This is a genomic window from Salmonella sp. 32100201201700099SM, assembly GCF_017572645.1.
Classification (GTDB): domain Bacteria; phylum Pseudomonadota; class Gammaproteobacteria; order Enterobacterales; family Enterobacteriaceae; genus Salmonella; species Salmonella enterica.
On record NZ_JAGERQ010000004.1, the window covers coordinates 172,419 to 287,761 of the forward strand.

General features: G+C 51.5%; 108 protein-coding genes, 4 tRNA genes and 6 pseudogenes (2 of these 118 cut by a window edge). 59 read left to right on the top strand and 59 right to left on the bottom strand.

Features of this window, described 5'->3' with window-relative positions; translation table 11 throughout:
• The 5 genes in view from sipA to sptP are tightly spaced (at most 43 nt apart) and all read left to right on the top strand, a layout consistent with a single transcriptional unit that may run on beyond the window.
• Nucleotides 1–409 carry the 3' portion of an SPI-1 type III secretion system effector SipA gene (gene sipA / locus J4685_RS08180; RefSeq protein WP_000258813.1) on the top strand. 1,649 nt of this gene lie to the left of the window's left edge, so only the last 409 of its 2,058 coding nucleotides appear in the window; its start codon lies off the left edge, out of view; the stop codon is at nucleotides 407–409.
• Between the two features lie 18 nt (nucleotides 410–427).
• Complete coding sequence (locus tag J4685_RS08185) at nucleotides 428–676, top strand: acyl carrier protein (RefSeq protein WP_001055579.1); 249 nt, start codon at nucleotides 428–430, stop codon at nucleotides 674–676.
• 43 nt (nucleotides 677–719) lie between these two features.
• Complete coding sequence (locus J4685_RS08190; RefSeq protein WP_000692250.1) at nucleotides 720–980, top strand: hypothetical protein; 261 nt, start codon at nucleotides 720–722, stop codon at nucleotides 978–980.
• A 26-nt stretch (nucleotides 981–1,006) separates the two neighbouring features.
• Complete coding sequence (gene sicP, locus J4685_RS08195; RefSeq protein WP_001147850.1) at nucleotides 1,007–1,399, top strand: chaperone SicP; 393 nt, start codon at nucleotides 1,007–1,009, stop codon at nucleotides 1,397–1,399.
• Nucleotides 1,386–3,017, top strand: coding sequence for an SPI-1 type III secretion system effector GTPase-activating protein SptP (gene sptP / locus J4685_RS08200; protein WP_000946995.1), 1,632 nt, complete (start codon nucleotides 1,386–1,388; stop codon nucleotides 3,015–3,017). The genes sicP and sptP overlap by 14 nt, the downstream gene beginning before the upstream one ends.
• A 53-nt stretch (nucleotides 3,018–3,070) precedes the next feature.
• Here sptP and iagB read toward each other — a convergent pair whose 3' ends face one another.
• The 3 genes from iagB to hilD all read right to left on the bottom strand — a co-directional run bounded on the left by iagB (nucleotide 3,071) and on the right by hilD (nucleotide 7,252).
• The gene (iagB, locus tag J4685_RS08205; RefSeq protein WP_000558931.1) at nucleotides 3,071–3,553 is read right to left on the bottom strand and encodes an SPI-1 type III secretion system invasion protein IagB; all 483 of its coding nucleotides are present in this window, start codon (nucleotides 3,551–3,553) and stop codon (nucleotides 3,071–3,073) included.
• Between the two features lie 17 nt (nucleotides 3,554–3,570).
• The gene (hilA, locus tag J4685_RS08210) at nucleotides 3,571–5,232 is read right to left on the bottom strand and encodes a transcriptional regulator HilA (protein ID WP_001120088.1); all 1,662 of its coding nucleotides are present in this window, start codon (nucleotides 5,230–5,232) and stop codon (nucleotides 3,571–3,573) included.
• A gap of 1,090 nt (nucleotides 5,233–6,322) precedes the next feature.
• Nucleotides 6,323–7,252 carry a transcriptional regulator HilD gene (gene hilD, locus J4685_RS08215; RefSeq protein WP_000432699.1) on the bottom strand — a complete coding sequence of 310 codons (930 nt, stop codon included), beginning with the start codon at nucleotides 7,250–7,252 and terminating at the stop codon, nucleotides 6,323–6,325.
• Between the two features lie 315 nt (nucleotides 7,253–7,567).
• Here hilD and prgH point away from each other — a divergent pair, with 315 nt between their 5' ends.
• The 9 genes from prgH (at nucleotide 7,568) to sprB (ending at nucleotide 14,132) form a co-directional block, all read left to right on the top strand.
• Nucleotides 7,568–8,746, top strand: a complete 1,179-nt coding sequence (gene prgH, locus J4685_RS08220) for a type III secretion system inner membrane ring protein PrgH (protein WP_000450196.1) — start codon at nucleotides 7,568–7,570, stop codon at nucleotides 8,744–8,746.
• A 24-nt stretch (nucleotides 8,747–8,770) separates the two neighbouring features.
• Nucleotides 8,771–9,013 (top strand): type III secretion system needle filament protein PrgI, encoded by a 243-nt coding sequence (gene prgI, locus J4685_RS08225; RefSeq protein ID WP_001143112.1) that lies wholly within the window; start codon nucleotides 8,771–8,773, stop codon nucleotides 9,011–9,013.
• Nucleotides 9,014–9,031: 18 nt separating this feature from the next.
• A complete protein-coding gene (prgJ, locus tag J4685_RS08230; protein ID WP_000020431.1) occupies nucleotides 9,032–9,337 on the top strand; it encodes a type III secretion system inner rod protein PrgJ in 306 nt (101 codons plus the stop codon).
• Nucleotides 9,334–10,092 carry a type III secretion system inner membrane ring lipoprotein PrgK gene (gene prgK, locus J4685_RS08235; protein WP_000621238.1) on the top strand — a complete coding sequence of 253 codons (759 nt, stop codon included), beginning with the start codon at nucleotides 9,334–9,336 and terminating at the stop codon, nucleotides 10,090–10,092. The genes prgJ and prgK overlap by 4 nt, the downstream gene beginning before the upstream one ends.
• Nucleotides 10,064–10,663: an oxygen-regulated invasion protein OrgA gene (gene orgA / locus J4685_RS08240; protein WP_001574876.1), complete on the top strand. Its 600-nt coding sequence runs from the start codon at nucleotides 10,064–10,066 to the stop codon at nucleotides 10,661–10,663. The genes prgK and orgA overlap by 29 nt, the downstream gene beginning before the upstream one ends.
• A complete protein-coding gene (orgB, locus tag J4685_RS08245) occupies nucleotides 10,620–11,291 on the top strand; it encodes a type III secretion system linker protein OrgB (protein WP_000916655.1) in 672 nt (223 codons plus the stop codon). Before orgA ends, orgB begins: the two co-directional genes overlap by 44 nt.
• A gap of 15 nt (nucleotides 11,292–11,306) precedes the next feature.
• The gene (locus tag J4685_RS08250) at nucleotides 11,307–11,759 is read left to right on the top strand and encodes a type III secretion system effector protein OrgC (protein ID WP_000612177.1); all 453 of its coding nucleotides are present in this window, start codon (nucleotides 11,307–11,309) and stop codon (nucleotides 11,757–11,759) included.
• Between the two features lie 345 nt (nucleotides 11,760–12,104).
• The gene (hilC, locus tag J4685_RS08255) at nucleotides 12,105–12,992 is read left to right on the top strand and encodes an invasion transcriptional regulator HilC (RefSeq protein WP_000243998.1); all 888 of its coding nucleotides are present in this window, start codon (nucleotides 12,105–12,107) and stop codon (nucleotides 12,990–12,992) included.
• A gap of 384 nt (nucleotides 12,993–13,376) precedes the next feature.
• Nucleotides 13,377–14,132 carry a transcriptional regulator SprB gene (sprB, locus tag J4685_RS08260; RefSeq protein ID WP_001246660.1) on the top strand — a complete coding sequence of 252 codons (756 nt, stop codon included), beginning with the start codon at nucleotides 13,377–13,379 and terminating at the stop codon, nucleotides 14,130–14,132.
• Between the two features lie 276 nt (nucleotides 14,133–14,408).
• Here the strand turns inward: sprB and sitD are convergent, their stop codons facing one another.
• Genes sitD through sitA form a run of 4 tightly spaced genes read right to left on the bottom strand, consistent with a single transcriptional unit; the run spans nucleotide 14,409 to nucleotide 17,840 of the window.
• Nucleotides 14,409–15,257 (bottom strand): iron/manganese ABC transporter permease subunit SitD, encoded by an 849-nt coding sequence (gene sitD / locus J4685_RS08265; protein ID WP_000480212.1) that lies wholly within the window; start codon nucleotides 15,255–15,257, stop codon nucleotides 14,409–14,411.
• Nucleotides 15,248–16,108, bottom strand: coding sequence for an iron/manganese ABC transporter permease subunit SitC (sitC, locus tag J4685_RS08270; protein WP_001104331.1), 861 nt, complete (start codon nucleotides 16,106–16,108; stop codon nucleotides 15,248–15,250). The genes sitD and sitC overlap by 10 nt, the downstream gene beginning before the upstream one ends.
• Nucleotides 16,105–16,926 carry an iron/manganese ABC transporter ATP-binding protein SitB gene (gene sitB / locus J4685_RS08275; protein ID WP_000083166.1) on the bottom strand — a complete coding sequence of 274 codons (822 nt, stop codon included), beginning with the start codon at nucleotides 16,924–16,926 and terminating at the stop codon, nucleotides 16,105–16,107. Before sitB ends, sitC begins: the two co-directional genes overlap by 4 nt.
• Nucleotides 16,923–17,840, bottom strand: coding sequence for an iron/manganese ABC transporter substrate-binding protein SitA (gene sitA / locus J4685_RS08280; RefSeq protein ID WP_000182930.1), 918 nt, complete (start codon nucleotides 17,838–17,840; stop codon nucleotides 16,923–16,925). The genes sitB and sitA overlap by 4 nt, the downstream gene beginning before the upstream one ends.
• A gap of 181 nt (nucleotides 17,841–18,021) precedes the next feature.
• Between sitA and J4685_RS08285 the strand changes: the two genes are divergently transcribed.
• Entirely contained in the window at nucleotides 18,022–18,366 is a 345-nt protein-coding gene (locus J4685_RS08285) for a nitrous oxide-stimulated promoter family protein (RefSeq protein WP_001117938.1), read from the top strand.
• Nucleotides 18,367–18,427: 61 nt separating this feature from the next.
• Here J4685_RS08285 and flhA read toward each other — a convergent pair whose 3' ends face one another.
• From flhA to hypA, 6 genes are all read right to left on the bottom strand, one after another.
• Nucleotides 18,428–20,506: a formate hydrogenlyase transcriptional activator FlhA gene (gene flhA, locus J4685_RS08290; protein WP_000122688.1), complete on the bottom strand. Its 2,079-nt coding sequence runs from the start codon at nucleotides 20,504–20,506 to the stop codon at nucleotides 18,428–18,430.
• 218 nt (nucleotides 20,507–20,724) lie between these two features.
• Nucleotides 20,725–21,735, bottom strand: coding sequence for a hydrogenase expression/formation protein HypE (gene hypE / locus J4685_RS08295; protein ID WP_001059959.1), 1,011 nt, complete (start codon nucleotides 21,733–21,735; stop codon nucleotides 20,725–20,727).
• On the bottom strand, nucleotides 21,732–22,853 hold the full coding sequence (gene hypD, locus J4685_RS08300; RefSeq protein WP_001212958.1) for a hydrogenase formation protein HypD: 1,122 nt from the start codon (nucleotides 22,851–22,853) through the stop codon (nucleotides 21,732–21,734). Before hypD ends, hypE begins: the two co-directional genes overlap by 4 nt.
• Nucleotides 22,853–23,125, bottom strand: coding sequence for a hydrogenase 3 maturation protein HypC (gene hypC, locus J4685_RS08305; protein WP_000334871.1), 273 nt, complete (start codon nucleotides 23,123–23,125; stop codon nucleotides 22,853–22,855). Before hypC ends, hypD begins: the two co-directional genes overlap by 1 nt.
• Entirely contained in the window at nucleotides 23,116–23,988 is an 873-nt protein-coding gene (gene hypB / locus J4685_RS08310; RefSeq protein WP_000337646.1) for a hydrogenase nickel incorporation protein HypB, read from the bottom strand. Before hypB ends, hypC begins: the two co-directional genes overlap by 10 nt.
• A 69-nt stretch (nucleotides 23,989–24,057) precedes the next feature.
• A complete protein-coding gene (hypA, locus tag J4685_RS08315; RefSeq protein WP_000544461.1) occupies nucleotides 24,058–24,414 on the bottom strand; it encodes a hydrogenase maturation nickel metallochaperone HypA in 357 nt (118 codons plus the stop codon).
• Between the two features lie 209 nt (nucleotides 24,415–24,623).
• Between hypA and hycA the strand changes: the two genes are divergently transcribed.
• The 12 genes from hycA to hypF all read left to right on the top strand — a co-directional run bounded on the left by hycA (nucleotide 24,624) and on the right by hypF (nucleotide 36,475).
• A complete protein-coding gene (gene hycA / locus J4685_RS08320; RefSeq protein WP_000158074.1) occupies nucleotides 24,624–25,085 on the top strand; it encodes a formate hydrogenlyase regulator HycA in 462 nt (153 codons plus the stop codon).
• Between the two features lie 145 nt (nucleotides 25,086–25,230).
• A complete protein-coding gene (hycB, locus tag J4685_RS08325) occupies nucleotides 25,231–25,839 on the top strand; it encodes a formate hydrogenlyase subunit HycB (RefSeq protein WP_001079161.1) in 609 nt (202 codons plus the stop codon).
• The gene (hycC, locus tag J4685_RS08330; protein WP_000097048.1) at nucleotides 25,839–27,665 is read left to right on the top strand and encodes a formate hydrogenlyase subunit 3; all 1,827 of its coding nucleotides are present in this window, start codon (nucleotides 25,839–25,841) and stop codon (nucleotides 27,663–27,665) included. Before hycB ends, hycC begins: the two co-directional genes overlap by 1 nt.
• Before the next feature lie 2 nt (nucleotides 27,666–27,667).
• Nucleotides 27,668–28,591: a respiratory chain complex I subunit 1 family protein gene (locus tag J4685_RS08335; RefSeq protein ID WP_000110563.1), complete on the top strand. Its 924-nt coding sequence runs from the start codon at nucleotides 27,668–27,670 to the stop codon at nucleotides 28,589–28,591.
• Between the two features lie 17 nt (nucleotides 28,592–28,608).
• Nucleotides 28,609–30,318 carry a formate hydrogenlyase subunit HycE gene (hycE, locus tag J4685_RS08340; RefSeq protein WP_001288151.1) on the top strand — a complete coding sequence of 570 codons (1,710 nt, stop codon included), beginning with the start codon at nucleotides 28,609–28,611 and terminating at the stop codon, nucleotides 30,316–30,318.
• A 9-nt stretch (nucleotides 30,319–30,327) separates the two neighbouring features.
• Entirely contained in the window at nucleotides 30,328–30,870 is a 543-nt protein-coding gene (hycF, locus tag J4685_RS08345; protein WP_000493774.1) for a formate hydrogenlyase subunit HycF, read from the top strand.
• Nucleotides 30,870–31,637: a formate hydrogenlyase subunit HycG gene (gene hycG / locus J4685_RS08350; RefSeq protein ID WP_000067420.1), complete on the top strand. Its 768-nt coding sequence runs from the start codon at nucleotides 30,870–30,872 to the stop codon at nucleotides 31,635–31,637. The genes hycF and hycG overlap by 1 nt, the downstream gene beginning before the upstream one ends.
• Nucleotides 31,634–32,044 carry a formate hydrogenlyase maturation HycH family protein gene (locus J4685_RS08355; protein ID WP_000003725.1) on the top strand — a complete coding sequence of 137 codons (411 nt, stop codon included), beginning with the start codon at nucleotides 31,634–31,636 and terminating at the stop codon, nucleotides 32,042–32,044. Before hycG ends, J4685_RS08355 begins: the two co-directional genes overlap by 4 nt.
• A complete protein-coding gene (gene hycI, locus J4685_RS08360) occupies nucleotides 32,037–32,507 on the top strand; it encodes a hydrogenase maturation peptidase HycI (protein WP_000132984.1) in 471 nt (156 codons plus the stop codon). Before J4685_RS08355 ends, hycI begins: the two co-directional genes overlap by 8 nt.
• A gap of 26 nt (nucleotides 32,508–32,533) precedes the next feature.
• Entirely contained in the window at nucleotides 32,534–33,343 is an 810-nt protein-coding gene (locus J4685_RS08365) for a hypothetical protein (protein ID WP_000902284.1), read from the top strand.
• Between the two features lie 200 nt (nucleotides 33,344–33,543).
• On the top strand, nucleotides 33,544–34,089 hold the full coding sequence (gene hydN, locus J4685_RS08370; RefSeq protein WP_001078791.1) for an electron transport protein HydN: 546 nt from the start codon (nucleotides 33,544–33,546) through the stop codon (nucleotides 34,087–34,089).
• Between the two features lie 145 nt (nucleotides 34,090–34,234).
• Nucleotides 34,235–36,475: a carbamoyltransferase HypF gene (hypF, locus tag J4685_RS08375; RefSeq protein WP_000963432.1), complete on the top strand. Its 2,241-nt coding sequence runs from the start codon at nucleotides 34,235–34,237 to the stop codon at nucleotides 36,473–36,475.
• A gap of 96 nt (nucleotides 36,476–36,571) precedes the next feature.
• On the opposite strand, the gene norW is transcribed toward hypF, so the two are convergent.
• Together norW and norV are read right to left on the bottom strand one after the other, a co-directional pair.
• Nucleotides 36,572–37,705 carry an NADH:flavorubredoxin reductase NorW gene (gene norW, locus J4685_RS08380; protein ID WP_000086345.1) on the bottom strand — a complete coding sequence of 378 codons (1,134 nt, stop codon included), beginning with the start codon at nucleotides 37,703–37,705 and terminating at the stop codon, nucleotides 36,572–36,574.
• Complete coding sequence (norV, locus tag J4685_RS08385; protein WP_000026017.1) at nucleotides 37,702–39,141, bottom strand: anaerobic nitric oxide reductase flavorubredoxin; 1,440 nt, start codon at nucleotides 39,139–39,141, stop codon at nucleotides 37,702–37,704. Before norV ends, norW begins: the two co-directional genes overlap by 4 nt.
• A 196-nt stretch (nucleotides 39,142–39,337) precedes the next feature.
• On the opposite strand from norV, the gene norR reads away from it, so the two are divergent.
• On the top strand, nucleotides 39,338–40,846 hold the full coding sequence (gene norR / locus J4685_RS08390) for a nitric oxide reductase transcriptional regulator NorR (RefSeq protein ID WP_000453379.1): 1,509 nt from the start codon (nucleotides 39,338–39,340) through the stop codon (nucleotides 40,844–40,846).
• Here norR and gutQ read toward each other — a convergent pair.
• From gutQ to srlA, 7 genes are all read right to left on the bottom strand, one after another.
• A complete protein-coding gene (gutQ, locus tag J4685_RS08395; protein WP_001278201.1) occupies nucleotides 40,843–41,808 on the bottom strand; it encodes an arabinose-5-phosphate isomerase GutQ in 966 nt (321 codons plus the stop codon). The genes norR and gutQ overlap by 4 nt on opposite strands.
• Nucleotides 41,801–42,574, bottom strand: coding sequence for a glucitol operon DNA-binding transcriptional repressor SrlR (srlR, locus tag J4685_RS08400; protein ID WP_000804536.1), 774 nt, complete (start codon nucleotides 42,572–42,574; stop codon nucleotides 41,801–41,803). Before srlR ends, gutQ begins: the two co-directional genes overlap by 8 nt.
• Before the next feature lie 197 nt (nucleotides 42,575–42,771).
• Nucleotides 42,772–43,131 carry a transcriptional regulator GutM gene (gene gutM / locus J4685_RS08405; RefSeq protein WP_000255198.1) on the bottom strand — a complete coding sequence of 120 codons (360 nt, stop codon included), beginning with the start codon at nucleotides 43,129–43,131 and terminating at the stop codon, nucleotides 42,772–42,774.
• 76 nt (nucleotides 43,132–43,207) lie between these two features.
• Nucleotides 43,208–43,987, bottom strand: coding sequence for a sorbitol-6-phosphate dehydrogenase (gene srlD, locus J4685_RS08410; RefSeq protein WP_001077372.1), 780 nt, complete (start codon nucleotides 43,985–43,987; stop codon nucleotides 43,208–43,210).
• Nucleotides 43,988–43,998: 11 nt separating this feature from the next.
• A complete protein-coding gene (gene srlB / locus J4685_RS08415) occupies nucleotides 43,999–44,361 on the bottom strand; it encodes a PTS glucitol/sorbitol transporter subunit IIA (protein WP_000111553.1) in 363 nt (120 codons plus the stop codon).
• A gap of 11 nt (nucleotides 44,362–44,372) precedes the next feature.
• The gene (locus J4685_RS08420) at nucleotides 44,373–45,344 is read right to left on the bottom strand and encodes a PTS glucitol/sorbitol transporter subunit IIB (protein ID WP_000199047.1); all 972 of its coding nucleotides are present in this window, start codon (nucleotides 45,342–45,344) and stop codon (nucleotides 44,373–44,375) included.
• Nucleotides 45,341–45,904: a PTS glucitol/sorbitol transporter subunit IIC gene (srlA, locus tag J4685_RS08425; RefSeq protein WP_000573333.1), complete on the bottom strand. Its 564-nt coding sequence runs from the start codon at nucleotides 45,902–45,904 to the stop codon at nucleotides 45,341–45,343. Before srlA ends, J4685_RS08420 begins: the two co-directional genes overlap by 4 nt.
• Nucleotides 45,905–46,157: 253 nt before the next feature.
• Here srlA and mltB point away from each other — a divergent pair, with 253 nt between their 5' ends.
• Nucleotides 46,158–47,237 carry a lytic murein transglycosylase B gene (gene mltB, locus J4685_RS08430; protein WP_000476831.1) on the top strand — a complete coding sequence of 360 codons (1,080 nt, stop codon included), beginning with the start codon at nucleotides 46,158–46,160 and terminating at the stop codon, nucleotides 47,235–47,237.
• 37 nt (nucleotides 47,238–47,274) lie between these two features.
• Here mltB and J4685_RS22510 read toward each other — a convergent pair whose 3' ends face one another.
• Nucleotides 47,275–47,520, bottom strand: coding sequence for a hypothetical protein (locus J4685_RS22510; RefSeq protein WP_001519391.1), 246 nt, complete (start codon nucleotides 47,518–47,520; stop codon nucleotides 47,275–47,277).
• A gap of 195 nt (nucleotides 47,521–47,715) precedes the next feature.
• Between J4685_RS22510 and pncC the strand changes: the two genes are divergently transcribed.
• From pncC to J4685_RS08500, 14 genes and pseudogenes are all read left to right on the top strand, one after another.
• Nucleotides 47,716–48,213 (top strand): nicotinamide-nucleotide amidase, encoded by a 498-nt coding sequence (gene pncC, locus J4685_RS08435; protein ID WP_000132239.1) that lies wholly within the window; start codon nucleotides 47,716–47,718, stop codon nucleotides 48,211–48,213.
• 84 nt (nucleotides 48,214–48,297) lie between these two features.
• Entirely contained in the window at nucleotides 48,298–49,359 is a 1,062-nt protein-coding gene (recA, locus tag J4685_RS08440; protein WP_000963154.1) for a recombinase RecA, read from the top strand.
• A gap of 116 nt (nucleotides 49,360–49,475) precedes the next feature.
• The gene (gene recX / locus J4685_RS08445; RefSeq protein ID WP_001294868.1) at nucleotides 49,476–49,976 is read left to right on the top strand and encodes a recombination regulator RecX; all 501 of its coding nucleotides are present in this window, start codon (nucleotides 49,476–49,478) and stop codon (nucleotides 49,974–49,976) included.
• 235 nt (nucleotides 49,977–50,211) lie between these two features.
• Nucleotides 50,212–52,842: an alanine--tRNA ligase gene (alaS, locus tag J4685_RS08450; RefSeq protein ID WP_000047245.1), complete on the top strand. Its 2,631-nt coding sequence runs from the start codon at nucleotides 50,212–50,214 to the stop codon at nucleotides 52,840–52,842.
• A 234-nt stretch (nucleotides 52,843–53,076) separates the two neighbouring features.
• The gene (csrA, locus tag J4685_RS08455; protein WP_000906486.1) at nucleotides 53,077–53,262 is read left to right on the top strand and encodes a carbon storage regulator CsrA; all 186 of its coding nucleotides are present in this window, start codon (nucleotides 53,077–53,079) and stop codon (nucleotides 53,260–53,262) included.
• Between the two features lie 302 nt (nucleotides 53,263–53,564).
• Nucleotides 53,565–53,657: transfer RNA gene (locus J4685_RS08460), tRNA-Ser, on the top strand.
• 3 nt (nucleotides 53,658–53,660) lie between these two features.
• Nucleotides 53,661–53,737 (top strand) — tRNA-Arg (locus tag J4685_RS08465).
• A gap of 61 nt (nucleotides 53,738–53,798) precedes the next feature.
• Nucleotides 53,799–53,875: transfer RNA gene (locus tag J4685_RS08470), tRNA-Arg, on the top strand.
• 62 nt (nucleotides 53,876–53,937) lie between these two features.
• Nucleotides 53,938–54,014, top strand: a tRNA-Arg gene (locus tag J4685_RS08475).
• Between the two features lie 236 nt (nucleotides 54,015–54,250).
• Nucleotides 54,251–54,817, top strand: coding sequence for a fructose-1-phosphate/6-phosphogluconate phosphatase (gene yqaB / locus J4685_RS08480; protein ID WP_000271296.1), 567 nt, complete (start codon nucleotides 54,251–54,253; stop codon nucleotides 54,815–54,817).
• Nucleotides 54,814–55,239, top strand: a complete 426-nt coding sequence (locus J4685_RS08485) for a YqaA family protein (protein ID WP_001279499.1) — start codon at nucleotides 54,814–54,816, stop codon at nucleotides 55,237–55,239. Before yqaB ends, J4685_RS08485 begins: the two co-directional genes overlap by 4 nt.
• Nucleotides 55,240–55,315: 76 nt before the next feature.
• Nucleotides 55,316–56,872, top strand: a complete 1,557-nt coding sequence (gshA, locus tag J4685_RS08490; protein WP_000611821.1) for a glutamate--cysteine ligase — start codon at nucleotides 55,316–55,318, stop codon at nucleotides 56,870–56,872.
• Nucleotides 56,873–57,021: 149 nt separating this feature from the next.
• Nucleotides 57,022–57,537, top strand: coding sequence for an S-ribosylhomocysteine lyase (gene luxS, locus J4685_RS08495; RefSeq protein ID WP_001130194.1), 516 nt, complete (start codon nucleotides 57,022–57,024; stop codon nucleotides 57,535–57,537).
• Nucleotides 57,538–57,882: 345 nt separating this feature from the next.
• A pseudogene (locus J4685_RS08500) lies at nucleotides 57,883–59,253 on the top strand (carbohydrate porin).
• A 48-nt stretch (nucleotides 59,254–59,301) separates the two neighbouring features.
• Here J4685_RS08500 and emrB read toward each other — a convergent pair.
• From emrB to J4685_RS08560, 12 genes and pseudogenes are all read right to left on the bottom strand, one after another.
• Nucleotides 59,302–60,840: a multidrug efflux MFS transporter permease subunit EmrB gene (gene emrB, locus J4685_RS08505; RefSeq protein ID WP_001187294.1), complete on the bottom strand. Its 1,539-nt coding sequence runs from the start codon at nucleotides 60,838–60,840 to the stop codon at nucleotides 59,302–59,304.
• 16 nt (nucleotides 60,841–60,856) lie between these two features.
• A complete protein-coding gene (gene emrA, locus J4685_RS08510) occupies nucleotides 60,857–62,029 on the bottom strand; it encodes a multidrug efflux MFS transporter periplasmic adaptor subunit EmrA (protein ID WP_001275605.1) in 1,173 nt (390 codons plus the stop codon).
• Nucleotides 62,030–62,155: 126 nt separating this feature from the next.
• Entirely contained in the window at nucleotides 62,156–62,686 is a 531-nt protein-coding gene (gene mprA, locus J4685_RS08515; RefSeq protein ID WP_000378431.1) for a transcriptional repressor MprA, read from the bottom strand.
• A 496-nt stretch (nucleotides 62,687–63,182) separates the two neighbouring features.
• Nucleotides 63,183–64,367, bottom strand: a complete 1,185-nt coding sequence (locus J4685_RS08520) for an MFS transporter (protein ID WP_000165766.1) — start codon at nucleotides 64,365–64,367, stop codon at nucleotides 63,183–63,185.
• A gap of 164 nt (nucleotides 64,368–64,531) precedes the next feature.
• The gene (proX, locus tag J4685_RS08525) at nucleotides 64,532–65,527 is read right to left on the bottom strand and encodes a glycine betaine/L-proline ABC transporter substrate-binding protein ProX (protein ID WP_001216619.1); all 996 of its coding nucleotides are present in this window, start codon (nucleotides 65,525–65,527) and stop codon (nucleotides 64,532–64,534) included.
• A 69-nt stretch (nucleotides 65,528–65,596) separates the two neighbouring features.
• Nucleotides 65,597–66,661, bottom strand: coding sequence for a glycine betaine/L-proline ABC transporter permease ProW (proW, locus tag J4685_RS08530; RefSeq protein WP_000775024.1), 1,065 nt, complete (start codon nucleotides 66,659–66,661; stop codon nucleotides 65,597–65,599).
• Nucleotides 66,654–67,856: a glycine betaine/L-proline ABC transporter ATP-binding protein ProV gene (proV, locus tag J4685_RS08535; RefSeq protein ID WP_000985526.1), complete on the bottom strand. Its 1,203-nt coding sequence runs from the start codon at nucleotides 67,854–67,856 to the stop codon at nucleotides 66,654–66,656. The genes proW and proV overlap by 8 nt, the downstream gene beginning before the upstream one ends.
• Before the next feature lie 354 nt (nucleotides 67,857–68,210).
• A pseudogene (gene nrdF, locus J4685_RS08540) lies at nucleotides 68,211–69,170 on the bottom strand (class 1b ribonucleoside-diphosphate reductase subunit beta).
• Between the two features lie 10 nt (nucleotides 69,171–69,180).
• Nucleotides 69,181–71,325 carry a class 1b ribonucleoside-diphosphate reductase subunit alpha gene (gene nrdE / locus J4685_RS08545; RefSeq protein WP_000246622.1) on the bottom strand — a complete coding sequence of 715 codons (2,145 nt, stop codon included), beginning with the start codon at nucleotides 71,323–71,325 and terminating at the stop codon, nucleotides 69,181–69,183.
• Nucleotides 71,298–71,708, bottom strand: a complete 411-nt coding sequence (gene nrdI, locus J4685_RS08550; RefSeq protein ID WP_001275411.1) for a class Ib ribonucleoside-diphosphate reductase assembly flavoprotein NrdI — start codon at nucleotides 71,706–71,708, stop codon at nucleotides 71,298–71,300. Before nrdI ends, nrdE begins: the two co-directional genes overlap by 28 nt.
• Nucleotides 71,705–71,950: a glutaredoxin-like protein NrdH gene (gene nrdH / locus J4685_RS08555; protein ID WP_000028873.1), complete on the bottom strand. Its 246-nt coding sequence runs from the start codon at nucleotides 71,948–71,950 to the stop codon at nucleotides 71,705–71,707. The genes nrdI and nrdH overlap by 4 nt, the downstream gene beginning before the upstream one ends.
• 271 nt (nucleotides 71,951–72,221) lie before the next feature.
• Nucleotides 72,222–72,653 (bottom strand): carboxymuconolactone decarboxylase family protein, encoded by a 432-nt coding sequence (locus J4685_RS08560; protein WP_000209812.1) that lies wholly within the window; start codon nucleotides 72,651–72,653, stop codon nucleotides 72,222–72,224.
• 88 nt (nucleotides 72,654–72,741) lie between these two features.
• Here J4685_RS08560 and J4685_RS08565 point away from each other — a divergent pair, with 88 nt between their 5' ends.
• Nucleotides 72,742–74,076 carry a PLP-dependent aminotransferase family protein gene (locus J4685_RS08565; protein WP_001138466.1) on the top strand — a complete coding sequence of 445 codons (1,335 nt, stop codon included), beginning with the start codon at nucleotides 72,742–72,744 and terminating at the stop codon, nucleotides 74,074–74,076.
• An 83-nt stretch (nucleotides 74,077–74,159) separates the two neighbouring features.
• On the opposite strand, the pseudogene J4685_RS08570 reads toward J4685_RS08565, so the two are convergent.
• Nucleotides 74,160–74,486: pseudogene (locus J4685_RS08570) on the bottom strand (DUF883 domain-containing protein).
• Between the two features lie 161 nt (nucleotides 74,487–74,647).
• Here J4685_RS08570 and J4685_RS08575 point away from each other — a divergent pair.
• Nucleotides 74,648–74,999, top strand: a pseudogene (locus tag J4685_RS08575) (DUF2002 family protein).
• Between the two features lie 34 nt (nucleotides 75,000–75,033).
• Here J4685_RS08575 and alaE read toward each other — a convergent pair.
• Entirely contained in the window at nucleotides 75,034–75,483 is a 450-nt protein-coding gene (gene alaE, locus J4685_RS08580; protein WP_000492646.1) for an L-alanine exporter AlaE, read from the bottom strand.
• Between the two features lie 697 nt (nucleotides 75,484–76,180).
• Here alaE and stpA point away from each other — a divergent pair.
• Nucleotides 76,181–76,582: a DNA-binding protein StpA gene (gene stpA, locus J4685_RS08585; protein ID WP_001051100.1), complete on the top strand. Its 402-nt coding sequence runs from the start codon at nucleotides 76,181–76,183 to the stop codon at nucleotides 76,580–76,582.
• Between the two features lie 89 nt (nucleotides 76,583–76,671).
• Here the strand turns inward: stpA and J4685_RS08590 are convergent, their stop codons facing one another.
• The 3 genes from J4685_RS08590 to J4685_RS08600 form a co-directional block, all read right to left on the bottom strand.
• Nucleotides 76,672–76,851, bottom strand: a complete 180-nt coding sequence (locus tag J4685_RS08590; RefSeq protein WP_000494943.1) for a hypothetical protein — start codon at nucleotides 76,849–76,851, stop codon at nucleotides 76,672–76,674.
• A gap of 78 nt (nucleotides 76,852–76,929) precedes the next feature.
• Nucleotides 76,930–77,457: a rhodanese family protein gene (locus tag J4685_RS08595; protein WP_000022016.1), complete on the bottom strand. Its 528-nt coding sequence runs from the start codon at nucleotides 77,455–77,457 to the stop codon at nucleotides 76,930–76,932.
• Nucleotides 77,458–77,466: 9 nt separating this feature from the next.
• Nucleotides 77,467–77,766 carry an ArsR/SmtB family transcription factor gene (locus tag J4685_RS08600; RefSeq protein ID WP_000137432.1) on the bottom strand — a complete coding sequence of 100 codons (300 nt, stop codon included), beginning with the start codon at nucleotides 77,764–77,766 and terminating at the stop codon, nucleotides 77,467–77,469.
• A gap of 182 nt (nucleotides 77,767–77,948) precedes the next feature.
• Here J4685_RS08600 and J4685_RS08605 point away from each other — a divergent pair, with 182 nt between their 5' ends.
• Together J4685_RS08605 and lysM are read left to right on the top strand one after the other, a co-directional pair.
• The gene (locus tag J4685_RS08605) at nucleotides 77,949–78,107 is read left to right on the top strand and encodes a YqaE/Pmp3 family membrane protein (protein ID WP_000508175.1); all 159 of its coding nucleotides are present in this window, start codon (nucleotides 77,949–77,951) and stop codon (nucleotides 78,105–78,107) included.
• Nucleotides 78,108–78,206: 99 nt separating this feature from the next.
• Nucleotides 78,207–78,656 (top strand): peptidoglycan-binding protein LysM, encoded by a 450-nt coding sequence (lysM, locus tag J4685_RS08610; RefSeq protein WP_000522407.1) that lies wholly within the window; start codon nucleotides 78,207–78,209, stop codon nucleotides 78,654–78,656.
• Between the two features lie 21 nt (nucleotides 78,657–78,677).
• On the opposite strand, the gene csiR is transcribed toward lysM, so the two are convergent.
• From csiR to J4685_RS08655, 9 genes are all read right to left on the bottom strand, one after another.
• The gene (csiR, locus tag J4685_RS08615) at nucleotides 78,678–79,355 is read right to left on the bottom strand and encodes a DNA-binding transcriptional regulator CsiR (RefSeq protein ID WP_000126152.1); all 678 of its coding nucleotides are present in this window, start codon (nucleotides 79,353–79,355) and stop codon (nucleotides 78,678–78,680) included.
• Between the two features lie 41 nt (nucleotides 79,356–79,396).
• On the bottom strand, nucleotides 79,397–80,797 hold the full coding sequence (gene gabP, locus J4685_RS08620) for a GABA permease (RefSeq protein WP_000531279.1): 1,401 nt from the start codon (nucleotides 80,795–80,797) through the stop codon (nucleotides 79,397–79,399).
• 129 nt (nucleotides 80,798–80,926) lie between these two features.
• A complete protein-coding gene (gene gabT, locus J4685_RS08625; protein WP_001095573.1) occupies nucleotides 80,927–82,210 on the bottom strand; it encodes a 4-aminobutyrate--2-oxoglutarate transaminase in 1,284 nt (427 codons plus the stop codon).
• A gap of 14 nt (nucleotides 82,211–82,224) precedes the next feature.
• On the bottom strand, nucleotides 82,225–83,673 hold the full coding sequence (gene gabD, locus J4685_RS08630; protein ID WP_001176535.1) for an NADP-dependent succinate-semialdehyde dehydrogenase: 1,449 nt from the start codon (nucleotides 83,671–83,673) through the stop codon (nucleotides 82,225–82,227).
• Between the two features lie 21 nt (nucleotides 83,674–83,694).
• Entirely contained in the window at nucleotides 83,695–84,963 is a 1,269-nt protein-coding gene (lhgO, locus tag J4685_RS08635; protein ID WP_000271922.1) for an L-2-hydroxyglutarate oxidase, read from the bottom strand.
• 25 nt (nucleotides 84,964–84,988) lie between these two features.
• Nucleotides 84,989–85,966, bottom strand: coding sequence for a glutarate dioxygenase GlaH (gene glaH / locus J4685_RS08640; protein ID WP_000993100.1), 978 nt, complete (start codon nucleotides 85,964–85,966; stop codon nucleotides 84,989–84,991).
• 302 nt (nucleotides 85,967–86,268) lie between these two features.
• Nucleotides 86,269–87,783: a tripartite tricarboxylate transporter permease gene (locus tag J4685_RS08645; RefSeq protein ID WP_000382043.1), complete on the bottom strand. Its 1,515-nt coding sequence runs from the start codon at nucleotides 87,781–87,783 to the stop codon at nucleotides 86,269–86,271.
• A gap of 10 nt (nucleotides 87,784–87,793) precedes the next feature.
• Entirely contained in the window at nucleotides 87,794–88,228 is a 435-nt protein-coding gene (locus tag J4685_RS08650; protein WP_077905012.1) for a tripartite tricarboxylate transporter TctB family protein, read from the bottom strand.
• Nucleotides 88,229–88,239: 11 nt separating this feature from the next.
• Nucleotides 88,240–89,217: a Bug family tripartite tricarboxylate transporter substrate binding protein gene (locus J4685_RS08655; protein WP_000744417.1), complete on the bottom strand. Its 978-nt coding sequence runs from the start codon at nucleotides 89,215–89,217 to the stop codon at nucleotides 88,240–88,242.
• Nucleotides 89,218–89,371: 154 nt separating this feature from the next.
• On the opposite strand from J4685_RS08655, the gene tctD reads away from it, so the two are divergent.
• The 3 genes from tctD to J4685_RS08670 all read left to right on the top strand — a co-directional run bounded on the left by tctD (nucleotide 89,372) and on the right by J4685_RS08670 (nucleotide 92,594).
• Nucleotides 89,372–90,046 (top strand): transcriptional regulator TctD, encoded by a 675-nt coding sequence (tctD, locus tag J4685_RS08660; RefSeq protein ID WP_001237934.1) that lies wholly within the window; start codon nucleotides 89,372–89,374, stop codon nucleotides 90,044–90,046.
• Entirely contained in the window at nucleotides 90,033–91,448 is a 1,416-nt protein-coding gene (locus J4685_RS08665; protein WP_000872332.1) for a sensor histidine kinase, read from the top strand. Before tctD ends, J4685_RS08665 begins: the two co-directional genes overlap by 14 nt.
• A 132-nt stretch (nucleotides 91,449–91,580) precedes the next feature.
• Entirely contained in the window at nucleotides 91,581–92,594 is a 1,014-nt protein-coding gene (locus tag J4685_RS08670; RefSeq protein ID WP_001059347.1) for a HoxN/HupN/NixA family nickel/cobalt transporter, read from the top strand.
• A gap of 722 nt (nucleotides 92,595–93,316) precedes the next feature.
• Here the strand turns inward: J4685_RS08670 and J4685_RS08675 are convergent.
• Both J4685_RS08675 and J4685_RS08680 read right to left on the bottom strand, forming a co-directional pair.
• Nucleotides 93,317–94,213 (bottom strand): antimicrobial resistance protein Mig-14, encoded by an 897-nt coding sequence (locus J4685_RS08675; protein ID WP_000701514.1) that lies wholly within the window; start codon nucleotides 94,211–94,213, stop codon nucleotides 93,317–93,319.
• 293 nt (nucleotides 94,214–94,506) lie between these two features.
• A complete protein-coding gene (locus J4685_RS08680) occupies nucleotides 94,507–95,436 on the bottom strand; it encodes a VirK family antimicrobial peptide resistance protein (protein WP_000178731.1) in 930 nt (309 codons plus the stop codon).
• Nucleotides 95,437–95,955: 519 nt separating this feature from the next.
• Between J4685_RS08680 and pipB2 the strand changes: the two genes are divergently transcribed.
• The 3 genes from pipB2 to J4685_RS08695 all read left to right on the top strand — a co-directional run bounded on the left by pipB2 (nucleotide 95,956) and on the right by J4685_RS08695 (nucleotide 100,220).
• Nucleotides 95,956–97,008 (top strand): SPI-2 type III secretion system effector PipB2, encoded by a 1,053-nt coding sequence (gene pipB2 / locus J4685_RS08685; protein WP_011233153.1) that lies wholly within the window; start codon nucleotides 95,956–95,958, stop codon nucleotides 97,006–97,008.
• 174 nt (nucleotides 97,009–97,182) lie between these two features.
• On the top strand, nucleotides 97,183–97,515 hold the full coding sequence (locus tag J4685_RS08690; protein WP_011233152.1) for a hypothetical protein: 333 nt from the start codon (nucleotides 97,183–97,185) through the stop codon (nucleotides 97,513–97,515).
• A 530-nt stretch (nucleotides 97,516–98,045) separates the two neighbouring features.
• On the top strand, nucleotides 98,046–100,220 hold the full coding sequence (locus J4685_RS08695; protein ID WP_011233151.1) for a TonB-dependent siderophore receptor: 2,175 nt from the start codon (nucleotides 98,046–98,048) through the stop codon (nucleotides 100,218–100,220).
• A gap of 41 nt (nucleotides 100,221–100,261) precedes the next feature.
• Here J4685_RS08695 and J4685_RS08700 read toward each other — a convergent pair whose 3' ends face one another.
• The 5 genes and pseudogenes from J4685_RS08700 to hin form a co-directional block, all read right to left on the bottom strand.
• The gene (locus J4685_RS08700) at nucleotides 100,262–101,197 is read right to left on the bottom strand and encodes an alpha/beta hydrolase (RefSeq protein WP_000274377.1); all 936 of its coding nucleotides are present in this window, start codon (nucleotides 101,195–101,197) and stop codon (nucleotides 100,262–100,264) included.
• 31 nt (nucleotides 101,198–101,228) lie between these two features.
• Entirely contained in the window at nucleotides 101,229–102,473 is a 1,245-nt protein-coding gene (locus tag J4685_RS08705) for an esterase family protein (protein ID WP_001239931.1), read from the bottom strand.
• A gap of 109 nt (nucleotides 102,474–102,582) precedes the next feature.
• Nucleotides 102,583–106,239, bottom strand: a complete 3,657-nt coding sequence (gene iroC / locus J4685_RS08710) for a salmochelin/enterobactin export ABC transporter IroC (RefSeq protein WP_001111794.1) — start codon at nucleotides 106,237–106,239, stop codon at nucleotides 102,583–102,585.
• Between the two features lie 80 nt (nucleotides 106,240–106,319).
• Nucleotides 106,320–107,435 carry a salmochelin biosynthesis C-glycosyltransferase IroB gene (iroB, locus tag J4685_RS08715; RefSeq protein ID WP_001221110.1) on the bottom strand — a complete coding sequence of 372 codons (1,116 nt, stop codon included), beginning with the start codon at nucleotides 107,433–107,435 and terminating at the stop codon, nucleotides 106,320–106,322.
• 962 nt (nucleotides 107,436–108,397) lie between these two features.
• Nucleotides 108,398–108,969 (bottom strand): annotated as a pseudogene (hin, locus tag J4685_RS08720) (flagellar phase variation DNA invertase Hin).
• A gap of 91 nt (nucleotides 108,970–109,060) precedes the next feature.
• On the opposite strand from hin, the gene J4685_RS08725 reads away from it, so the two are divergent.
• The 3 genes and pseudogenes from J4685_RS08725 to J4685_RS08735 all read left to right on the top strand — a co-directional run.
• Nucleotides 109,061–110,581, top strand: a complete 1,521-nt coding sequence (locus tag J4685_RS08725; RefSeq protein ID WP_000079791.1) for a FliC/FljB family flagellin — start codon at nucleotides 109,061–109,063, stop codon at nucleotides 110,579–110,581.
• Between the two features lie 67 nt (nucleotides 110,582–110,648).
• Complete coding sequence (gene fljA, locus J4685_RS08730; protein ID WP_000389001.1) at nucleotides 110,649–111,188, top strand: phase 1 flagellin gene repressor FljA; 540 nt, start codon at nucleotides 110,649–110,651, stop codon at nucleotides 111,186–111,188.
• Nucleotides 111,189–111,236: 48 nt separating this feature from the next.
• Nucleotides 111,237–111,443: pseudogene (locus J4685_RS08735) on the top strand (helix-turn-helix domain-containing protein); the annotation flags it as partial.
• A 396-nt stretch (nucleotides 111,444–111,839) separates the two neighbouring features.
• Here the strand turns inward: J4685_RS08735 and J4685_RS08740 are convergent.
• The 3 genes from J4685_RS08740 to J4685_RS08750 form a co-directional block, all read right to left on the bottom strand.
• Entirely contained in the window at nucleotides 111,840–112,760 is a 921-nt protein-coding gene (locus J4685_RS08740) for a hypothetical protein (RefSeq protein WP_228370095.1), read from the bottom strand.
• A 99-nt stretch (nucleotides 112,761–112,859) separates the two neighbouring features.
• Nucleotides 112,860–113,873: a tyrosine-type recombinase/integrase gene (locus J4685_RS08745; RefSeq protein WP_012532529.1), complete on the bottom strand. Its 1,014-nt coding sequence runs from the start codon at nucleotides 113,871–113,873 to the stop codon at nucleotides 112,860–112,862.
• Nucleotides 113,873–114,445, bottom strand: coding sequence for a phage repressor protein CI (locus J4685_RS08750; protein WP_000687097.1), 573 nt, complete (start codon nucleotides 114,443–114,445; stop codon nucleotides 113,873–113,875). The genes J4685_RS08745 and J4685_RS08750 overlap by 1 nt, the downstream gene beginning before the upstream one ends.
• A 382-nt stretch (nucleotides 114,446–114,827) precedes the next feature.
• On the opposite strand from J4685_RS08750, the gene J4685_RS08755 reads away from it, so the two are divergent.
• Complete coding sequence (locus J4685_RS08755) at nucleotides 114,828–115,331, top strand: phage regulatory CII family protein (RefSeq protein ID WP_023211710.1); 504 nt, start codon at nucleotides 114,828–114,830, stop codon at nucleotides 115,329–115,331.
• Nucleotides 115,332–115,340: 9 nt separating this feature from the next.
• A protein-coding gene (locus J4685_RS08760; RefSeq protein ID WP_000643374.1) for a phage filamentation protein Fil family protein crosses the window boundary here: on the top strand, nucleotides 115,341–115,343 show its 5' portion. It continues 225 nt past the right edge of the window; the window shows 3 of its 228 coding nt (coding positions 1–3); the start codon lies at nucleotides 115,341–115,343; the stop codon falls past the right edge of the window.

A 115,343-nucleotide genomic window follows, 5' to 3' on the forward strand; every position in this document is an offset into this window, starting at 1 on the left:
ACGTAAAGCCCTGGAGCCGGATGCCTCTACACCGTTTCCTGTACGCAGAGCGTTTGACGGCTTGCGTGGGGAAATATTACCCAATGACACGATAAAGAGTGCAGCGTTGAAAGCGCAATGTAGCGATATTGACAAACACCCAGAATTGAAAGCGAAAATGGAGACGCTCAAAGAGGTCATTACTCATCATCCACAAAAAGAAAAACTGGCTGAGATTGCATTGCAGTTTGCCAGAGAGGCGGGGTTGACCAGGCAAAAAGGGGAAACTGACTATGTGTTAAGTAATGTGCTGGACGGCCTTATCGGAGATGGTAGCTGGCGAGCTGGCCCGGCTTACGAGTCATACCTGAATAAACCTGGTGTGGATCGGGTTATTACTACCGTTGATGGCTTGCACATGCAGCGTTAATTAACTGGGAAAGATGCGATGAATATGGATATTGAAGCAAGAGTCAAAAAAGTGATCACCTCCTGTATTGCCGTTGATGTTGATAGTATCAATGGTCAGACCCATCTGGTTGAGGATCTTTACGCTGACTCATTGGATTTAATTGATATTGTATTTGGTCTTAGTGAGGAGTTTGACATTAGTTGTAATGAAAACGATCTTCCTGATATGACGACCTTTGCGGATATATGCCGTGTTGTTAAAAAAAGTCTTGAGTCCAGGGTGTAGTATTTTTCTCTCGCTCGACAACAATTGAACAAGATTAATTGTTATGAAAATCATCACACATGTAGTACCCGGTTCAGGTATGGCTGCAATATATGATGATATTGCTGACAGTCCGCGTTTTGTTATTAAAGGCAAGTTACGTCATGTTGAAAATGATCCGAAGGAACTGCTGATTTGTGTTCCGATGCGTAGTGAATGGCTATTCTACTGGATTAAAGGAGAGAAATATTGCGCCCGGCGATGGGCGCGAAAAAATATCAAGACATTGTGTAACCAGATTAAATTTGAAGAAGCAATCTTATAAAAGATATAATTAAAGAGGAAAGTAAATTGCAAGCACACCAGGATATTATCGCTAATATTGGTGAGAAATTGGGTTTACCGCTCACTTTTGACGACAACAATCAGTGCTTATTACTACTCGATAGCGATATTTTTACGTCTATTGAAGCTAAAGATGATATCTGGTTATTGAACGGTATGATTATACCGCTATCGCCTGTTTGTGGCGATTCTATCTGGCGGCAGATTATGGTGATTAATGGTGAACTGGCTGCGAATAATGAAGGTACGTTAGCGTATATTGATGCCGCAGAGACGTTGTTGTTTATACATGCAATTACCGATCTGACAAATATTTATCATATCATATCGCAGCTTGAGTCATTTGTGAATAAGCAGGAAGCGCTCAAAAACATACTACAGGAATATGCTAAGGTATGAGGAGAGGAAGTTGAATAATTTAACATTGTCTTCATTTTCAAAATCTGGCGTGTCGAGTGATACCCGGCTATATATTGCTAAGGAAAATACTGATAAGGCATATGTTGCGCCTGAAAAATTTTCGTCAAAAGTATTAACCTGGCTTGGAAAAATGCCCTTATTTAAAAACACTGAAGTGGTGCAAAAACACACGGAAAATATCAGAGTACAGAACCAAAAGATTTTACAGACATTTCTCCAGGCACTAACGGAAAAATATGGGGAAAAAGCGGTCAATAATGCTTTGTACATGTCCAGTATAAATATGAACAAACCCCTTACCCAACGTTTAGTAGTGCAGATCACGGAGTGTGTAAAAGGTGCTGACGGAGGGTTTATAAATCTTATTAAGAACAAGGATAATGTTGGTGTCATGAATGCCGCTTTAGTCATAAAAGGCGGCGATACAAAAGTGACAGAACAAAATAACGATGTTGGTGCAGAAAGTAAGCAACCTTTACTCGATATCGCGCTAAAGGGACTTAAGAGAACAATACCGCAACTGGAACAAATGGATGGAAATAGCCTGCGAGAAAACTTCCAGGAGATGGCTTCAGGTAACGGCCCGCTGCGTTCATTAATGACGAATTTACAGAGTTTAAATAAAATTCCAGAGGCTAAACAACTTAATGATTATGTTACAACGTTAAAAAATATTCAGATAGGAGCAGACAGGTTCTCACAATGGGGAACCTGTGGGGGAGAGGTTGAGAGGTGGATTGATAAAGCCTCTACTCATGAATTAACCCAGGCTGTAAAAAAAATTCACGTTATTGCTAAAGAACTGAAAAACGTTACAGCTGAATTTGAGAAAATAAAAGCTGGTGCGTCAATGCCACAGACGATGAACGGACCGACACTGGGCCTGGCACGGTTTGCGGTCAGCAGCATCCCCATTAATCAGCAAACCCAGGTGAAACTGAGCGATGGAATGCCTGTGCCAGTGAATACGTTAACTTTTGACGGTAAGCCTGTGGCGTTAGCCGGTTCGTACCCAAAAAATACGCCGGATGCGCTGGAAGCGCATATGAAAATGCTTCTTGAAAAAGAATGCTCATGCCTGGCGGTGTTAACGTCGGAAGATCAGATGCAGGCAAAACAATTACCAGCCTATTTCAGAGGGAGCTACACCTTTGGCGAGGTGCATACCAACAGCCAAAAAGTGAGTTCAGCCAGTCAGGGAGGTGCGATAGACCAATACAATATGCAACTGTCCTGCGGGGAAAAGCGGTATACAATCCCGGTATTGCATGTGAAAAATTGGCCAGATCACCAGCCGTTACCGTCTACTGATCAGTTAGAATACCTGGCGGATAGGGTGAAAAATAGTAACCAAAATGGCGCGCCGGGGCGTAGTTCATCAGATAAGCATTTACCGATGATTCATTGTCTGGGCGGAGTGGGAAGAACCGGAACGATGGCGGCGGCTCTTGTACTTAAGGATAATCCTCATAGTAATCTAGAGCAGGTACGTGCAGATTTCCGGAATTCACGGAACAATAGAATGCTGGAAGACGCCTCACAGTTTGTACAACTAAAAGCAATGCAAGCCCAGTTGCTTATGACGACGGCAAGCTGATAAAAACATAGCTTACTTTTAGAACTATCTGAAAGTAAGCTATTTCTGTATAATTATTTGTTTACCGCGATAGAAAGTCTTTTGTTTTTCTCTTCTGCTGACATCACTTTTAATTTTCTGTAATTCTCCCAAATTTTTTTAGCATAACGTTTCCTTATATCCGATCGTTTCGGAGACGTCCCGGCATTATAAGCGCCAACGGCCTCCCAGCTATAACCGTAGATTTTCATCATATCTGATAAAATGGATGCGCCCACAATGACAGAAATGCAGGGATCCTGTAACAACTGTTTTTCACTAATCCCCATTTTTTTCAGCCTTTTCATATGGAAGCTGTTAATTTGCATCAGGCCAAGATCGGTTGAACCATCTCGGTTATGACCAATGGCGCCTGGTTTCATCGCCGATTCCTGCTGGGCGATAGCGTAAAGTAGTTCGGATTCAATATTGAACATTTTTTCAGCCTGAAGCCAGCAATCAGCCCATGCTGTATTTATGCTAAGCAACCAGATTACGATGATAAAAAAATAATGCATATCTCCTCTCTCAGATTTTACCGTAATTTAATCAAGCGGGGATCCTGTTTCCATCTTTTGAACCAAATATTGTCTTCGTTTTTAAATTTGTTCCACATTTTCTCGGCAATAGCTTCGCCGTGGGCAACCAGCACTAACGGTAATAATCCCGGATTATTATCAATACGCTGTTCGCTTTCCAGAAACTCTCTTATCGTTGGTAAGGCACGCTCGCTATTCTGACAGTATTCAGCATAAAGAAGATTAACAGCAATAAGTCCTGTTATTTCCTGCGTGGATATTTCTTTAGTTAATTTTCGTGCCAGTTCATGTTTACCTTTAAGCGAAAGAAACATAACCTGCATACTTAATAATATTGGATTATCCTGCAGGTGTTGTGAGCGTAATTCATCGCCTAAACGTATAGCATCATCAATACCGGTATGATAATAGGTAATCCACAGCTTAGTGATCCCTGCGGCTGCGCGCGTTGGGTCCAATTTTAAACACTCGTTAATCGTTTGTAAGGCCTCCTCCAACTGACCAGCCATGAAAAGATTCCAGCCATAATAATATTTAATATCTGCAGAAATGGGCGAAAGTAAGTTAGCTTGTTTGAATAGCAAACTCCCGACGATGTATTCTGAGTGAATCGTATTAATTAGCCCCAGTAATCCTAAAGCTTGTGGATTATTGTGGTCCAGCTCTGTCGCCTTAATCGCATGTTCTTTAGCTTTGATCATAGCGTTTTGTTTATCAAAAATCCCCATTTGCGTCATGCTGAGGTAGCATTCTGCCAGCGCACAGTAAGGCGCAATGCTGTTTGGCGACATATTAACGCATTGAGTCAGCAATTTAAGCGCTTGCTGTAAGCTATAGGGGGTGTATTGATTTAACTCATGCTTACCGCGTAAGTAAACCATAGTACTGTCAATCGAATTTAGCTCGCTAATCTGCTTTGTGTCCCAGCGAAGCCCGGGAATACATCTGAGCAAAAGATTCGCAATTTTGTTTTGCAAGAGAGAAGCGGGTTGGTGTTCTATCAACTTAATGCTTTCCTGGTGCAGCAGGTGATAACCTTTAACCCGAACTATCTCGATCTGTACAATATTATCATTACCATCGGGTATCATCTGCCCGGAGATATAATAATCGGGGCGTAATTGATCCATGAGCTCAAGAATATCCTTAACACTGCGGCAGTTCTTCGTAATGGTCACCGGCAGCACGCTCAGGCCAAAGGGTGCATACTGCGATAATCCTTTCACGATAGAGTAATGCAGACTCTCGGATTGAACCTGATCCTGCATCTGAAAAGGAAGTATCGCCAATGTATGAGTCGTAGGTTGCGGCGCTGGCGGAGACACCACTACGACCGGACGATTAAACCGATAGCCCTGTCCGTACAGTGTTTCAATGTAACGATGCTCTTTATCTTCCGACAGAATACGTCGTAAGGCATAAATACAGCGGGTAAGAGATTCTTCGTTAACTTCCGCGTCGCCCCATACCTGGTCCAGTAAGGTGTTTTTACTCACAATCTCGCCGGCGGCTTCGAGCAGGATGACCAGAACGGCATATTCTTTTGGCGGAATATTGACTTTCTTTTCTGAGCGTAGCAGGGAGCCGTCCATGTTGAGTATGAAATCATCAAAGACGAATTTTTTATTCGATACAGGAACAGGATTAAAATGTGGCATGATAATAGTGTATTCTCTTACAGGGTGAAAAGTTATAATAACTAATACAAGTCGTTAGGATAGAATCTACTGTTTCAGTAATTCTGCTGTTAGTACTAACGGTCAGGTTGAGCTTTTATTATGAGCTTAATGTCATATTCTACGGGCTCGGGTTTATATGTTTTTAACATTTGATTATTTAGCTTATGCCTGTGCTTTAAATAACTGACATGTTGGTAATAATATTGTTATAACTAACTGTGATTATCGAATGGACGCTGCCGTATATCCTGGTGCAGAGAGAGTCAGCGCCGGGCATCTAAATATTTACATATTTAACTTGGCCTCATTGCAATAGAGATTAGTTTTGTAGCTATCTTACTGCATTTTTTGGGGGTGTAAATGCTGCTTATTATATCTTCATGGTTAATGGTCTGATAATTACACCATCAGAACCATTTTTCTCGAAGATTTCCACTAAATGACCATTCGTTGAAAGTTTAAGAGTGTAATTTGTCTTAGGTTCCAAAATATAAATGAAAGACTGTTTTTAATGGTGCGCTTATTTTTATATTTTTTTGCAAAATAATGATATCGTCTTTTCTTTACTCCCTTCAGCTATAGCGTCAAAAAGGCAGGGGGTTTATGAGCAGTATCATCCTCAGGCTGGCCCCAGGCATTATATCGATATCAGGAGGAAGAGAAGAGGTATGCCTGGCAGAAAGCTAACAAGCGTGACTGTTTCGGTATAGACCGTTCAGGCAAATAGTTCTCAGAGGGAACGGATGATGTATAAATATGAATAAAATGCCGGCCTTAATCCACAGAGTTAAAGCCGGAAGGAGATAGTGTCATCTGGACGAATTCTTACGCTGTGAATAAGGCAATATCGTTTTACCAGTCATCATAGCGATGACAAGTTCACAAAAATCGTGTTATATAATCAGCCTTACTTTAAATTACCAGAGATATCAGTATAAGCTGTCTTCCGGACAGAACAATGATATTGAATAGCCTCCCATCCTGATAGAGCGTGTTAATGCGCAGTCTGAATTTTAAATTATTACAATTTTAATAAAAATCTTTACTTAAGTGACAGATACAAAAAATGTTAATGGTTCGCCATTTTTATGAATGTCGATGGCGTAGTTTTAAAATATTTTTTGAAACATTGAATGAAGTAGGACGTGCTGTCATAACCACATTTTAATGCTACAGCATTAACATTATGGTTGCCTATGCGTAAAAGTTTTGCTGCCTGATTCATTCTTGCCGATAAGTAGATGTCGCTAAAGCTGGTACCTTCTTCTGCAAGTTTCCGTTTGAGCGTTGACGTACTCATAAATATATGATCGGCAACATCCGTAAGCTTCCACTGTCTACTGGGTGACGAAGATATAATGTTGTAAACGCGCTCCTTTAACGTTATCTGAGCCGAGCTAAGGATGATCTCATAACTCTCCGGGAGTCGGAGAAAAGCAGTAAGCAGGAACAGCAGAAAATAAGGAATTAACTCTTCATTTTCAATACAACTCTTGTTGTTACAGTTACTGCAACCTTTGCTTGTATCCTTCGTACAGGAGAACGCCGTTTTCAGATGTTCAAATACCTCTCTTCTGGCAGGAAAGTCAGGCGTATAGAAGATTTTCTGCGCTTTCTCTGTGGGTACCGCCATTTTTGTTTGCTGCTCGTTTGGGATAAGTGCATAGAGAGCGCCAAGTCGTTGCGTCGGTATCTCGAGTATATCGAAATCCATGTGGCCATTGACCTCTTCAAGCGTCACGTTAACTACCTGCTCTTTTTTGAGCACCAACATCCCAGGTTCGTCACAGTAAATCGTATCGTGATTATTGCTAATCGTCAGTTTACCGCTCCGAAAGCAAACTAAAGTGAAACTGCTTACATAAAGATTTTTGATGGTAACCTGCTGAGTCTGACTTTTAATTTGCTGCCGGGTATTTGTCAAAAGTGATTTTAATTTCTGTAAGTTATCTGCGGCAGGACGCTGATGACTATTACTTACAAAGGTTACATTTTCCATATTATCCCTTTGTTGATGTTATTTTAATGTTCCTTACTGGTATCCTACTGAAAAAATCTGAGTTGTAAATGCTCTTTATTAGCGTGTGTTGGCAATGGTCTGATTGTTACACCAAAAGAACCCAAATTTGGGTGATTTATCTACAGTAGTTTAAGCCCCAATGGGGATGATGGTTCTTTTAATATGTGTTGAGACGCATTATACAGAATAAATTGATTTTATTTCTCACTTTTCATTCTATTTTCATCAGGAATCCCTGTGTCCTGTGCGGTAATCTGCTGCTATCGAGAACGACAGACATCGCTAACAGTATATATGGAAACATCAAAAGAGAAGACGATAACAAGCCCAGGGCCATACATAGTTCGATTACTTAACAGCTCACTGAACGGCTGTGAGTTTCCATTGCTGACAGGCCGAACACTCTTTGTGGTAGGTCAGAGTGATGCGCTCACTGCTTCAGGCCAACTCCCTGATATACCTGCCGATAGCTTTTTTATCCCGCTGGACCATGGCGGAGTAAATTTTGAAATCCAGGTGGATACGGATGCGACCGAAATTATACTCCATGAGCTGAAAGAAGGAAATTCTGAATCTCGTTCGGTGCAATTAAATACGCCAATACAGGTCGGTGAATTGCTTATCCTGATTCGCCCGGAAAGCGAGCCGTGGGTGCCCGAGCAGCCTGAGAAGTTAGAAACGTCTGCAAAAAAGAACGAGCCGCGTTTTAAAAACGGAATTGTAGCAGCACTGGCCGGGTTTTTTATATTGGGAATTGGGACGGTGGGGACGTTATGGATACTTAACTCGCCGCAGCGGCAGGCCGCAGAGCTCGATTCGTTATTGGGGCAGGAGAAGGAGCGCTTTCAGGTGTTGCCAGGACGGGACAAAATGCTCTATGTCGCTGCGCAAAATGAAAGAGATACGCTGTGGGCTCGTCAGGTTTTAGCGAGGGGCGATTATGATAAAAATGCGCGAGTGATTAACGAAAACGAAGAAAATAAGCGTATCTCTACCTGGCTGGATACCTATTATCCGCAGCTGGCTTATTATCGGCTTCATTTCGATGAGCCGCGTAAACCCGTTTTCTGGCTAAGCCGCCAGCGAAACACGATGAGCAAGAAAGAGCTCGAGGTGTTAAGTCAAAAGCTGAGAGCGCTAATGCCTTACGCGGATTCGGTTAACATCACGTTGATGGACGATGTTACCGCCGCAGGCCAGGCGGAAGCGGGGCTAAAACAGCAGGCGTTACCTTATTCCCGCAGGAATCATAAGGGGGGCGTAACGTTTGTTATTCAGGGGGCGCTCGATGATGTAGAAATACTCAGAGCCCGTCAATTTGTCGATAGCTATTACCGCACATGGGGAGGACGCTATGTGCAGTTTGCGATCGAATTAAAAGATGACTGGCTCAAGGGACGCTCATTTCAGTACGGGGCGGAAGGTTATATCAAAATGAGCCCAGGCCATTGGTATTTCCCAAGCCCACTTTAATTTAACGCAAATAAGGAAGTCATTATGCCAACACCTTGGTCAGGCTATCTGGATGAAGTTTCAGCAAAATTTGATACGGGCGTTGATGATCTACAAACGCAGGTAACAGAGGCGCTGGATAAATTAGCAGCAAAACCCTCCGATCCGGCGCTACTGGCGGCGTATCAGAGTAAGCTCTCGGAATATAACTTGTACCGTAACGCGCAATCGAACACGGTAAAAGTCTTTAAGGATATTGATGCTGCCATTATTCAGAACTTCCGTTAATCAGTTATAAGGTGGATTATGTCGATTGCAACTATTGTCCCTGAGAATGCCGTTATAGGGCAGGCGGTCAATATCAGGTCTATGGAAACGGACATTGTCTCGCTGGATGACCGGCTACTCCAGGCTTTTTCTGGTTCGGCGATTGCCACGGCTGTGGATAAACAGACGATTACCAACAGGATTGAGGACCCTAATCTGGTGACGGATCCTAAAGAGCTGGCTATTTCGCAAGAGATGATTTCAGATTATAACCTGTATGTTTCTATGGTCAGTACCCTTACTCGTAAAGGAGTCGGGGCTGTTGAAACGCTATTACGCTCATGATTCGTCGATATCTATATACTTTTCTGCTGGTAATGACCCTTGCCGGCTGTAAGGATAAGGATCTTTTAAAAGGACTGGACCAGGAACAGGCTAATGAGGTCATTGCCGTTCTGCAAATGCACAATATAGAGGCGAATAAAATTGATAGCGGAAAATTGGGCTATAGCATTACCGTTGCTGAGCCTGATTTTACCGCTGCGGTGTACTGGATTAAAACTTATCAGCTTCCTCCCCGGCCACGGGTGGAAATAGCGCAGATGTTCCCGGCGGATTCGCTGGTATCGTCTCCGCGAGCTGAAAAGGCCAGGTTATATTCGGCTATTGAACAGCGACTGGAACAGTCATTACAGACGATGGAGGGCGTGCTCTCCGCCAGGGTCCATATTAGTTATGATATTGATGCTGGTGAAAATGGCCGCCCGCCAAAACCTGTTCATCTGTCGGCATTAGCCGTATATGAACGAGGTTCGCCGCTTGCGCATCAGATCAGCGATATCAAGCGTTTCTTAAAGAATAGTTTTGCCGATGTGGATTATGACAACATTTCTGTTGTGTTGTCAGAACGTTCTGATGCCCAATTACAGGCTCCCGGCACACCAGTAAAACGTAATTCTTTTGCAACCAGTTGGATTGTGTTGATTATTTTGTTATCCGTGATGTCAGCAGGCTTTGGCGTCTGGTATTACAAAAACCATTATGCCCGCAATAAGAAAGGCATAACGGCTGATGATAAGGCGAAATCGTCAAATGAATAGGCAGCCATTACCCATTATCTGGCAAAGAATCATTTTTGATCCGTTATCGTATATCCATCCTCAGCGGTTGCAGATAGCGCCGGAAATGATTGTCAGACCCGCCGCCAGGGCGGCGGCAAATGAGTTAATACTGGCGGCATGGCGGCTTAAGAACGGAGAAAAGGAGTGTATTCAAAACTCACTGACGCAGCTGTGGCTGCGTCAGTGGCGCCGACTGCCGCAAGTAGCGTATTTACTCGGTTGCCATAAACTGAGAGCCGATCTGGCAAGGCAGGGGGCCTTGCTTGGCCTGCCGGATTGGGCGCAAGCATTTTTGGCAATGCATCAGGGAACAAGTTTATCTGTCTGCAATAAGGCGCCGAATCACCGGTTTTTACTTAGCGTCGGATATGCACAGTTAAATGCCCTAAATGAATTTTTACCTGAATCTTTAGCACAGCGTTTTCCTTTGCTTTTTCCTCCATTTATTGAGGAGGCATTGAAGCAGGATGCTGTAGAAATGTCAATTTTGCTACTGGCCTTACAATATGCTCAAAAATATCCCAATACCGTCCCCGCTTTCGCCTGTTGAGGGGATACTGATAAAGCGTAAAACGCTGGAACGTTATTTCTCTATTGAAAGATTAGAACAGCAGGCGCATCAACGGGCTAAGCGTATTTTGCGAGAGGCGGAAGAAGAGGCAAAGACCTTGCGGATGTACGCCTATCAGGAAGGTTACGAGCAGGGAATGATAGACGCGTTACAGCAGGTCGCCGCTTATCTTACTGATAATCAGACAATGGCCTGGAAGTGGATGGAAAAAATACAGATTTATGCCCGCGAGTTATTTTCAGCTGCGGTCGACCATCCCGAAACGCTTTTAACCGTCCTGGATGAGTGGCTAAGGGATTTCGATAAGCCTGAGGGGCAACTTTTTTTAACACTGCCAGTTAATGCGAAAAAAGATCACCAAAAACTGATGGTGTTGCTTATGGAGAACTGGCCAGGCACTTTTAATCTTAAATATCATCAGGAACAGCGCTTTATCATGAGTTGCGGCGATCAGATCGCAGAATTTTCACCTGAACAATTTGTTGAAACAGCAGTAGGCGTCATTAAGCATCATCTTGATGAACTTCCACAAGACTGCCGGACGATTTCTGATAACGCCATTAACGCACTTATTGATGAATGGAAGACAAAAACGCAAGCATTGTAAAATGGAGGTTATAAGGTGATACCGGGTACGATTCCGACTTCTTATTTGGTCCCGACAGCAGATACTGAAGCGACGGGTGTGGTTTCGTTGAGTGCCAGGGCCGCTATGCTGAATAATGTGGATAGCGCGCCTTTAAGCAATGGCGGCGACGTTGATCTTTATGATGCATTCTACCAACGACTTTTGGCGCTTCCTGAGTCAGCCTCTTCTGAAACGCTTAAAGATAGCATTTATCAAGAGATGAATGCCTTCAAAGATCCTAAAAGTGGTGATTCGGCTTTTGTTTCTTTTGAGCAGCAAACGGCTATGCTACAAAACATGTTAGCAAAAGTTGAACCGGGCACCCATTTATATGAGGCTTTAAACGGGGTATTAGTTGGTACAATGAATGCACAGTCACAAATGACCTCCTGGATGCAGGAGATTATTTTATCGGGCGGGGAAAACAAAGAGGCAATTGACTGGTGAGCCCCCCATTGCTGGCGATTTGTGATAAGGTATGGTGTATATATCAGCAAATAATGCAGAAAATGCACCATGCCAGTGTATCTATCTTATTGATGTATATGGATTATTAAGGTATCTGCCAGGCGTTTTATTCTGAAAGGATTATATTAATATTGTAAGCTTTTATTACAAAATTGTGCATAAAGTTTGTAAGGGTATCTTTTTGTGACGAAATGAACGCGCTTTGGAATGTAATTATTGGCTATAATAATAAAAAAATCGGATTTAAATCATCTCTGTGAGTTTTAATTATTTGTTTATAAGAATATAACGATTTTGAGTTCCTTATAGCACACAGGATAAAATATGGTATTGCCTTCAATGAATAAATCAGTTGAGGCCATTAGCAATAATCACCTTCAACAACCGAACAAATTTCCATTAATAAATGGATTAGCTGACGTAAGAGACTATTATGTCGCAAACTGCTTATTGTTTAAACTTAATAAAGGCAGTTTGCGAATTGAAAACGAATTTGGGGAGTTCATCGAACAATCTGCGCCGTGTTTATTTTTATTGGAAAAAGATCAAACAATCACGCTTAGTATGAGCGAAATAGAAGGACATATTGATTTTTCTTCACTGGAAGTTTCCTATGACTTAATGCAAAAATTCTACAAAGTTTTTTACAGTACAAGAAACTATAATGATCGAGAGCTATCATTAAAAACGAAACCAAAGTATTTTTTTCATGCGGACTTGTTGCCAGGGATGAGTGATACTTTTGACTCTATTTTGCATGGTGTCGCATGTCCACGGGTTTGTAGTAATGTGAGTATTGATGATCATGATTATTCATATTTCTCATTGATGTATCTTATATCGGCATTTGTACGTAAGCCCGGTGGGTTTGATTTCCTTGAGCGAGCAATAAAAATTACAACAAAAGAGAAAGTTTATAACATTATTATCAGCGATCTCACCCGCAAATGGTCACAGGCTGAGGTGGCAGGAAAGCTGTTTATGAGCGTATCAAGTCTGAAGCGAAAACTGGCCGCTGAAGAGGTGAGTTTTAGCAAAATATACCTGGATGCTCGTATGAATCAGGCTATAAAATTATTACGTATGGGTGCTGGAAATATTTCACAAGTCGCGACGATGTGTGGCTATGATACGCCTTCTTATTTTATCGCTATTTTTAAACGGCATTTTAAGATTACACCGCTTAGCTTTATGCGTACAATGAACCATTGATTTGTGAAATTATTTTAAACGTTACTATCTGTTTGCGTTACAGATACCAAATATTTTTTTAATCGTAGTGTATATTTCAGTATCGCTACACCAGTGATATGTAGCTAATGAAAGGGAACCGAAAGCGTTCATTGTCAGACATACATGGCCACAAGGCGTCAGGCAATCGTTGTACTCTAAGAGATTACAGTAAAGTAAAACAGCAAATTTAATCATTATCAGATTTGTAAAAGGAATTCATTTCGGTAACGACATTGCGCATGTAATAACGTATCTGGTCTTATTACCTTTGTAGTAAGAAGGCGTTATCTACTTGCGCAGTAGTCGCCCAGGAAGAAAAATCATTACCGAAGCTGTGGTCAGTTTTCAAAAAAGGATAAATAAATGAGAAATGTAATTATATACGGTATTAACTGGACTAATTGTTATGCCCTTCAGTCTATTTTTAAGCAAAAATATCCGGAAAAGTGCGTTAAAACATGTAACTCATTAACCGCACTTTTGCATTCTCTATCTGATATGCCGGACGCCGGGCTGATTTTAGCTTTGAACCCGCATGAGCATGTTTATCTTTTTCATGCGTTGCAGGCGCGGTTGCAGAACCGTAAAGCTTTGGTAGTGGCAGATCGCTTGTATTATATCGATCGCTGTGTGCTGCAATATTTTGGCGTTATGGATTATGTTTTAAAAGACGAACTATCCTGCGCTATCCGCTCGGATCGAGAGAAGCTCCGTCTTCCGGAAGCCTGGCTGCGTTTCTGCCACAGGCCACAAAAGAAAACCGTGGCTGCTACGTATGCTTTTAATGCCGGCGAGACGCCGGAAGAGGTATTGTTTAATATCAATCAATACGCCTGGTGGAATCTACCTCCCGGTGTCACGCAGGCGAAATATGCGCTGCTGATATTATTATCCTCTGGACATCCGGCAATTGAACTGGCGAAAAAATTTGGTCTGGGAACAAAAACCGTCAGTATTTATCGTAAGAAGGTTATGTATCGTTTGGGGATGGACTCTTCACCGCTATCTCTGTTCCGGGGACTGAAACTAGACGCGCATTTACAGCGCACTGCTTTTGCACATAACCCTGCTGTACCTGACGATAATTGCGCGTTACCGATTGCAGTAGGAATGAATTAAACTATTTTTTATGTGACAATCATTCTCTTGTATTACGTGTAGTTATAAATTTATTTTTTGCTGGGATATTACAGATCTTGTGAGTAATAATCACATTATGCTGGGTTAGCCAAACTCTGAAAAAATTTCGAAACAGGAAAAACATGGGGAGTAAAGCAGCTTATCTTTACGCTTGTTGTAAAGAAATTTAAAGATAGCTGCTTACCATACTGACCAACAACAGATATAGGGTGGCTTTCTACTACAACTGTCGTATTTATTTTCTGAACGCTGCTGTTAAACTTGCGCCTCTGGTACGATTTCATTACGCCTGTCGCGCCATGTTGCGTAAATAAATACCGCAATAAACACGATGGCAAATAATACCACGATGGTCGGCGCTGGCGCACTATCAAGATAAAAAGACAGATAGACGCCCGTAAAAGCGGTAATAACTGACAGACTCACCGCTAATCCCAGCGCGCGCGCAAAGCGTCGCGTCAGCAAAATGGCAATTGCGCCGGGGGCGATAAGCAATGAAATCGACAGAATAATGCCCACCGATTTCAGCGTGGCGACGATAGTCAGCGCAATCATACATAGCAGGCCATAATGCAGTAGCGTGGTATTCAGCCCGCTGGCTTTCGCCTGGTGCGGGTCAAAAGCGTGTAGCAGGAGATCTTTCCATTTCAGCCCAATGACTAACGCAATACCCAGTGCAATAACTGACGTTTGTACGATATCCCCCAGCGATACGCCCAGCATATCCCCAAACAGGATGTGATCCAGATGCACTTCCGATTGAATAGAAACATAGAGCACCAGACCTGCGCCAAACATCCCGGAAAAGACGATGCCCATCACCGTATCACGTTTGATGCGGCTGTTATCGTCCAGATAGCCGGTGGCGATAGCGCAAAATAATCCGGCAATGAAAGCGCCAATCGCCAGGGGGATCCCCACAATATATGCCAGCACGACCCCGGGGAATACCGCATGACTCATTGCGTCGCCCATTAACGCCCAGCCTTTTAACACTAAAAACACGGACAGTAAGGCGCAGGGAATCGCCACAATGACCGAAACCATAAGGGCGTTCACCATAAAATCAAACTGAAAGGGTTCCAGTAACGTTGTTAAGAACATGTCGGCTCCTTCTGCAGGCGGGCGCGTCGACGGTTGGCTAACAGACCGTGTTTCGGGGCGAAAATAAAGGCAGTGATGAACAGTAAGGTTTGCATGACGACAATAATTCCGCCAGTGGCGCCATCCAGCCAGTAGCTAAGCCATGCGCCCAGAAAACTGGTCAGGCTGCCAATCACGACGGCAATTATGAGCAGACGTGGAAAACGGTCGGTGAGTAACCAGGCCGTCGCGCCCGGCGTGACGACGAGACAGATCACCAGGAACGCCCCAACGGTTTGCAGGGCCGCTACGGTAGAGACGGACAATAGAGTGAAAAACAACAGCTTCAGTCGACCCGGATTAAGCCCGATAGAACGCGCATGGGTCTCATCGAAAAAGACGACCATCAAATCTTTCCACTTTAACAGCAGAATCGTCAGCGAGACTGCGCCGATAATCGCCAGTTGCGCAATATCCGCTGGCGCGATCGCCAGCACGTTGCCGAGAATAATCGTCTGGATATTCACCGACATCGGATTGAGCGACACCATAAAAAGGCCGATGCCAAAAAAAGAGGAGAAGATAAGCCCGATAATCGCGTCTTCTTTCAGGCGTGAGCGTTGGTTAAGAAAGAGCATACTGCCTGCCGCCAGTCCGCCGGAAAGAAACGCGCCGAGCGAGAAGGGCAGCCCTAACATCCAGGCGCCAGCGACGCCAGGCACAATAGAGTGAGATAGCGCATCGCCAATGAGCGACCAGCCTTTGAGCATCAAATAGCAGGAGAGAAACGCGCACAGACCGCCCACCATCGCGGAGACCCACATCGCGTTGAGCATATACTGGTAGCCAAACGGCTCAACAAGCCAGTTCATGACGATTTTCCTCCGCTGGCCACGCGCCGGGAAATAAAGGGGCGCTCGTCATCGGTGATGATGTGCTCTTCGCCTCCGCTTAGCGCGATATGACGTAGAACGCCGCTAAACGCCTGTTCCAGATTCGCGGCGGTAAACGTGGTTTCGGTAGGGCCGCTGGCCAGTACGGTTCCTTTAATCATTACCGTATAGTCGCAAAACTCGGTGACGGAGCCGAGATTATGCGTTGAGACCAGCATCGTGCGGCCTTCATCGCGCAGTTCCCGCAGTAGATCGATGATTCGCGCTTCGGTTTTTACATCCACGCCGGTAAAAGGTTCATCCAGCAGGATTACCTGTCCATCCTGAGCGATGGCCCTGGCAAGAAACACACGTTTTTTCTGCCCGCCGGACAGCTCGCCAATCTGCCTGTGACGATACTCCTGCATATCTACCCGCGCCAGCGCGGCGTCAACACAGGCGTGATCATGCGCAGTGGGACGGCGTAGCCAGCCCATATGGCCGTAGCGTCCCATCATCACCACATCTTCTACCAGCACCGGAAATGACCAGTCCACTTCTTCTGATTGCGGAACATAAGCAATGAGGTTTTTTTTCAGCGCCTTGTTGACTGACTGTTGCAGGATAGTGATATCGCCCTGCGCAAGATGCACAAAGCCCATTAACGCTTTAAATAACGTAGACTTACCGGAACCATTTACGCCTACCAGCGCGGCGATTGAACCGCTAGGCACCTGAAAAGTGGCGTCCCGTAGGGCGGTATGACCGTTGCGATACGTCACCGTGACTTGATCAACGGTAATCGCAGATTGACTCATTGTTGACTCCTCAGTCCGTCGTTAATGCCGTTGACGATGGTTTCGGTCGTGACGCGCAGCAGATCCAGATAGGTTGGCACAGGGCCGTCAGCGGCGCTCAGAGAATCGACATACAGCACGCCGCCATAATGCGCGCCGGATTCACGCGCGACCTGGCGGGCCGGTTTATCGGAAACCGTACTCTCGCTAAAGATGGCGGGAATATGGTGCTTTTTAATGGTATCAATCACTTTACGCACCTGTTTTGGCGTCCCCTGTTGATCGGCGTTAATTGGCCAGAGATAAAGCTCTTTCATGTCGTTATCGCGCGCCAGGTAAGAGAACGCGCCTTCACTGGTGACCAGCCAGCGCTGATCGGCGGGAATTTTTTCCAGCTCGGCACGCAACGGATCGGCCATCTGGCGTATTTTCGCTTTATAGCGTTCGGCATTTTGCTTATAGATCTGCGCATTATCCGGATCGTACTTCACCAGGGCGTCGCGAATGTTATCGACATAAATCAGCGCGTTTTCTGCCGACATCCAGGCGTGCGGGTTCGGTTTACCGTTATACGGGCCTTCGGTAATGCCCATCGGTTTGACACCGGTGGAGACGACGACTTCCGGCACGCCGGAAAGGTGCTGATAAAAGCGGGCGAACCATCGCTCCAGGTTCAGACCATTCGCGAGGATAAGCTGTGCCCCCTGCGCTCGTTTAATATCGCCGGGCGTTGGCTGATACTCATGGATTTCAGCGCCGGGTTTGGTAATCGAGCTGACTTCCGCTGCGTCGCCCGCCACGTTTTTCGCCATGTCGGCAATAACGGTAAACGTGGTGATGACTTTAAATTTCTCTTTTGCATAGGCTGGCGATAGCGCGAGTATCGCGACAATACCGGCAATCAGGAGTGTTTTCAGACGATGTAGATTCGTCATAGTATCCCTCGCAACAATGTGGTTAATTAATCATCGAATATAGCCTTTGCTATGTTATATAGCACAAGGCATGAATAAATGAAAATAATTCTTATTTGCGTAATGGCGACGATATGCAGTGATAGTGCTAAAGAGGGATAAGATGTAAAATAAATGCGCCTTAATGTTCGGAGAGAGCACGATGCCTGGTAAACGTATCGCTCGTGAAAAACTGACGATCAAAAAAATGATCGCGCTGTATGAAAGCCAGTGCCCACAGGCGTCAGCGGTGCAGGGGCATTACGACGCGCTGTTCGCCTACGCGCAAAAACGTCTTGATAAATGCGTATTTGGCGAGGAAAAACCCGCCTGTAAGCAGTGCCCGGTGCACTGCTATCAGCCGGCTAAACGCGAGGAGATGAAGCAGATTATGCGTTGGGCAGGTCCGCGAATGCTTTGGCGGCATCCTGTCCTGACCGTGCGGCACCTTATCGACGATAAGCGCCCCGTTCCGGAATTGCCGGAAAAATATCAGCGCAAGAAGTGAAGGGGAAGCGCCAGGCCTACGGCGCGCATCATCTCCAGGCCGGATCAGATCCGGCAACCCGTTACGCTAACGCGTCTTTATCAATACCCAATCGCTTCATACGCGACAACAGGGTGGTTCGTTTAAGCCCCAGACGCTGCGCCGCGCCTTTTGGTCCAGCCACTACGCCATTGGTCTCTTTCAGCACGCGTATAATAAGCTGATATTCATCTTCGCCTTCTTTGGCGCTTTCAGTCGCAACAGGCGAGGTATCGGGTGTTACGGCGGTAATATCCGGCAGCGACAGTTGTAGCACATTGCCGCGCGTCAGCAGCACGGCGCGCTCGACGACATTCTCCAGCTCGCGAACGTTCCCCGGCCATTCCATGCTGCTGAGCGTGCGCAGCGTTTCAGCGGGAATGCTGTCGATATTACGCCCCATTCGGCGGGCGATTTTGAAGGTGAACGCTTTGACCAGTAGTGGAATATCTTCCGGACGTTCGCGTAACGGAGGAAGCTGGATCGGAAATACATTCAGCCGATAGTAGAGATCGTTACGGAATTCGCGATCGGCGACCATTTTTTCCAGATCGCGGTTAGTCGCGGCGATCAGCCGCACGTCGGTCTGGATCAGTTTATTGCTGCCGAGACGTTCAAACTCTTGCTCCTGAAGGACGCGCAGCAGCTTAGGCTGTAGCTCCAGCGGCATGTCGCCCACTTCATCCAGAAACAGCGAGCTTTTATCCGCCAGCTCGAAACGGCCAATCCGCTGCGCGCTGGCGCCGGTAAACGCGCCGCGCTCATGACCAAACAAATCGCTTTCCAGCAGCCCCGCCGGCATCGCGGCGCAGTTCATCTTTACCATCCTGCGTCCGCTACGTCCGCTCAGGTTGTGAATGGCGCGGGCAATCAACTCTTTACCGGTTCCCGTTTCGCCCAGAATCAGCACGGTACTGTCGCTCTGCGCCACCATCTCAACCTGCTTTAGCACGTTGTACATCGCTTCGCTGCGCCCGATGATCTCGCCAAACTCGCTGTCGACGTTATTAAGCTGCTCCGTGAGCGCCAGATTTTCGTCGACCAGGCGTTCCTTCAGACGGTGGATTTCCTGATAGGCCAGCGCATTATCCACGGCAATGGCTACCCGTTCGGCAATCTGACGCAGCAGCTTGAGGTTGGCGGTGGTAAACACTTTTTCTTCGCACTGGGCCAGTTTGAGCACGCCAAGCATCGTCTTGCCGGACATCAACGGCAGCAGGCAAAGCGTCTGGATCTGATTGCCCCAGGTATCGAACAGCATTCGTTCGTAGGGGGCAAGCGGATCGCGTTCGTTGAGGTTGATAAGCAGCATCTCTTTACTTTTAAAGACGCGCTCCGTGAGCGTGCCGGCTTCGTCGACTTCGCTCTGTTCGTGCGCCGGATGATGCTCATCAAGGTAGTGGGTGGAGTAGATATTCAGCTTATTTTTGCGATGGCTGCGCAACACGATGCTGATCGCGTCGATATTGAAATAGTGGTGGATCTCTTTTGCGACTTCGCTTACCAACTCATCAATATCCAGACGCGACAGGACGGCGTTGGTAATCGCAACCAGAATACGGAAGTTATCGCGTTCGCGGCACAACAGATCATAATCGACATTATTGTTTACCCGGTTTTGAATTTGCTCGGCGACCACGCCGACAATTTGGGTAAACGTATGCAGACGGTCATATTCCTTTTCACTCCAGGGGCGATCTTCCTGACGGATGAATTCGCAGCCGCCGAAAATACGGCCCTCCGCGGCTAAAGGAAGCAGACAGCAATGACCAAATTCAGGGTAGAGGCCGCTCGCGGCAAGCTGCGGCCAGGTTTCGGTAAACTCATGGAAATTACAGTGCAATGCATCGGGGCGAGAAAGGATGCGACGTACCGGGCCGTGCGCCAGTACGGTTTCATCTTCATATTCAACAGGACGGCCATTTTCTCGCGTCGCATAATATTGTGCGCGTTGCGACTGCGCCTGCCATAGCACAATGCCGGCGCTGTCGGCGAGCGCTGAACGCTTTACCAGTTGCGAAAGCGCTTCACTGAGCGACGCCAAATCGGGCTGCTGCAATAAGGTACGAGTGATATCGAACAAGCCTTGCTGTCCAAGATCGCTCATGGGTGTATACGACATGTTGCTTTTCCAGGAAAATACCGCAAAACGGTGCGAAAACGGTAAATGAATTATAGGTATAAGTCGTAAGTTATTGCCGGATGGCTGACCGCAAACTCGCTGGTCACACACTCCGTAGGCCTGATAAGCAAAGCGCCATCAGGCGTTAATGCAGCGTTAATGCCGGATCTCGCCGCAAATGCGTCTTATCCGGCCTACAGTATGCTGCCAACAGGCTGCTAGCATATACGAGGTAATGGTTCGGCGTGTGGCAAATCAAGGGTTCGCTTCACGCCATAGAGTCCGGCTAAGCGAACGCCTTTGCGTTCCACGACTTCGCCAATCAGCGCCGCATCACGTCCCAGCGGATGCGCGCGTAATGCCGCCAACGCCCGATCTGCGGCCTGCCGTTCAACGGCAATCACCAGTTTTCCTTCGTTGGCAAAGTTCAGGGCATCCAGCCCCAACAGCTCGCAGACGCCGCGCACGGCAGGTTTGAGCGGCAGTGCGGATTCGGACAATTCAATACCGTAACCGCAGGACGCCGCAAACTCATGGGCGACCGCATTCACGCCGCCGCGCGTGGCGTCACGCAATGCCTTCACTCCGTCAATATGACGCAACGTCTGAATAAGCGGCGTTAATACTGCGCAGTCGCTCGCCAGCTCGCCATCCAGTCCCAGTTGCTCACGCAGGTTGAGGATAGTGGCGCCGTGATCGCCAAGCGTACCGCTGACTAACAGCACATCGCCAACGCTCAGCGTTTGCGCGCCCCAGTGAATATCGGCGGGAATCGCCCCCATGCCGGCAGTGTTGATAAACAATTTATCCGCCGCGCCGCGCTGCACAACTTTGGTGTCGCCGGTTACAATGGCGATACCCGCTTCCCGTGCGGTCGCCGCCATGCTATTGACCACGCTTTTTAACGTCTCCATCGGCAGCCCTTCTTCAAGGATAAAGCCGCAGGAGAGATAGCGGGGGATCGCGCCGCTCACCGCAACGTCGTTCGCCGTACCGCAAATCGCCAGTTTGCCGATATTGCCGCCGGGGAAAAAGAGCGGATCGATCACATAGCTATCGGTAGAAAACGCCAGACGGTCGCCCTCCGCCGTCAGTTGCGCCAGCTCCAGACGCGCCTGATCTTCTTGTTCCGCCAGCCACGGGTTGGCAAAGGCCTCCATAAACAGGCTATTAATCAACTGTTGCATAGCCTGGCCGCCGCTGCCGTGGGCGAGTTGTATATTGTTCAAACTTCACACTCCTGCTGACGATACTGATACCAGGCGGCGCATGCGCCTTCGGAAGAGACCATCAGCGCGCCGAACGCGGTCTCTGGATTACATGTTTTACCAAATAGCGGGCACTGATGCGGCTTGCATCTGCCGGTCAGCACTTCGCCGCAGCGGGCGCGCGGATCGTCATAGACCTGCTGTGGCGCTGGGCGGAAATGCGCTTCGGCGTCAAAGCGCTGATACTCCGGCGTCAGGTGGACGCCGGAGGATTCAATCACGCCCAGGCCGCGCCACTCGCTGTCGCCATTAACGCAGAACACATCGGCGATGGCCTGCTGCGCCAGCATGTTTCCGGCATCCGGCACCACGCGACGGTATTGGTTTTCAACCTGGCTTAGGGCCGCTATTTTCTGCTCAACCAGCATGACCACGCCTTGCAGTAGATCAAGCGGTTCGAATCCAGCCACCACCAGCGGGCGATGAAAATCGGCGGCGATAAACTGGTACGCCTCGGTGCCGATGACCATGCTGACGTGGCCTGGCGCAAGAAAGGCGTCAATGCCGTTGTCCGGCTGCTCCAGTAGGCTACGCAGCGTCGGGATCAGTGTAATGTGCTGGCAGAAAAAGTAGAAGTTTCGCACGTCACGCTGTTTTGCCTGCTGTAGCGTGATGGCGGTGGTCGGCATGGTGGTTTCAAAGCCCAGCCCGAAAAATACCACTTTGCGGGTCGGGTTATCCTGCGCCAGCTTCAGCGCGTCCATCGGAGAATAAACAATACGCACATCCGCGCCGCGCGCTTTAGCCTGCAACAGAGAACCCTGTTTCCCCGGCACGCGCATGGCATCGCCAAAGGTGCAGAAAATCACCTCCGGATGGCTGGCGATTTCCACGCAACTGTCGATGCGTCCCATTGGCAGCACGCAGACCGGACAACCGGGGCCGTGAATAAACTCCACGTTTTCGGGCAGTAACTGATCGAGACCAAATTTAAAAATCGCGTGGGTATGACCCCCGCAGACTTCCATAATGCGCAGCGGTCGTTCAGCAGTGTAAGGAAGAAGGGCGGCGCGTTCACGCAGGTGTTCAATGAGCTGCATTACCTGTTCCGGCGCACGGTACTCGTCAACAAAACGCATTATCTCTCCTCACCATACAGCAGTGCGCCGACGTCCGGCTCAACATCAAACATATTTTGTAGCGCGTCGAGCGTGTCGCGCGCTTCCGCTTCGTTAATGACGCTCATGGCGAATCCGACATGAACCAGCACCCACTGACCCAGACGCGGCTGACCGTTTTCATCACAACTGCCGACTAATGTGAGATCGACGTCGCGCTGAATGCCGCAGACGTCAACTTTTGCCTGATTGCCGTCAATGGCGCGGATTTGACCCGGAACGCCTATGCACATCGCTGCGCCTCCAGCCAGGCCAGCCACTGATCCATGCCTTCGCCGCTGGTGGCGGAAATCAGGATAATTTCAATCTCCGGGTTCACTTCACGCGCGCTGGCGATGCACTTCTCAACGTCAAAATTGAGGTAGGGCAGCAGATCGACTTTATTGAGCAGCATGAGCGACGCCGCGGCAAACATATGGGGATACTTCAGCGGCTTATCTTCACCTTCGGTCACGGAAAGCACTGCGACTTTATGCTTTTCGCCCAGATCGAAGCTGGCCGGGCAGACAAGATTTCCGACGTTTTCGATAAACAGAATACCGTGGTCATCCAGCGGCAGGCGCGGCGCGGCGTCGGCGATCATTTGCGCGTCAAGATGGCAGCCTTTACCGGTGTTGACCTGAATGGCGGGCGTGCCGGTAGCGCGGATGCGGGCGGCGTCGTTCACTGTCTGCTGGTCGCCTTCAATCACCGCGCACGGTACACGGTCTTTCAATTTCATCAGCGTTTCGGTCAGCAGGGTGGTTTTACCGGACCCGGGGCTGGACACCAGGTTGAGCACCAGTTGCTGGCGGGCGGCGAAACGGGCGCGGTTGCGCTCAGCCAGACGATTATTTTTGTCCAGCACGTCGATTTCAACCTCCAGCATCCGCCGCTGACTCATACCAGGCGCGTGGGTTCCGGCTTCGCCGTGGCCGTAATGCAGATCGCCTTCTGCGGTCTGACTTGGGGTAAAGTCAGGCGTTTTAATGCCGGTAATATTCAGCGCCGGGCGAGCCGCTGGGGCAAAGGGCGCGCTACGAAACGCTGAGTGCGGATTATGTTCATCGCCTTCTATATAAAGGTTGCCTTCAGCGCAACCGCAAGTCGTACACATCGCTTACTCCTGATCTTCTTCTTGTTACAGGCTTTCTGCCGGATGGCGACGCGAGCGTCTTATCCGGCATTAATCTTCAGTTTCATCAATCTCTATGCGCCGAATTTGTAAGCCGTCATCGGCCACAATTCGCAGCGTATCGCTATGACATTGCGGACAACGACGTACACGGTGGGTTAACAACGTGACATATTGTTGACAATGCTCACACCAGCATTCGGCTTCCTGTTCTTCGAGGTGCAGTTTACAACCTTCTGCTATCGTGCCGCGGCATACCAGATCAAAACAAAAGGAAAGAGCGCTGGTTTCCACGCAAGAAAATGCGCCAATTTTGATCCAGACGGCTGTCACACGTTTTGCACCGTATGCTGAAGCCTGTTGTTCAATCAATTCCAGTGCCCGTTGGCAGAGGGTGATTTCGTGCATATCGCCTCCCGTAGTGGTTGCCCCTGTAAAGCAATATTTATGCCAATATTTGTATCCCCTGGCAGGTTAATGTCGACGATGACGAAATGACATGTCGTCACCGCGTCGAAACGGCAGTAACTGTGCGCGTCTTCCATTAAAAACAATAAGTTAAAAATTGGCATGGAAAATGCTTAACGCAGGCATCTCTGTTAAACGGGTAACCTGACATGACTATTTGGGAAATAAGCGAAAAGGCCGATTACATCGCGCAACGGCATCGTCGCCTACAGGACCAGTGGCATATTTACTGCAACTCGCTGGTTCAGGGGATCACCCTCTCGAAAGCGCGCCTGCATCACGCAATGAGCTGCGCGCCGGAAAGGGATCTTTGCTTTGTCCTGTTTGAGCACTTTCGTATTTACGTCGCGTTGGCGGATGGTTTTAACAGCCACACCATTGAGTACTACGTTGAAACCAAAGATGGCGAAGATAAGCAATTGATTGCACAGGCGCAGCTCGATATCGACGGCAAGGTTGACGAACGGGTTAACAACCGCGATCGCGAGCAGGTGCTGGAGCACTATCTGGAAAAAATCGCCAGCGTTTACGACAGCCTCTATACCGCTGTAGAAACCAACTCGCCGGTTAATTTGCGCCAATTGGTAAAGGGACACAGCCCGGCTGTATAAGCCTGAGGCGTTGCCCGCTTTGATTCGCGATATGGCGTTGCGCCATGTCATGAATGTTTTGGGGATGGGCGTGTCGATAAGTGTCGAAAATGACATTTCAACGGCATGTTTTCGTCAAAAATGACAATCACCTGAGGAATGCCTGGTGAATCGTTTTGTAATTGCTGACTCCACTCTCTGTATCGGCTGCCACACCTGTGAGGCCGCCTGTTCAGAGACGCATCGCCAGCATGGCCTGCAGTCAATGCCGCGCCTGAAAGTGATGCTGAATGAAAAAGAATCTGCGCCGCAGCTCTGTCACCACTGTGAAGATGCGCCATGCGCCACGGTATGCCCGGTTAACGCGATTAATCGCGTTGACGGCGCTGTCCAGCTTAATGAAAGCCTGTGCGTGAGCTGCAAACTGTGCGGTATTGCCTGTCCGTTTGGCGCTATTGAGTTTTCCGGCAGCCGTCCGCTGCATATTCCGGCGAACGCCAATACGCCGAAAGCGCCGCCCGCGCCGCCAGCGCCTGCGCGCGTCAGTACGTTGCTCGACTGGGTGCCGGGCGTGCGCGCTATCGCGGTGAAATGCGACCTGTGCAGCTTTGACGAGCAAGGCCTGGCCTGTGTGCGGATGTGCCCGACTAAAGCGCTACACCTGGTGGAGAACACGGATATCGCCCGCGCCAGCAAACGTAAACGTGAGCTGACGTTTAATACCGATTTTGGCGATCTCACCTTGTTTCAGCAGGCTCAGAGTGGGGATGCATAATGAGTTCACTTTCACTGATTACTAGCGGCGTCGCGTGGTTTGCCGCCGCCGCCGTTCTGGCGTTTCTGTTTTCGTTTCATAAAGCGCTGAGCGGCTGGATTGCCGGTATCGGCGGCGCGGTCGGCAGCCTGTGTACGGCAGGCGCGGGGTTCACCGCGCTGACCAGCGCCGTTACGGTTAGCGGCGTGATGCCGTTTACCGGTCACATGCTGCAAATTACGCCGCTGAATGCTATCTGGCTGATTACGCTGGGGCTGTGCGGTCTGTTCGTCAGCCTGTTCAATATCGACTGGCATCGCCATCCACAGGTAAAAGCCAACGGACTGTTGATCAACCTGCTGATGGCGGCAGCCGTCTGCGCTGTGGTCGCCAGTAATCTGGGGACGATGGTGGTGATGGCTGAAATCATGGCGCTCTGCGCCGTGTTCCTTACCGGCGGTAGCAAAGAGGGCAAACTGTGGTTTGTGCTGGGCCGTCTCGGTACGCTGCTGCTGGCAATCGCCTGCTGGCTGGTGTGGCAGCGCTACGGCACGCTGGATCTGGGGCTGCTGGATCAACGCGCTCAGCAACTGCCGCTGGGCTCCGATATCTGGCTGCTCGGCGTTATCGGTTTTGGTCTGCTGGCCGGGATTATCCCGCTACACGGTTGGGTGCCGCAGGCGCACGCCAACGCCAGCGCTCCCGCCGCCGCGCTGTTCTCGACCGTGGTGATGAAAATCGGGCTGCTGGGCATTCTCTCGCTATCTCTGCTTGGCGGCAATGCGCCACTGTGGTGGGGCGTGGCGCTGTTGGTGCTTGGGATGATCACCGCCTTTGTCGGCGGTCTGTACGCGCTGATGGAGCATAACATTCAGCGCCTGCTGGCCTATCACACGCTGGAAAATATCGGCATCATTTTGCTCGGTCTGGGCGCAGGCGTTACCGGGATTGCTCTCAATCAGCCGGTACTGATCGCGCTGGGTCTGACCGGCGGGCTCTATCATCTGCTGAACCATAGCCTGTTCAAAAGCGTGCTGTTTCTGGGCGCGGGCAGCATCTGGTTCCGTACCGGTCATCGCGACATCGAAAAACTGGGCGGTATTGGTAAACGGATGCCGGTTATTTCTATCGCCATGCTGGTCGGTCTGATGGCGATGGCGGCGCTGCCGCCGCTGAACGGCTTTGCCGGCGAGTGGGTGATTTACCAGTCCTTCTTCAAACTGGGCAACAGCGGCGCGTTTGTTGGTCGTCTGTTAGGACCGCTGCTGGCGGTTGGCCTGGCGATTACCGGCGCGCTGGCGGTGATGTGTATGGCGAAAGTTTACGGCGTGACGTTCCTTGGCGCGCCGCGCACGAAGGAAGCTGAAAATGCCAGCTGCGCGCCGATCCTGATGGGCGTCAGCGTGGTGGCATTGGCGATTTGCTGCGTGATTGGCGGGGTTGCCGCGCCGTGGCTGCTGCCGATGATTTCCACTGCGGTACCGTTGCCGCTGGAAACCGCGCACACCACCGTATCGCAGCCGATGATCACGCTGCTGTTGGTCGCCTGTCCGCTACTGCCGTTCATCATTATGGCGATGTTCAAAGGCAACCGTCTGCCGTCGCGTTCTCGCGGCGCGGCCTGGGTGTGCGGCTACGACCATGAGCAGTCGATGGTGATTACCGCGCACGGTTTCGCCATGCCGGTGAAAGAGGCCTTTGCCCCGGTACTCAAATTGCGTAAATGGCTGAACCCGGTATCGCTGGTGCCGGGCTGGCAGAACGCGGCGGCCGCGGTGCTGTTCCGTCGTCTGGCGCTGATTGAGCTGGCGGTGCTGGTGGTGATTGTGGTTTCACGAGGAGCCTGAAAATGAGTGTGTTTTATCCGTTAATTCAGGCGCTGGTGCTATTTGCCGTTGCGCCATTGCTGTCCGGTATTACTCGCGTGGCGCGCGCCCGTCTACACAATCGCCGTGGGCCGGGCGTGTTGCAGGAGTACCGCGACATTATCAAACTGCTCGGTCGTCAGAGTATTGCGCCCGCTGATTCCGGCTGGGTTTTTCGCCTGACGCCGTTTGTGATGGTCGGCGTGATGCTGACTATCGCCACCGCGCTGCCGGTCGTCACCGTTGGATCTCCGTTGCCGCAACTGGGTGATTTAATCACCCTGATTTATCTGTTCGCGATTGCGCGCTTCTTCTTCTCTATTGCAGGCCTGGATACCGGCAGTCCGTTCACTGCGATCGGCGCCAGCCGTGAAGCGATGCTCGGCGTGCTGGTGGAGCCGATTCTGCTGCTGGGTCTGTGGGTAGCCGCGCAGGTGGCGGGTTCAACTCATATCAGCAATATCGCCGATACCATTTATCACTGGCCTGTCGCGCGCAGTATTCCGCTGATTCTGGCGCTGTGCGCCTGCGCCTTCGCCACCTTTATCGAAATGGGCAAGCTGCCGTTCGACCTGGCGGAAGCGGAGCAGGAGTTGCAGGAAGGGCCGTTGACCGAATACAGCGGTAGCGGCTTTGCGGTGCTGAAATGGGGCATCAGCCTGAAACAACTGGTGGTGCTGCAAATGTTCGTCGGCGTGTTTTTGCCGTGGGGACAGATGGAAACCTTCAGCGCAGGCGGACTGTTACTGGCGCTGGTGATTGCCGTCGTCAAGCTGATTGTCGGCGTACTGGTGATCGCCCTGTTTGAAAACAGCATGGCGCGACTGCGTTTTTGCGCCACTTCACGCGTGACCTGGGCCGGTTTTGGGTTTGCGTTTTTAGCCTTCGTCTCCTTGCTGGCGGCGTGATTTAAGAGAGTTTGAGCATGTCTGAAGAAAAATTAGGTCAACAATACCTTGCGGCGCTGCACCAGGCGTTTCCGGGCGTCGTGCTGGACGAAGCCTGGCAGACCAAAGATCAGCTGACTATTACGGTAAAAGTGAACTATCTGCCGGAAGCGGTGGAGTTTCTTTACTACCAGCAGGGTGGGTGGCTGTCGGTGCTGTTCGGTAATGACGAACGCCAGTTGTGCGGCCACTATGCCGTTTATTACGTGCTGTCGATGGAGCAGGGCACGAAGTGCTGGATTACCGTCCGCGTTGAAGTGGATGCCAATAAGCTGGAATTCCCATCCGTTACGCCGCGCGTGCCGGCTGCCGTGTGGGGTGAGCGCGAAGTACGCGACATGTACGGTTTAATCCCGGTCGGTCTGCCGGACGAGCGCCGTCTGGTGCTGCCGGACGACTGGCCGGATGAACTCTATCCGCTGCGTAAAGACAGCATGGATTATCGTCAGCGCCCGGCGCCGACCACCGATGCGGAAACCTACGAGTTCATTAACGAGCTGGGTGACAAGAAAAATAACGTGGTGCCGATTGGCCCGCTGCATGTCACTTCCGATGAACCGGGCCACTTCCGTCTGTTCGTCGATGGCGAAAACATTATCGACGCCGACTACCGCCTGTTCTACGTCCACCGTGGTATGGAAAAACTGGCGGAAACCCGCATGGGTTATAACGAAGTCACCTTCCTGTCGGATCGCGTGTGTGGTATCTGCGGCTTCGCGCACAGCACTGCCTACACCACTTCCGTGGAAAACGCGATGGGCATTCAGGTGCCGGAGCGTGCGCAGATGATCCGCGCCATTCTGCTGGAAGTGGAGCGTCTGCACTCGCACCTGCTAAACCTCGGCCTCGCCTGCCACTTTACCGGCTTTGACTCCGGCTTTATGCAGTTCTTCCGCGTGCGTGAAACCTCCATGAAAATGGCAGAGATCCTGACCGGGGCGCGCAAAACTTACGGTCTGAACCTGATCGGCGGGATTCGCCGCGATCTGCTCAAAGAGGACATGATCCAGACCCGTCAACTGGCGCAGCAGATGCGTCGTGACGTGCAGGAGCTGGTGGACATGCTGCTGAGCACGCCGAATATGGAACAGCGTACCGTGGGTATCGGCCGTCTGGACCCGGAAATTGCCCGCGACTTCAGTAATGTCGGCCCGATGGTGCGCGCCAGCGGTCACGCCCGCGACACCCGCGCCGACCACCCGTTTGTCGGCTACGGTCTGCTGCCGATGGAAGTACATAGCGAGCAGGGTTGCGACGTGATTTCTCGTCTGAAAGTCCGTATCAACGAAGTCTACACCTCGCTGAATATGATCGATTTCGGTCTGGATAATCTGCCGGGCGGCCCGCTGATGGTGGAAGGATTCACCTATATTCCGCACCGTTTTGCGCTCGGCTTCGCTGAAGCGCCGCGTGGTGACGATATCCACTGGAGCATGACCGGCGACAACCAGAAGCTGTACCGCTGGCGCTGCCGTGCCGCGACTTACGCCAACTGGCCGACGCTGCGCTATATGCTGCGCGGCAACACCGTCTCCGACGCGCCGCTGATTATCGGCAGCCTCGACCCGTGCTACTCCTGTACCGACCGGATGACGGTGGTCGATGTGCGTAAGAAGAAGAGCAAAGTCGTGCCGTACAAAGAACTTGAGCGCTATAGCATTGAGCGTAAAAACTCGCCGCTGAAATAAGGAATCGCCATGTTTACCTTTATCAAAAAAGTTATCAAAACCGGCACGGCGACCTCGTCTTATCCGCTGGAGCCGATTGCGGTTGATAAAAACTTCCGCGGCAAGCCGGAACATAATCCGCAGCAGTGCATCGGCTGCGCCGCCTGCGTTAATGCCTGCCCGTCGAACGCGCTGACGGTGGAAACCTTACTGGCAACCAATGAGCTGGCGTGGCAGTTCAACCTTGGCCGCTGCATCTTCTGCGGTCGCTGCGAAGAGGTGTGCCCGACGGCGGCGATCAAACTGTCGCAAGAGTACGAACTGGCAGTGTGGAAGAAAGAAGATTTCCTGCAACAGTCCCGCTTCGCGCTGTGCAACTGCCGCGTGTGCAATCGTCCTTTCGTGGTACAGAAAGAGATCGACTACGCCATTGCGCTGCTTGCGCACAACGGCGACAGCCGCGCGGAAAACCACCGCGAAAGCTTTGAGACCTGCCCGGACTGTAAGCGTCAGAAATGCCTGGTGCCGTCCGACCGTATTGAACTGACTCGCCATATGAAAGAGGTCAGCTAATGAGCAATTTATTAGGCCCGCGTGACGCCAACGGCATTCCGGTACCGATGACGGTGGATGAATCCATCGCCAGCATGAAGGCGTCTTTACTGAAAAATATTAAGCGTTCGGCATACGTTTACCGCGTGGACTGCGGCGGCTGTAACGGCTGTGAAATCGAAATCTTTGCGACGCTTTCGCCGCTGTTTGATGCCGAGCGTTTCGGCATCAAAGTAGTACCGTCGCCGCGTCATGCCGATATTCTGCTGTTTACCGGCGCGGTGACCCGCGCCATGCGCTCTCCGGCGCTGCGCGCCTGGCAGTCGGCACCGGACCCGAAAATCTGTATCTCTTACGGCGCCTGCGGCAACAGCGGCGGCATCTTCCATGATCTGTACTGCGTCTGGGGCGGTACCGACAAAATCGTCCCGGTGGATGTGTATATTCCAGGCTGCCCGCCAACGCCTGCCGCCACGCTGTACGGATTTGCGATGGCGCTTGGCCTGCTGGAGCAGAAAATCCACGCCCGCGCGCCGGGTGAGCTGGACGATCAGCCCGCAGAGATCCTGCATCCGGATATGGTGCAGCCGCTGCGCGTGAAGGTGGATCGCGCGGCGCGCCGGCTGGCGGGTTATCGCTATGGTCGTCAGATCGCCGATGATTACCTGACACAGTTGGGGCAGGGCGAGCAGCAAGTGGCGCGTTGGCTGGAAGTGGAAAACGATCCGCGTTTAACCGAAATTGTCACCCATCTCAATCATGTTGTTGAAGAGGCGCGTATCCGATGAGCGAACAGGTGGTGTTCAGTCAACTGAGCCGTAAGTTTATTGATGAGAACGATGCGACGCCTGCCGAGGCGCAGCAGGTTGTCTATTACAGCCTGGCGATTGGTCACCACCTGGGGGTTATCGATTGTCTGGAGGCCGCGCTCACCTGCCCATGGGATGAGTATCTGGCGTGGATCGCCACCCTGGAAGCCGGTAGCGATGCCCGGCGTAAAATGGAAGGCGTGCCGAAGTATGGCGAGATCGTCATCGATTTCAACCATGTGCAAATGCTGGCGCGCGCGTTTGATGAGGCGCGCGCCGCGCAGACCCCGCAGCAGCAAGAATGGAGCAAACTGATGCTCAGTATGCTGCATGACATTCATCAGGAAAGCGCCATCTACCTGATGGTGAGGAGGCTTCGTGACTGACGTTTTACTCTGTGTCGGCAACAGCATGATGGGCGACGACGGCGCAGGCCCGTTACTGGCGGAAATGTGCGCGGCGCAGCCGAAGGGGAATTGGGTGGTGATTGATGGCGGCAGCGCGCCGGAAAACGACATTGTGGCGATTCGCGAACTGCGCCCGCAGCGTCTGTTGATTGTCGACGCCACCGACATGGGGCTTAATCCGGGCGAGATCCGCATTATCGATCCGGATGATATCGCCGAAATGTTTATGATGACCACCCACAATATGCCGCTCAACTACCTTATCGATCAGCTGAAAGAGGATGTCGGCGAGGTGATTTTTGTTGGTATCCAGCCGGATATCGTCGGGTTTTATTATCCGATGACTCAACCGATTAAGGACGCGGTAAACATCGTCTATCAGCGCCTGGAAGGCTGGCAGGGAAACGGCGGATTTGCCGCGCTGGAAGCGCCGGAGGCGTAAAATGCGCACATATTTAAGGAGAATTTGTGTTACACGGCAAAGGTTGTAAGAAGGACGTGAAGATTATCGTATGGAGCGGACTGCTATTTCTCTGCCTCGCCGCACGCGCACTGGCCACCGGTGTTGTCGGTTACCTGCCGATGAGCGACGGTGGATATGCGCAAAAGCGTGCGCTAAAGTCTCTGTTGACCCTGCCTTATTCTGTATCGCCCGACCAGACCTGGCATTTTCGCCAGGTCGGAGTCAGTGGCGTGACGCTACTGCCGGAGCCGAAAAAAGATAACGAATGGCGGATTAGCGGAAAAGACAGAGCCGGTAATTCGTGGGTTGTCCCGGTGGGAAGGCTGATTAATTTGGCGGGTAATGCGCAATTTTATCGCGCTGACCTCGATCGTAACGGCATTCAGGATCTGGTTATCTGGTTGGGCAATCCTGGGTTGGGCCTGGCGCCGAGCGCGCAATACATCATTTTCACCTTTCTCAAGAATGGCCGCCCCTGCGTCTTTGAACCGTGGGGGTTTTATACCGCCACCGATACTGGCGTCGATGATTTGCTTGATTTACAGGGCAATGGGCGCACGCAACTGTTGGATATGCAGTTTGACTCAGGCTACTGGATAACCAATTTATATCAGGTGAAGGACGCCCGCTGGCAGCGCGTACACGGCTGGTTTGGCCGGTTGAGTTATCCGGCGCTGACCCGCTTTAATCACTATCCTGGCCGTAAATTAATTATCAAACCTATTGCCGGAAGGAATCCGCAAACGGACGATCTTTCCCTTACGCGGCGCTGTTTAATACGCGGTAACGTATTGCCAGGCGTTAATCAGGATTGATGCCAGTTTCGGTGCAGAGTTGGCTGGCTATCACTGCAAATCTTGACCACCACTGGCGACATTACGTGTCATCGACACTTGTGACGATGACACGTAAATGCTCACGAAAATAGAAATAATATTCTTAAATAACAATGAAATAAAAATTGGCACGATTCGTGTATATATCGGCACATCATCTGTTATTGCTGGAGAATTTGATGAACCGTTTCATCATTGCAGACGCGAGTAAGTGCATTGGTTGCCGTACCTGTGAAGTGGCTTGCGTCGTATCCCATCAGGAAAATCAGGATTGCGCATCGCTAACCCCTGAAACCTTTTTACCTCGTATCCATGTCATCAAAGGCGTGAATGTTTCCACGGCAACGCTGTGTCGCCAGTGTGAAGACGCGCCGTGCGCCAACGTTTGCCCGAATGGCGCCATCAGCCGTGACAAAGGCTTTGTTCATGTGATGCAGGAACGCTGCATTGGCTGTAAAACTTGCGTAGTGGCATGTCCTTACGGCGCCATGGAAGTGGTGGTACGTCCGGTGGTTCGCAATAGCGGCGCGGGGCTGAACGTGCGTGCCGAAAAAGCCGAAGCCAACAAGTGCGATCTGTGTCACCACCGTGAAGCCGGTCCGGCCTGTATGGCCGCTTGCCCAACGCACGCCCTCATCTGCGTGGACCGCAATAAGCTCGAACAGCTGAGCGCGGAAAAACGCCGTCGTGCGGCGCTGGATTCAACGGCATCGCTGCTTTTCTGATTTCAGCGATTGCGCGTAGAATACGCCACAAAGCATTGCCGGATGGCGGCATCAATGCCTTATCCGGTCTACGGTCCGTGCGGTTGTAGGCCTGATAAGCGTCGCGCCATCAGGCATCCGGGTTCGATGATGGCGGGAAAATAAGATGGCGATAGACACACCTTCCGGCGTACAGCTACGCATTCGGGGCAAAGTACAGGGCGTCGGTTTTCGTCCTTTTGTCTGGCAGCTGGCGCAGCAGTTGCGATTACACGGCGACGTGTGTAATGACGGCGACGGCGTCGTCGTTCGGCTGCTGGAAGAACCGTCGCAATTTATTGCCGCGCTCTATCAGGATTGCCCGCCGCTGGCGCGCATTGACAGCGTTGAACACGCGTCGTTGGTATGGGAGCGGGCGCCGACGGATTTCGCTATTCGTCAGAGCGCAGGCGGTTCGATGAACACGCAAATCGTGCCGGATGCGGCGACCTGCCCGGCATGTCTTGCCGAGATGAATACCCCAGGCGAGCGGCGCTACCGTTATCCTTTCATCAATTGCACCCACTGTGGACCACGCTTCACCATTATTCGCGCTATGCCCTATGACCGGCCATTTACGGTGATGGCGGCGTTTCCCTTGTGTCCGGAATGCGACAGCGAATACCGCGATCCGTACGATCGCCGTTTTCATGCCCAGCCCGTTGCCTGTCCGTCATGCGGGCCGCATCTTGAGTGGCGGAGCCAACATGAGCGAGCGGAAAAAGAGGCGGCTTTGCAGGCGGCGGTCGCCCAACTGAACGCCGGAGGCATTATTGCCGTTAAAGGGCTGGGTGGTTTTCATCTGGCCTGCGATGCGCGCAATGATAACGCAGTGGCGATGCTGCGGGCGCGTAAACATCGCCCGGCGAAACCATTGGCGGTGATGTTGCCCACGGCGCAAACGCTGCCGACCGCGGCGCGTTCGCTGCTGACCACGCCAGCGGCCCCGATTGTACTGGTGGATAAGCAGTATGTACCTTCGCTGAGTGAGGGCATCGCGCCAGGACTTACGGAAGTGGGCGTGATGCTGCCAGCCAACCCATTGCAGCATCTCTTGTTGCAGGCGCTCGATTACCCGCTGGTGATGACATCCGGCAACCTGAGCGGCAAACCGCCCGCCATCACCAACGAACAGGCGCTGGACGATTTACACGATATTGCCGATGGTTTTCTGTTGCACAATCGCGACATTGTACAGCGCATGGACGACTCTGTCGTGCGCGACAGCGGCGAAATGCTGCGTCGTTCGCGGGGATACGTGCCGGACGCGATTGCGTTGCCGCCCGGATTTCGCGATGTGCCGCCGATACTTTGTCTGGGCGCGGATCTGAAAAATACGTTCTGTCTGGTACGCGGCGAACAGGCGGTTGTCAGCCAACATTTGGGCGATCTCAGCGATGACGGTATCCAGGCGCAGTGGCGCGAGGCATTGCGCCTGATCCAGTCAATCTACGATTTTACCCCAGAGCGTATCGTCTGTGATGCGCATCCGGGCTATGTTTCTAGTCAGTGGGCCAGTGAGATGCGTCTGCCGACAGAGACGGTGTTACACCATCATGCCCATGCGGCGGCTTGCCTGGCCGAGCATGGTTGGCCGCTGGACGGCGGAGAGGTGATTGCCCTGACGGTAGACGGTATCGGCATGGGTGAGAATGGCGCGCTATGGGGCGGAGAATGTTTGCGGGTCAATTATCGCGAATGCGAACATTTAGGCGGTTTACCCGCCGTGGCGCTGCCGGGAGGCGATCTGGCTGCCAAACAGCCGTGGCGTAATCTGTTAGCGCAGTGCCTGCGCTTTGTGCCGGACTGGCAGGATTACCCGGAGACGGCGGGGCTGCAACAACAAAACTGGAGTGTCCTGGCGCGCGCCATTGAGCGCGGCGTCAATGCCCCGTTGGCCTCTTCCTGCGGGCGGTTGTTTGACGCGGTGGCTGCCGCGCTTCGCTGCGCGCCAGCATCGCTTAGCTATGAGGGCGAGGCCGCCTGCGCGCTGGAGGCGCTGGCCTCTCAATGCGCTAACGTTGAGCATCCGGTAACGATGCCGCTTAACGGCGCTCAACTGGACGTCGCTGTTTTCTGGCGGCAATGGTTGAACTGGCAGGCCACGCCCGCGCAACGCGCCTGGGCTTTTCATGATGCGCTGGCGTGCGGGTTTGCCACGCTAATGCGCCAACAGGCTACGGCGCGGGGGATAACCACTCTGGTCTTCAGCGGCGGGGTGATACACAACTGCTTACTGCGCGCGCGTCTTGCCTTTTATCTTTCTGATTTTAAATTGTTATTTCCGCAGCGGTTACCGGCGGGCGACGGCGGACTGTCGTTTGGACAGGGCGTGATTGCTGCAGCGCGAGCATTAAGGGAAGTATAGGGCACCGGATGGCGGCTGCGCCTTATCCGGCGCGTAAACAGATGCTCACTCGTAGGCCGGATAAGACGCGAAGCGGCGCCATCCGGCATCACAGGCTTATACGGACAACGTTTTCAGCAGTGCAAAGGCCTCTTTCATGCGGTCTTCACTCACCACAAAGGCGCGTAGCTGGCCTTCTCCACTCATGCCTTTGGCAATCATACCGTCAGATTCTGCGGTAATCTGCCAGCTTAAATCGCGGCGCTGAGTTTCTCCCGCCAGATGCAGCGGCAGTTCCGGCGTTTTGACTTTGACCAGCATCGCCGGTAGCTTCAGCGGCGCGTTGCCGCCGAGCAGATTTTTCGCCAGGTACATCGCGCTTAACTGGATCGGTTGCAGGAAGGGCAGCACCTGACCATTGATTTCCGCGCAATCGCCGATCGCATAAATATCCGGGTGACTGGTCTGTAGATAGCTATCCACGCAGACGCCGCGGTTGACGACTACCCCGGCGCGGCGCGCCAGAGCGGTTTCCGGGCGTAAGCCGGTGGCGGCAATCACCGCATCGACCTCAATACTACGCTGGCTTGCCAGTGTAGCGCGGATACCGGCTTCGATTTTCTCCAGTTTTTGCAACTGCGATTTCAGCAGCAGATGCACCCCCATATCGGTCAGGTGATGCTGTAAGCGACTGCTCACTTCCGGTGGCATCAGTGAGGCGAGAAGGCTGGCGGCGTTATCCATCAGCGTTACCGTTTTCCCGGCGCGGCAGAAATCCATCGCTAATTCACTGCCAATGAGACCGCCGCCGACAATCAGCACCCGCTGCGCGTCGCGCAGTGGTGTCTCACAGGCGCGGTACTCCTGCTGGTTATTCAAAGTAAGCATTAACTCACGTCCTGCAATCGGCGGCACAAAGGCTGCCGCCCCGGTCGCCAGTACCAGCTTGTCGTACTGCCACTGCTTATCCTGACTTTTCACCACATGGGCATCGGCATCAATGTCAGTAACCCAGGTATGCGGGAACAGTCGTAGATTAAACTGTTCAGCAAATTCCCCCGCTAACTGGCGGGTGAGATCATCGGCGCGCTGCGACTGGCTGATAACGTGGCTGAGATCGGGCTTGTTGTACTCATCCATGCTGTCCGCCGCAATCAGAGTTAACGGCACATGCGCATCTTGTTTACGGATATTTTTGACGAGCTGGCGGGCGGCGAAGCCCGACCCAATAATGATGATCCCCCGACTCATTTTGCCTCCGTCGCCAGTACGTCGAACACGTCTTTACCTAATGAACATTCCGGGCACAGGAAGTTATCCGGCACCTCGCTCCACGGCGTACCCGGCGCGACATCCTGCAACGGCTCGCCCAGCGCAGGGTCGTAAATCCACTGGCATACGCTGCATTGCATTTTAGGACCGAGGTCTGCGGCGGCGCAGGTTGTGATTTCTTCGGCTGGCGCGGTTTTCTGTGTGGTTTCCGGCAGCGGAGTAAGCGCCCACTGACGCGCGATGTCGCGACCATGCTGACGGCACAACTCCAGCGCATCCAGATCCGGACGCCATTTCGCTTTCAGACTCAGGGACATTTCAAAACCGGCATCCTGTAAGCGCGTGGACAGTCGATCCACCGCGCCGCCGCTCCAGCCATGAGAACCGAAGGCGCTGGCGCGTTTGTTGCGAAAGCGCAGGCCGGTCATCTCTTCCACCAGACCAGCGATTTTCGGCATCATCACGTTGTTCATGGTAGAAGTGCCGACCAGCACGCCTTTCGAACGGAAGACATTGGTCAGTATTTCATTTTTATCGCTGCGGGCGACGTTAAAGATTTTGACCGCCACGTTGGGGTCCACTTCATTGATACCCTGCGCGATGGCATCCGCCATCATGCGAGTATTGTTCGACATGGTGTCGTAGAAAATAGTGATACGATCTTCCTGATAGTCTGCCGTCCATTTCAGATACAGTTCCACGATTTGCGTTGGGTTGTCGCGCCATACCACGCCGTGTGAGGTGGCAATCATATCCACCGGCAGGTTGAAGCCGAGGATTTCGGTAATTTTTGGCGTTACCAGACGGCTGAACGGCGTCAGGATATTGGCGTAGTAGCGCTGGCATTGTTCAAACAGTTCGGTTTGGTCCACTTCATCATTGAACAGGCGCTCGTCGCAGTAGTGCTGACCAAAGGCGTCGTTGCTGAATAACACCGCGTCGCCGGTCATATAGGTCATCATGCTGTCCGGCCAGTGCAGCATCGGCGTTTCCACGAAGATCAACTGCTTGCCGTTGCCGATATCCAGCGTATCGCCGGTTTTCACCACCTTAAAATTCCATTCCGGGTGATGGTGATGGCCGTTGATAGAGTCAATGGCGTTGGCGGTACAGTAGATAGGCGTGTCCGGGATCTGCGCCATCAGTTCGGTCAGCGCGCCTGCATGGTCTTCTTCGGCATGGTTAATGATGATGTAGTCGATGTCCGCGAGGTCGATTTCACTGCGCAGATTTTGCACAAACTCACGGCTAAACTTATGATCGACGGTATCGATCAGCACATTCTTTTCTTCACGAATGAGATAGCTGTTATAGCTGCTGCCACGCAGCGTTTTGTATTCAGTGCCGTGAAAATCACGTACTTCCCAGTCGCGTTGGCCAACCCAATGAATATTATTTTTAACCAGAATAGACATAACCACCTCAATTCATTCAACGTTTGCAAAAAGTTGTTTTGCTTATTGCAGGTAGTGTGCCAACTTTACATCTTATTGATTTATATAAAATTATAATAATTTTGTATTTTTGGTATAGTCAAAAAGACTATAAATGATGCTGTCAATATGACACTATAGATTGTCAAAATGACAATGAGGTAACCATGAGTTTTCCGTGGAGGTATTGGCGGGCATCGCCATTGAGTTACAACGCGGCATTGGGCATCAGGATCGTTTTCAGCGGCTGATTACTACGCTGCGTCAGGTGCTGGCGTGCGACGCCTCGGCGCTGTTACGTTATGAATCACGACAATTTATTCCACTGGCGATTGATGGCCTGGCGCAGGACGTCCTCGGCAGACGTTTTACCCTGGAAGGGCATCCGCGCCTGGAAGCCATCGCCCGCGCGGGGGACGTGGTGCGTTTTCCGGCCGATAGCGATTTGCCCGATCCGTATGACGGGTTAATTCCCGGACAGGAAAGCCTGAAAGTCCACGCCTGTGTTGGTCTGCCGCTGTTTGCCGGACAGAACCTCATCGGTGCGCTGACCCTTGATGCTATGACGCCGGAGCAGTTCGAGGTATTTAGCGATGAAGAGCTACGGCTTGTCGCCGCGCTGGCCGCCGGGGCATTGAGTAATGCGCTGTTAATTGAACAACTGGAAAGCCAGAACATGCTGCCGGGGTCGTCAGGCGTGTTCGAACCGATAAAAGAGACGCACATGATCGGCCTGTCGCCGGCGATGACGCAGTTGAAAAAAGAGATCGAGATTGTGGCGGGCTCCGATCTTAACGTGCTGATCGGCGGTGAAACGGGGACCGGTAAAGAGCTGGTGGCGAAAGCTATTCACCAGGGCTCCCCCAGAGCGGTCAATCCGCTGGTCTATCTCAACTGCGCCGCGCTGCCGGAAAGCGTGGCGGAGAGCGAGTTGTTTGGTCATGTAAAAGGGGCTTTTACCGGGGCTATCAGTAATCGTAGCGGTAAGTTTGAAATGGCGGATAACGGTACGCTGTTTCTGGATGAGATTGGCGAACTGTCGCTGGCGCTACAGGCCAAGCTACTTCGCGTGTTGCAGTATGGCGATATTCAGCGCGTCGGCGACGATCGTAGCCTGCGCGTGGATGTGCGGGTGTTGGCGGCGACCAACCGTGACCTGCGTGAAGAGGTGCTGGCGGGGCGTTTTCGCGCCGACCTGTTCCATCGCCTGAGCGTTTTCCCGCTCTTTGTGCCGCCGCTGCGCGAGCGCGGCGATGATGTGGTGTTGCTGGCGGGCTATTTTTGCGAGCAGTGCCGACTGCGGCTGGGGCTGTCCCGCGTGGTACTGAGTCCCGGCGCGCGCCGCCATTTGCTCAACTATGGTTGGCCGGGCAACGTCCGGGAGCTGGAACATGCCATTCACCGTGCGGTTGTACTGGCGAGAGCGACCCGGGCAGGGGATGAGGTGGTACTGGAGGAGCAGCATTTTGCCTTGTCAGAGGACGTTTTACCCGCGCCGTCTGCGGAAAGCTTTCTGGCGCTGCCGGCCTGCCGCAATTTGCGCGAATCGACGGAGAACTTCCAGCGAGAGATGATTCGCCAGGCGCTGGCGCAAAATAATCACAACTGGGCGGCCAGTGCGCGGGCGCTGGAAACCGACGTCGCCAACCTGCATCGGCTGGCGAAGCGTCTGGGACTGAAGGATTAGATAATCCCCGCCTGGTAGAAATCCTGCAGGTTAATGGCGCCGGTGAGTTTGCCGTTTTCATCGACCACTGGCGCGGCGGTAATTTTGCGTTTCATCAGGAGCTCTTTGGCGTCAATGGCGCGGCTTTGCGCCTGGAGCGTAATACCGTTGGGCGTCATGGCTTCGCTTACTGGCGTGGTGAGCGCGCCGCCGCCTACCAGCCAGCGACGCAGGTCGCCGTCGGTAAAGACGCCTTTCACAACATGTTGCTCATCGCAAACCGCCACCAGCCCCAGCCCGGTACGGCTAAGTTCCAGCATGGCATCCATCACGCTGGTGGCGAGCATCACCTGCGGTATTGCATCGCCCTGGCGCATCAGGTGATGCACATTATTGAGCAAACGCGCGCCCAGTGCGCCAGCCGGATGCGAACGGGCGAAATCTTCTTCGTTAAAACCGCGCGCCTGCATGACCGCCATCGCCAGCGCATCGCCCATCATCAGCGTATTGACGGTACTGGATGTCGGCGCCAGATGCATCGGGCAGGCTTCACGCTCGACGGAAATATCCAGAACGGCTTTTGCCGCTCGCCCCAGCGGAGAGTGAAGTTTACCGGTCATCGCCAGCAGCGCGACGGATTTATCTTCCAGACGCGGGATGATGAGGTCGAGTTCTTTTGCGCCGCCGGAATAGGAGATAAATAACATCACGTCGCGGCTTTCAATCATCCCCAGATCGCCATGCAGTGCTTCCGCCGGATGAACAAAAAAAGCGGGAGTACCGGTACTGGCAAGCGTCGCGGCGATTTTTTTACCAATATGACCTGACTTGCCAATACCGGAAACGATCACTTTGCCTTCACAGTGAATAATGATATTGGCGGCGCGGACAAAATCATCGCCCAGACGCTCCGGCAGACGGCTGGCTTCCTGTAGCTCCAGCATTAAGGTCTGACGGCCCGCGTTTAGTAGTGCATCACTCATTGCTTTCTCCGGTTATGATTACTTCAATCCCTTTTGCTTCCAGCGCCTGACGAAATGCCGGATCGATCCCCGCGTCCGTGATCAGTTTGTCGACGGTTTCCAGACTGCACACCACATTGGGGCTTTTACGACCAAATTTTGAGGAGTCCGCCATCAGAATCACCTCGCGTGCTGCATTGCACATTGCGTTACTGACGGTGTAAACCTCATTGAACGTGGTCACACCGACATTCAGGTCAATACCGTCAGTTCCCATGAAAAGTTTATCAAAGCTGAATTGCTCAAAGGCGTTTTCCGCCAGTTGACCGTGAAACGACGCCGATTTTTTACGGAAGGTGCCGCCGGGCATCAGGATAGTTTGTTCGTTGTCCAGTTCCGATAGCGCGTTAACAATATGGAGGCTGTTGGTCATCACCGTGATGTTGCTAAAACGCGAAAGCAACGGCACCATCTGTAACACGGTACTTCCGGCGTCCAGAATAATGGAATCGCCATCATGGATATATTTCACAGCGGCTGCGGCTATCAGCGCTTTTTTGTGGGTGTTGATAAGCGTTTTGTGATCAATAGGCGGATCGGACTCTTCTTTATTCAACACCACGCCGCCATAGGTGCGGATGACGGTTCCGGCATTTTCCAGAATGACCAGATCTTTACGGATAGTGGTGCCTGTCGTGTCAAAGTACTGGGCCAGTTCTTCAACCGAGCATTTTCCCTGTTTTTGCAGGTGCTCCAGAATCGCGGCCTGACGCTGACGAGGTTTCATAGGCGTGATTACCCTGACTTATGTATTTACCCGTCATACTTCACGCTGCATGTGCGTTGGCTTTCCTCGCTTACCCCGGTCACGTACTGATGTACGCTCCTGGGATTCACTGCGTCGCCGCCTTCCTGCAACTCGAATTATTTAGGGTATTGGTTGCAAAATGATAATTTCGCAAGCTATACGCATTCACAACGAAATTACCCATGTTTCAGTTTAAGCGCCAATGATAGTGCATTCTGCGCGAGCGAATCATGGGGAAAGATCACATCAGGCTGTAATTCATGCAAATGTTTTCCTTGCATTGCGGCAATTTTAACCGGTCTGGCGAATACCGTAAGGCCTTTCATCAATAAAGTGTCCGTCACCCGCTGCTGTTCGTCCAGCGCCACGGCAACCACCACCCGGGGCTTAAAACGCCCGCCGGAGCGCCCGACGCCGACCCGCCCCTGTTGGCTAAGTTTATCGAAGGCCCGATTAAAGCGGGAAATCTGCCAGCCGCCCAGCGCCAGTTGCGCACACCAGGCGATAACGGCGACGGTAATCAGAGTGGAAACCATAATGTGCTCCTGTTGTTTTGCCTGATGGCGGCGTAACCGTCTTATCCGGCTTACGGCGCCATCCGGCAATTCACGGTCAGAACATCACTTGACCGCCGGTTACGTTGATCGACTGCCCGGTGCAATAAGACGCTTTCGGGCTGGCATAAAATAGCAGCATGTTCAGCACATCCTGATAATCACACCCGCGTTTGAGCGGTACCTTATCAATGTAATACTGCTCCACCTCGTCGGGCTTAATGCCCAGTTTAGTGGCGTATTGCGGCAGCAGTGACTGGAACATCGGCGATTTCAACAGGTTGCCGAGCATCAACGAGTGTACGGTAATGCCGTATTCCGCCAGATCCAGCGCCAGAGACTGGGTTAACCCCACGCCGCCGAATTTCGCCGCGCTGTAGCCGGAGTTGTGTTTACTGCCCACTTTGCCGGATTTAGAGTTAATCTGAATAATGCGCCCCTGAATGCCGTCGCGGATCATCAGGCGGGAAAACTCACGGGCGCAGAGGAAATAGCCCACCAGATTCACCTGTAGCGAGCGGTCAAAATCGCCCAACTGGAAATCGCTGATAAACGCCGCTTTGGCGATACCCGCGCTGTAAACCAGCAGATCGACGCGCCCGAAAATCTCGTCTACGCCGCGGGAAAGCGCCAGCACGCTCTGCTCGCTGGTGGCGTCGGCGCCAAAACCGTAGGCCATACCTTCGCCAAAATCGGCGTTAATTTCCTGGGCGACATTCGCGGCTTTATCGCTTTGAATATCAACGACCGCCACGCGGTATCCTTCTTCTGCAAGCCCACGGCAAAGGAATGCCCCCAGGGTCTGGCCTCCGCCAATGACAACGGCAACTTGATTCATGTTTTTTCTCCTTAAGCGACAAACGTCAAAATACAGCCCGGCGCGATATCGTCCGGTACAGGCCCCGCAACGTGTACGGTGCCGGGAAATTCCGCTTCACGCAGACCATCGAAGCGCAAAGTGATATGCCCCAGTTCACGCAGGTTTTGCTCGGCTACGCTGCCGACCGCCGTGACCGGATAGCAATGTTGGCCCAATTCACACCGCGCGCCAGGCTGCAGCGCGCCGGTCAGTTCGCCATGACAATGGATGAAGCAAAATTCTTCGATATCCGCCGGCGCGCCTTCCCGAAACGTAATCAGCATCTGTTCGCCGAGCGCCTCCTTCGCGCTCTGGCCGATACGGGTGATGGTGGTTTGATAAATCACGCTCATGTCTGAACCTCTTATTGATAGATAAAGCCGGAAACAAACCAGGCGATAAGTACCGTGGGCGCGCCAGTCAGGAAGCGTCCGACCAGCACAGAAGGTACGCCGACGCGAACGGTGTCTTGTTTCGCTTCCGCCAGTGACAGGCCGACCGGGATAAAGTCGCAGGCCGCCTGCGCGTTAATCGCGAACAGGGCGGGAAGCGCCAGATGCGGGGGGATATTGCCCAGGCCTATCTGAACGCCGATCAGGACGCCAATGACCTGAGCGATAACCGCGCCAGGGCCGAGAAAGGGCGACAGCAGCGGGAAAGAGCAGATCAATGCCAACGTCACCAGCCCCAGTGGATGGCTGGCTAATGGCGCCAGGCCGTGGGCGATCCAGTCGCCAAGACCTGAGGCCATAATGATGCCGATCAGCGCCGAAACGAACGCCATAAACGGCAGGATTGTTTTCAGGACTGTATCAATGGTGTCGCGACCGGACTGGAACAGTACCGCCACGGCGGAGCCCATTCCCATACCGACTTTTGCCAGCAGCCCGTCGCTCTGCTCGGTGATTTTTTTGCTGGTGTCGTAGTCACGTCCTAATGTCGTTTTGGCAGGCTGGGGACTAGCAGGCGTTTCGCCGACAAGAGTAATGTTTTCTTCTTTTACGCCGGAGACATAAATATCCTCAACAATATACTGCGCCAGTGGGCCGGACTTACCCGTCGAGTGAATATTAATGGTTGGAATCCGGCGTTTCGGATAGATACCGCAGCGCAGCGTACCGCCGCAGTCGATAATGGCCGCGCCGATCTCCGCTTCCGGCGGTTCGCCTTCTTTAAAGCCGTCCACCGCTTGCCAGCCTGTTAGTTGTGCCAGTTTGTCGACGATCGCCGGGCGCGTACCGGCTGTGATATAGACGATCTTTTGGCCTGGCGTAACGTCCAGTTCAAGCGGGCCGCCCCAGCCGCCGGCGCCTTTCTCAATACGAACCCGTGTCATGATACCGCTCCTGTCAGATGAACTTTCTGCTCAAGTTGAATCCCCATTTTTTTCTCAAAAATAGCGGTGGTGAGATCGGTGACCCAACCGCGGAAGAAGTTCGTCACCAGACCTACCAGCAGATAGCTCACCGCGAGCGGGCCGAGAGGAAGCCCTAACGTGGTGAGTCCGCTGGCGATACCCAGATAAACAAACAGTTCGCCGGGATTGATATGCGGAAACAGACCGTTCATGGAGTGACAGCTATAGGAGGCCGCCGCGTAATAGCTCGGCTTGTACTTCTCCGGCATAAAGCGTCCCAGACTCAGGGTCATCGGATTACAAAAAACAAATGTCCCGATACACGGTAAAAGCAGGTAACGAGATAGCGGATTTCCGGCACAACGTTGGGCAAAACGCTCAATACGCTGCTGGCCGATAAAATTGATGAGCGCATTCATGATAACCAGCAGGCTTATCAGTAGCGGAAGAATACCTGTCACCATACCGGTAAACACCTCTCCGCCTTTCTGGAATAACCCGATGAACCACTCCGCACCATGTGTAATGGTTTCGATCATTGTTCTCTCCTGTAGGGTTTTTAGTTTTCTTGCTAATTTCCTGTTCATTGTAATCATTTTGAAAGATTAAAAAGTGTTATTATGATCGCAAAATAAAAGAAAAATATTTTAAGTTGAAAGGTTACGGGAGTGGGGGAGCGGATACAAACTGAAAAGAGGAGAAAGGTGATTTATTCTCTTGTGCCGCTTCCTTGTGCGGCGGGGGATGCTTTACCATACTTCTCCCTGGCTGAATTTGTTTAATGGATCTCTCATGTTCAAGCGTCGTTATGTAGCGTTACTTCCACTTTGCGTATTGCTTGCTGCCTGTAGCAGCACGCCAAAATCTTCCGGGACTCAAGCGACGACTGGCACGTCTTCCGGCGGCTTCCTGCTTGAGCCGCAGCATAACGTCATGCAAATGGGCGGCGACTTCGCCAACAACCCTAATGCGCAGCAGTTCATTGATAAAATGGTCAGCAAACACGGTTTCGACCGTCAGCAGCTGCAGGAGATCCTCTCGCAGTCTAAAAGACTGGATTACGTCCTGCGTCTGATGGACAGACAAGCGCCGACCACTCAGCCGCCCGCTGGACCAAATGGCGCCTGGTTGCGCTACCGCAAACAATTTATTACGCCGGATAACGTGCAAAACGGCGTCGCGTTCTGGAATCAGTATGAAGACGCGCTGAACCGCGCCTGGCAGGTATACGGCGTACCGCCGGAAATCATTGTGGGCATCATCGGCGTGGAAACCCGCTGGGGACGTATCATGGGGAAAACGCGGATTCTGGACGCGCTGGCGACGCTGTCATTTAACTATCCACGCCGGGCGGAATATTTCTCCGGCGAGCTGGAAACCTTCCTGCTCATGGCGCGCGATGAGCAAGACGATCCGCTCAATCTGAAAGGTTCCTTTGCCGGCGCGATGGGCTACGGCCAGTTTATGCCGTCTTCCTATAAAGAATATGCGGTCGATTTCAATGGCGATGGGCACATTAACTTGTGGGATCCGGTAGATGCCATCGGCAGTGTGGCGAACTACTTCAAGGCGCATGGTTGGGTGAAAGGCGATACGGTTGCGGTGCCAGCGAATGGTCAGGCGCCGGGACTGGCGAATGGTTTCAAAACAAAATACAGCCTCTCTCAGCTTGCCGCCGCAGGCTTAACGCCGCAGCAATCGTTGGGCAATCATCAGGAAGCCAGCCTGCTGCGTCTGGATATCGGTACGGGCTACCAGTACTGGTACGGCCTGCCGAACTTCTACACCATTACCCGATATAACCACAGCACGCATTATGCGATGGCGGTTTGGCAACTGGGCCAGGCGGTAGCGCTGGCGCGGGTGCGCTAATTTACGCTTAGGGAGGGGAGCACCCCCTCCGCTATTATTATGGCTTTTTGGGCTGATTCTCTGCCTGCAAGTGGGATATCTTCTTTGATAGTGCCAGACTATATCCCAGACATCCCAGGCCTAAGATAATTTGACCGCCGTCATACGGTTCAAAATAGCCTGACGACAATATATTCAGTACTCCCATTCCTAATGAACATACTCCACCCACAATTAACCACAGCCGTAGTTGACAGGTTTGTTTCAGTTTGTGCTGTGTGCTTTCCGTTTTTTTGAGTGACATCCTTGCTTTCTCTCCGTGCGTGTAAATTTAGCGACATGGTACTGCTATTTAGTCATGTGCTACCTCATTTCATTCTGCATAAATAACCTGCTGGCATTTTTTCGGAATCCGACTCGTAAAATCGACTGCTCGTCCCCATCTCTGGTGAGAAAGTGCTATCTTGTGCGGCAGGATTTCTAACTGACAGAGGTCATGATGACTGACAGTGAACTGATGCGGCTTAGCGAGCAGGTCGGGCTGGCGTTAAAAGCGCGCGGGGCGACCGTAACGACAGCAGAGTCCTGTACCGGCGGCTGGCTGGCGAAAGCCATTACCGACATCGCCGGAAGCTCCGCCTGGTTTGAACGCGGCTTTGTCACCTATAGTAATGAAGCCAAAGCGCAGATGATTGGCGTGCGTGAAGAGACTCTGGCGCAGCATGGCGCGGTCAGCGAACCCGTAGTGGTCGAAATGGCGATCGGGGCGCTGAAGGCCGCTCGCGCCGATTTTGCTGTCGCTATTAGCGGGATTGCCGGGCCGGATGGCGGCAGTGAAGAAAAGCCGGTTGGTACGGTGTGGTTTGCTTTCGCCAGCGTCAGCGGAGAAGGGATTACGCGTCGGGAATGCTTCAGCGGCGACCGTGAATCGGTGCGTCGACAGGCGACGACGTACGCGCTACAAACCCTGTGGCAACAATTTCTACAAAACACTTGATACTGTATGAGCATACAGTATAATTGCTTCAACAGTACGAATTCACTATCCGGTTCAATACCAAGTTGCATGACAGGAGTAATAATGGCTATCGACGAAAACAAACAGAAAGCGTTGGCGGCAGCAATGGGCCAAATTGAAAAGCAATTTGGTAAAGGCTCCATCATGCGTCTGGGTGAAGACCGTTCTATGGATGTGGAAACTATCTCCACCGGTTCGCTTTCACTGGACATCGCACTCGGTGCGGGCGGTCTGCCGATGGGGCGTATCGTCGAAATTTACGGGCCGGAATCTTCCGGTAAAACGACCCTGACGCTGCAGGTGATTGCCGCTGCGCAGCGTGAAGGTAAAACCTGTGCGTTTATCGATGCGGAACACGCGCTTGACCCTGTTTACGCACGCAAGCTGGGCGTCGATATCGATAACCTGCTTTGTTCTCAGCCGGATACCGGCGAGCAGGCGCTGGAAATCTGTGACGCGCTGGCGCGTTCAGGCGCGGTGGACGTCATTGTGGTCGACTCCGTAGCGGCGCTAACGCCGAAAGCGGAAATCGAAGGCGAAATTGGCGACTCTCACATGGGCCTCGCGGCGCGTATGATGAGCCAGGCGATGCGTAAGCTGGCGGGGAACCTAAAACAGTCCAACACGCTGTTGATTTTCATCAACCAGATCCGTATGAAGATTGGCGTGATGTTCGGTAACCCGGAAACCACCACCGGCGGTAACGCGCTGAAATTCTACGCCTCTGTTCGTCTTGATATCCGTCGTATTGGCGCGGTGAAAGAGGGCGATAATGTCGTGGGTAGCGAAACACGTGTGAAAGTGGTGAAAAACAAAATCGCCGCGCCGTTTAAGCAGGCCGAGTTCCAGATCCTCTACGGCGAAGGCATCAACTTCTATGGCGAACTGGTTGACCTGGGCGTGAAAGAGAAGCTGATCGAGAAAGCGGGCGCATGGTACAGCTACAACGGCGAGAAGATTGGCCAGGGTAAAGCGAACGCGACTACCTGGCTGAAAGAGAACCCGGCGACAGCGAAAGAGATCGAGAAAAGGGTTCGTGAATTACTGTTGAGTAATCAGAATGCCACGCCCGATTTCGCCGTTGACGATAGCGAAGGCGTTGCAGAAACCAACGAAGATTTTTAATCATCAGGTGATGGTGGGTCGGACAAAACGAAGCCGCCATTCAGCAAAACGTTAAATTACCATCAAGGGCTGCATTTATGCGGCCCTTTTGGCATTTACCCCTGTTAAGGTTTTTTATGAGTGAACCCACATCGCGCCGTCCCGCTTATGCTCGTCTCCTTGATCGTGCGGTACGTATTCTTGCTGTCCGCGATCACAGCGAGCAGGAATTACGGCGTAAACTCTCCGCGCCGGTGATGGGCAAAAATGGGCCGGAAGAGATTGATGCGACGGCAGACGATTATGAGCGCGTGATCGCCTGGTTCCACGAACATCACTATCTTGATGACGAGCGCTTCGTGATGCGCTTTATCGCCAGTCGTAGCCGCAAAGGCTATGGCCCGGCGCGTATTCGCCAGGAATTGAATCAGAAAGGCATTTCCCGTGAATCGACTGAAAAAGCGATGCGAGAATGTGAAATTGACTGGAGTGAAATGGCACGTGAACAGGCCGTTCGCAAATATGGCGAGCCGCTCCCTTCAAACTTTTCAGAAAAGGTTAAGGTACAGCGCTTTTTGCTCTATCGCGGGTATCTGATGGACGATATCCAGCAAATATGGCGAAATTTTGCAGATTGAGCGCATACGGGATTTTACTTCCCGGTAAAGAAAACTTATCTTATTCCCACTTTTTCCGTCTGGACGCGGGTTGCTTAACGGCGAACAGCGTCTGCGACGAATATTCCTTAAATACACAAAATCATTCAAGCCGCATCAAAGCGGCAAGTGAGCCTCGGGAACGCGTGACCGGGAAACTCGCAGCCAACGCAGAGGCGGCCTGAAGGATGAAGTGTAGCTTGATTTCAGGATAATTATGAGCAAGAGCACCGCTGAGATCCGTCAGGCGTTTCTCGACTTTTTCCATAGTAAAGGGCATCAGGTAGTTGCCAGCAGTTCCCTGGTGCCTAATAATGACCCCACTCTGTTGTTTACCAATGCCGGGATGAACCAGTTCAAGGATGTTTTCCTTGGGCTCGATAAACGTAATTATTCCCGTGCAACCACTTCCCAGCGTTGCGTACGCGCGGGGGGTAAACACAACGATCTGGAAAACGTCGGATACACTGCACGTCACCATACTTTCTTCGAAATGCTGGGCAACTTCAGCTTCGGCGATTACTTCAAACACGACGCCATTCAGTTCGCATGGGAATTACTGACCGGTGAAAACTGGTTTGCTCTGCCAAAAGAGCGTTTATGGGTCACCGTTTATGAAACCGACGACGAAACCTATGAGATCTGGGAAAAAGAAGTCGGCATCCCGCGCGAGCGTATCATCCGTATCGGCGACAATAAAGGCGCGCCATACGCATCGGATAACTTCTGGCAGATGGGTGATACCGGTCCCTGCGGTCCGTGCACCGAAATCTTCTACGATCATGGCGACCACATCTGGGGCGGCCCTCCGGGAAGCCCGGAAGAAGACGGCGATCGCTATATTGAGATCTGGAACATCGTCTTTATGCAGTTCAACCGTCAGGCTGACGGGACTATGGAACCATTGCCGAAACCGTCTGTAGATACCGGTATGGGGCTGGAGCGTATTGCCGCGGTACTGCAACACGTTAACTCTAACTATGACATCGACCTGTTCCGCACGTTGATTGAAGCGGTAGCGAAAGTCACCGGCGCCACCGATCTGGGTAATAAATCGCTGCGTGTTATCGCCGACCATATCCGTTCCTGCGCATTCCTGGTTGCCGATGGCGTGCTGCCGTCAAATGAAAACCGTGGCTATGTGCTGCGTCGCATTATTCGTCGCGCGGTGCGTCACGGCAACATGCTGGGCGCGAAAGAGACCTTCTTCTACAAGCTGGTTGGGCCGCTGATTGAGGTAATGGGCTCCGCAGGCGAAGAGTTGAAACGTCAGCAGGCGCAGGTCGAGCAGGTTCTGAAAACGGAAGAAGAGCAGTTCGCCCGTACGCTGGAGCGCGGTCTGGCGCTGCTGGATGAAGAACTGGCGAAATTGCAGGGCGACACCCTGGATGGCGAAACCGCTTTCCGTCTGTATGATACTTATGGTTTCCCGGTCGATCTAACGGCGGACGTCTGCCGTGAGCGCAACATCAAAGTCGATGAAGTCGGTTTTGAAGCCGCTATGGAAGAGCAACGCCGTCGCGCGCGCGAAGCTAGCGGTTTTGGCGCGGACTACAACGCGATGATCCGCGTTGACAGCGCTTCTGAATTTAAAGGTTATGACCATCTGGAACTGAACGGCAAAGTGACCGCGCTGTTTGTCGATGGTAAAGCGGTTGAAGCGATTAACGCGGGACAGGAAGCGGTTGTCGTGCTGGATCAGACCCCATTCTATGCGGAATCAGGCGGTCAGGTTGGCGATAAAGGCGAGCTGAAAGGCGCTGGATTTACTTTCGCTGTGGACGACACGCAAAAATATGGTCAGGCGATTGGTCATATCGGCAAATTGTCTGCGGGCGCTCTGAAAGTGGGCGATGCGGTACAGGCTGACGTAGATGAAGCGCGCCGCGCACGTATCCGTCTGAACCACTCCGCCACGCACCTGATGCACGCGGCGTTGCGCCAGGTGCTTGGGACACACGTTGCGCAGAAAGGTTCGCTGGTTAGCGATAAAGTGCTGCGCTTCGACTTCTCGCACAATGAAGCGATGAAGCCGTCGGAGATTCGTCAGGTTGAAGATTTGGTGAATGCGCAAATTCGCCGCAACCTGCCGATTGAAACGAACATCATGGATCTCGACGCGGCGAAGGCGAAAGGGGCCATGGCGCTGTTTGGCGAGAAATATGACGAACGTGTACGCGTTCTGAGCATGGGCGATTTCTCTACTGAACTGTGCGGCGGTACTCACGCCAGTCGTACCGGTGATATCGGTCTATTCCGTATTATCTCTGAGTCCGGCACCGCAGCGGGCATTCGTCGTATTGAGGCGGTAACCGGTGAAGGCGCTATGGCCACCGTTCATGCGCAAAGCGATCGCTTAAACGATATTGCGCATCTGCTGAAGGGCGACAGCCAGAATTTGGGCGACAAAGTGCGTGCCGTGCTGGAACGTACACGTCAGCTGGAAAAAGAGTTGCAGCAGTTGAAGGACCAGGCCGCAGCGCAGGAGAGTGCAAATCTTTCCAGTAAAGCGGTCGATCTCAACGGCGTGAAGCTCCTGGTCAGCGAGCTTGCTGGTATTGAGCCGAAAATGCTGCGAACCATGGTTGATGATCTGAAAAATCAACTGGTGTCTACCGTTATCGTACTGGCAACGGTTGTTGAAGGTAAGGTTTCTCTGATTGCGGGCGTGTCGAAGGATGTGACCGACCGGGTTAAAGCAGGGGAATTGATTGGTATGGTCGCTCAGCAGGTGGGCGGTAAGGGTGGCGGTCGTCCGGACATGGCGCAAGCCGGTGGTACGGATGCGGCAGCTCTGCCTGCAGCGTTAGCCAGTGTACAAGGCTGGGTCAGCGCAAAATTGCAATAATTATAAGCGTTCGTTGGCGCCGCAGCCCATGCTGCGGCGTTTACGTCAACGCTATCGACAACGATAAAGTCAGGTTGAAGTTTTGTATATCGGCTAAACTTAGGTTTAACAGAATGTAATGCCATGACTGCTTACACCTAAGGTGTTTGTCATCGCTTACTTTTTGGCGTTATATGATGGATAATGCCGGGATACAGAGAGACCCGACTCTTTTAATCTTTCAAGGAGCAAAGAATGCTGATTCTGACTCGTCGAGTTGGTGAGACCCTCATGATTGGCGATGAGGTCACCGTGACAGTTTTAGGGGTGAAGGGCAACCAGGTGCGTATTGGCGTGAACGCCCCGAAAGAAGTTTCTGTCCATCGTGAAGAGATCTACCAGCGTATCCAGGCTGAAAAATCCCAGCAGTCCAGTTACTAAGGTTTTCGCGTCTCACTTTTCGGGTGAGACGCAGCCTCTCTTCTCGCTCGCCCGCGTTGTCCCTTCATGACTTTTTCAACCTCACTGTTGATATGGTGCGCTTTTGGCGGCCAGCGTGTCATCAAATTATCTGTTGATAAAACACTCTTTTTGGCTTTTTTACAGACTAATTGAGCGTGAAGTGTGCAAACGATAAAAGCTCTGGAAAAATTGTTTGACTTATAAGTCCCAGAAAGTAATATGTGCGCCACGCAGCGACGATGAGCAGAACAAGTTCTTCGAAGCACTCGTAAGAGGCGTGTGGTGAGGTGGCCGAGAGGCTGAAGGCGCTCCCCTGCTAAGGGAGTATGCGGTCAAAAGCTGCATCCGGGGTTCGAATCCCCGCCTCACCGCCATTTGCATCCGTAGCTCAGCTGGATAGAGTACTCGGCTACGAACCGAGCGGTCGGAGGTTCGAATCCTCCCGGATGCACCATATCTTACTTGATACGGCTTTCCCGCGGTATCAAAATCTGCAGTAAAGTAAGTTTCCCGATGCATCCGTAGCTCAGCTGGATAGAGTACTCGGCTACGAACCGAGCGGTCGGAGGTTCGAATCCTCCCGGATGCACCATCTCTTACTTGATACGGCTTTCACCGCGGTATCAATATCGGCAGTAAAGCAAGTTTTCCGATGCATCCGTAGCTCAGCTGGATAGAGTACTCGGCTACGAACCGAGCGGTCGGAGGTTCGAATCCTCCCGGATGCACCATATTCTCCATACTTTCAGCGATGAAGATGCAGATGAGATAGCGGTAATCACCGCTGGCATCAGAAGGATAACGTTGCATCAGCAACGGCCCGAAGGGCGAGTAATCCTCCCGGATACGTTACTGCCCTGCAATCGCTTTTCCCCCTTATCCTGAATATACCTCTTCATCTCTATTAGCGACAAAATCAACCAATTGCGATAAAGTACTGTCTGGTTATTCGGTTTGCGAGAACACGATGTACGCACGTTATGCTGGTTTGATTTTTGATATGGACGGTACTCTCCTGGATACCGAACCCACGCATCGCAAAGCGTGGCGTGAGGTTTTGGGGCGCTATGGTCTTCGTTTTGATGAACAGGCAATGGTCGCACTTAACGGTTCGCCAACCTGGCTTATCGCCCAGTCAATCATTGAGCTTAACCATGCCGATCTTGATCCCCTGTCACTGGCGCGTGAGAAAACCGACGCGGTAAAAAGCATCCTGCTGGACTGCGTAGAACCGCTGCCGCTGGTTGAGGTGGTCAAAGCGTGGCATGGGCGGCGTCCCATGTCGGTCGGTACCGGTAGCGAAAGCGCTATCGCGGAAGCCTTGTTAGCGCATCTGGGGCTGCGTCGTTATTTTGATGCGGTTGTGGCGGCAGATCACGTACAGCATCACAAACCCGCGCCTGACACCTTCCTACTGTGCGCCCAGCGGATGGGCGTCATGCCGACGCAGTGCGTGGTATTTGAAGATGCCGATTTTGGTTTACAGGCGGCGCGGGCGGCGGGAATGGATGCCGTGGATGTCCGACTATTGTGAGTGACGGACTGTCACTCCTGTCTCTGTTTGCCAGTAGTTTTCTCAGCGCGACGCTGTTACCCGGTAATTCTGAGGTGGTTTTGGTTGCTATGCTGGTCTCCGGCGTCAGTCATCCCTGGGTCTTAGTCTTAACAGCAACAATGGGTAATAGCCTTGGAGGGGTAACTAACGTTATTCTTGGGCGTTTCTTTCCGCTGCGCAAAACGTCGCGCTGGCAGGAAAAAGCGACTGGCTGGCTAAAGCGTTATGGCGCAGCCACACTATTATTAAGCTGGATGCCGGTCATCGGTGATTTGTTGTGCCTGTTAGCGGGATGGATGCGCATCCCGTGGGGGCGGACGATCTTTTTTTTGTGTCTTGGTAAGGCGCTGCGCTATGTTGCGCTTGCAGCGGCGACGGTTCAGGGCATGATGTGGTGGTAATAATTGTAGGTTTGGCATGTATGGCCGCCATTACAGTTATGCTTATTAAAACGATTTGGACAGGCGGGAGGTCAATTTGATCCCGGACGTATCACAGGCTCTGGCCTGGCTGGAAAAACATCCTCAGGCGTTAAAGGGGATACAGCGCGGGTTAGAGCGCGAAACGCTGCGTGTCAATGCTGATGGCACGCTGGCGACAACAGGTCATCCTGAAGCGTTAGGTTCAGCGCTGACCCATAAATGGATTACCACGGATTTTGCGGAAGCCCTACTGGAGTTTATTACGCCAGTCGATGGCGATATCCAGCATATGCTCACTTTTATGCGCGATCTCCATCGGTATACGGCCAGGAAACTGGGCGATGAGCGGATGTGGCCATTAAGTATGCCCTGCTATATTGCGGAAGGGCAGGACATAGAGCTGGCGCAGTACGGTACATCAAATACCGGGCGCTTTAAGACGCTCTATCGCGAAGGGCTGAAAAATCGTTATGGCGCCTTGATGCAAACCATCTCCGGCGTACATTACAATTTTTCATTACCGATGGCGTTCTGGCAGGCGAAATGCGGCGTTACGGAAGGCGAAGCGGCAAAAGAAAAAATTTCTGCCGGCTATTTTCGTCTGATTCGCAACTATTACCGTTTTGGCTGGGTCATCCCCTATCTGTTTGGCGCGTCTCCGGCCATTTGTTCCTCTTTCCTGCAAGGAAAGCCAACCACATTACCGTTTGAAAAAACGGACTGCGGCATGTACTACCTGCCGTATGCGACGTCGCTGCGTTTGAGTGATTTGGGCTATACCAATAAGTCGCAAAGCAATCTCGGAATTACGTTTAACGATCTACATGAATACGTTGCAGGTCTGAAGCGCGCGATTAAAACCCCTTCCGAGGAGTATGCGCGGATTGGTGTGGAAAAAGACGGTAAGCGGCTACAGATTAACAGCAACGTTCTGCAAATTGAAAATGAGCTGTACGCGCCCATTCGTCCCAAGCGCGTGACGCGCAGCGGCGAATCGCCTTCTGACGCGCTTCTGCGTGGTGGTATTGAGTATATTGAAGTTCGTTCTCTCGATATTAATCCGTTCTCACCGATCGGCGTAGACGAACAACAGGTGCGCTTCCTCGATCTGTTTATGGTCTGGTGCGTATTGGCCGATGCGCCGGAAATGAGTAGCGATGAGCTGTTATGTACGCGTACTAACTGGAATCGCGTTATTCTGGAAGGGCGTAAGCCGGGCCTGACGTTAGGCATTGGCTGTGAAACTGCGCAGTTCCCGCTGCCCAAAGTCGGGAAAGATCTTTTCCGCGATCTGAAACGCGTGGCGCAAACGCTGGACAGTATCCACGGGGGAGAGGAGTATCAAAAGGTGTGTGACGAGTTGGTCGCCTGCTTTGATAATCCTGAACTGACATTCTCCGCCCGGATCCTACGGTCTATGATTGATGAAGGCATTGGCGGCACCGGGAAAGCGTTCGGTGAGGCTTACCGTAATCTGTTACGCGAAGAGCCGCTGGAGATTTTACAGGAAGAAGAGTTTATTGCTGAACGTGACGCTTCAGTACGTCGTCAGCAGGAGATTGAGGCGGCGGATACCGAGCCGTTTGCCGCGTGGCTTGCAAAACACGCCTGACCCAAAAGAAAAAGGCCACTCACGGAGTGGCCAAAATTTCATCGCTGAAAACAGGGATGATGATAACAAATGCGCGTCTTTCATATACTCAGACTCGCCCCGGAACAAAGAGTTCAGTTTATTTTTAAAAAATTATCGGAGGTGACTAAATGCCATTATTAGATAGCTTCGCAGTCGATCATACCCGGATGCAAGCGCCGGCGGTCCGGGTTGCAAAAACGATGAACACCCCGCATGGCGACGCAATCACCGTGTTTGATCTGCGTTTTTGCATTCCGAACAAAGAAGTGATGCCGGAAAAAGGGATTCATACGCTTGAGCATCTGTTTGCTGGCTTTATGCGCGACCACCTCAACGGTAACGGCGTTGAGATTATCGATATCTCGCCGATGGGCTGCCGCACCGGCTTTTACATGAGCCTGATTGGCACGCCGGACGAGCAGCGTGTTGCCGACGCTTGGAAAGCGGCGATGGCGGATGTGCTGAAAGTGCAGGATCAAAACCAGATCCCGGAGCTGAACGTTTACCAGTGCGGTACGTATCAGATGCACTCGCTCAGTGAAGCGCAGGACATTGCCCGTCATATTCTGGAGCGTGATGTGCGCGTGAACAGCAATAAAGAGCTGGCGCTGCCGAAAGAAAAACTGCAGGAATTGCATATTTAGTCTTATTGGTAAGCGGTTCCAGTATTTAAATTAACCCCGGTTTATGGCCGGGGTTTTTTATTGCTTAATATAATTTGCGTTTATTATATTTGCGGCGAGAATACATTTTAAATTAAGTAATGCCTGGCCTGTTAAATAATAAAATGTGATCTGGTAAACAGAAAAGGCGGATAACTCACGATGCCAGAGTGTATTGATCACATAAACTAAAAATCATAAATAATTAATAGAAAAACATAATAGAATGCGCCAGATATCCAGGTAATAACAAGACTCTACTAATAGCCGGTCGATGGGGTTTTTAGCAAATCTTATCTGGTATACATCAAACTTAAGGGATAAAAAATGAAGGCTAAATATTTGGCGCTGATGATCGGTGCTTGCTTTTCTCATAACCTTTGGGCAGCGAATAATATCACTATTGAGCAGCGTCTGGCTGAACTGGAGCAACGTGTTGTTAATGCTGAAAAACGGGCATCCGATGCCGAGGCGCAAATTCGCTCGCTGAAACAGCAGCAGGTCGCCGCTACACCGACGGTGAATGTCCAGTCCGCCGAGCCCATTGCAGCAGATAAAACGCCGCCGAAGCTGACCTTATCCGGATTCAGCGATATTAAGTTCTATGGCGATGTCGAATTTAATATGGATGCGGCAAGCCGTTCCGGTAGCCTGACCTCGATGAGAACGTCAGCGAATAAAGATTGGGCATCAGGAACCAATGAACGCTGGGATATTAACGGGCGCCTGTTGCTGGGCTTTGATGGCTACCAGCGGCTGGACAACGGTAATTTTGCCGGATTCTCTGTACAGCCTCTGGCGGATCTGACCGGGAAAATGAACCTTGATGATGCCGTTTTCTTCTTTGGTCGTGAGAATGACTGGAAAATTAAGGTTGGTCGTTTTGAAGCCTACGATATGTTCCCGCTGAATCAGGATACATTTATTGAATATTCGGGGAATACAGCGAACGATCTTTACAGTGACGGTTACGGCTATATCTATATGATGAAAGAAGGACGGGGACGTAGCGACAGTGGGGGTAACTTCCTGCTGAGCAAAACCATCGACAACTGGTATTTCGAAGTTAACACATTGCTGGAAAATGGCAGTACGTTATATACCGAGAAGCAGTACCACGGAATGGATTTAACCAACGATAAAAACGTGGCTTACGTCCGTCCGGTTATTGCCTGGCAAAACGGGCGTTTTTCAACGGCGATAGCGATGGAAAGTAACGTCGTTAACAACGCCTATGGCTATTATGAGAATGGGAAGTGGATCGATCAGTCAGATCGTACGGGCTATGGTTTTACCATGACCTGGAATGGTCAAAAAACTGACCCGGAAGATGGCGCAGTTATTAACCTGAATACCGCTTATATGGATGCGACCGATGAGACAGATTTTACCGCTGGGGTGAATGCGCTGTGACATCGATTTGAACTGGGTTATATCTATGCGCATAACAAAATCGAAGCCTTTAATGCTACCAATATCGATGCCGTTTGTGAGGACGATTGCTGGATCACCGATCCCGGCAATTATGACATCCACACTATTCATGCCTCATATTTATTCCCCAACGTGATGGATATGAAAAACTTTAACATCTACCTCGGCGCCTATGCTTCATGGGTAGAGGCCAATCCGAATAATGGCGATAACAGTGAAGATGCGCGTTACGGCGGGCGTCTGAGATTCAAATATTTCTTCTGATTGTTGGTCTACTAAAAAAGGGATCCGTAGATCCCTTTTATCAGATAGTTAGTGCGCGCCACCGCCGCCGCCGCCCGCACCGAAGGGCGGTTTGGCGAACCACACCAGGCCGAGCAGCACCAGGAAGATCCCCGCCGACATCCAGAAGATTTCGTTGGCGGAAATAATCAGCCCCTGATTCGTGATTTGCTGGGCTATCCAGCCTGACGCCTGTTGGTGCGTCATCCCTAAGCCTTCCAGTTTATCGTACATAGCCTGAGCGTTTGGATTATACGCCGTAACCGACTCGGTGAGCTGCGCATGGTGTAGCGACTCACGATCGGTCCACATAGTGGTGGTAATCGAGGTGCCAATGGAGCCCGCCAGCGTTCGCGTGAAGTTCGACAGGCTTGATGCCGCCGCCAGCCGTTCTGGCGGTAACCCGGAGAGCGTAATGGTGGTCAGCGGCATAAAGAAGCAGGCGACGGCAAATCCCTGAATAAACTGCGGCCATGCGGAAGCGCCGAAATCCATACCCGGTTCGAATGTCCAGGCGCGCCAGTAAAAACAGACGGCGTACATAATGAAGCTGAACGTGACCAGCCTGCGCATATCCAGTTTATGCGCGAAGCGTCCGATAATCGGCGACAAAATTACCGGAATAATACCGACTGGCGCCGACGCCAGACCTGCCCACGTTGCGGTATAGCCGTACACCTCTTGCAAAAGCTGCGGCAGTAGAACAATGGCGCCGAAATAGAGCATATAGGCAAGGCTGATGCACAAGCAGCCAATAGTGAAGTTACGCGATTTAAAAAGAGAAAGATCGACGATAGGGTGATCGTCGGTCAGTTCCCAGACGATCAGGAAACTGATGGCGATGACGGCGACCACGGTCAGGATGATAATTTCCTGCGAGGAGAACCAGTCCAGCTCTTTACCACGATCGAGCATAATTTGCAGGCTGCCGATGCCAATCACCAGTAACGCCAGCCCGACGGCGTCAATACGTCGCCGTTCGGTATGCGTTTCACGTCCGCGCAGCGTGTGTAACGTCATCAGGACGACGGCGATGCCAATCGGCACGTTGATGAAGAAAATCCATCCCCAGTGGTAATTATCGCTGATGTAGCCCCCCAGAATCGGGCCGCAAATCGGCGCGACAATGACGGTCATTGACCAGAGCGCCAGCGCAATGGAGCGCTTTGCAGGCGGATAGTTATTCAGCAACAGGCTTTGCGAGAGCGGAATCAGCGGCCCGGCGACCACGCCCTGCACCACGCGGAAGAAGATCAGCATGTTCAGGCCGCTGGATACGCCACAGGCCCAGGAGGCCGCGGCAAAGGCGACCGTCGACCACATGAACAGTTTGACTTCGCCAAAACGCTTCGCCAGCCAGCCGGTTAAGGGAATCGAGATAGCGTTCGCCACCCCGAAAGAGGTGATAACCCATGTCCCCTGGCTTAGGGAAGAACCCAGGTTCCCGGCGATGGTCGGAATCGCCACGTTGGCAATGGTGGAGTCCAGCACCTGCATGAATGTCGCCAGCGACAGCGCGATCGTCATGATGACGAGCTGCGCGCCCTCCAGCGGTTTTTGCTGTTGCATCACACGCACCTCAGGATTAACCCGCGTTAGCCTGTACGATGTCGTCGATCAGTTTATTGACCGGCGCGAGATTAATTTCGCGTGCGTTACTTTCGGCAACCGGCGTCGTTCGTACCTGGCTGGCCAGTACCTGACCGTCGCGATTAGCGGTATCCACGGTGACCAGCGTCGATAAACCAATGCGCAGCGGATGTTGTTCTAACTGGCGGGCGTCCAGTTCGACGCGTACCGGCAGACGTTGAACCACTTTAATCCAGTTACCCGTCGCATTTTGCGCGGGCAGCAGGGAGAAGGCGCTGCCTGTCCCCATATCCAGACCGACGACTTTACCGGTGTATTTTACGTCGTCGCCATAAATGTCAGTAATAATCGTCACTGGCTGCCCAATGCGCATATTCGCTAATTGGGTCTCTTTAAAGTTAGCGTCCACCCACAGATCGGTTGCAGGCACGACGGCCATCAGCGGCGTGGTGGGGCTGATCTGCGCGCCAGGCTGGACGGCGCGGCGGGAAACATAACCGGTCATTGGACTGACGATGCGAGTACGCTCCAGCGCCAGCCAGGCGTTACGCACTTCGGTCGCCGCTTGTTGAACCGCAGGCTGATCTTCCAGATTACTGTTGAGTATCATTGCCTGGTTGGCATTGTACTGTTGAATGGCGACATCCAGCTGTGCCTGCGCGCTGGCGACGGCATCGCGGGCGTGTTGCAGCTCTTCACGGCCAATAAGATTGGCATTACCCAGCGGCACACGACGGTTAAGGTCGCTTTGCGCTTGCGCCAGGGCGGTTTTTTGCACGTCGATATTCGCCTGCAACTGCTTGCTGTTAATCATCAACTGGTGCGTCTGGCGCACGCTGGAGGCCAGCGCCGTTTTGGCTCTTTCAAACGCTTGTTTGGCGTCAGTCTGATCGAGCGTGACCAGAACATCGCCCTCTTTTACAAAGTCGGTGTTATCAGCCCAGACTTTCGTCACGCTGCCTGACACCTGCGCCATGATTTGAACCTGGTTCCCTGCCACGTAAGCATCATCTGTCTCTTCAATATGACGCAATACTAAAAACCAATAAATTCCATATGCCACGGCAATAATAACAAAGAGCAAGGTAAGAAGTAGCAGCGCTGTTTTGCGTTTGCCTTTCTTCTTAGCCGGTTGCTGCGGGGTTTGGATCTCCGCATTTGCGCTCATGTTGTTCTCCACGATCTTATTATTCACATCGGCTGAGCCGACCTGTTGTCAGAAAGGCCAGCAGTAATGCGTGCCGGCCTGTCCGCTTTCCTGTTATTAATCTGGATTTTTGAGCGGGTCGGCGCTTTAGCGCAGCGCCTCAAGAACAGTGCCTTCCTGCTCCATTTGATCAAGACGCGTCAGGAGTTTACGAGTGATGTGCTCAAGTTGATCTTTTTCGGCAGTGCTAAGTGATGACCAGAGTTGATGCAGACAATGATGCTGAGGTGGAAGCACTTCTTGCAAAAATGCCTGGCCTTTCTCCGTTAATTGCAGATGCAGGCAACGGCGGTCGTTATCGCTCTCACGACGCTCAATCCAGCCGCGTTTTTCCAGCTCATCTGCAATGCGTGTCGCATTGGTGCGAGATGAACCCAGCGCGCAGCTTAATTCAGACGGCTGAATACTGTGGTTTTCCTGAGACTCCAGCGTAATCAACGCCATAAACAACGTCTCGTTAATCCCTTGAGCCTTCAGCATCTTATTGCGGTTTTCCAGGAGCTTGCCTTGCATGTGCATACAAAGACGAGTCAAAAGAATTTCCTGATAAGGAAAGTCTTCGTGACGGCTGGCGCGAAATTTTAGCATTTGTTCAATGGGCGTAAACGAACTATCCATTTGGGCATGACCTCATTAATTTCAGCCGATATAGTAACGACAGTGACAAATAAAGTAAATGTATTATTAATACAAAATCATTCTTTCAGGCTATAAAGCAACCAATGATACGCAGACTGAGACGCCAGCGGGAACATTGGGCCCGGTAAAGCGCCGCCTGCGGCAAATCCAGGAATGACGAGAAAAGCGTGAGTGCCTGCATGAAAAAATCAGGAGAGAACGATAAGCGGGAGGGGCGAAAGCCGGGTAAACGGCCTTACAACCCGATGCAAAAGCCACCGGAATATCACGGATAGCTATCGGTGAACGACCTTCGAATCCTTGAACGGGCGCTATTGGCCTGGGAGCAGATGGGGATGCAGGGCTTTCCATAGAATTATATTATTCTTCACCGGTATAAAAATAACCATGATAAATGAATAGCATAACCTTAACAGACTGGGGAGCTCCTTAACACCCTAAGGAGCTTAAACAAAGGTAAACGCTCACTATCCGCTTAATTTACGGCTTCCTGTCGGTGAAAACCTCGCCACCAGACCAGTAAATTAAGTAAGGCTACCGTGACACCCGCCAGACAAACGCCGGCCCAGCCGGCATGTTGCCAGGCGGAGGCGGAAATCAGCGACCCCGCGGCGCCACCGATAAAGTAGCTGGTCATATAGCCGGCGGTGAGCCGGTTACGCGCATCCGGATGCAAACGATAGATGACCGTCTGATTGGTGATATGTACCCCCTGAACGGTGAGGTCCAGTACCAGAATGCCAATAATCAGCGCCAGTACCGAGGTGTGCCCAAGCCAGATCGCCAGCCAGGAGAGTAACAGCAGCAGTAAGCCGAACGTGGTGGTGAGGTGAGATTTACCTTTATCGGCAAATCCGCCAGCCGGACACGCGCCTAAAGCGCCGGCGGCCCCCGCCAGGCCAAACAGGCCAATCATTCCCTCGGAATAGCTAAACGGCGGCGCGGCGAGCAAAAAGGCCATTGATGTCCAGAGGATGCTGAAATTAGCAAAGGTCAGACAGCCCAGCAGCGCGCGGGTACGCAGCAGCTTATCGTGAATAAACAGGCTGAATACAGAACCCAACAGTTGCGGGTAGTTAAGATGGGTGTCGGATTTGAGCTTTGGCAGTCCGCGCCATAACGCGACGGCCATCAGCGCCATCAGCGCCGACGCTACCCAAAATACGGTGCGCCAACCGCCGAGGTTTGCCAGCAGTCCGGCGACCGTTCGCGCCAGCAGGATCCCCAGCAACAGGCCGCTCATAATGGTGCCGACCACTTTACCGCGGGTGGCGGGCGTCGCAAGCGTGGCGGCCAGCGGAACCAGAATCTGCGCCACCACGGAGAACAGTCCGGTTAAGGCCGTTCCGAGTATCATCATGCTAAGCGACTGACTGCTGGCGGTGATCAGCATTCCGCCAGCCGCCAGCAACGTCATGGAGACAATCAGCGTTCGGCGTTCAAACATGTCGCCGAGCGGCACCAGAAACAACAGGCCAGCGGCATAGCCCAACTGCGCGGCGGTAACGATAAACCCTGCGGAGCTGGCGGAAAGCGAAAAGTGATGCGCGATGGTATCAAGCAGCGGCTGGGCATAGTAGTTGCTGGCGACCGCCAGACCCGTGGCCACAGACATTAAAACGATCAGCGCCGGGCTAAGCCCATGAGTGGGTTTCGTCATTATGGTAATCGTGATTTAGATAATTATTTTCTGGGAAAACAATCATAGCGGATGTTGATGAATAAAGGGGAACAGTGACGTGATGAATCGTGCGCTTTGAGGAGAGATTGAATAGGCCGGATAGCGGCGCATGAACTGCGCCTTATCCGGCATAAAAAACGATATTATTTCTGCGCGGCCAGCGCTTCTTTCACCCAGCCGTCAAACTGCTGCTGGTGGGCGTTGATCCAGCCGTCTACGTGGCCCTGAACATCGGCTTCAGACGATTTACCGGCATGCATCATGGCGTTCTGCGCGTTGATATCCGCCAGCGGCAGCTTCATGATGGCGAACAGTTTCGCCGCCGCCGGGTTTTTCTCCGCCCATGCCTTATTGGCGACAATATGCATGGTATTAACCGGGAACCCATAGTTCGCGCCGTTCGGCAGTTTAGTATCAATATTTTTCTGTTCGCCCGGCAGAGAGGAGAACGGCACCTGTAGCCAGACGACATCTTTACCCGGCTTCATTACGTCGCTCACCCAGTACGGGGTCCAGGTGTAATACAGCACCGGCTTGCCTTCTTTAAAACGGGTAATGGTATCAGCCATCATCGCCGCATAGTTACCGTGGCTGACCTCAACGGTTTTTTGCAGATCAAACGCTTTATTCTGGTGATTGATCACGGCTTCGCAGCCCCAGCCCGGCGAGCAGCCCATCATGTCCGCTTTTCCGTCGCCATTGGTATCGAAGATTTTGGCGATTTTCGGATCTTTTAGCTGAGCGATATTGGTGATGTTGTACTGCTCGGCGGTTTTTTTATCGATCAGATAGCCCTGCGCAGCGCCGGAGACGAAGACGCCCTCGCGGTAAAATTTTTTGTCTCCGCCTGCTGCGGCATACATATCATCATGCAGCGGCTGCCAGTTCACGGCGGTAAACGTCGCATCGCCAGAGGCGATGGAGGTGTAGCCTACGTTGTAATCGACTTCACTCGGCTTATTTACGGTATAACCCAACTTTTCCAGCGCCCGACTGACCAGTAACGTCTGGAAGGTCTCTTCAGAAATCGTGCTTTGGATAGGTTGGACGGTAATGCCTTTGCCAGGCAGGTCGGCAGCGAAAGCGCTGGCGGTGACAAGGGTGGCAAACGCTGAGGCAAATATCACGGTATGTCGCATCGTTGTTCCTTTAATTATGGTAGGGAGTTGTAAGCCCGGTAAGCGCAATGTCACCGGGCGTCAGGAGAGTTACTTAACGAAAGGGCGGGTGATTAGCCCAACAGGACCGGTGGTATACCAGCGACGGTTACCGCGGCTACGCGAGTCGCGCCCGACGGCCTGCGTCAGACGGTCCAGAATGATGGCAAGAATCACAATGCCGACGCCGCCGACGGTTGCCAGCCCCATATCAAGACGACCAATGCCGCGTAGTACCATCTGGCCAAGTCCGCCGACCGCAATCATCGAGGCGATGACGACCATCGAGAGAGCCAGCATCAGCGTCTGATTAACCCCTGCCATAATGGTGGGCATCGCCAGCGGTAGTTGCACTTTGAACAACATTTGGCGCGGGCTGGCGCCGAACGAGCGCGACGCTTCAATTAAGTCGGCAGGCACCTGGTTAATGCCCAGGATCGTCAGGCGTACAATCGGCGGTAGAGCAAAAATAATCGTCACCACCACGCCCGGCACGTTACCGATGCCGAATAACATGACAATCGGCACCAGATAGACAAACGCGGGCGTGGTCTGCATCGCATCCAGCAGCGGACGAACTATTTTGGCTGCGCGCGGGCTGCGCGCCAGCCAGATTCCCATCGGTAATCCGATCACGACGCAGAACAACAGGGCGGTCAATACCAGCGCCAGGGTAATCATCGCCTGCGACCAGGCGCCGATCGCGCCGATGGCGATCAGCGATATCAGCGTTGCGATCCCCATGCCCACGCCGGAAACCTGCCAGGCAATCAGCGCAAAGAGAATAATCGCCACAGGGGCGGGCATTCCCAGCAGCAGTTGCTGAAAGCCGTTAAGAATGTAATCCACCGGCACACGAATCCCCTGAAAAAGGGGACGGAAATGGGTGACGACCCAGTCGATTCCCTCTGTGACCCAGCTATCCAGCGGGATCAGCGTCTTATGGAACGGGTCCAGAAGAGAAAAGTGTTCAGGGGCTGGCGCGGGCGCGCTGTTCAACCAGTCGGTGCTGCCGCCGTCCGTGGCTACACCTGCCGGTGTTCCCCAGGCATCAGCCGTTTGCGTCGTAGTATCGGCCACCCGTGCGGTATCCCACGGATTCGTTTGATCAGCCATTGTTACCCCCCTCGCGATCTAAAGCCTGTAGCAACATACGTTTTGAAATAATGCCAACATACTGGTGTTCTTCATCGACAACCGGCACCGCGCAGGGCGCCTGGCCGACGTGAGAGAGCAACTCGCTGAGTGGGGTTTGCGCATCAACGACTAAAGGGTCGTCGATAAGCGCCGCTTCAATCCCTTGCGCCTGGCTTAATGCCGCTTTTAATGAGTCGATGGACACGACGCCCACGAATTTATTGCCACGCTCAATGACGTAACCATATTCACGGTCTTCGTCCTGTAATAATTTCAGTGCCGAACGGGGACCGAAACCTGGCGTTTTACGAATTAAGCCGACCGGACTGCGACGGGCAATATCTTTGGCGCTAAAGACCTGACTAATATCCACGCCACGGAAGAACGTGCGGACATAATCATTTGCCGGATTATTCAGGATCTCATCCGGCGTACCAACCTGTACGACCTCGCCATTTTGCATAATGGCAATCCTGTCGCCAATACGCATAGCCTCATCAAGATCGTGGGAAATAAAGACAATGGTGCGCTGATGTTTCGCCTGTAATTTCACCAGCTCATCCTGCATTTCGGTACGAATTAATGGATCGAGGGCGGAAAACGCTTCATCCATTAATAAGATATCAGGGTTGATTGCCAGCGCGCGGGCAAGCCCAACATGCTGACGCATCCCACCGGAAAGTTCATCCGGGTAGGCGTGAGCGTAATTCTCAAGCCCCACCTGACGCAAGGCGTCCAGCGCTTTTTCGCGACGCTCTTGCGCCGCGATGCCCGCTAATTCCATACCGAATGCCGTATTATCCAGCACGGTCATATGTGGCATGAGCGCAAATGACTGGAAGACCATCGCAATCTTTTTCCTGCGCACCTCGCGAAGCTCAGCGTCTGATATTTTGGCAATATCAACGCCGTCAATCAGTACCTGTCCGCGGGTGGGTTCAATCAGGCGATTGAGAAGGCGTACCATTGTGGATTTACCCGAGCCGGATAATCCCATGATGACAAATATCTCGCCTTCTTCAATGGCCAGACTGGCGTCTTTAACGCCAAGCGATAGCCCCGTTTTTTCCAGTATTTGCTCTTTCGATAGTCCCTTTTCAATATATTTGAAGGCACGCTGCGGATGCTCTCCAAATATTTTATACAGATTCTTCACTTCTAATTTAATTGCCATGCAATAGAATGATTCCTGTTATTTACTTATGTCGATATGTTACCTGATAGAAATAGTTACCTTTTTCTACCCTAACATACTCAGAATCTGAGACAACCCTGAATTTGCTTCTGGCATGAATATTGCGAGGTGCTATCGGCTGTGATTTCCCATGATATAAGGGCTGAACGCGAATGGGGAGGAAGAGATATTTTTTGAGACAACCAGCAAAAATCCACCTGAATTGGAGGAATCCAGGTGAATAATGTCACTCGTATTGAGTGTAGGACATGTTGTAATATTTGCGCGATTTAACCCGGTATTGCTTGAAATAAAGGCATGGAAAATGTAACGTTATTTCCCATGCCCGTAAGGTTAAAAGTTCCAGTCTTCGTCTTCGGTTTCGACCGTTTTTCCCATCACATAAGATGAACCTGAGCCGGAAAAGAAATCATGGTTTTCATCGGCATTCGGCGAGAGCGCGGCAAGGATTGCGGGATTCACGTCTGCCATCTCCGGCGGAAATAACGCCTCATAACCCAGGTTCATTAAGGCTTTATTGGCGTTGTAGCACAAGAAGGCTTTGACGTCGTTAACCCAGCCGGTTTCCGCATATAACGCTTCTGTGTAGCGGATTTCGTTGTCGTACAGTTCCATCAACAAATCCAGCGCGAAAAGCTTTAACTCTTCACGCTCGATTGCCGATAGTTTTTGTAGCGCTATCTGATACTTATAGCCAATATAATAACCGTGAACCGCTTCATCGCGAATGATTAAACGAATCAGGTCGGCAGTGTTCGTGAGCTTACCGCGGCTGGAGAAATACATCGGCAGCCAGAAGCCGGAATAGAACAGAAAAGACTCTAAAAAGACGCTGGCAATCTTTTTCTTTAGCGGTTCATCGCTGACGTAATGAGCTAAAATAATCTGCGCCTTACGCTGAAGCGGCGGGTTTTCTTCGCTCTAGGCGTAGGCGGCATCAACCTCTTTCGTCTGGCACAGCGTGGAGAAAATAGAACTGTAAGAGCGGGCGTGTACCGCTTCCATAAAGCTGATGTTCGACAGTACGGCCTCTTCATGCGGCGTGATGGCATCTGCCATTAACGACGGCGCGCCTGCGATGTTCTGGATAGTGTCGAGCAGCGTAAGACCCGTAAACACGCGAATGGTGAGCTGCTGTTCGGCGGCGCTCAGCGTCTGCCAGGCCGGAATATCATTCGATAACGGCACTTTTTCCGGCAGCCAGAAGTTACTGGTCAGCCGGTTCCACACCTCCAGATCTTTGTCGTCCTGGATCTTGTTCCAGTTGATGGCGCTAATACGAGATAATTTCATATGGCTTTCCTTATAGCGCGCAGGATACGCAGCCTTCAATTTCAGTACCTTCCAGCGCCAACTGGCGAAGCCGGATGTAATACAGTGACTTAATACCTTTTCGCCAGGCATAGATCTGCGCTTTGTTGATATCGCGGGTCGTGGCGGTATCGGGGAAAAACAGGGTGAGCGACAGCCCTTGATCGACGTGGCGCGTGGCCTCGGCATAGGTATCAATAATTTTTTCCGGACCGATATCGTAAGCATCCTGATACATGTCCAGATTTTCATTGGTCATAAACGGCGCGGGGTAATACACACGCCCGGTTTTGCCCTCTTTGCGAATCTCAATTTTGGCCACAATCGGATGAATGCTGGAGGTCGCATGATTAATGTAAGAAATCGAACCGGTCGGCGGCACCGCCTGCAAATTTTGGTTATAGATGCCATAGCGCATCACATCGTCGCGCAGCTTTAGCCACATTTCGCGTGTGGGCAGCGTAATGCCGCTGCGGGCAAATAGCGCCCTGACTTTCGCCGTTTTCGGTTGCCAGTCGTCTTGTAAATACTGCGTAAAATAGTCGCCACTGGCATAGCGCGACTGCGCAAATCCGGCGAAGGTTTTGCCGCGTTCGCGGGCCAGCCGCATTGAAGTATGCACGGCATGCCAGGTAATAGTGTAAAAATAGAGATTGGTGAAATCCAACGCCTCCGGCGAACCGTAGGCAATACCTTCCCTCGCCAGATAGCCATGCAGATTCATCTGGCCCAGACCGATGGCATGAGAGGCGGCATTACCGGCGGCTATTGAGGGCACGCTGCGTATATGGCTCATGTCCGACACCGCCGTCAGGCCGCGAATAGCGGTTTCTACGGTACGGCCAATGTCCGGTGAATCCATGACGTGAGCGATATTCAGCGAACCGAGATTGCAGGAGATGTCATGCCCGATGTGGGTATAGTCAAGGTTATCGTCGTAACGAGAGGCGCTATTGACCTGTAAAATTTCCGAGCACAGGTTGCTCATATTAATGCGACCAGCAATAGGATTCGCGCGGTTTACCGTATCTTCAAACATGATGTAGGGATACCCGGATTCGAACTGAATCTCCGCCAGTGTTTGAAAAAAGTCACGGGCGTTAATATAGGTTTTGCGCACGTGCGGATCGGCAATTAATTCATCGTACCGTTCGCTAATGGCGATATCGCCAAACGGTTTGCCGTAGCGTCGTTGTACGTCATAGGGCGAAAAGAGCGCCATTTGCGCGTTTTCTTTCGCCAGCCGGAAGGTGATGTCCGGGATCACCACGCCGAGAGAGAGCGTTTTGATCCGGATTTTTTCGTCGGCATTTTCCCGTTTGGTATCCAGAAAACGCAGAATATCCGGATGGTGCGCATGGAGATAAACCGCGCCGGCCCCCTGGCGCGCGCCAAGCTGGTTGGCATACGAAAACGCGTCTTCCAGCATTTTCATCACCGGGATCACGCCGGAAGACTGATTCTCAATGCGTTTGATCGGCGCGCCCGCCTCGCGCAGATTGGAGAGTAAAAATGCGACGCCGCCGCCGCGTTTGGAGAGTTGCAGCGCCGAATTCACCGCTCGCCCGATCGATTCCATATTGTCTTCGATACGGAGCAGGAAGCAGGAGACCAGTTCCCCACGCTGCTGTTTACCGCAATTTAAAAAAGTCGGGGTAGCGGGCTGAAAGCGACCAGAAAGCATTTCATCGGTCAGTTGGGTGGCCAGCGTTTCGTCACCCTGCGCCAGCGTCAACGCCACCATTGTCACCCGATCTTCAAAGTGTTCCAGATAACGTTTGCCGTCGAAGGTTTTCAGCGTGTAACTGGTATAGAACTTCCAGGCGCCAAGAAACGTCTGGAAGCGAAAGCCGCTGGCGTGGGCGTGCTCGAACAGGCGGAGGACGAAGGCGCGGTCGTAACGCGCGAGGACAGCGTCATCGTAATAACCTTCCCGAACCAGCGTCTCCAGACGTTCATGCTGGCTGGCAAACGTCACGGAATGCGGGCGGACGTGGGCGGCAAAGAAGGCGTCGATCGCCTGCTGGTCCTTGTCGAACTGAATATGGCCTGCTTTATCATAAAGATTCAGCATCGCGTTCAGGGCGTGGTAATCCATGGTTTCCTGCATTACGCGCTCCGGGGTAGTTGTTGCCAAAATTCATTTACTCCTCTTCGGACGTTATCGATGTCGCGTTGTGTGCCCATGAGCTCAAAGCGGTACAGCCAGGGTACGCCGTATTTTTGTGCTATCACATCGCCAGCGCATCCCCAGGCATCGCCGAAATTGCGATTACCGGAGGCGATAACGCCGCGAATGCGCGCCCGGTTGTGTTCATCATTTAAAAAGCGGATCACCTGTCGCGGCACCGCACCGGCCATCCCGCCGCCGCCGTATGACGGCACAACCAGAATGTACGGTTCGTCTACCCGAATTCGCTCCCGCTCATTGAGCGGAATACGCGTGGCGGGTAGCCCCAGACGCTGCATAAAACGGTGCGTATTTTCAGAGCTGCTGGAGAAGTAGACGAGCGCGCTCATGCGTTTGCCGCGTGGGGTGTCGGGGGCAGACGGTTAATCATGTCCGGACGGAAGCCAGACCAGCTCAAATCGCCCGCCATCACCACCGGTAATTGACGAAACCCTTGCGCCCGGAGCGTATCCGCTGCATCCGGCACCAGATCGACGTTCACCATCTCAAATTCAAATCCACGGCTTTCCATCGCCCGCTTTGTGGCGTGGCACTGAACACAGTTATTGCGAGTGTAAATAGTAATGCTCATGATTCGTATTTCCATTTAAAATGAGAAAACGGCGCGATGAAACGCGTCGGATTGTCGTGTGTTGATACAGGAAATACTAGATGTAGTTGAATTAAGATTCAACCATACAAGATATGGGAATTTTCGATTGATTTTAACGTCGCTGATGAACGCAGCGGGGTCGGGGCGGCATGGCTAATTTTTGCCGGATGGCGGCGTGAACGCCCGATCCGGCCTGCAGGTTCACGCATAACAGAGTTGGCTGACATCTGCGCCATCCGGCAACAATGCGTCACATTCGCATACCGATCGCCAGACGGTTAAAGCAGTTCATTAAACCGATGGCGAAGGTCAGATCGCTGATTTCACGCGCGCTGAAATGATCGAGCAGCGGCAGGTAAACATTATCTTCGGCGTGGGTTTCAGCAATGTGCGTCACCGATTCCGCCCAGGCTAACGCCGCGCACTCTTGCTCGCTGAAATGGTGGCTTACCCGCCATCCTGCCAGCGCATCTAATTTAGCTTGATTTACGCCAGCCTTACGCAGCGCTTTACTGTGCATCTCCAGGCAAAATGCACAACCATTTATTTGCGAAACACGCAGGTAAATCAGCTCCATCAGCATGGGGTCAAGCGTGCTCTTTTCCAGCGCGTTTTTCGCCTGCACCAGAGCGCTATAAACCTCCGGGCTCAGTTCATAATAGGGTTGGCGTAACGTTGTCATCATGTTTCTCCTCGTGTTGATGACGAGCACTGTAGCACTATAATGGTCTGTAAAAGAGAGCCATATTTTTACAGAAAAAGCAGACCATATGCCGCGCTATCAGCACATCGCTCGTCAGTTAAAAACGGCCATTGAGCAAGGAGAACTCGCGCCCGGAACGCGTTTGCCTTCCAGTCGGACGTGGGCGCAGGAACTGGGCGTTTCTCGCGCCACGGTGGAAAATGCCTATGGCGAGCTGGTAGCGCAGGGCTGGCTGGAGCGACGTGGCCAGGCAGGCACGTTTGTGAGCAACGCTCTACGGTTTGAGACGGCGCCGCCGATACCCGCTGTTTTTGCCGGAGAAAGTCCGGAACCGAAACCCTTTCAGATGGGGTTACCGGCGCTGGATCTCTTTCCACGCGAGAAGTGGGCGCGAGTGATGGGACGTCGGTTGCGCACGCAGACGCGCTTCGATCTGGCATTAGGCGACGTCTGCGGCGAGGCGATTTTGCGCCAGGCGATAGTCGATTACTTGCGGGTTTCACGTAGCATTGAATGTCTGCCGGAACAGGTATTTATTACCTCCGGATATGCGGATTCTATGCGGCTAATCCTGCGTACATTGTCTGTGCCGGGAGACAGCATGTGGGTGGAAGATCCCGGCTTTCCGTTAATTCGCCCGGTGATAACGCAGGAGGGGATTACGCTGGCGCCGATTCCGGTCGATGCCGATGGGCTGAATGTCGCAGCGGGGATGCGGGATTGCCCGCAGGGACGCTTTGCATTGGTGACGCCCGCCCATCAAAGTCCGTTGGGGGTGGCGCTGTCGTTAACTCGCCGACGGCAACTTCTGGCATGGGCGGCGAATGTGCAGGCCTGGATTATTGAAGATGACTACGACAGCGAATTTCGTTATCACGGTAAACCGCTTCCGCCGCTCAAGAGTCTGGATGCCCCGCAGCGAGTGATTTACGCCGGAACGTTCAGTAAGTCGCTCTTTCCGGCATTACGTACCGCCTGGCTGGTGGTGCCGATAAAGCAGATTGAGCATTTCCGCCAGCAGGCGTCGCTGATGCCCTGTAGCGTACCGTTGTTATGGCAGCACACGCTGGCTGATTTTATCCGTGATGGCCATTTCTGGCGGCATCTGAAAAAGATGCGTCAACATTATGCTCAGCGACGGTTATGGATTGAAGAGGCGCTGGCGGAACAGGGATTTGTCGTGACATTACAGAAAGGCGGTATTCAATTGGTTATTGAGGTTGAAGGTGATGATAAAGCGCAGGTAGCAAAAGCGAATCAGGCCGGACTGGCGGTACAGGCGCTAAGCCGTTGGCGAGTGGTTTCGTCAGGAAAGGGGGGCATTTTACTGTCGTTTACCAATATTACTTCCGCTGGCATGGCGAAACAGGTCGCATGGCAGCTTCGACAGGCGATACAGTAACCGTTTCGCCGAATGGCGCGACCTGGGCCTGCGGCAATGATGCAGGCCCAATAAAGTATGTCGCCATCCGGCTGCGCACGTCGTTAGCGACGCAGGCTAAGCAGCGCCCCGATAAAAATTCCTACCGCTGCGGCGGTTCCTACGCTACACTAGGGTTTTTCACGCACAAACGTATCCGCGCACCCCATCGCATCACAGGCGGCTTGTTTTACGCGAGTACGTCCATGCATCCGCGCCCGGGTCTCTTTCAGCAACGCCTGTGCTTTACGTCGCGCAGCCTCGGCTTCGTCTTTCGCATCGCTTCCCCAGGATTTAAGGACATCTTCCAGACTGTCGGCTAATCGATTGACATCATTCTGAATATCCTGAACACCATCATCGACGTCGTTTCGGTTCGGTTTGTTAAGCATATGATCCTCCATTGATTTCGATGTAGCTTTCAGTGTAGTTCATATTTTTACCTGCTGAGGCTTGTTACGGCGATATCATGCGTTTCTGGACTTTTCTGAAAGCGTTGATAACGCGCTATCGGGTAAGGTAAGCCCGCAGTAAAAGAGAATGAGGATAAAATATGTATTTACGACCTGACGAGGTGGCGCGGGTACTGGAAAAGGCAGGGTTTACCGTTGATGTGGTGACGAATAAGACGTATGGTTATCGACGCGGCGAGAATTATGTTTATGTTAACCGCGAGGCGCGTATGGGGCGTACCGCGCTGATCATTCACCCCAGATTAAAAGACCGTAGCTCATCACTGGCTGACCCGGCTTCGGATATTAAGACCTGCGATCACTACCAAAATTTTCCGCTCTATTTAGGCGGCGAGACCCACGAACATTACGGTATTCCCCACGGCTTTAGCTCCCGATATAGCGTTAGAACGTTATCTGAACGGGCTTTTTGGCGACGAAAAAAGCGACTAAAATCGCGACTGGCAATGCCAGTCGCGACGCTAACTTACGCCTTAGCCTGATGATAGCTGCTCACTTTAAACAGGCGACGACAATAATCCAGGAAGTAGCCATAAACCGCGCCCATTAACATTGAAACAACAATGTTTGAACTCACGGCGGCCACTATCTGATGCCAGCCGGCGCCGACGGTCAGCAAGATGATAATATAAACGGGTGACTGAAAGGTGACATAAGCCAATACATCCGCCAGGTTTTTGGCCCATCCCGCCGGGCTTGCCTTACGCGCGACGCGCATAATCAGATCGCGGTAAACGCCGTATGGCCATGCAATCAAAATGTTGACAGGTATCGCCACCAGCCTGGAAGAAAGCGACTGCTCAAAGCTCATTCCGGAGAGGAATATCTCGATCAACATGTTCACAACAGAACAGTAAACAACCATCGCAAACGCGTCTGCTACGGCATGACGCAAGCGTGACTGTGGAGAGAACATGTTAATGCTCCTTGTAGCGTATCGATCAGAATGAGGTGATGGTTGGTAGTGAAATCATAAAGCACTTTTGTCTTTGCATAGACTATATCCCTATATAATAACTATTAACTAGTGTAATATTTTTATTTATAGGCTTTTTGTCGATAAAATACTCTGTGACTGTGTGTTTTTTGCTCGCAGCGAGATTTTCGTTGTTGTTAGTCATTAATTACTTTTAAATCAATGCATTATAATGCATTGTTTTTCTGGCGATTTTCAGCCACATTCCAAATGTTGTCAGATGCGATGTATTCTCGGCTAACGGCACGCGCTCTACTTTTCTCAGCATAATTATAGCTATTGCAGGGTGATTTTTAGCATAAAGCTCTGATGATGATTTTTGAATGGTTAATCTCTTATTGTAATGAAATATTCACTTCTGTATAAGGTCAGCCACCGTGAGGGTCACCGTGGTTACTGAGATACGCAATACGTTATAAACAGCCGAACGGGAAACCTACAGATATACCGTAGGCAGAATAACCTGAAACACACAGGGGGTAATGAATATAACCTTCTGGTTAACAGATTAATATAATTAATCGAGTTATACTGAGTATATCTGTATGAACTTTAGGATCTGGAAATATAATCAATAATCGCATACAATACCGCCTGTAATAGTTTTTGTTTTCTGCGTTAAAAGGTTTTTATTGATATGAATTTGATGTTACAGAACTTAAATAATATCCGCACGCTGCGCGCTATGGCTCGCGAATTCTCCATTGACGTTCTTGAAGAAATGCTCGAAAAATTCAGGGTTGTCACTAAAGAAAGACGCGAAGAAGAAGAATTGCAGCAACGCCAGCTTGCCGAGAAGCAGGAGAAAATTAATGCCTTTCTGGAGCTGATGAAAGCAGACGGTATTAACCCGGAAGAGTTATTTGCCATGGATTCAGCAATGCCGCGTTCTGCTAAAAAGCGCCAGCCGCGTCCGGCAAAATATCGTTTTACTGATTTCAATGGCGAAGAAAAAACCTGGACCGGACAAGGTCGTACGCCTAAACCGATTGCCCAGGCGCTGGCGGCGGGGAAATCTCTGGATGATTTCTTAATCTAATCACGGATAACCTTTAACAGATGGCGCTTCGTTTCCTGTCTCTATTAACCGGGACTCAGGGAACGTTGCGCCATGCTCATTCTGATAAATCAGCACACGCCAAAATCGCCCTCTTCGCAATAGGGGGTGACATCTGCCGCTTTGAGGATCAATTTTTCGCCCTGCTCATTACCGACCTGTACCGCGACAATATGATCCTCGTTGACTTCAATCACTTTCAGTTTCGGCCCACCCATTCGGGGCTGTACGATATCGCCTGGTGTGAACATCACGCTCTCCTGTTGAACAATGGTATAAACCCGCCTTCAGTCTACTACACACCTACCGACGCGCGGTGAAGGTACCGCTTAATGAGTACGGGTATTCCAGGGCATTTTTTCCAGTAGTCGCGCCATTCCGCAGAAGCCGGTCATGCCTGCCAGCATTAACCCGGCCCCGACAAAACCGCTAATGAGGAAAAAGCCGCCGTGGACCGTATAGCCCAGAATCACCCCAAGCAACGTCAACCCGCCGGCGGCGATTTGCACCTGACGCATCAGTGGCAACGGTTGCGATTTGTCTTCTGTGACGGGCAATCCTGCCGCTTTCCATCCGTCGATACCGCCTTCCAGCAGACTGACCTGAGCTGGGGCGGCAATGGCCTGTAGTTTTGCTGCATTGCTGCTGGTTCGTTTACCTGACTGACAGTGAAAAATAATCTGTTCCGCTCGCAGGTTGGCGGGCAAATCGCCCTGTTCAAGCCGGGAAAGCGGCGCCAGTTGCGCATGTGGAATATGCTCGCGCAGATATTCATCGGCGTCGCGTACATCAATCCGTTTCGCGCCTTGCGCTATCAGCGCTTGCGCCTCACGGGGGGAAACTATCCCAATGGACATCGTGCCTCCTTATGGACAATAGAGATTCTTTAACGTGGCGATAATCGTATTAACCGCCTCATTTTTAATGAAATAGTGAATGCGCTGGGCATCGCGTTGACTATCAATCAGCCCTTCTTCCCGCATCCGCGCCAGATGTTGCGACGTCGCGGAGGGGCTTAGCCCGGTAATGCGCGCCAGTTCGCCTGCGCTGGTTTTTGGCGAACCGCAAAGCATACATAAAATCAGTAATCTTTTTGGGTGGCTCATCGCTTTGAGCAGGGCCGCCGCCTGTTCTGCGCTGGCCTGAAGTTGTTCAAGCTCTGTCATAGTTATTTAAGCATTTTCTAAATTTAGTTAATTCTAAAATAAACGTCAACCTGATGCCAGCGTAAAAAGCGTAAAGGAGGGTAAAAGCGCGGCGCGCGACTGGCAGGCTCAGGTAAACTGACTATGCTTAGAGATAAAATCTCTTTTTAAACAATGACTAATTTTGCTTGTATGGAGTGTATATGGGTTTCTGGAGAATTGTATTTACGATTATTTTGCCTCCGCTCGGCGTACTTTTAGGAAAAGGGTTCGGTTGGGCATTTATCCTTAATATCCTGCTGACATTACTCGGATATATTCCGGGGCTTATCCACGCATTTTGGGTTCAGATGCGTCATTAATTACCGGCCACCGGCGGCGCATAAGCGCCGCTTATCAGGATAACCTCATTCCCTCTGCTACACTTTTCTTTGTGTGTATTTTTGACAAGCGAGGTGAATATGGGACTTTTCAATTTTGTAAAAGATGCAGGTGAAAAACTCTGGGACGCGGTAACCGCTAATCATGATAAGGACGATCAGGCGAAAAAAGTCCAGGAACATTTAAATAAAACGGGAATACCCGACACTGACAAAGTGAATGTGCAAATAGCTGATGGAAAAGCGACAGTGACGGGTGATGGGCTGAGTCAGGAGGCAAAAGAAAAAATTCTGGTTGCCGTGGGGAATATCGCCGGGATTAGCAGCGTTGACGATCAGGTTAAAACCACGACGCCGGCGGCTGAAAGTCAGTTTTATACCGTAAAATCAGGCGACACCCTGAGCGCTATTTCAAAGCAAGTGTATGGTAACGCCAATCTGTATAATAAAATTTTCGAGGCAAATAAACCGATGCTGAAAAGCCCGGAAAAAATATATCCGGGACAAGTGTTGCGTATTCCTGAAGAATAATGGCTATCAGGTCGCGCCAGGCTACATTTTCCCTGCCATCGCCTGGCGAATAATGGGAATCGGCGTCAGCAAATGCTGACGCATTAATTCGCTGGCGCGTGCCGCCTCGCGCGCCAGTATCGCTTCGGTTAGCGTGTGATGCTGGATATGTTTATCTTCCAGCATCTCGACGGACAGAACGGTTTCACGTAACCAAATAAAGCGGTAGCGGGCCGCCAGGTCAAATAAGCGTTCACGCATCTGTAGCAGATAGTGGGAGCCGCACCCGGCGACAATGGCGGAATGGAACGCCTGGTGGCGCTGGTCCCATTCATCGAGCATATGTTCGCTAGCATCGCTGGCTTCCAGTTTACTGAGCATATGCGCTCGCGCCAGGATCTCCGCCTCCCACGCATCATCGCCGCGTTCAATCGCCAGGCGTACCAGCATCGCTTCCATATTGGCGCGCGCGTCAAAAATATCGAGGAGTTCCGCCTCTGACATGGACGCCACGCGATAGCCTTTTTGATTCACCACGGTGACCAGCCGTTCCGCCACCAGTTGTGACAGCGCCTCGCGCAGCGGCCCTACGCCAAGCGCATAGCGGGCGGTTAATAAACTCATCCGCAGTTTCTCATCCGGCTGATAAGTGCCGCGAATAATGTCATTTTTAAGCCAGCGATAGCCATCTATGGCCGTCGGTTGGGAAAGGGCGGTCATCTTTTACTCCTGAGAAGCTTCCCGGCTGACGCCGGGAATAACTAACGTAGGTTTTGCAGGGGGGCTTTTTGCCACCTTATCAGTTTTTTCCAGCGAGACATAATGGGGACAGTACCTATTATGCCCAGCCCTAACAGCCCCGTTGAAATGACTTCTAGTTGCTGTGCCGGTCGAAATAGCATCACCACCAGAACAAAGCAGATAAAGCCGATAACCAGCCAGGTGAGCCACGGATAAAGCCACATTTTCAACTTAATTTCTCCGCCCTGCGCCAGCAGAATTTTACGCATCCGCAATTGCGAAATCGCAATCACCAGATAGACCAGCAGCGCGATGGCGCCAGAACTGTCGATAAGAAATTTAAACACTTTTGCCGGGGCGTAATAATTGACGATAACGGTTAAAAAGGCCGCGCCGGTAGAGAGGAGAACCGCTACCCAGGGCGTTTTGCTACGGTTAGTTTTTCCCATTATCGCAGGAGCATCGCCGCGGCGGCTAAGGGAATAGAGCATCCGGGAGGCGGTATATAATGCGGAGTTCAGACAACTGGTCACCGACAACAAAATCACGCAGTCCATAATGAATTTTGCGTGCGGAATATGAAGCAGCTCCAGTACCGAGCGGTACGAACCTACGCTTTTCAGGCCCGGCATATTCCACGGGATCAGCGCCACCACCACAAAAATGGAACACAAGTAAAAGATGGAAATTCGCCAGATAACAGAATTGGTGGCGCGTACGATATGTTTATCCAGCGTATCGGATTCCGCGGCAGCAATAGTGACGATTTCCGCGCCCATAAAAGAGAACATGGTGATCAACATGGCGCTTAACACCGCGCCGAAGCCGTTAGGCATAAAACCGCCGTGATCCCATAGCCGGGAGATACCGCTTACCTCGGCATACGGATAAAAACCGCTAATCGCCGTCGCGCCCAGCGCGATAAACGCCAGGATAGCAATCACTTTACATAGCGCCAGCCAGAATTCGAATTCGCCGTAATTTTTGACGCTCAATAAATTGCTTCCGGTTAAGGCAAGCGTAATCACTAATGAAAATAGCCACACCGGAATACCCGGTATCCATGAATTCAGAATAATGGCGGCAATATTGGCCTCCAGCGGAATAACCAGCACCCAAAACCACCAGTATAACCAGCCGATGGTATACCCGGCCCAGGGGCCGATCGCTTTATCCGCATAGGTGGAAAAAGAACCGGTATCCGGCGTGGCGACGGCCATTTCAGCCAGCATTCGCATAATCATGACGACTAAAAGTCCTGCGAACAGATAGGCCAGCAGTACCGCAGGGCCGGCCTCCGCAATCGCCACGCTGGAACCGACAAACAGGCTGGCGCCGATGACGCCGGCGATCGATAACATGGTGACGTGGCGTGATTTCAGCCCGCCCCCTAATGCATGTGATTCTGACAATTGCCCCATCCTAAAACCTCTTTATTGTTATTGCGCTCGTTTACCGGATGGCGCCTGGCTTATTCGGCCTACAATCGAAACGGTTTTTGTAGGCCGGATAAGACAGTTACGTCGCCACCCGACGCTGCTTATTGGACATTACGCTTGTTTCGCCTCATCAAAGCACTGGGCGATAATCTTCAGGCCTTGCTGAATCTGCGAGGCTTCAATAGTGAGTGGAACGAGGATGCGCAAGATGTTGTAGTAAGGACCGCAGGAGAGCAGAATTAACCCTTTCTCGCGGGCGCGGGCCACAATGTCGGCGGTCAGAGTCGCGTTCGGTTTGCCGGGGTCGCCATTTTCAAACAACTCAATGGCGATCATGGCGCCCAGTCCGCGCACGTCGCCAATCTCACGGTGCGTTTCCGCTATCTCCATCAGGCCATCGCGCAGCGTGTTGCCAAGCGTATTCGCCTTTTGCAGTAGATTTTCCTGCTCGAAAATGTCCAGTACCGCCAGCGCGGCGGCGCAGGCAATCGGGTTTCCGGCATAGGTGCCGCCCAGCCCGCCCGGCGCGATAGCGTCCATCACGTCTGCCCGGCCGGTAACGCCTGCCAGCGGAAAGCCGCCGGCGATCGATTTCGCAAAAGTGGTAATATCTGCCGCAACGCCCATCTGTTCCATGGCGAACAGCGTACCGGTCCGGCCCGCGCCGCTTTGCACTTCGTCGGCAATCAACATAATGCCGTGTTGGTCGCATAGCGCGCGCAGTCGCTGCATGAACGCGGGAGAGGCGGCGTAAAATCCGCCTTCGCCCTGTACCGGCTCAATAATAATGGCGGCGATATCTTCCGGCGCGGCATCATTTTTAAAGATGCGTTCAATGCTGGCGATCGCGTCGTCGTCGCTGATGTTGTGTAGCGGGCAAGGATAAAGCGCGCGGTAGACATGGCCTGGCATCAATCCCATACCAGCAGAGTACGGGTGTACTTTCCCGGTCAGAGAGAGCGTGTAGTGGGTACGACCGTGGTAAGCGCCGCTAAACGCGATAGCGCCGCTGCGTTTTGTTGCCGCGCGGGCGATTTTCACGGCGTTTTCAACCGCTTCTGAACCGGTCGTGACCAGCAACGTTTTTTTGGCGAAATCGCCCGGTACCTTCTGGTTCATGCGTTCGCACAACGCCAGATACGGTTCATAGGCCAGCACCTGAAAACAGGTATGGGTCAATTTCTTCAACTGCGCTTCGACCGCTGAAACAATGCCCGGATGTAAATGACCGGTGTTCAGGACGGCAATGCCGCCCGCGAAATCGAGATACTCACGGCCTTCGACATCCCAGACCCGACAATTTTCCGCCCGCTCGGCGAAAATCGGGTGAATCTGCCCCACGCCGCGAGGAACGGCGTTATGACGGCGCTGCATTAAAGCGTTATTGGTATTCATTAGCGACTCTCCTGTTAAAGGCCGATGCACATATATTTGATTTCTAAATAATCTTCGATGCCGTATTTGGAACCTTCACGGCCTAATCCGGAGGCCTTAATACCGCCGAAAGGCGCGACTTCGTTGGAGATAATGCCGGTATTAATACCGACGATGCCGTATTCCAGCGCTTCGCCGACGCGGAAAACGCGGCTTAAATCGCGTGCATAAAAATAGGCTGCCAGGCCGAATTCAGTATCGTTAGCCTGCCTGATGACGTCCGCCTCGTCGCTGAAGCGGAACAGAGGCGCGAGCGGCCCGAATGTCTCTTCTTTGGCGACTTTCGCGTTATCAGGAACATCCACCAGAATGGTCGGTTGAAAGAAGTTGCCGCCTAATTTGTGCGCTTCACCGCCCGTAATGACGCGGGCGCCTTTTTCCAGCGCGTCGGCGATATGCTCCTGGACTTTCGCCACGGCTTTTTCATCAATCAGCGGCCCGATAGCGACGTCGGCTTGCAGGCCGTCGCCGACCGCGAGCTTATTTACCGCCTGGTTGAGTTTTTCCGCAAAACGATCGTAAACGCCGTCCTGAACATACAATCTATTGGCGCAGACACAGGTCTGCCCGGCGTTGCGAAACTTCGAAGCCAGCGCGCCCTCGACGGCTTTATCCAGATCGGCATCGTCAAAGACGATAAACGGCGCATTGCCGCCCAACTCCAGCGATACTTTTTTAATGTCTTTGGCGCATTGTTCCATTAGCTGGCGGCCAATCTCCGTCGAGCCGGTAAACGACAGTTTGCGTACCAGCGGGTTGCTGGTCAGCTCGCCGCCGATATCGCCTGCCGAACCGGTAACGACGTTAAATACGCCTGCGGGAATTCCGGCGCGCTGGGCCAGTTCCGCCAGCGCCAGCGCGGAAAACGGCGTCTGGCTGGCGGGTTTGAGTACCATTGTGCAGCCTGCGGCCAGCGCGGGGCCGGCTTTACGGGTGATCATTGCCGAGGGAAAGTTCCACGGGGTAATCGCGGCGGTGACGCCGATGGGCTGTTTAATCACCAGCAGCCGTTTATCGGTCTGATGACCTGGAATCGTGTCGCCATAGATACGCTTCCCCTCTTCGGCGAACCATTCAATAAACGAGGCGGCGTAGCTAATTTCGCCTTTCGCTTCCGCCAGCGGTTTGCCCTGTTCCAGCGTCATCAGACGCGCCAAATCGTCCTGATGTTCCATCATCAGATTGAACCAGCGACGCAGGATATTGGCTCGCTCTTTGGCGGTGAGCGCGCGCCAGGCGGGCAGGGCGCGATTGGCGGCGTTGATGGCGTCGCGCGTCTCTTCCGCCCCCATTTTGGGCACATTGCCGAGCGGTTTCCCGTTGGCGGGGTTGCTCACGGGGATGACATCGCCGCCGCGCGCGTCGCGCCAGTCGCCATCGATAAAGGCCTGCTGGCGGAACAGGGTAGAGTCGTTAAGTTGCATAATTGCTTCCTGTCTGAAGGGTTAACGGGTAAATGCGGCGTGTAATGCGTCCACGCTGCGTGCCGCACGCAGCGTACGTCCGGGGTTGCTCTGGCTTGCGCGTAGCGCCTGAACTTTACTGACGATATGCGCGCCGATAGGTATCGCTGATGTCGCCGCCGGGGAGGGGGCGTTACAGGTGTGAATGGAACGCGGCGTCGTGACAAACAGAAAATCATCAATCAGTTTGCCGTCCGGCGAAACCGCCTGCGCCCGCACGCCTGCCGGCCAGGGCTGGAGATCGTTGACGGTCAGGCTGGGGCAATACTTTTGTACTCGCCGCAAATAGCCGCTTTTGCATAGCGAGTTTTTCATCTCGCCCAGTCCGGAAAGCAGATGGTTTTGCAGTACGCGGCGAATGCCGGCGGAGCGGAAAATCTCCAGGGTGTCGGTGAAGGAAACGTCGCGCTTACAGTAGCCTTCGCGTTTAAGCGCCAGCACCGCATTCGGCCCGACCGTAACGCTGCCGTCGATCATGCGGGTAAGATGGACGCCGAGAAACGGCATTGCCGGATCGGGGATCGGGTAGATCAAATGGTTAACGATCCGGTTGTGTCGCGGGGCCAGACGAAAGTACTCGCCGCGGAAAGGGCAGATAATAAAACCGGGCTCCACGCCCAGCATTTTGACCAGCCGATCCGCCATCAGCCCTGCACAGCCGATAAGCGTAGCGGTTTCGATTTCCCGACCTTGCGAGGTGCGAATGACAACGCCAGCGGCATGTTCTGTTAGAACGCTGACCTCGGCATGGTAGATGATCTCGCCGCCTTTGGCCTGAAAGCGGTTCGCCATGGCCGTCGCGACATCGCGATAGCTGACAATCCCGCTGGAAGGGACAAAAATCCCGCCCAGGCCAATGATATTGGGTTCGCGTTCACGCAGCTCCGCCGCGCTTAACCACTCGCGCTCTAAGCCGTTGGCCGCCGTCCGCTCCCATAGCGCGCGCATCCGCGCCATTTCCAGCTCCGAGGTGGCGACCAACATTTTGCCGCAGGTGTCGTAGCGGATGTTGTTTTGATCGCAAAAGGTTTTGGTCGCCTGATTGCCCGCCAGACAAAACCGCGCTTTGAGGCTGCCGGGCGTGTAGTACACCCCGGCATGGATCACGCCGCTGTTATGCCCGGTCTGGTGGCAGGCTGGCGCGGACTCTTTTTCCAGCAATGCGATGCGCGCATCCGGGTAGACATCAATAAGTTGCATAGCGGTCGACATGCCGATAATGCCGCCGCCGATAATCACAAAATCATACATCCGCGTAATTCCTTCGCCGTGGCGCTTATTGGTGAGTTTGATAATGGCTGGCGGCGTAGGCGAAGTAACCGCGCTGGCGCATCAGTTCGCGACGCAAGTCAGGATGCGGCGTAAAACGATCGCGTCCATGTAGCCAGAACAGATTGTTAATCAGCAGGAATTTGCCGACCGGTACCGGCACGGAGAGGATGTTTTGACTGGTTTCCAGCGCGTCTGAAAGCTCGCTGAGCCAGACGCCTTCTTCAAAGTCTTTTGGCTGGACGAACTGGTCGATATAACGCATGACCGGGCGGCCTTGTTGGTCGACATCAAACACCGGGTGCCAGACGTCATGGCTAACATTTTTGCTTGGCGGCGCCGCCCAGCGCATGACGCGACGCGCCAGCGGATGGGTAAAAAACGACTCCAGATGTTCCCAGTCATCAAGGTGCAGCAGCAGCGAATTACCGCCTTCCATATTCTGTTCGTCGATTTTCATCATCAGCACGTAGTCGGTCACCTCCTCAACATAGGTACCGTCATTGTGCAGTTCCATTACGCGGTGGGGCTGGCGCAGATAACTGTCGGAGTTGTCGACGTTTTTGACCACGAAACGCGCGTAGTACTGGCCGCTCATCGCATCGTAGTTGGAGCGACCAATAAGATGCGCCACCGCCGTCGCCAGTTTGACCATCTCTTCTGCCTGTGCGACATCATCGATCCCTTCGGCGCTGATCAACAGCGCGCCTTGTGCACGGTTGAGGAGCGTTTTGATCAACAGCGGTTGTAGCTGATTGCCGCACAGATCGTCGAGGATCTTGCCGATTTTGAAACGTAAGAAAGATTTGTATTCCAGCGCCTGCACCGGCCACTGCGCAACCTGATGGAGAAATTGTCTTGTGGTATCCGCCGTAAACGTTAACGCCAGCAGGCGCGGCGACTGCGCCGAAGGGGCAAGGGTGAAACCAGTATGGCGTTGGGCTAAATCATCTGTGTTCGCTTTTACGGCAGTCAGTGCATTCATCAGAATCATTCCTCTCGGTAGATGGTCAGGGAGACATGGCGATGCTCATTTCGTAGCCATAAATTAAAAATATCGACATTTTCCAGGAACGCGTATGAAATAACCGCTTTTGTTTAATTATTGTGATCAAAAACAACAAATATTTAACAATGTGAATAGTGAGGTTAACGGCGCCACGAGCCTGACAACGGCAAGAAGGGGGGTAAAATGAGCAAGTTATGGGGAGAGTGATGCTGGCGGGGTTGCCCGGCCTGGCACATGAGCGCGTAGGCCGGACAAGTACAACGTATTTCAGCAGTCAATTAACCGGCGTCAACCTGCGGTTTACGGCTGTGTTTACGGATCAGACGTAACACTGGCGGTACCACAATGACCATGATCGCCATGATCAGCAGGGCTTTGGCAACGCCGCTTTGCCACAAAATCGCCATATTGCCGTTACTGATGGAGAGTGCGCGACGCAGGTTTTGCTCCAGCATTTCCCCCAGTACGAATCCCAGGATCAGCGGCGACATGGGGAAGTGCATTTTACGTAAAATGTACCCTAACACGCCGAGCGCGACCATCAGCACCAGATCGAAGGTGGTGCTGTGTACCGCATACACCCCTACCGCCGATACGGCAGCGATGGCGGGTACCAGGAACCACAGCGGAATGGTGAGCATACGGGTGAACAGACCGATCAACGGGATATTCATGATCAGCAGCATCACGTTCGCAATCAGCAGCGCAGCGATGAGTCCCCAGACGATATCCGGCTGTTCGGTGAACATCGCCGGGCCTGGCGTGATGTTGTACAGCGTCAGCGCCCCCATCATCACTGCCGTAGTGCCGGAACCGGGAACGCCCAGCGTCAGCATCGGGATGAAGGAGCCGCAGGCAGAGGCGTTGTTTGCCGCCTCCGGCGCCGCGACGCCGCGAATATCCCCTTTGCCAAAGCTATCGCTGTTGCCGCTGAGTTTTTTCTCGGTCATATAGGTAATGGCGCTGGCGATGGTCGCCCCGGCGCCGGGCAATACGCCGACAAAAAAGCCGATTACCGAAGAACGCAGGGTAGTGCCGATACACTGCGCGCCTTCTTTCAGGTTGAACAACATTCGACCCGTTTTGCGGACCATTGTTTGCCCGCTGCTGGTATGTTCCAGCATTAAAAGTATTTCTGATACCGAGAACAGGCCGATCACCACGACGATAAACTGTACGCCGTCGGAAAGATGAACGCTGTCAAAGGTAAAGCGATAAACCCCGGTGTTGGCGTCCACGCCGACGGTCGCAAGGCCAAGACCGATCAGCGCTGCCAGAAATGATTTAAGCGGATTTTGCGCCATCATGCTGCCAAGACAGGCGATGGCAAAAACCATTAAGGCGAAATATTCCGCCGGCCCAAAGGCCAGCGACCATTGCGCCAGTAAAGGGGCGAATAGAATGATGCCGCCGATAGCGATTAATGAACCGAAAAATGAGCTGACTGCGGAAATCGACAGCGCTACGCCGCCTTTCCCTTGCTGCGCCATCGGGTAACCGTCCAGCGCCGTCATGATCGCCGCCGCATCGCCGGGGACATTGAGCAATATGGAGGAGATCCTGCCGCCATACTCACACCCAATGTACACCGTCGCCAGCAGAATTAGCGCCGACTCCGCAGGCAGATGCAACGCAAAGACCAGCGGCAGTAAGATTGCCACGCCGTTGATCGGTCCCAGGCCCGGCAGCAGACCGACAATCGTGCCCACGAAGCAGCCAATCAACGCGATAACCAGGTTTTCCGGCGTCATCGCCACCGCAAAGCCCTGAGAAAGATATATCCAGGTATCCATCGTTGCTCCGTTAACTCAGCCAGGCGCCGAGAGGTAAGGTGACATCAAGCAGCCGGTCAAAGGCATACCACAGCAGAATGCCCAATACCGCGCCGGAGATACCCGCCGCCGGAATCGTGGCGCCGAACAGCATCCCGATAACCATGGTGAGAAGCGCGGTGGCGATGGGAAAACCCAGCCATTCGAATCCCCAGGCATACATCAACAGGATGATGATCGTGGTAATTAGCTTTTGCAGAACATGGCGGCGCGGCCAGCTCACCGTGTCGGGATGGCGTAATAACAGCGCCAGCGCGCAGAGCGCCATCAGGCCGATAATCCCCAGCGGAAAAGGGCGGGGACCGACGGGTTCATAGCTGTATTCGCTTTGGATCTGCCAGGCGATGAATAGCCCGGCGATACAGAGCAACAGCCAGATACCCGCAAAGATACGATCGCTCATCATTGCCTCCGCGATTATTTCGCGAGTCCGAAGGCTTTCGCCTGTTCACGGTAATCAGTAACCTGTTTTTTCACGTAGTCATCGAGCTGCTGGCCGGTCATGTCGAATTCAAACAGGCCGCGCAGATCGCGCTGCTTTTTAAACTCGTCGGTTTGCTGGAGCTTCTTGAAGGTATCCACCCACCACTGGTAATCGGCATCGCTGACTTTTGGCCCGACGTAGAAGCCGCGAATAATCGGCCACACCAGGTCGTAGCCCTGTTCTTTAGCGGTAGGGACATTGGCAAGCTGGCCCGGCAGACGATTTTCTGAAAAGACGGCAAGCACGCGGATTTTGTCGCCGCCCAGATAAGGCACCATTTCACTGAGATCGCCGGAGACAACCTGAACATGGTTGCCCATTAATGCCGTCACCGGCTCGCCGCCGCCCTCAAAGGCAACGTAGCGCATCTTGTGCGGGTCGACGTTCGCCTTTTGCGCCAGCAACGCCGACTTCATCCAGTCCTGGCTGCCAATAGAGGCGCCAGCGCCGATGACCACGCTGTTGGGATCTTTTTCCATCGCCGTCATCAGATCTTTCAGCGTTTTCCACGGGGAATCCGCACGCACGGCGATCATGCCGTAATCAGTGCCCACGCTTGCCAGCCAGCGCACATCATCCACGCCGTAGCGACCAAATTTCCCCTGCGACAGGTTGAGCAGCGAACCGCCGGAAAAGGCGATCACAGTCCCGGATTCGCCAGGGCGTTGGGCGACTATCGCGTTATAAGCCACAGCGCCGACGCCGCCGGGCATATACGTTACCCGCATGGGTTTCTCGATTGCGCCAGTCTCCAGCAAACTCACCTGAATCAGCTTACAGGTAAGGTCGAAACCGCCGCCAGGTTTGGCTGGCGCGATACATTCCGTTCGCGACGGCGCCTCCTGTGCCAGAACAGAGGTACTCATTAATAAAATGCTTGCAGTAAGGGTACGAAGTAATTGTTTTTTCATTTTTTATCCTCACGCCGGACGTCCGGATTTTTCAGGTTCGGAAGAAGATTTTTGTGATTATGTGAGCCGACATGTAGCAGTTCGGTTGCGTGATTGTTAAAACAATAACCTTTCAATTCCCTTTCAATGCGGCAGAAACTTTACAGGATGTGATATGCGTCTCTTATTGGCGGAAGATAACCGTGAGCTGGCTCACTGGCTGGAGAAAGCGCTGGTGCAAAACGGCTTTGCCGTGGACTGCGTATTTGACGGCCTGGCGGCTGACCATCTTCTGCACAGTGAAATGTACGCGCTGGCGGTGCTGGATATCAATATGCCGGGAATGGATGGACTGGAGGTGGTGCAACGGCTGCGTAAACGCGGTCAGACCTTGCCCGTTTTGCTGCTCACGGCGCGAAGCGCGGTGGCGGATCGCGTAAAAGGTCTCAACGTCGGCGCGGATGACTATCTGCCGAAACCCTTTGAACTGGAAGAGCTGGATGCCCGTTTACGGGCCTTGCTGCGACGCAGCGCTGGGCAGGTTCATGAAGTTCAGCAACTGGGGGAATTGATCTTTCATGATGAAGGGTATTTTCTGTTACAGGGACAGCCGTTAGCGCTGACGCCGCGTGAGCAGGCGCTCTTAACCGTATTGATGTACCGACGAACGCGGCCGGTCTCGCGTCAGCAGCTTTTTGAACAGGTGTTCAGCCTGAACGATGAGGTAAGCCCTGAAAGCATCGAACTTTATATTCATCGACTGCGTAAAAAACTCCAGGGAAGCGATGTACGAATTACGACGCTGCGCGGCCTGGGTTATGTGCTGGAGCGCGGCGATGAAGTGGGTTAAGCCGCAATCGTTGTACCTGCAACTCTTGCTGTTCCTGGGGTTGCCGCTGATTCTGCTATGGGGGCTGTCGGCGTTTAACAGCTATGTCAATGCGCTACAGGCCGCCACTCAGGCTTATGATCGTACGTTGCTCTCCTCGGCGCGAACGGTATCGGAACGGCTGGTGGTGCGCAATAAGCATCTGGAAGTTAACGTGCCCTGGGTGGTGCTGGATAGCTTCGAGCTTAATATGAATGATCGACTCTATTACAAAGTCGTCGACCCTTCCGGGAAGGTCATTTCCGGTTATGACGATCTGCCTGCCATGCCGCCCGCTACGCCCCGTACCCGGCTTTATCCGGCGCTGGCGTGGTTCTATCATACCGAGTATCGCGGCGAGGCGATCCGCGTGGCGCGTTTGCTACAGCCGGTCAACGAAGGCGGCATTATCGGCATGGCGGAGGTTTATGTCGCAGAAACGCTGCAGTCCCGTCGTTATCTGGCGGGCCAACTGCTGTTCTCTTCCTGGATCTCACAGGGGCTGCTGGTGTTGCTGACCCTGGTGCTGGTTGGCTGGTTATTACGCCGGATCCTGCGCCCTATGCGTCAACTTTCATCATTAATGGTACGCCGCGAACCGGGTCTGTTAACGCCGCTGCCGGAACTGCTGCCGTGGTCGGAAACACGCTTGTTAATCGTGGCGTTTAATCGCTACATTGACAGGCTCCGCGGCATCCTTTCCCGGCAGGAACGCTTTAGCGCCGATGCTTCTCACCAGTTAAAAACGCCGCTGGCGGTGTTAAAAACGCAGGCGGCGGTGGCGTTAGCCAGCCAGCACCCTCATCACTGGTACGAAAGTCTGCAGGCGATGAGCGTAACGCTGGATAGCACCATTCAGCTCACGGAAAGATTGTTGCAACTTTCTGCGGTAAAGCATAAAGAGCAGGGCGAGCGGCGTTTTTCCCCGGTGAATCTGTACGATATCGTACAGAGCGGCTGCTTTACCCGCCTGGCGCAGGCGCGAAGTAAACATATCGACCTGGGCTACGAAGGCGAACAGGAAGCGATGTGGATCGAGGGGGATGAGGTACTGCTTAGCGAGCTGTGCGGAAACTTGCTGGATAATGCGCTGAAATACACGCCTGAGCAAGGCATCGTCACCGCGCGGCTTGAACAGGATGGCGATGCCGTGACGCTGGTTGTCGAAGATAGCGGCCCCGGCATTGATGATGAACACATCCATCTGGCGCTACAGCCGTTCCACCGGCTCGATAACGTAGGAAATGTGGCCGGGGCGGGCATTGGTCTGGCTTTGGTCAATGATATCGCACGCCTGCACCGTACTCATCCCCATTTTTCCCGTAGCGAAGCGTTGGGAGGGTTATACGTTCGGATACGCTTTTTAAGCCTTATTCCGCAGTAATGCGCACAAATGTGTCAGCGGTAAAGCACGTTTACAAAAAGTCGCATCTTGAGGTGTGACGTTTTAATCAAATGATCATACATTCCCCCTACAAACTGTAGCGTTAATTAGAAATATAGTGGGTGCAGGGGCATGAATAATCATACTAAACGACGGGGAATAGCATTAACCGTCTTTCTTGTTGGGGTTAACATCCTGGCCTGGATTTGGGCGTTCTGTGTTTTTCATCACCATGCCGTCATGCTAAGCGCAGCCATACTGGCGTATAGCTTTGGGCTGCGTCATGCGGTTGATGCCGATCATATCGCAGCCATCGATACCGTCACCCGTAAACTGATGCAGCAGGGTAAAACGCCTTTAGGCGTGGGGGCGTTTTTTTCATTGGGTCATTCGACCATTGTCGTTCTGGCATGTCTGGCGATTGTTGTGACGTCGATGGCATTTCGCGATCGTATTGATGTTTTGCATCAATATGGTTCATTGATCGGTACGGCTGTTTCCGCTTTTTTTCTGCTGGCGATGGCCCTGCTTAACCTGTTTATTTTGTTCAACGTCTGGCGGCAATTTCGCTCGGTTACCCGCGGCGAGTCAGTGGGGGCGCATGACGAGGCGATACCTGGCGGGCTGATGACGCGTATATTTCAGCGTACGTTTCGTTTGGTCACTTCCAGTTGGCATATGTATTTTGTCGGTTTTCTGTTTGGCTTGGGATTTGATACCGCAACCGAGGTTGGGTTGCTGGGCATTTCCGCTTCAGCAGCTAACCAGGGGCTATCTCTCTGGTCAATGATGATTTTTCCTGTGCTGTTTACCGCCGGGATGGCGCTGGTAGATTCCCTGGATAACTTTGTCATGGTCGGCGCTTACGGTTGGGCTTTCTCGCATCCATTACGTAAGCTTTATTATAATATGACCATTACCGCCGCATCCGTCATTGTCGCGCTGGCGATTGGCGGGCTTGAGGCGCTGGGATTGATTGATGATGCGTTACAGTTAAGCGGAACATTTTGGCAGACCGTAAGCACGCTTAACGATCATATGGGGAATGTGGGCTTCTGGGTAGTGGGCGCTTTCGTGCTATTCTGGCTGCTCTCGTTGTTGAATTATCGCTGGCGCGGCTATGATAAAATCACCCTCAATACCTGATTGATTTCTGTAAAAATAGCATTTCGGCAGTGGTGTCACATCATTGCCGAAGCATTTTATCTCCTGAGAGTATATTCTTCCCGGTAAGTGCGTTATTTTTCATGCTTGCCTTTCGTTATCAATTTAAGCAATCCGATATAACATACAATACCAAAAATAATAATAACAGTTGTATACCCAAGAATCAGCCAGTCTGCATGTGTCATAATATAATCCAGTTATCAGGTATCCCGTGTTAAGGCGATCTTTAAGCCTGTTGTCAGCAAGAACCACTGTACCCGTTCAGTGCTGTTGGCAATAACGTATTGTTTATGCACAAGAGCGTTGTTACAAATAACGTATACATTGAGCATAGACCCCACCCGCATTTTTGTAATGCCATAAAGCAAGGCTACTCCTTTAATCTACTGACGGTATGCCAGGCCAGAAGAGATAAAAGGGTAGTTGTCATCATCATCTGTTCCTGACGCCAGGTTAATGACACACACATATGAAAATGTATAACCGCTGCACGCTTTTTAGCACGTTATCTGTAACATACCGTGTTAATCAATTCTATAAAACCGAGTATAGTGTAAGTGAATTTCGAGTAATTGTCATTATGATTATATGGTGGTTAACTTATTTTTTTTAATTCTGATTAAATTTTCGTTTTTTATCAGGTCATCAGGATTTATGAAAAACCTGGGCGTAAAAAACATATTTACGTCCAGGCTTTCTTTTTAGCAAATCGATTTCCCGGTAAAATAGGGGGTCGACCACATGCGCTTATATTCCCATTCAGGCTTTAGTATGCCGATGGAAAAAAGTAATTTTTTTTGTCTTTCCTGGCAGTAATGTCTGGCACGGCTAATATTTAGCCACATTAGTATGCTGCCGGGACTGAGTGGCCTGCACTCATTTTTAATTGCACCATTAGATACGTCAAAGTAGACGTTCATCTGGCTTTCAGACTTCAGTACGATATCAAATGCACAGGGTATCCCTTCAATGTAAAGAATATGCCCAAACAGAAGGTGATGCAGTTGACTAAAAAAGTTGGCAAGGTTATCAGCGGGATAGCAGGATGAAGTATTGCCGAAACGAGACCGAAATAACTCGATAAAAATATGAGTCAGTTCATCAGAAGAACAATCAGCAACGCTTTTTACACTTCCGCCTTTTTTAAGAAATCGCTGATATTCATTACGGCGTGTTTTTTCAAACTTAGAAGAGAACGCTTCTTTGACCAGACAATTTTGTTTTTTTCTGGTGAGTTTCCATATGGCATTGCGTATTTGTGGCTGGTGTAACGCCGAAAGTCGGTTAGTACGATCGGGTAAGAAGCAGCGTAAATCTGGTGCCATTGGAATAAGTATCTCATCTGACGATAGCGGAAAGGTTCTGCGCGTCAGGATGCCAATATTCTGATCATTACAGATAAAGTAGGCGCCTTTAATCTTATCATCTTCTTTATAGTGGAAGAATTTAAAATGCCAGTTATGGCGCTTCATAAAATAATCCACAATATCTGGGTGCATATTGATACTACCGCCGTATTGCGTAAACACCTCCCGGTATAGGGTAAAGGAAGATGGCTGCCAGCGGGTTAATATACGCTTAACTTCTTGTATTTTCACCAAAACTCCTGACTTAGTTTACTGAAAATCCTATTCTGTATTATTTTTTTGCTCAACCAAATAAAAATGTGACAGATGTTTAGCTTGTATTTAATGGTTAACATGCTAATCGATGACGTTATGGTGAAGGGAATAAGATTAAGATGTTGATCATAGCATGAGTGAAAGCGACGGTTTAATGCCGCGCTTTTCACTCGCAAGCCATTCTGTATTTAACCATCCAGTAGCGATACAGATTTCAAAGAGATCCGCTGAACGGTAGCAGGATCTGCACATCCGCGTATGAAATAGTTCTACCGGGAGAGGCTGTTAACCTCTTGTATTATTGTATCCAGAATATGATAGCGTTTCCGATACTCTGCGCGTTTTTTGCTGGGGATACTTTCAGGCGCTTTACGCATCACCTGTGATGGCAGATGATATAAGGCACCTTTCTTAACGCCGTTTAGCGACTCCCAGAATTCACTATAGCTGGCCACAAAAGTTTTTTTCTTCTGGAATAAGTACCTGAGTTGACGATAAACATGGTTGTTTTCACTTACCGCATAAATCTCGTCGACATTACAGGCCTGCATCAATGTTGCAAAAGCTTCATACAGCATCCGTTTAGGAAAGAGACCGTAACAATCTTTGGTGGCGTTACGTATGACTTGTGGGCCGATATGTTTACTGGGCCCTTGTAACCCGGCAACCAGCGCTATTTGCTTCCCTTCATGGCGGATAAAGGAAAATGATAAACGTGCCAACGGCGTATCATTGAAACACAGCGTTAATGTCAGCTCACCTTCTCTGTCATAGCCACATGGGCCGCAGTAGATATCTACCAGAGCGTCGTTTTTTCCTTCCAGGTGAGCGAGTAAGATTTGTTCCTCGGGCAGGAGGATCTTTTTAATTTTACTTTCCGGAAAGGACTGAACGAACTGGTAGTGTTCCAGAATAGCTTTTGCCCGGCAACGTATGCTAAGCCCGGTATACAAATAGGGCCGCTGGATTTTTGCCGGCAACAGTGGACGATGAATAATCAGCGTTCTGGGCTGAGACAGATGGCATAATTCATTGAAGTATTTAATTGTCGTTACGGGGTTAATAAGGCAACGTAATAAAAATTTATAGCGAAACTTACGCTCTCCCCAGCGTTTATGGCGATAAGGCGTCTGCGCCATGACTTCTTTTAACATTAATAATGGATTATATCTTTCCATATCACTTTGCTGCATCGTCATACTACGGCTCTACTACTCGATAGACTTATAACCGAGACGGTAGCCTGATTGAGTTAAACGTAAAGGCAACGAAGAAGGTCTGTACAGACGATGTTGTTAAACAGTTTATCAATGGCGGTAATAAAACGCCTGAACACGCTTTTTAATAGGTTTTCTGCTAATGAGTGGGATGAGTCCTGAACGTAATATTAAAACGAATGCCGTGTTTATTATTTTAAATAATGTTATATACTCTAAATAATTTGAGTTGCAGGAAGGCGACAAGCGAGCGAATCCCCCTGGAGCTTACTAAAGTAAGTGACTGGGGTGAGGGAACGCAGCCGCAGCACATGCAACTTGAAGTATGACGAGTATAAGCCAATATATTTATTTGGCTGCTATTGTGTAAGCCAGACAGCAACGCGTCGTGATACGTTATTATGTAACCAGACGTAAAGGGGGTATTCACCTTATCTCTAAATGCAAATCTATATGATAAATTTTATCATGTACTGTGTTGCTCTCTCTGGGAGAAAATATATGCAGCGTTCACTCGATAGTCTGGCTGGTATGGCTACATCTGCTTTTGGCGCGGGGACTTCTGCTGCTATGCGGCAAGCTACCTCGCCCAAAACCATTCTGGAATATATCATTAACTTTTTTACCTGTGGTGGGATACGTCGGAGAAATGAAACACAATATCAGGAATTGATAGAGACTATGGCTGAGACATTGAAAAGTACAATGCCTGACAGAGGTGCTCCGTTGCCAGAAAACATCATCCTGGATGATATGGATGGGTGTCGTGTCGAATTTAATCTTCCTGGTGAGAATAACGAAGCTGGACAAGTTATTGTACGAGTCAGTAAAGGCGACCATTCTGAGACAAGAGAAATTCCGCTTGTCTCTTTTGAAAAAATATGTCGAGCTTTACTATTCAGATGCGAATTTTCTCTCCCTCAGGATTCTGTAATATTAACTGCCCAGGGAGGCATGAATCTTAAAGGCGCTGTCCTTACCGGAGCAAATCTGACGGCAGAAAATTTATGTGACGCAGACTTAAGCGGCGCAAATTTAGAGGGGGCAGTGCTGTTTATGGCGGATTGTGAAGGTGCAAATTTTAAGGGCGCAAATCTATCGGGAACATCACTAGGCGACAGTAATTTCAAGAACGCCTGTCTGGAAGATGGCATTATGTGTGGCGCTACCCTCGATCACGCTAATCTTACTGGCGCCAATTTACAACACGCGAGTCTGTTAGGCTGTAGCATGATAGAATGTAATTGCTCCGGTGCAAATATGGATCACACTAATCTTTCAGGCGCAACCCTTATACGTGCTGATATGAGCGGTGCGACATTACAGGGTGCTACTATAATGGCTGCAATTATGGAAGACGCTGTCTTAACCCGGGCAAATCTGCGAAAGGCGAGTTTCATTTCTACGAACCTGGACGGGGCTGATTTGGCTGAGGCTAATTTAAACAATACCTGTTTTAAAGATTGTACACTAACCCATTTGCGTACCGAAGACGCCACAATGTCTACAAGTACACAAACACTCTTTAACGAATTTTATAGTGAAAATATTTAGCCCTTTTTGACGTAAATCTGAAATAAAAGCAATGTAAGAATAACAATCTGCTACTGAATAGTAGCTGAGAGTAAATTATTTACAGTATCTTTTATTATTACAGGAGTATGCGACGGTAAAAATATCTGAATAACCATTCCTATTTTCTCAAGTAGAACTTCCAACTAAAGCGAATTGTTTGAAAAGGAAAACGCTATGCCTGGATGTATAAGTGCCTGTTCGTGCGTTGCCAGCCCGACGCCTCCCGATCCTAAGGCCCCCCCTGCGCCTAAGTGGAAAGAGTTAAAAGGTTATTGTGTTACATGTACTAGTCAGGAGGATATTCGTCCATCTAAAGGGGATGAATCAAAGCAAAAAATGTCAGCCCTTGAATTAGTGATGGCACGACGTCTTTTAAAAGACCTAGGGGTAACACAACATCCCTGGCAAGACCCGACAGTAAAATCCACTAACTGTGGGTTGCCATATTTTCCAGTAGATCCTGGAGAACGAGAAACCGATGTTTGATGGTTTTCTGTCTGCAAAGCGCCTGATAATTATTACCAGGCGCTTTGTATTTTGGCGCCAACATCACTTTCATCGTCATATATCGAATGACTACAATCGTATCCGATCCCACCATTACCCAGACGGAAAGTCGCTGGCAAACTGTAAGAACGGTTTGCCGTCGACAGGGAAGCGCCGGTGAACTCTGAACCGCACTATACCATCTTACCTGGGTGTTTATTATCATTAACGCTTTGAAAAATAGTTTTATTTCATCTATTTCTGTTTTGTAAAACCTTCGTTCAGTAGGCGCATTCTGCCACCCTTCCCGGATTTACTGGCAAAGCGGAGCCCGGACAGAGAGTCATATTGCAAAATCCCATTTCCGTTTTTTATTACCAGATTTTTGTGGTCGAAAGATTGCCTTTTTCTTAATTGAATGATAATTATTATCATTGACATATGATAATAATTACTATATAGACGTAACCTGGTAAGGATGTGAGCTTGAGGGCAACAGCGCTACTTTAGACATTATTTAGGGAATGGGTATGAGAGTTAAGAAGTTCATCTGGTTAATAACCGTGGTTTCTACAGGGATTAATAGTCCATTATCAGCAGCAGAATCTACAGACGACAACGGCGAAACGATAGTGGTTGAATCCACTGCCGAGCAAGTATTAAAGCAACAGCCGAGCGTTTCGATTATTACTCGTGACGATATTCAAAAGAATCCTCCCGTTAACGATCTTGCCGATATTATTCGTAAGATGCCTGGGGTTAATCTTACCGGCAATAGCGCCTCGGGAACGCGCGGAAATAACCGACAAATTGATATTCGTGGTATGGGGCCGGAAAATACCTTAGTGCTGATTGACGGCGTGCCGGTGACGTCGCGAAATTCGGTTCGCTATAGCTGGCGCGGAGAACGCGACACCCGTGGCGATACGAACTGGGTGCCGCCGGAGATGGTAGAACGTATTGAAGTGATCCGTGGGCCCGCCGCCGCGCGCTATGGCTCCGGTGCCGCAGGTGGGGTGGTGAATATCATCACCAAACGCCCCACTAATGACTGGCACGGCTCGCTGTCGCTCTATACCAACCAGCCGGAAAGCAGCAAAGAAGGTGACACCCGGCGGGGTAACTTTAGCCTTAGCGGCCCGTTGGCTGGAGATACGTTGACGATGCGCCTGTACGGTAATCTCAACAGAACCGATGCCGACAGTTGGGATATTAACTCCTCCGCCGGTACCAAAAATGCCGCCGGACGGGAGGGGGTCACCAATAAAGATATTAATAGCGTCTTCTCATGGAAAATGACCCCGCAGCAACTCCTTGATTTTGAAGCGGGATACAGTCGGCAGGGGAATATCTATGCCGGCGATACGCAAAACAGTACTTCGAACGCGGTTACCAAAAGTCTGGCGCAGTCCGGGCGGGAGACCAATCGCCTGTACCGGCAGAATTACGGTCTAACTCATAACGGCATCTGGGACTGGGGGCAAAGCCGCCTGGGGTTCTACTATGAAAAAACCGATAATACCCGCATGAATGAGGGGCTCTCCGGCGGCGGCGAGGGGCGTATTACCAACGACCAGACGTTCACCACTAACCGCCTGACCTCGTATCGTACCAGCGGCGAGGTGAATGTCCCGGTGATATGGCTATTTGAGCAAACGCTCACCGTCGGCGCGGAGTGGAACCGCGATGAGCTGAACGATCCTTCCTCTACCAGTCTGACGGTTAAGGATAGCAATATCGCCGGGATTCCCGGTTCGGCGGCTAACCGTAGCAGCAAAAATAAATCGGAAATCAGTGCGCTGTACGTTGAAGATAATATCGAACCCATGGCCGGTACCAATATTATTCCGGGTCTGCGTTTTGACTATTTGAGCGAATCCGGGAGTAATTTTAGTCCCAGTCTTAACCTTTCCCAGGAGTTAGGTGAATACGTCAAGGTGAAAGCCGGTATTGCCCGGGCCTTTAAGGCACCGAACTTGTATCAAACCAGTGAGGGGTATTTACTCTATTCGAAAGGTAACGGTTGTCCAAAAGATATTACGTCGGGCGGCTGTTACCTGGTTGGTAATAAGAACCTCGATCCTGAAATTAGTATCAATAAAGAGATTGGGCTGGAATTTACCGTAGACGATTACCACGCAAGCGTAACGTATTTCCGTAACGATTATCAGAATAAGATTGTCGCAGGTGATCAGATTATTGGCAGAAGCGCATCTGGCGCTTATGTATTGCAATGGCAGAACGGCGGTAAAGCGCTGATTGAAGGTATTGAAGCCAGCATGGCTGTTCCGCTGATGCCGGACCGTCTGAACTGGAATACCAATGCGACTTATATGATCACTTCTGAGCAAAAAGATACCGGTAATCCCTTATCGATAATCCCGAAATATACGGTGAATACCTTCCTCGACTGGACTATCACCAGCGCGCTCTCCGCTAACGTCAACTGGACGTTATACGGCAAGCAAAAACCGCGAACACATGCGGAGTCGCGTAGTGAAGAGACCAAAGGATTGTCCGGGAAAGCGCTGGGGGCTTACTCACTGGTCGGCGCTAACGTTAACTACGATATCAATAAGAACCTGCGTCTTAATGTCGGTATCAGCAATATCTTCGATAAACAGATCTATCGCTCTGCCGAAGGGGCAAATACCTATAACGAACCGGGTCGGGCTTATTATGCCGGTGTGACGGCCTCGTTTTGATAGGTTATGCCCGCCGCTGGCGGGCATATTCTGGCGACGGGTTAATGGCAGCGTGGTTTTTGGCTTGCCGGTTCGCGACTGATATCCAGCAATGCACTGCGGAAAGAGGCGTTAAACATGGGCCCGTGGCCCAGGCCCGGGTAATGCTGCAGGGCCGCGTTAACGCCGTTGTTCTCAAGCGTTCTCACGGTCTCCTGAATTTTTTGCAGGAGCTCGGCCATCTGGCGTTGCCTGCTATCCCCATTCGACGCTGAACCTTCCATTATGATGAGTTTTTTATGGCAGAACAGCGACGGCTTCACTGTCGTAAGGCGATTCAACAGAACAAAGTTATCCCTGCTGAGTGACGGGCTGGCGCTGTAATAGATATGAAAGAAGGATGACGACAGCCAGGAGTCTAAAACGAACAGGCCGCCATAAGAATGTCCCCATACCCCGCGCCGTTCGGGGTTGATGGTTATTCCTTGTTCCACCTGCGGCGCGATATGTCTCTCCAGTAGCTGGCGGAACGCTGGCCCGCCGCCGGTCTTACGATGAAAACGCGGGCTATTTTCACTGCTTTCGCGATCGATTCCCGGCACCGACGTATAGTCATAAGCTCTGCCGTTAAGATCAAACGGCAGGTTAGTCTGATAGCCAATCGCCACAATCACCGGCGGCGAGTGGTCTGCCAGTTGTTTGAGCAGCGCCTCCGGCAGTCTGTCCATCACTGCGTTGCCGTCCAGCATATATAAGACAGGATAACCCGACGGCGGGGCGGCTTTATTGGGGATAGCGGTCCATACCCGGTAATGTCTTGCGCCATCGGCAGATTGAAAGTCATTGACCCTAAAATGGTAATATCCCGAACCTTTATCAGCGATATTCGGCCCTAATGGCTGCATATCCGGCTGCGCATAACTCAGCGCGCTAAAACAAAAACTCACTAAAAATAGCGCCATGCGATAGCGCTTGTTGTGGTACTGGCGACCATACATCGGATGTGATTCCTTTTTGGTAGGTGAAGTTTTATCGGGGCAGTAGACGTAATCCGTCAATCAGCGCGCCGCGCCACCAGGCATAATCGTGACCGCCGGTGTACACGTTGCAATGGCTTTCAACGCCGGCGGCGCGCAATTTTTCATGCAACTGTTTGACCTGCGGGACCGTCGAACCTTCCAGCGATCCCACGCACAGATGCGTACGTACGGCTGGCGAGGGCGCGGATAACACATGTTCGCTGACCCATGAGCGCTCTTCTGCGCTGAAATGGGGCGGGCGATTGCGGTTGTCCGGCGTCCACCACATTGAGGGGGAGTGGCTCAGCACCAGGCCGAAGCTCTCTGGCGCGTGGCGGGCCGCCATCAGCGCGGTCACGCCGCCGAGGCTTTGCCCTGCCAGCACCGTTTGTGTACGGTCCGCCCACTGCCGTTCCGGGTATTTGGCGCGAAGGGTTGGCAGCAGGCGTTCGGCAATGTCGAGCACCAGCTCGCGGCGACCGCCGAGGATTGCGACGCGTTCACGCGCGTTGATGTTATCAATGCCGAGTACGGCCACCGGCGCGATGCGTCCGCTGCGGATGGCGGCGTCAATGGCGGCGCTTACCCCAAGATGGTCGAACCAGATCTCGCCATCCGTGAGTACCAGCAAGCCCAGCGGTTGTACGACAGGAACGTCAGGAAGATACAGCCGCACACGGCGACATTGTCCGGCGAGCCGATGCTCTGAGGTGAAAAGCTGCCCGGCGTAAGCGCGACAGCCTGACCACTCCTCCTGTGCCGGGGCATGATCCAGCGCCAGAACGGATTCCTGCGCATTGCCCCGAACATTTATTCCCGGCGTGCTGTTCAGCGGGTCCGCCTTCCCGACAAGGGAGGCGAAACGGCTTCCAAGCTGCAACACCGTCTCGTCCGGGGCTTCCGGTGGTATTTCGACCATCGTATAGGAACCGCAGTAGGACGCCGGTAAGCGAAGCGTCAGATGCCAGATATCCGTTGTGGGCAGTTGCGTCATCATACCTTTCGCCACGTTATCTTTATCGGTGACACGGTTCAGGCGAACATAAACCCCCCGCAGAGGAGAGGCGGCACGCCACAGGAAGGTGACTTCCCGTTCATCGTCTGCGCCGTTAATGGCTGTCACCAGCGGCAGTGCGAGCGAGTTTGCTTCTCGCCAGAAGTGAGAAGCGTCAACCTGGCTTCCGGCGGCGAGTTGGCGGCGAAGGCGCGTAGCGGTCTGTATAGCGACAGGAGCGACGGGCGGGCTCAGTCTCATTCTTTGTATTCCATCTCATTTATATTTCGGTCAGTACTAATAGCTAAAGCGGCTGTTACAGGAACAGCCGCTTGTGGGCTTTCTTTTGCGTAAATCGTGGCGATAAAAACTATCCCATGACCTCTTCTTGCGTATCGCGTGTCTGGCCGACGCTGTCCCGCCACAGACGAGCATACAGGCCATGAGTCGCTATCAACTGCTCATGGCTGCCATATTCAGCGATACATCCTTTATCGATTACGACAATAACATCGCAACGGCGAGCGGTGGTCAGCCGGTGCGCGACGATAAGCGCGATACGTTTCTCGGTATGCGTCACCCTGGTAAGCGAGGTCATTAAGCGCTCCTCGGCGCTACGGTCGATACGCGCTGTCGCCTCGTCGAGCAGCAGAATATGCGCCTGCGCCAGGTGGGCGCGGGCGAGGGCAATCAACTGACGCTGGCCCGCGGACAGATCCGTGCCGCCGTTATTGACCGGAGTACGAAACCCCAGCGGCAGATGTTGCACAGTTTCAAAGAGTCCCGCCTGTCGCGCCGCGATCTCCACCTCCGTGTCGCTGCTGTCTGGCCGCGAATAGCGGATATTTTCGGCAATATCGCCGCTAAATAATGCGACATCCTGAGTGACCAGCCCCGTCTGGCGACGATAATCACTAAGCGACGCGGCATCAATTAGGCGCTCACCGACACGGATTTGCCCGCTGCCGGGAGAGTAGAGCCCGGCCAGCAGCTTGATCAGCGTCGATTTGCCGGTGCCGCTACGTCCGACCACCGCGACTACCGTTCCTGGCGGAATGGTGAGCGAGAGCTTATCAAGCACAGGTTGCGTTTTTTCGGGATAGCGGAATGTCAATGCCTCCAGACGTAGCGCGCCGCCAGTGCCAGGCGTTATGGAGGACGGTTCAATATTCTCCGTTTCCTCAGTCGCCAATAGCGCATTGATATGTTTGCCGCTGGCGGTCGCCTGCTGCCAGGAATCGACAATGCCTGACAACTGCTGTACCGGGCCATAAAATTGTCCCAATAGCAGGAAGAACGCCGCCAGTATCCCGGGCGTCATTTCGCCTTCGGCGACCCGGGTCGCTCCGATTAAAAGCACGGCGGCATAGGCGGCCTCGGTGCAGAAGGTCAGGAACGGAAAATAGACAGCAAGGTATTTTTGCGCCCGCACGCGGGTGGCGCGGAAGTTGTCTGATAACGCCCGTAGCCTGGCGGCTTCCTGCTTCTGTTGGCCGTGTGACTGAACTACCCGCATACCGGAGACCTTTTCCTGAAGCGTACTGTTCACCTTACCAATTTCCAGCCGTGCCTGGGCGTAGGCAGGCGAGCTCAAACGGCGGTAAATCCACGTCGCCAGTATCACTACAGGTACGGCGCTTAATGCCGTTAACGCAAGAATGGGGTCAAGCCAGAACATTGCCGCGGCGATAGCGACCATCGTCACGATGCTGGTGGCCGCGCTGGCAAGACCGTTTTGCAGAAATCGGGCGAGTGAATCAACGTCGACGGTCATGCGAGTAAGACGCGAGTCGATGTGCTTCTCGTGCCAGGGAAGACTCAGGCGTAGCAGGTGGCTGAAGCTGCGTAAGCGTACCGTATGCTGTACCGACTCTGCCGCGCGGGCGGCGAAGATCGTTTGCAGCGCATAGCAGCACCAACCGATCGCCACCAGGCACAGCGCGAGCAGGGCGCATATGCCAATAGTCGACATATCCCCTGCGGCAACGCCTGAGTCAATACCGCGCTGCAAAAGCACCAGCACGCCAACGCCTGCGGCGGAATCAAGCGCGATAAGCAGGGCGGCGATGACGAACATCCAGGCTACTGGCGTCAGCAGCGATGAGACTTGACGCCCGTGGCCTGCCAGCGCCATCTGTACGGCGCGTTCCGGAACGCGCGTCATCCGGTCGACAAAACCTTTTCCGGCGGGTGTCTGGCGCTCATGCGCGTCGTCGGATTTTACCGCCTGCGTTGTTGGCCATAGCGTACGTTGTTCTGCCGGGGCAAGGGCGAGAAAATCCCCCTCGCCGCTCATCAGCGAGCGAAACGTCGAACACCTTGCATCCAGCTCCGCCTGGGTACCGATATCCACGACGCGGCCTTTATCCAGCACGACGATCCGATCGGCTAACTGCAGTGTTGAACGGCGGCGTGCAATCACCAGCAGCATATGCTCATTATCGGCATAACGACCAAGAGCCGTGTTAATTTCCGCTTCAGTACCGGCATCGACCGCCGAGGTGGTGTCATCGAGAATCAGCAGTTCCGGCGCGGTAATCAATGCTCGGGCTAGCGCAATACGCTGGCGTTGGCCGCCGGAGAGGTTGCTTCCGCGTTCGGTCAGTCGGGTGTTGAACCCCTGCGGTAGCGCATTGATGAACCCGCTGGCGCCTGCGGCATCGGCGGCGCGTCGAATGTCGTCCTGAGTCGCTTGCGGGTGCCCATAGGCGATGTTTTCCGCCACCGTACCGGCAAACAGAAACGCGTCTTCAAACACTACGCCAACGCGACGACGAAGCGCCGTCAGTTTCAGGTCGCGAATATTCTGTTGACCCGTAGTGGTGTTGAGCCATACTCCGCCGGAGGTGGGATCGTAAAAGCGCGCCAGCAACATCAGCAATGTTGATTTTCCGGAGCCGGATGCGCCAACCACCGCCACGGTTTCACCGGCGTGAATGGAAAACGAGATCTCAGTGAGGATACGGTTACCGTTGTCGTAGTGGAAACTCATCTTCTCCACGTCCAGCCCGATAATCTGACCTTCAACCGACTCAGTACCGTCTTCCATGCGAGAACGCGTGTCGATAAGCGCGAAGACGCGCTCCACCGACGCCTGTGTGCGCTGTGCGATAACCAAAAACGATGCCAGTACGCGGGTGGGGCCGGTCAACATAGCGAGAAAACTCGCGAACGCAACGAAGGTTCCCAGATCGATGCGCCCGTTCATCACCGACCAGCCGCCATAGCACAGCAGGACGATTTGCCCTATCACCGGTAGCGCCAGCATGGTTGCGCCCGGCATCGCCTGCGAGATAGCGGCGCCGATGCGTACCCGCACCATCTGCCGCGACTGACCATCTAGCCAACGCGTTTCGCGCAACTCCGCCACGCAGGACTTCACCACTGAGATCTGTTCCAATACTTCGCGCATATGTTCCGTCATGTGCGCCAGCCGGTCTGAGGCAAGTCCCGTTTGCGCGAAAACACGGCGACGGGCGCGCAGGGCGGTAATGGCAAGGGCGGCCAGTACGCAAATCACGATAAGCGTCATGGATGGCGACATCCATAGCATTACCGCGATGCCGGCCACATAGTAAGTGAGCACCGCCAGCGGCACCGGACACATCTGTAGCAAGGTGTGTACCTGCTGAAGATCGCTGTTGGTACGCGAAATGACCTGCCCGGTACGCAAGGCGTCCTGGCCTGCGCCGTCCAGTTTTTGAATACTGTCGAACGCACGGCTACGTAACGTATGCTGAACCCACAACGAGAGTTCTCCGGCATAGCCGCGGCGCACGTAATTCCCGATAAAATCAAAAAGGGCAATTAACAGCAGGCCGCAGGCAAGTAACGGCAGGTGGGGCGTATCGCCTGCTATCGCGTCATTGACGGCCTGACGCGTTATTAGCGGCGTCAGCGCAGCCAGTAAAATGGTCGATACTGATGCTACGATGACAATGATGCTCAGTGTTTTTCGTTCCCAACACACGCGGGCAAGGCGAACTATCCAGGCACGAGCGGGCATGGGGGAATGGGTCGCGGGCATTAAGCCTCCTTATCGGTGAAAGATGAGTTATGGCGACACAGTCTGGGCTCAGCCGCCATATTGTCATTGCGCTGCCGCGGTTAGCCGTGTTGCAGCATGGCGATCAGTTTTTTTGCCACCTCGGTCGGGCAAGGCTGGGCCGCCATTTCCGCCGCGACCTCCTGCGACGCCTCGCGAAGCGCGCGATTACCGAGGAAGGTATTGATCATGCTGCTCGTAAGCCCGCTCTTACCGGGAATAATGCCGCATCCACGCTCGACCACGGCGCGGGCATTGACGGGTCTGTCGGCACCCTGGCCAAAGACTATCTGCGGAATGCCAGCATGTAGCGCCGTCAGGGTGTTGCCTGCGCCGCCATGGTGGATAAAACCGTCGGCGCCGTTAAGGAAAACGCCCATCGGAAGCCAGTCGACCAGACGGACATTCGGCGGCAGCGAACGTAAATCCGAGCGGGCGTTTGCCGGAAGATGCAGGATGATTTCGGCATCTACTTCGCCGGCAGAATCCATTACCCAGGAAATCAGATCCAGGCCATCCACCATCGGTTTGACGGTGCCGAGGCTAACCAGAAGACGCTTGCGATCAGGTGTACGTTCCCACCATTCTTCCCAGACGGCGCCGCCGTTATACGGGACGTATTGCATGGAGATAACCGGCTCTCCGTCATTTTGCAGTATGCTCATGCTGGGCGGTGTGACGTCTATCCACGCCAGATCTCTTGGTGGCGCGCTGACCCCATGGCGGCGGTAGGCGTTAGAAAGTGATTTCGTCACGCCTTTGATGTGCCAGGGCGTATGACCGAAGCCGACGGTTTGCATCACTACCGGAATGTCATACTTAGCGGCAATCAGTGGTCCAACGACCCCAAGGGGAGGGTAGACGATGAGATCTGGTCGCCACTGCCCGGCGAACGCGACCAGCGGGTCAGTCATCTCTTCGCTGAAGAATGAGAAGTTCCCCATTTTTGTTCCAATGTTATTTTCTTTTCGTAATGCCTCCTGACGGCGATAACCCGCTTCCGAATCGAAACCAGGCGCAGCGTCAAATACCACCAACCCAGCTTCTGCTGCTTTCTGTGCAAATTTTCCACCGCTTGCAATCAGCACTTCATGGCCATTAACACGAAACGCTTGCGCCAGGGACAGCACAGGGTATAGCAGTCCATACAGTGGTGGACCGACAAACAGAATACGCATGAGAAATCCTCTCTCTCCACGTCATACATCGAACAAGTCGTTAATGAGAATGATAATAATTACCAATATCATTTGAAAAATGCAATAACTAATACGACACTTGATCATGCGATGATTTTTTGCGTAAAAATCGGGAAAGAGGAGAGCGTTAAGCGGTGAAGTTTGGTTTCAGGCTTATTTATGCGCGTATGGTCGCAAAGGCAAAGCGCCAGGATTGGGGAACTGGATTCGCATACCAGACGCCCGTGGATTATTAATGATAACTTCGTAAATAACCTTTCAGACAATGCGGTAAACGTACCGACAGCAAGGTAACGGGAAACGTAGGGAGTAGTATTGATAACACGTTGCGGGGCAATTTACTGGTGTCCGGCGGCAGATCGTGTTCTGTGCAGACTTTCCGGCGTTAAATCCCGTATCACCTGCGAGCCTGGACTATCTCTGTGGTATCAACTCTGTAGTAATTTTGTTCCCTTTGTCTTCATTAACCAATGAAACCAGCTTTAACGTCACCGTTCGAATGTTGCGAACGAACAGCTCCTTATGCGGACTATCGTCACCGCTCTGCGATTTTTATAGCGCATCAGCCACACGATTTATTGATTCTTGAAAACCAAGGTTTTTGATAACCAATGTTATGCCAGGCTTACCTGTGTCATCCAGGTTATCGACACTTGAGGCATAAACTTTACTACTTTTTCTGTCTGTAATTGCTTACACCTAACAGTTTGATTAAAAAGCCTTTCTATGTGAACACTGCGTCTGGTAGTGTTTTGAGCGATGTCGTCTATAGCTGGATATAACATAGGCTTTATCGTGAGCGCGTTACACTATATATGTTAATGCGTTGAATTTTTTCTCTTTTTAATTAGATGCTGTCTTTTTCGTATACCCTTTCGGTTTATTTATGCCATACGCCTGTATTACAAAAATGTTATATCCACCCTGTTGTGATTTTTATTTTAATTCATTCGTTTTTTTATACGGCTTGCCGGAAAGTATCTGTATAAGGTGGATACGCCAATACCAAAAATAATAGCTAATTGCTGCCGAGGATGCCTTTCTCTAATAGCCGGCTAATCTGTTCCTGTTCATGTCTGTTGATCGCCCGAGGGCGCCCTCCCAGTCGTCCTTGCGCTCTGGCGGCAGCCAGTCCGGCAAGGGTTCGCTCGACAATTAATTCTCGCTCCATTTCGGCCAGTGCTGACATTACATGAAAAAAGAATCGCCCCATCGCGCTACTGGTATCGATACTATCGGTTAAAGAATGGAAGTGAGCTCCGCGTTCATGTAATTCTGATATTAACGCCACCAGATTTTTCACGCTGCGGCCCAGTCTGTCTAATTTCCAGACGACAAGAGTATCGCCTTTATTTACATACTTTAACGCTCGTTTCAGGCCGGGGCGGTTTGCAATCTTGCCACTGATACGGTCCTCAAAAATGCGGTCACAATTTGCACTAGTAAGCGCATTACGCTGTAAATCGATATTTTGGTCAATTGTTGACACCCGAATATACCCAATAGTAGCCATGATTTTCTCCTTTACATCAGATAAGGAAGAATTTTAGTCGCTTTTCTCATGGAGGATTGCTTTATCAAAAACCTTCCAAAAGGAAAATTTTATGGCACAAGTAATCAACACTAACAGTCTGTCGCTGCTGACCCAGAATAACCTGAACAAATCCCAGTCCGCACTGGGCACCGCTATCGAGCGTCTGTCTTCTGGTCTGCGTATCAACAGCGCGAAAGACGATGCGGCAGGTCAGGCGATTGCTAACCGTTTTACCGCGAACATCAAAGGTCTGACTCAGGCTTCCCGTAACGCTAACGACGGTATCTCCATCGCGCAGACCACTGAAGGCGCGCTGAACGAAATCAACAACAACCTGCAGCGTGTGCGTGAACTGGCGGTTCAGTCTGCTAACAGCACTAACTCCCAGTCTGACCTCGACTCCATCCAGGCTGAAATCACCCAGCGCCTGAACGAAATCGACCGTGTATCCGGTCAGACTCAGTTCAACGGCGTGAAAGTCCTGGCGCAGGACAACACCCTGACCATCCAGGTTGGTGCCAACGACGGTGAAACTATCGATATCGATCTGAAGCAGATCAACTCTCAGACCCTGGGCCTGGATTCACTGAACGTGCAGAAAGCGTATGATGTGAAAGATACAGCAGTAACAACGAAAGCTTATGCCGATAATGGTACTACACTGGATGCCTCAGGCCTTGATGATGCGGCCATCAAAGCGGCCATTGGTGGTACGACTGGTACGGCTGCTGTAACGAGTGGTACAGTTAAATTTGACGCAGATAATAATAAGTACTTTGTTACTATTGGTGGCTTTACTGGTGCTGATGCCGCCAAAAATGGCGATTATGAAGTTAACGTTGCTACTGACGGTAAAGTTACACTTGCTACGAGTGCAACTAAAACCACAATGCCTGCTGGTGCGGCAACTAAAACAGAAGTACAGGAGTTAAAAGATACACCAGCAGTTGTTTCAGCAGATGCTAAGAATGCCTTAATCGCTGGCGGCGTTGACACTGCCGATGCAAATGCCGCGACATTGGTCAAAATGTCTTATACCGATAAAAATGGTAAGACAATTGAAGGCGGTTATGCGCTTAAAGCTGGCGATAAGTATTACGCTGCAGATTACGATGAAGCGACAGGAGCAATTAAAGCTAAAACTACAAGTTATACTGCTGCTGACGGCACTACCAAAACAGCGGCTAACCAACTGGGTGGCGTAGACGGTAAAACCGAAGTCGTTACTATCGACGGTAAAACCTACAATGCCAGCAAAGCCGCTGGTCATGATTTCAAAGCACAACCAGAGCTGGCGGAAGCAGCCGCTAAAACCACCGAAAACCCGCTGCAGAAAATTGATGCCGCGCTGGCGCAGGTGGATGCGCTGCGCTCTGATCTGGGTGCGGTACAAAACCGTTTCAACTCCGCTATCACCAACTTGGGCAATACCGTAAACAACCTGTCTGAAGCGCGTAGCCGTATCGAAGATTCCGACTACGCGACCGAAGTTTCCAACATGTCTCGCGCGCAGATTCTGCAGCAGGCCGGTACTTCCGTTCTGGCGCAGGCTAACCAGGTCCCGCAGAACGTGCTGTCTCTGTTACGTTAATTTATTTCGTTTTATTCAGCCCCGTGAATTCGGGGCTTTTTCATTCAGCATAGATGAATATATCTTTATGGAATGTATGGCTGTAAATGATATTTCCTACGGGCGAGAGGCTGAAATATGGCCGCGGGATTATTCTATGCTTGCTCGTCGAGTTCAATTTCTACGTTTTAATGATATCCCTGTTCGATTGGTGAGTAATAATGCCCGGATAATCACAGGCTACATTGCGAAGTTTAATCCGAGGGAAAATTTGATTCTGGCTTCAGATAAACCTAAAGGAAATAAGCGCATTGAAGTTAAATTAGAGTATCTGGCAATTCTTGAAGAATTATCAGGTAATGACGCTTTTAATCTTTCACTGGTGCCGGCTGACGAATTTAATCTTCAGCAATATACTCCATCAAGAAGAGATTATTTCTCGATTTGCAATAAGTGCTATAAACAGGGAGTCGGTATCAAAATCTATATGAAGTATGGACAGGTTTTGACTGGCAAAACGACAGGCGTAAATGCGTGTCAGGTTGGTGTGAGGACATCCAATGGCAATCATATGCAAGTTATGTTTGACTGGGTGAGCAGGATCACGTCTTCGGATTACGCTGAATAACGCCTACGGTAATAAAAAATTCCGTGAGAAAATATTGCTCTTGGAGGAACAGAGACCATTCGACAGCGCATAGATAGTTTCGCCGCTGCTCGTGCCACTACGGCCAGGACGCTTAAAGCAGTTGACAGAAAAGAATTGATCATTAAGCTTCGCAAAGAAGGTCTGCTGAATCTTCGCAAATCTATGGATACCGTAGCCCAACATCCTGGCGTCTCACGGGCAACTGCTTATCTTTATGCTCGACAGTCTGACTGAGAGCTTTGCCCCAGCCAGGCTGGACTCTCAGTGAATGTTCCATTTTCTTTGACTCTCGTATTCCAATTCTTTCGGGAGTTATTGGTGAGACTTTTGGCGTTTTGCCCTGTCACCCATCGCGCAGCCGCTTTACCCACCGCGTCATTTGACTCCAGTGTCCGTAAGGTTCTCTGCAATCCTCACCAGGCGGCAATAGATGTAAAAAAGCCCGCAGAGCTTGTGCTGTGCGGGCTTAGTAGACTTCATTGTACTTCAAACAACTAAAAAGTGGTGGAGCTGGCGGGAGTTGAACCCGCGTCCGAAATTCCTACATCCTCTTACATAGCATGGAAAAACAAAGCATTACCAGATAAATCAATGTGTTGTTTGACACTGATTAACAGTGCTTAACAACCGTTAACACTCTACATGGACATTTTGTGGATCTTTTTTGCTGATTTTTAACTTAATGAACTGAGGAACGCTTGCGTCAATTGTAGAGTGATATTGAAATAAGGGGTATTTTCTATCACGATTATTGACTGAATAAGTTATTATATCCTTCATAAGTAACACAAATTCAGTGGTGAAATTATATTCAAGCATCTCAACCATTTTTAAATGAAAGTGCCAGTATGATTGTAGATATTTTTTTATATCCAATTCATCCGAAAACTTTGTTTTTAAGAATAAAATATGTTCATCTTCACCGGAGGTGGAGCACTGATAGAGTTTTTCGATCTCTAAACGCTTTAGTCCATAATGGTTGTGCAATATTTCTAATAGTTTTTCAATTCTATATATATGGGTATATAACTCTATATAGTCATTAATTTCTTCTTTTTTAAATAGTTCAACTAGTTGGCGCCAAATTAGTTCTGCATTTTGTATGTAGTCCTTTGAAGCATCAAAATTATTATTAGTAGTTGAAGCATAAGGATAGCATTTACGATATGTAGAATAACAATTTTCAAATTCTAATTTTGTGTTCTTTTTTATTAAAGGAATATCTAAAGATTCAAGGTGTTGCAATGCTTCTATAGTGTTTTTTCTATGGGCATAGAAAAAGTCCACTTTGTTTTTCTTTTCTGCTTCTTTGATTTGTTTGTCTGTTTGTATTGTTCGGTGAATATTATTGACAACTACTCCCAGTGGAATCGATAAGGATAAAACAGCTAAAGGAAGCTTACTAATATTTAGGAAATTATTAAATCCTTCTGTATCGATTTGAAAATCGTGACCATTCCATGCAACAAATCCGAGCAGAAAAAAACTAATTATTGGAATTGTTAGTGCGGCTTTGAATAATGGTTGATGCGTAAGAGGTTCAGCATTCATCTTGAATGCTTTTATCTTGAATAAATAACTCATGTAAACAACCACAAATAAAATGTTAAATAAAACGATGCAGTGATTAATTGTAAGGTTCATTTTTCTCTAACTTATTAATGCTAAAGGGTTTTTTGTTATTACATCTTCAAGGTGCGTTGGTGCAAAGTGAGCATAGATCATAGTCATTTTTATATCTGAATGGCCTAAAATCTCTTTAAGAACAAGTATATTTCCGCCATTCATCATAAAGTGGCTGGCAAATGTATGTCGTAATACATGTGTACACTGGCCTTCTGGCAGTTCAATCCCCGCTTTAGCTACAGTACGCTCAAAAGTTTTACGGCACGGGGTAAACAACTGGCCTCGTTTTTTTGGCATCTCGTTATAAAGTTCTTTTGAGATAGGTATAGAACGTACCTTTCTACTTTTCGTATTTTTGTAAGTGATACGGTATGGCGTAACTTGAGAGCCTTCCAGATTTTCCGCTTCACTCCATCGTGCGCCAGTCGCGAGGCAGATTTTCGCAATAATTAGCACACTGGGGCTGTTTGATTCAGATAAATATTGAAGTAGTGTTTTTATCTCCTCCGGATACAAAAAGGAAACCATTTTTTCATCTACTTTGAACGTAGGTATTCCTGAAAGTGGGTTGGGAAGTGACCAGTGTCCTAATTTTTTTAACGTACCGAATACTGCGGATAGATTACGTTGCTCATGGTTAACTGTTTGCGGCTGTATTGGCATGCAGCGTCCGTTAACATCTGGGATTTCACCCTTCAGGCGGCCTTCTCTGTATTTACTGAAATCTGCAGCTGTGATTTGAGCTGCAATTGGGTTCCCCATACCAGCGCAAATACCTTTCAATTTTGACATCATGCGGTCCGAATCTGCTAACGTCCGGCCATACAAATCATGCCACAGCTCAATCAGTTCTGATAATCGTCGATTATCTTGCTTTTCACCTAGCCAAGGCTTTTCTTCCATTTCACTGGTGATGTATTTCTCATACGCCAGCGCTTCCCCTTTAGTGGCAAATTTTCTACGTATGCGCTTACCTTTCACACCAGTAGGTCGAAGGTCGCATAGCCACTCTCCTGAGCCTGTTTTTCGTACAGCCATTAAGCACTAACTACCATCGTCATGATGACTTTGCCAAGGATGGTCACATCATCAATTTCACAATCTAACGGATATTTTCCCCAGTCAATTCGCAACTTATTACCGGGAAGAAGGGATAATTCTTTTATGCTCTGTGTTCCTGAGTATTCAATCAGATATTTGCCCTCGGCTGCGGCATAATTTGCCTTATCAACTAAGTATTTTGCGTTCCCTTCGACAATGATTTCAAGATCACCTGTGTGGTCAGGAATCATCACTTTGTCAAACATCAAGGATGATATTTTAACCAACTTCGAATTATCAAATTTGAATGAAGGGATCCTGACAATATCACTGGAAGCATGATCGAACATAGCCCCATCGCCAGTTACAAGCCAGAGTAATGAAGCACCCGTTTCGAGGGAGCATCTCAATGCTATGTCGGAAGGAAAGTTATTTCTTAGAATCCGGCTGCCAAGAGAGCTATTTGTAATTCCAAGATGGCGGGCAAGCTGGTTACGCGAAGTAAACCCATAAGCCTCACAAATACGCTCAATTCCTTCCCGTGCGCCTGTCTCTAGATCTATTTTCATTAGAAAAAGCCTGTCATAAATTATTGACAGCAGGCATATTCGATCATAAAGTACAAATGAACGGCAAAGCCTGCCATTGATTAACAAGGATTGCCAGTCGCTGACACCGATTGACAGTCATAAACTGTGAGAGTTTGCCTTATGACTAGCACTGTTTCAACACATAGCGAGAATCGTTGGGTTGATTTAAACACCTTCTGTGAACGTTCTGGTGTGCCTTTACGTCGCGCTCGTTACTGGTATCAAAATGGTCGCCTGAAAATAAAGCCGAAAGTCACTCCAGGAGAGCGGGTATATGTTGACTGGCTCGCATGGACAGCTGATCAGGGGCCGCGAGTTTCTTAACTCCTTATCAATGTTAGATATTTTTGAGGCGGAGACTATGTTTGATTATCAGACTTCCAAACATGCGCACTTTGATGCGGCTTGCCGAGCATTTGCGATTGAACACAATCTGGAAGATGTGGCCGCTGCTGTTGGCATGAGGCCGCAGGTCCTGCGCAACAAATTGAATCCAGCACAGCCGCACCGTTTAACCTGTGACGAGCTTTTAGCCATTACGGATTACACCGAAGATGCGCGTTTACTGGATGGAATGTTGGGGCAGATTAACTGCCTTCCATCCGTACCGGTGAACAATGCCACCGAAGGCAACATGCAGCTGTGCGCACTGAGTGCAACAGCCAGTGTGGGCGCAATTGCTGGGGAAGCCGTATCAACTGGTCATATGACTGCCGCCCGCCGTACACAAATTCTGGATCGCGCTCGCGATGCAATCCGTAGCTTATCCGTACTGGCTTATACCGTTGAAAGCCGTATCCAGTCTGCGCCCGTTCTGGCCGCAGCGGTGGATCTGGTGACGGCTAACGCCACCGGCTTGATGTGAGGGAACATTATG

Bases quoted from the DNA above. Each gene is read 5' to 3' on its own strand.
- J4685_RS08655 (WP_000744417.1), bottom strand. From the start codon at position 89,217: ATGAAAAAACAATTACTTCGTACCCTTACTGCAAGCATTTTATTAATG.
- lhgO (WP_000271922.1), bottom strand. From the start codon at position 84,963: ATGTATGATTTTGTGATTATCGGCGGCGGCATTATCGGCATGTCGACC.
- norW (WP_000086345.1), bottom strand. From the start codon at position 37,705: ATGAGTCGGGGGATCATCATTATTGGGTCGGGCTTCGCCGCCCGCCAG.
- recA (WP_000963154.1), top strand. From the start codon at position 48,298: ATGGCTATCGACGAAAACAAACAGAAAGCGTTGGCGGCAGCAATGGGC.
- flhA (WP_000122688.1), bottom strand. From the start codon at position 20,506: ATGTCGTATACACCCATGAGCGATCTTGGACAGCAAGGCTTGTTCGAT.
- nrdI (WP_001275411.1), bottom strand. From the start codon at position 71,708: ATGAGCGCGCTCGTCTACTTCTCCAGCAGCTCTGAAAATACGCACCGT.
- J4685_RS08705 (WP_001239931.1), bottom strand. From the start codon at position 102,473: ATGAGACTGAGCCCGCCCGTCGCTCCTGTCGCTATACAGACCGCTACG.
- yqaB (WP_000271296.1), top strand. From the start codon at position 54,251: ATGTACGCACGTTATGCTGGTTTGATTTTTGATATGGACGGTACTCTC.
- iroC (WP_001111794.1), bottom strand. From the start codon at position 106,239: ATGCCCGCGACCCATTCCCCCATGCCCGCTCGTGCCTGGATAGTTCGC.
- mltB (WP_000476831.1), top strand. From the start codon at position 46,158: ATGTTCAAGCGTCGTTATGTAGCGTTACTTCCACTTTGCGTATTGCTT.
- prgK (WP_000621238.1), top strand. From the start codon at position 9,334: ATGATTCGTCGATATCTATATACTTTTCTGCTGGTAATGACCCTTGCC.
- nrdH (WP_000028873.1), bottom strand. From the start codon at position 71,950: ATGAGCATTACTATTTACACTCGCAATAACTGTGTTCAGTGCCACGCC.
- csiR (WP_000126152.1), bottom strand. From the start codon at position 79,355: ATGACCGCCCTTTCCCAACCGACGGCCATAGATGGCTATCGCTGGCTT.
- J4685_RS08185 (WP_001055579.1), top strand. From the start codon at position 428: ATGAATATGGATATTGAAGCAAGAGTCAAAAAAGTGATCACCTCCTGT.
- prgJ (WP_000020431.1), top strand. From the start codon at position 9,032: ATGTCGATTGCAACTATTGTCCCTGAGAATGCCGTTATAGGGCAGGCG.
- recX (WP_001294868.1), top strand. From the start codon at position 49,476: ATGAGTGAACCCACATCGCGCCGTCCCGCTTATGCTCGTCTCCTTGAT.
- hycC (WP_000097048.1), top strand. From the start codon at position 25,839: ATGAGTTCACTTTCACTGATTACTAGCGGCGTCGCGTGGTTTGCCGCC.
- tctD (WP_001237934.1), top strand. From the start codon at position 89,372: ATGCGTCTCTTATTGGCGGAAGATAACCGTGAGCTGGCTCACTGGCTG.
- J4685_RS08740 (WP_228370095.1), bottom strand. From the start codon at position 112,760: ATGAATGCTGAACCTCTTACGCATCAACCATTATTCAAAGCCGCACTA.
- iroB (WP_001221110.1), bottom strand. From the start codon at position 107,435: ATGCGTATTCTGTTTGTCGGTCCACCACTGTATGGACTGCTATACCCT.
- proX (WP_001216619.1), bottom strand. From the start codon at position 65,527: ATGCGACATACCGTGATATTTGCCTCAGCGTTTGCCACCCTTGTCACC.
- stpA (WP_001051100.1), top strand. From the start codon at position 76,181: ATGAATTTGATGTTACAGAACTTAAATAATATCCGCACGCTGCGCGCT.
- hypA (WP_000544461.1), bottom strand. From the start codon at position 24,414: ATGCACGAAATCACCCTCTGCCAACGGGCACTGGAATTGATTGAACAA.
- sprB (WP_001246660.1), top strand. From the start codon at position 13,377: ATGAGAAATGTAATTATATACGGTATTAACTGGACTAATTGTTATGCC.
- J4685_RS22510 (WP_001519391.1), bottom strand. From the start codon at position 47,520: ATGTCACTCAAAAAAACGGAAAGCACACAGCACAAACTGAAACAAACC.
- lysM (WP_000522407.1), top strand. From the start codon at position 78,207: ATGGGACTTTTCAATTTTGTAAAAGATGCAGGTGAAAAACTCTGGGAC.
- iagB (WP_000558931.1), bottom strand. From the start codon at position 3,553: ATGCATTATTTTTTTATCATCGTAATCTGGTTGCTTAGCATAAATACA.
- J4685_RS08750 (WP_000687097.1), bottom strand. From the start codon at position 114,445: ATGAAAATAGATCTAGAGACAGGCGCACGGGAAGGAATTGAGCGTATT.
- J4685_RS08665 (WP_000872332.1), top strand. From the start codon at position 90,033: ATGAAGTGGGTTAAGCCGCAATCGTTGTACCTGCAACTCTTGCTGTTC.
- J4685_RS08670 (WP_001059347.1), top strand. From the start codon at position 91,581: ATGAATAATCATACTAAACGACGGGGAATAGCATTAACCGTCTTTCTT.
- J4685_RS08605 (WP_000508175.1), top strand. From the start codon at position 77,949: ATGGGTTTCTGGAGAATTGTATTTACGATTATTTTGCCTCCGCTCGGC.
- J4685_RS08645 (WP_000382043.1), bottom strand. From the start codon at position 87,783: ATGGATACCTGGATATATCTTTCTCAGGGCTTTGCGGTGGCGATGACG.
- proV (WP_000985526.1), bottom strand. From the start codon at position 67,856: ATGGCAATTAAATTAGAAGTGAAGAATCTGTATAAAATATTTGGAGAG.
- J4685_RS08590 (WP_000494943.1), bottom strand. From the start codon at position 76,851: ATGTTCACACCAGGCGATATCGTACAGCCCCGAATGGGTGGGCCGAAA.
- hycA (WP_000158074.1), top strand. From the start codon at position 24,624: ATGACTATTTGGGAAATAAGCGAAAAGGCCGATTACATCGCGCAACGG.
- J4685_RS08650 (WP_077905012.1), bottom strand. From the start codon at position 88,228: ATGATGAGCGATCGTATCTTTGCGGGTATCTGGCTGTTGCTCTGTATC.
- hycE (WP_001288151.1), top strand. From the start codon at position 28,609: ATGTCTGAAGAAAAATTAGGTCAACAATACCTTGCGGCGCTGCACCAG.
- prgH (WP_000450196.1), top strand. From the start codon at position 7,568: ATGGAAACATCAAAAGAGAAGACGATAACAAGCCCAGGGCCATACATA.
- gabT (WP_001095573.1), bottom strand. From the start codon at position 82,210: ATGAATACCAATAACGCTTTAATGCAGCGCCGTCATAACGCCGTTCCT.
- orgA (WP_001574876.1), top strand. From the start codon at position 10,064: ATGATAAGGCGAAATCGTCAAATGAATAGGCAGCCATTACCCATTATC.
- gabP (WP_000531279.1), bottom strand. From the start codon at position 80,797: ATGGGGCAATTGTCAGAATCACATGCATTAGGGGGCGGGCTGAAATCA.
- srlA (WP_000573333.1), bottom strand. From the start codon at position 45,904: ATGATCGAAACCATTACACATGGTGCGGAGTGGTTCATCGGGTTATTC.
- hypD (WP_001212958.1), bottom strand. From the start codon at position 22,853: ATGCGTTTTGTTGACGAGTACCGTGCGCCGGAACAGGTAATGCAGCTC.
- srlB (WP_000111553.1), bottom strand. From the start codon at position 44,361: ATGAGCGTGATTTATCAAACCACCATCACCCGTATCGGCCAGAGCGCG.
- alaS (WP_000047245.1), top strand. From the start codon at position 50,212: ATGAGCAAGAGCACCGCTGAGATCCGTCAGGCGTTTCTCGACTTTTTC.
- fljA (WP_000389001.1), top strand. From the start codon at position 110,649: ATGGAATGTATGGCTGTAAATGATATTTCCTACGGGCGAGAGGCTGAA.
- srlD (WP_001077372.1), bottom strand. From the start codon at position 43,987: ATGAATCAAGTTGCCGTTGTCATTGGCGGAGGCCAGACCCTGGGGGCA.
- J4685_RS08355 (WP_000003725.1), top strand. From the start codon at position 31,634: ATGAGCGAACAGGTGGTGTTCAGTCAACTGAGCCGTAAGTTTATTGAT.
- J4685_RS08190 (WP_000692250.1), top strand. From the start codon at position 720: ATGAAAATCATCACACATGTAGTACCCGGTTCAGGTATGGCTGCAATA.
- J4685_RS08600 (WP_000137432.1), bottom strand. From the start codon at position 77,766: ATGACAGAGCTTGAACAACTTCAGGCCAGCGCAGAACAGGCGGCGGCC.
- prgI (WP_001143112.1), top strand. From the start codon at position 8,771: ATGCCAACACCTTGGTCAGGCTATCTGGATGAAGTTTCAGCAAAATTT.
- sitD (WP_000480212.1), bottom strand. From the start codon at position 15,257: ATGTTCTTAACAACGTTACTGGAACCCTTTCAGTTTGATTTTATGGTG.
- J4685_RS08595 (WP_000022016.1), bottom strand. From the start codon at position 77,457: ATGTCCATTGGGATAGTTTCCCCCCGTGAGGCGCAAGCGCTGATAGCG.
- mprA (WP_000378431.1), bottom strand. From the start codon at position 62,686: ATGGATAGTTCGTTTACGCCCATTGAACAAATGCTAAAATTTCGCGCC.
- pipB2 (WP_011233153.1), top strand. From the start codon at position 95,956: ATGCAGCGTTCACTCGATAGTCTGGCTGGTATGGCTACATCTGCTTTT.
- sitC (WP_001104331.1), bottom strand. From the start codon at position 16,108: ATGAACTGGCTTGTTGAGCCGTTTGGCTACCAGTATATGCTCAACGCG.
- hycG (WP_000067420.1), top strand. From the start codon at position 30,870: ATGAGCAATTTATTAGGCCCGCGTGACGCCAACGGCATTCCGGTACCG.
- emrB (WP_001187294.1), bottom strand. From the start codon at position 60,840: ATGCAACAGCAAAAACCGCTGGAGGGCGCGCAGCTCGTCATCATGACG.
- gabD (WP_001176535.1), bottom strand. From the start codon at position 83,673: ATGCAACTTAACGACTCTACCCTGTTCCGCCAGCAGGCCTTTATCGAT.
- J4685_RS08565 (WP_001138466.1), top strand. From the start codon at position 72,742: ATGCCGCGCTATCAGCACATCGCTCGTCAGTTAAAAACGGCCATTGAG.
- J4685_RS08520 (WP_000165766.1), bottom strand. From the start codon at position 64,367: ATGACGAAACCCACTCATGGGCTTAGCCCGGCGCTGATCGTTTTAATG.
- J4685_RS08560 (WP_000209812.1), bottom strand. From the start codon at position 72,653: ATGACAACGTTACGCCAACCCTATTATGAACTGAGCCCGGAGGTTTAT.
- gutM (WP_000255198.1), bottom strand. From the start codon at position 43,131: ATGGTTTCCACTCTGATTACCGTCGCCGTTATCGCCTGGTGTGCGCAA.
- sitB (WP_000083166.1), bottom strand. From the start codon at position 16,926: ATGAGTCAATCTGCGATTACCGTTGATCAAGTCACGGTGACGTATCGC.
- J4685_RS08700 (WP_000274377.1), bottom strand. From the start codon at position 101,197: ATGTATGGTCGCCAGTACCACAACAAGCGCTATCGCATGGCGCTATTT.
- glaH (WP_000993100.1), bottom strand. From the start codon at position 85,966: ATGAATGCACTGACTGCCGTAAAAGCGAACACAGATGATTTAGCCCAA.
- emrA (WP_001275605.1), bottom strand. From the start codon at position 62,029: ATGAGCGCAAATGCGGAGATCCAAACCCCGCAGCAACCGGCTAAGAAG.
- hypB (WP_000337646.1), bottom strand. From the start codon at position 23,988: ATGTGTACGACTTGCGGTTGCGCTGAAGGCAACCTTTATATAGAAGGC.
- luxS (WP_001130194.1), top strand. From the start codon at position 57,022: ATGCCATTATTAGATAGCTTCGCAGTCGATCATACCCGGATGCAAGCG.
- alaE (WP_000492646.1), bottom strand. From the start codon at position 75,483: ATGTTCTCTCCACAGTCACGCTTGCGTCATGCCGTAGCAGACGCGTTT.
- hydN (WP_001078791.1), top strand. From the start codon at position 33,544: ATGAACCGTTTCATCATTGCAGACGCGAGTAAGTGCATTGGTTGCCGT.
- hycF (WP_000493774.1), top strand. From the start codon at position 30,328: ATGTTTACCTTTATCAAAAAAGTTATCAAAACCGGCACGGCGACCTCG.
- hilD (WP_000432699.1), bottom strand. From the start codon at position 7,252: ATGGAAAATGTAACCTTTGTAAGTAATAGTCATCAGCGTCCTGCCGCA.
- J4685_RS08420 (WP_000199047.1), bottom strand. From the start codon at position 45,344: ATGACACGGGTTCGTATTGAGAAAGGCGCCGGCGGCTGGGGCGGCCCG.
- proW (WP_000775024.1), bottom strand. From the start codon at position 66,661: ATGGCTGATCAAACGAATCCGTGGGATACCGCACGGGTGGCCGATACT.
- J4685_RS08285 (WP_001117938.1), top strand. From the start codon at position 18,022: ATGCCTGGTAAACGTATCGCTCGTGAAAAACTGACGATCAAAAAAATG.
- J4685_RS08695 (WP_011233151.1), top strand. From the start codon at position 98,046: ATGAGAGTTAAGAAGTTCATCTGGTTAATAACCGTGGTTTCTACAGGG.
- orgB (WP_000916655.1), top strand. From the start codon at position 10,620: ATGCTCAAAAATATCCCAATACCGTCCCCGCTTTCGCCTGTTGAGGGG.
- hilA (WP_001120088.1), bottom strand. From the start codon at position 5,232: ATGCCACATTTTAATCCTGTTCCTGTATCGAATAAAAAATTCGTCTTT.
- hilC (WP_000243998.1), top strand. From the start codon at position 12,105: ATGGTATTGCCTTCAATGAATAAATCAGTTGAGGCCATTAGCAATAAT.
- pncC (WP_000132239.1), top strand. From the start codon at position 47,716: ATGACTGACAGTGAACTGATGCGGCTTAGCGAGCAGGTCGGGCTGGCG.
- sptP (WP_000946995.1), top strand. From the start codon at position 1,386: ATGCTAAGGTATGAGGAGAGGAAGTTGAATAATTTAACATTGTCTTCA.
- J4685_RS08335 (WP_000110563.1), top strand. From the start codon at position 27,668: ATGAGTGTGTTTTATCCGTTAATTCAGGCGCTGGTGCTATTTGCCGTT.
- J4685_RS08745 (WP_012532529.1), bottom strand. From the start codon at position 113,873: ATGGCTGTACGAAAAACAGGCTCAGGAGAGTGGCTATGCGACCTTCGA.
- norV (WP_000026017.1), bottom strand. From the start codon at position 39,141: ATGTCTATTCTGGTTAAAAATAATATTCATTGGGTTGGCCAACGCGAC.
- hypC (WP_000334871.1), bottom strand. From the start codon at position 23,125: ATGTGCATAGGCGTTCCGGGTCAAATCCGCGCCATTGACGGCAATCAG.
- J4685_RS08755 (WP_023211710.1), top strand. From the start codon at position 114,828: ATGTTTGATTATCAGACTTCCAAACATGCGCACTTTGATGCGGCTTGC.
- gutQ (WP_001278201.1), bottom strand. From the start codon at position 41,808: ATGAGTGATGCACTACTAAACGCGGGCCGTCAGACCTTAATGCTGGAG.
- sitA (WP_000182930.1), bottom strand. From the start codon at position 17,840: ATGACGAATCTACATCGTCTGAAAACACTCCTGATTGCCGGTATTGTC.
- J4685_RS08680 (WP_000178731.1), bottom strand. From the start codon at position 95,436: ATGACGATGCAGCAAAGTGATATGGAAAGATATAATCCATTATTAATG.
- csrA (WP_000906486.1), top strand. From the start codon at position 53,077: ATGCTGATTCTGACTCGTCGAGTTGGTGAGACCCTCATGATTGGCGAT.
- J4685_RS08725 (WP_000079791.1), top strand. From the start codon at position 109,061: ATGGCACAAGTAATCAACACTAACAGTCTGTCGCTGCTGACCCAGAAT.
- srlR (WP_000804536.1), bottom strand. From the start codon at position 42,574: ATGAAACCTCGTCAGCGTCAGGCCGCGATTCTGGAGCACCTGCAAAAA.
- hypF (WP_000963432.1), top strand. From the start codon at position 34,235: ATGGCGATAGACACACCTTCCGGCGTACAGCTACGCATTCGGGGCAAA.